Source organism: Taylorella asinigenitalis ATCC 700933 (assembly GCF_000687755.1).
Taxonomy (GTDB): Bacteria; Pseudomonadota; Gammaproteobacteria; order Burkholderiales; family Burkholderiaceae_B; genus Taylorella; species Taylorella asinigenitalis.
Genome location: NZ_JHXN01000005.1, coordinates 1 through 98,120, shown reverse-complemented (window position 1 = coordinate 98,120; position 98,120 = coordinate 1). Strand labels below are relative to the sequence as shown.

90 protein-coding genes and 1 pseudogene are annotated in these 98,120 nt (G+C 38.6%); 62 read left to right on the top strand and 29 right to left on the bottom strand.

Annotation, left to right across the window (positions count from 1 at the left end):
• On the top strand, nucleotides 1–1,261 hold a 1,261-nt coding region (locus T432_RS0104380; RefSeq protein ID WP_028884331.1), incomplete at its 5' end, for a UvrD-helicase domain-containing protein.
• On the opposite strand, the gene T432_RS0104375 is transcribed toward T432_RS0104380, so the two are convergent.
• On the bottom strand, nucleotides 1,254–2,033 hold the full coding sequence (locus T432_RS0104375) for a ferredoxin--NADP reductase (RefSeq protein WP_028884330.1): 780 nt from the start codon (nucleotides 2,031–2,033) through the stop codon (nucleotides 1,254–1,256). The genes T432_RS0104380 and T432_RS0104375 overlap by 8 nt on opposite strands.
• A 75-nt stretch (nucleotides 2,034–2,108) precedes the next feature.
• Between T432_RS0104375 and T432_RS0104370 the strand changes: the two genes are divergently transcribed.
• From T432_RS0104370 to T432_RS0104355, 4 genes are read left to right on the top strand one after another with little or no spacing between them, the layout of a single operon-like run.
• Nucleotides 2,109–3,794, top strand: coding sequence for a DUF945 family protein (locus tag T432_RS0104370; protein ID WP_028884329.1), 1,686 nt, complete (start codon nucleotides 2,109–2,111; stop codon nucleotides 3,792–3,794).
• Nucleotides 3,795–3,796: 2 nt separating this feature from the next.
• Nucleotides 3,797–6,271 carry a DNA topoisomerase III gene (locus T432_RS0104365; protein ID WP_028884328.1) on the top strand — a complete coding sequence of 825 codons (2,475 nt, stop codon included), beginning with the start codon at nucleotides 3,797–3,799 and terminating at the stop codon, nucleotides 6,269–6,271.
• A 3-nt stretch (nucleotides 6,272–6,274) separates the two neighbouring features.
• On the top strand, nucleotides 6,275–7,642 hold the full coding sequence (gene hemN / locus T432_RS0104360) for an oxygen-independent coproporphyrinogen III oxidase (RefSeq protein WP_028884327.1): 1,368 nt from the start codon (nucleotides 6,275–6,277) through the stop codon (nucleotides 7,640–7,642).
• A 17-nt stretch (nucleotides 7,643–7,659) separates the two neighbouring features.
• Nucleotides 7,660–8,508 (top strand): class I SAM-dependent methyltransferase, encoded by an 849-nt coding sequence (locus T432_RS0104355; protein WP_028884326.1) that lies wholly within the window; start codon nucleotides 7,660–7,662, stop codon nucleotides 8,506–8,508.
• Here the strand turns inward: T432_RS0104355 and gluQRS are convergent.
• The 6 genes from gluQRS to argS form a co-directional block, all read right to left on the bottom strand.
• Nucleotides 8,480–9,367 carry a tRNA glutamyl-Q(34) synthetase GluQRS gene (gluQRS, locus tag T432_RS0104350; RefSeq protein WP_028884325.1) on the bottom strand — a complete coding sequence of 296 codons (888 nt, stop codon included), beginning with the start codon at nucleotides 9,365–9,367 and terminating at the stop codon, nucleotides 8,480–8,482. The two genes, T432_RS0104355 and gluQRS, sit on opposite strands and share 29 nt — an antisense overlap.
• Nucleotides 9,348–9,845: a Smg family protein gene (locus tag T432_RS0104345; RefSeq protein WP_248646276.1), complete on the bottom strand. Its 498-nt coding sequence runs from the start codon at nucleotides 9,843–9,845 to the stop codon at nucleotides 9,348–9,350. The genes gluQRS and T432_RS0104345 overlap by 20 nt, the downstream gene beginning before the upstream one ends.
• 10 nt (nucleotides 9,846–9,855) lie before the next feature.
• On the bottom strand, nucleotides 9,856–10,644 hold the full coding sequence (locus T432_RS0104340; protein ID WP_028884323.1) for an RsiV family protein: 789 nt from the start codon (nucleotides 10,642–10,644) through the stop codon (nucleotides 9,856–9,858).
• A 46-nt stretch (nucleotides 10,645–10,690) separates the two neighbouring features.
• The gene (locus tag T432_RS0104335; protein WP_015551772.1) at nucleotides 10,691–11,302 is read right to left on the bottom strand and encodes a thiol:disulfide interchange protein DsbA/DsbL; all 612 of its coding nucleotides are present in this window, start codon (nucleotides 11,300–11,302) and stop codon (nucleotides 10,691–10,693) included.
• 108 nt (nucleotides 11,303–11,410) lie between these two features.
• On the bottom strand, nucleotides 11,411–12,205 hold the full coding sequence (locus tag T432_RS0104330) for an SPOR domain-containing protein (protein WP_028884322.1): 795 nt from the start codon (nucleotides 12,203–12,205) through the stop codon (nucleotides 11,411–11,413).
• Between the two features lies 1 nt (nucleotide 12,206).
• Nucleotides 12,207–13,889: an arginine--tRNA ligase gene (gene argS, locus T432_RS0104325; RefSeq protein ID WP_028884321.1), complete on the bottom strand. Its 1,683-nt coding sequence runs from the start codon at nucleotides 13,887–13,889 to the stop codon at nucleotides 12,207–12,209.
• Between the two features lie 129 nt (nucleotides 13,890–14,018).
• Between argS and T432_RS0104320 the strand changes: the two genes are divergently transcribed.
• The gene (locus T432_RS0104320; protein ID WP_014110713.1) at nucleotides 14,019–14,381 is read left to right on the top strand and encodes a DUF1840 domain-containing protein; all 363 of its coding nucleotides are present in this window, start codon (nucleotides 14,019–14,021) and stop codon (nucleotides 14,379–14,381) included.
• A gap of 46 nt (nucleotides 14,382–14,427) precedes the next feature.
• On the opposite strand, the gene leuA is transcribed toward T432_RS0104320, so the two are convergent.
• Entirely contained in the window at nucleotides 14,428–16,101 is a 1,674-nt protein-coding gene (gene leuA / locus T432_RS0104315) for a 2-isopropylmalate synthase (RefSeq protein ID WP_014110714.1), read from the bottom strand.
• A 3-nt stretch (nucleotides 16,102–16,104) separates the two neighbouring features.
• Nucleotides 16,105–17,403 carry a hypothetical protein gene (locus T432_RS0104310; protein WP_028884320.1) on the bottom strand — a complete coding sequence of 433 codons (1,299 nt, stop codon included), beginning with the start codon at nucleotides 17,401–17,403 and terminating at the stop codon, nucleotides 16,105–16,107.
• A 93-nt stretch (nucleotides 17,404–17,496) separates the two neighbouring features.
• Here T432_RS0104310 and T432_RS0104305 point away from each other — a divergent pair, with 93 nt between their 5' ends.
• The 3 genes from T432_RS0104305 (at nucleotide 17,497) to bfr (ending at nucleotide 19,071) form a co-directional block, all read left to right on the top strand.
• The gene (locus tag T432_RS0104305) at nucleotides 17,497–18,168 is read left to right on the top strand and encodes a tetratricopeptide repeat protein (RefSeq protein WP_028884319.1); all 672 of its coding nucleotides are present in this window, start codon (nucleotides 17,497–17,499) and stop codon (nucleotides 18,166–18,168) included.
• 79 nt (nucleotides 18,169–18,247) lie between these two features.
• Entirely contained in the window at nucleotides 18,248–18,439 is a 192-nt protein-coding gene (locus tag T432_RS0104300) for a (2Fe-2S)-binding protein (protein WP_015551778.1), read from the top strand.
• 155 nt (nucleotides 18,440–18,594) lie between these two features.
• Nucleotides 18,595–19,071 (top strand): bacterioferritin, encoded by a 477-nt coding sequence (gene bfr / locus T432_RS0104295; RefSeq protein ID WP_014110718.1) that lies wholly within the window; start codon nucleotides 18,595–18,597, stop codon nucleotides 19,069–19,071.
• 3 nt (nucleotides 19,072–19,074) lie between these two features.
• Here the strand turns inward: bfr and T432_RS0104290 are convergent, their stop codons facing one another.
• Nucleotides 19,075–19,647 carry a hypothetical protein gene (locus T432_RS0104290; protein WP_028884318.1) on the bottom strand — a complete coding sequence of 191 codons (573 nt, stop codon included), beginning with the start codon at nucleotides 19,645–19,647 and terminating at the stop codon, nucleotides 19,075–19,077.
• Nucleotides 19,648–19,650: 3 nt separating this feature from the next.
• Nucleotides 19,651–21,255, bottom strand: a complete 1,605-nt coding sequence (locus T432_RS0104285; RefSeq protein WP_028884317.1) for a peptide chain release factor 3 — start codon at nucleotides 21,253–21,255, stop codon at nucleotides 19,651–19,653.
• Nucleotides 21,256–21,329: 74 nt separating this feature from the next.
• Here T432_RS0104285 and T432_RS0104280 point away from each other — a divergent pair, with 74 nt between their 5' ends.
• Genes T432_RS0104280 through T432_RS0104270 form a run of 3 tightly spaced genes read left to right on the top strand, consistent with a single transcriptional unit; the run spans nucleotide 21,330 to nucleotide 23,421 of the window.
• Nucleotides 21,330–21,992, top strand: a complete 663-nt coding sequence (locus T432_RS0104280) for a LemA family protein (RefSeq protein ID WP_014110721.1) — start codon at nucleotides 21,330–21,332, stop codon at nucleotides 21,990–21,992.
• A gap of 9 nt (nucleotides 21,993–22,001) precedes the next feature.
• Complete coding sequence (locus tag T432_RS0104275) at nucleotides 22,002–22,934, top strand: TPM domain-containing protein (RefSeq protein ID WP_028884316.1); 933 nt, start codon at nucleotides 22,002–22,004, stop codon at nucleotides 22,932–22,934.
• Complete coding sequence (locus tag T432_RS0104270; protein WP_248646275.1) at nucleotides 22,867–23,421, top strand: TPM domain-containing protein; 555 nt, start codon at nucleotides 22,867–22,869, stop codon at nucleotides 23,419–23,421. The genes T432_RS0104275 and T432_RS0104270 overlap by 68 nt, the downstream gene beginning before the upstream one ends.
• Here the strand turns inward: T432_RS0104270 and T432_RS0104265 are convergent.
• The 5 genes from T432_RS0104265 to T432_RS0104245 all read right to left on the bottom strand — a co-directional run bounded on the left by T432_RS0104265 (nucleotide 23,416) and on the right by T432_RS0104245 (nucleotide 27,866).
• Nucleotides 23,416–24,792 carry a GTPase/DUF3482 domain-containing protein gene (locus T432_RS0104265; protein WP_028884314.1) on the bottom strand — a complete coding sequence of 459 codons (1,377 nt, stop codon included), beginning with the start codon at nucleotides 24,790–24,792 and terminating at the stop codon, nucleotides 23,416–23,418. The genes T432_RS0104270 and T432_RS0104265 overlap by 6 nt on opposite strands.
• Nucleotides 24,789–26,177, bottom strand: coding sequence for a DUF2868 domain-containing protein (locus tag T432_RS0104260; protein ID WP_028884313.1), 1,389 nt, complete (start codon nucleotides 26,175–26,177; stop codon nucleotides 24,789–24,791). The genes T432_RS0104265 and T432_RS0104260 overlap by 4 nt, the downstream gene beginning before the upstream one ends.
• Nucleotides 26,178–26,185: 8 nt before the next feature.
• Entirely contained in the window at nucleotides 26,186–26,545 is a 360-nt protein-coding gene (locus tag T432_RS0104255; protein WP_014110726.1) for a YkvA family protein, read from the bottom strand.
• Nucleotides 26,546–26,605: 60 nt separating this feature from the next.
• Nucleotides 26,606–26,854: a GlsB/YeaQ/YmgE family stress response membrane protein gene (locus T432_RS0104250; RefSeq protein WP_015551786.1), complete on the bottom strand. Its 249-nt coding sequence runs from the start codon at nucleotides 26,852–26,854 to the stop codon at nucleotides 26,606–26,608.
• Nucleotides 26,855–26,951: 97 nt separating this feature from the next.
• Nucleotides 26,952–27,866, bottom strand: coding sequence for a LysO family transporter (locus T432_RS0104245; protein WP_015551787.1), 915 nt, complete (start codon nucleotides 27,864–27,866; stop codon nucleotides 26,952–26,954).
• A 108-nt stretch (nucleotides 27,867–27,974) separates the two neighbouring features.
• Here T432_RS0104245 and T432_RS0104240 point away from each other — a divergent pair, with 108 nt between their 5' ends.
• From T432_RS0104240 to T432_RS0104210, 7 genes are all read left to right on the top strand, one after another.
• Nucleotides 27,975–28,757 (top strand): transporter substrate-binding domain-containing protein, encoded by a 783-nt coding sequence (locus T432_RS0104240; RefSeq protein ID WP_015551788.1) that lies wholly within the window; start codon nucleotides 27,975–27,977, stop codon nucleotides 28,755–28,757.
• Nucleotides 28,758–28,833: 76 nt separating this feature from the next.
• Nucleotides 28,834–29,520, top strand: a complete 687-nt coding sequence (locus tag T432_RS0104235) for an ABC transporter permease (protein ID WP_014110730.1) — start codon at nucleotides 28,834–28,836, stop codon at nucleotides 29,518–29,520.
• Between the two features lie 17 nt (nucleotides 29,521–29,537).
• The gene (gene hisM, locus T432_RS0104230) at nucleotides 29,538–30,251 is read left to right on the top strand and encodes a histidine ABC transporter permease HisM (RefSeq protein WP_028884312.1); all 714 of its coding nucleotides are present in this window, start codon (nucleotides 29,538–29,540) and stop codon (nucleotides 30,249–30,251) included.
• Nucleotides 30,252–30,256: 5 nt separating this feature from the next.
• Nucleotides 30,257–31,024: an ABC transporter ATP-binding protein gene (locus T432_RS0104225; RefSeq protein ID WP_014110732.1), complete on the top strand. Its 768-nt coding sequence runs from the start codon at nucleotides 30,257–30,259 to the stop codon at nucleotides 31,022–31,024.
• Between the two features lie 3 nt (nucleotides 31,025–31,027).
• Nucleotides 31,028–31,855, top strand: coding sequence for a sulfite exporter TauE/SafE family protein (locus T432_RS0104220; RefSeq protein ID WP_028884311.1), 828 nt, complete (start codon nucleotides 31,028–31,030; stop codon nucleotides 31,853–31,855).
• Nucleotides 31,856–31,873: 18 nt separating this feature from the next.
• Nucleotides 31,874–32,257, top strand: coding sequence for an MliC family protein (locus T432_RS0104215; protein WP_028884310.1), 384 nt, complete (start codon nucleotides 31,874–31,876; stop codon nucleotides 32,255–32,257).
• 6 nt (nucleotides 32,258–32,263) lie between these two features.
• Nucleotides 32,264–32,683: a hypothetical protein gene (locus T432_RS0104210; protein ID WP_015551791.1), complete on the top strand. Its 420-nt coding sequence runs from the start codon at nucleotides 32,264–32,266 to the stop codon at nucleotides 32,681–32,683.
• Here T432_RS0104210 and ubiA read toward each other — a convergent pair.
• Nucleotides 32,643–33,590: a 4-hydroxybenzoate octaprenyltransferase gene (ubiA, locus tag T432_RS0104205; protein ID WP_028884309.1), complete on the bottom strand. Its 948-nt coding sequence runs from the start codon at nucleotides 33,588–33,590 to the stop codon at nucleotides 32,643–32,645. The genes T432_RS0104210 and ubiA overlap by 41 nt on opposite strands.
• Nucleotides 33,591–33,651: 61 nt before the next feature.
• Here ubiA and T432_RS0104200 point away from each other — a divergent pair, with 61 nt between their 5' ends.
• Together T432_RS0104200 and aspS are read left to right on the top strand one after the other, a co-directional pair.
• Nucleotides 33,652–34,944 (top strand): putative Na+/H+ antiporter, encoded by a 1,293-nt coding sequence (locus T432_RS0104200; protein ID WP_028884308.1) that lies wholly within the window; start codon nucleotides 33,652–33,654, stop codon nucleotides 34,942–34,944.
• A 14-nt stretch (nucleotides 34,945–34,958) separates the two neighbouring features.
• Entirely contained in the window at nucleotides 34,959–36,755 is a 1,797-nt protein-coding gene (gene aspS, locus T432_RS0104195; protein ID WP_028884307.1) for an aspartate--tRNA ligase, read from the top strand.
• A gap of 43 nt (nucleotides 36,756–36,798) precedes the next feature.
• Here the strand turns inward: aspS and T432_RS0104190 are convergent, their stop codons facing one another.
• Nucleotides 36,799–37,230, bottom strand: a complete 432-nt coding sequence (locus T432_RS0104190; protein WP_028884306.1) for a hypothetical protein — start codon at nucleotides 37,228–37,230, stop codon at nucleotides 36,799–36,801.
• 126 nt (nucleotides 37,231–37,356) lie between these two features.
• Here T432_RS0104190 and T432_RS0104185 point away from each other — a divergent pair, with 126 nt between their 5' ends.
• From T432_RS0104185 to T432_RS0104115, 15 genes are all read left to right on the top strand, one after another.
• Nucleotides 37,357–37,992 (top strand): site-2 protease family protein, encoded by a 636-nt coding sequence (locus T432_RS0104185; RefSeq protein WP_028884305.1) that lies wholly within the window; start codon nucleotides 37,357–37,359, stop codon nucleotides 37,990–37,992.
• A 3-nt stretch (nucleotides 37,993–37,995) separates the two neighbouring features.
• Nucleotides 37,996–38,949 (top strand): lipopolysaccharide heptosyltransferase I, encoded by a 954-nt coding sequence (gene waaC, locus T432_RS0104180; RefSeq protein WP_014110741.1) that lies wholly within the window; start codon nucleotides 37,996–37,998, stop codon nucleotides 38,947–38,949.
• 3 nt (nucleotides 38,950–38,952) lie between these two features.
• The gene (locus tag T432_RS0104175) at nucleotides 38,953–40,251 is read left to right on the top strand and encodes a 3-deoxy-D-manno-octulosonic acid transferase (protein WP_028884304.1); all 1,299 of its coding nucleotides are present in this window, start codon (nucleotides 38,953–38,955) and stop codon (nucleotides 40,249–40,251) included.
• A 7-nt stretch (nucleotides 40,252–40,258) separates the two neighbouring features.
• Nucleotides 40,259–41,134 (top strand): biotin--[acetyl-CoA-carboxylase] ligase, encoded by an 876-nt coding sequence (locus tag T432_RS0104170; RefSeq protein WP_028884303.1) that lies wholly within the window; start codon nucleotides 40,259–40,261, stop codon nucleotides 41,132–41,134.
• Complete coding sequence (locus T432_RS0104165) at nucleotides 41,135–42,013, top strand: type III pantothenate kinase (protein ID WP_028884302.1); 879 nt, start codon at nucleotides 41,135–41,137, stop codon at nucleotides 42,011–42,013.
• Between the two features lie 5 nt (nucleotides 42,014–42,018).
• The gene (locus T432_RS0104160) at nucleotides 42,019–42,210 is read left to right on the top strand and encodes a hypothetical protein (RefSeq protein ID WP_028884301.1); all 192 of its coding nucleotides are present in this window, start codon (nucleotides 42,019–42,021) and stop codon (nucleotides 42,208–42,210) included.
• Nucleotides 42,182–42,826: an alpha/beta hydrolase gene (locus T432_RS0104155; RefSeq protein WP_044971116.1), complete on the top strand. Its 645-nt coding sequence runs from the start codon at nucleotides 42,182–42,184 to the stop codon at nucleotides 42,824–42,826. Before T432_RS0104160 ends, T432_RS0104155 begins: the two co-directional genes overlap by 29 nt.
• 9 nt (nucleotides 42,827–42,835) lie before the next feature.
• The gene (locus T432_RS0104150; RefSeq protein ID WP_028884299.1) at nucleotides 42,836–44,128 is read left to right on the top strand and encodes a D-alanyl-D-alanine carboxypeptidase family protein; all 1,293 of its coding nucleotides are present in this window, start codon (nucleotides 42,836–42,838) and stop codon (nucleotides 44,126–44,128) included.
• Nucleotides 44,129–44,156: 28 nt separating this feature from the next.
• Nucleotides 44,157–45,035 carry an aminotransferase class IV gene (locus T432_RS0104145; RefSeq protein ID WP_028884298.1) on the top strand — a complete coding sequence of 293 codons (879 nt, stop codon included), beginning with the start codon at nucleotides 44,157–44,159 and terminating at the stop codon, nucleotides 45,033–45,035.
• Nucleotides 45,032–45,331, top strand: a complete 300-nt coding sequence (locus tag T432_RS0104140) for a YbeD family protein (protein WP_015551805.1) — start codon at nucleotides 45,032–45,034, stop codon at nucleotides 45,329–45,331. Before T432_RS0104145 ends, T432_RS0104140 begins: the two co-directional genes overlap by 4 nt.
• A complete protein-coding gene (gene lipB / locus T432_RS0104135) occupies nucleotides 45,331–45,984 on the top strand; it encodes a lipoyl(octanoyl) transferase LipB (protein ID WP_014110750.1) in 654 nt (217 codons plus the stop codon). Before T432_RS0104140 ends, lipB begins: the two co-directional genes overlap by 1 nt.
• 67 nt (nucleotides 45,985–46,051) lie before the next feature.
• Nucleotides 46,052–46,435: an outer membrane protein assembly factor BamE gene (locus T432_RS0104130; protein ID WP_014110751.1), complete on the top strand. Its 384-nt coding sequence runs from the start codon at nucleotides 46,052–46,054 to the stop codon at nucleotides 46,433–46,435.
• A gap of 47 nt (nucleotides 46,436–46,482) precedes the next feature.
• The gene (locus tag T432_RS0104125) at nucleotides 46,483–47,004 is read left to right on the top strand and encodes a hypothetical protein (RefSeq protein ID WP_028884297.1); all 522 of its coding nucleotides are present in this window, start codon (nucleotides 46,483–46,485) and stop codon (nucleotides 47,002–47,004) included.
• Nucleotides 47,005–47,216: 212 nt separating this feature from the next.
• Nucleotides 47,217–48,203 carry a lipoyl synthase gene (gene lipA / locus T432_RS0104120; RefSeq protein WP_028884296.1) on the top strand — a complete coding sequence of 329 codons (987 nt, stop codon included), beginning with the start codon at nucleotides 47,217–47,219 and terminating at the stop codon, nucleotides 48,201–48,203.
• Entirely contained in the window at nucleotides 48,204–49,718 is a 1,515-nt protein-coding gene (locus T432_RS0104115; protein WP_028884295.1) for a GDP-mannose 4,6-dehydratase, read from the top strand.
• Here T432_RS0104115 and T432_RS0104110 read toward each other — a convergent pair.
• From T432_RS0104110 to rpoH, 4 genes are read right to left on the bottom strand one after another with little or no spacing between them, the layout of a single operon-like run.
• Nucleotides 49,711–51,072 (bottom strand): MFS transporter, encoded by a 1,362-nt coding sequence (locus tag T432_RS0104110; protein ID WP_014110755.1) that lies wholly within the window; start codon nucleotides 51,070–51,072, stop codon nucleotides 49,711–49,713. The two genes, T432_RS0104115 and T432_RS0104110, sit on opposite strands and share 8 nt — an antisense overlap.
• Nucleotide 51,073: 1 nt before the next feature.
• Nucleotides 51,074–52,456: a bifunctional UDP-N-acetylglucosamine diphosphorylase/glucosamine-1-phosphate N-acetyltransferase GlmU gene (glmU, locus tag T432_RS0104105; RefSeq protein ID WP_028884294.1), complete on the bottom strand. Its 1,383-nt coding sequence runs from the start codon at nucleotides 52,454–52,456 to the stop codon at nucleotides 51,074–51,076.
• Between the two features lie 11 nt (nucleotides 52,457–52,467).
• A complete protein-coding gene (locus T432_RS0104100) occupies nucleotides 52,468–53,298 on the bottom strand; it encodes an NUDIX hydrolase (protein ID WP_028884293.1) in 831 nt (276 codons plus the stop codon).
• Nucleotides 53,299–53,331: 33 nt separating this feature from the next.
• A complete protein-coding gene (rpoH, locus tag T432_RS0104095; protein WP_014110758.1) occupies nucleotides 53,332–54,210 on the bottom strand; it encodes an RNA polymerase sigma factor RpoH in 879 nt (292 codons plus the stop codon).
• A 151-nt stretch (nucleotides 54,211–54,361) separates the two neighbouring features.
• Here rpoH and T432_RS0104090 point away from each other — a divergent pair, with 151 nt between their 5' ends.
• Nucleotides 54,362–55,231, top strand: coding sequence for an LpxL/LpxP family acyltransferase (locus T432_RS0104090; RefSeq protein WP_028884292.1), 870 nt, complete (start codon nucleotides 54,362–54,364; stop codon nucleotides 55,229–55,231).
• On the opposite strand, the gene dbpA is transcribed toward T432_RS0104090, so the two are convergent.
• On the bottom strand, nucleotides 55,194–56,567 hold the full coding sequence (dbpA, locus tag T432_RS0104085; protein ID WP_028884291.1) for an ATP-dependent RNA helicase DbpA: 1,374 nt from the start codon (nucleotides 56,565–56,567) through the stop codon (nucleotides 55,194–55,196). The two genes, T432_RS0104090 and dbpA, sit on opposite strands and share 38 nt — an antisense overlap.
• A 48-nt stretch (nucleotides 56,568–56,615) precedes the next feature.
• Between dbpA and fmt the strand changes: the two genes are divergently transcribed.
• The 7 genes from fmt (at nucleotide 56,616) to T432_RS0104050 (ending at nucleotide 65,520) form a co-directional block, all read left to right on the top strand.
• Nucleotides 56,616–57,578 (top strand): methionyl-tRNA formyltransferase, encoded by a 963-nt coding sequence (gene fmt, locus T432_RS0104080; RefSeq protein ID WP_028884290.1) that lies wholly within the window; start codon nucleotides 56,616–56,618, stop codon nucleotides 57,576–57,578.
• Nucleotides 57,571–58,863 carry a 16S rRNA (cytosine(967)-C(5))-methyltransferase RsmB gene (rsmB, locus tag T432_RS0104075; RefSeq protein ID WP_028884289.1) on the top strand — a complete coding sequence of 431 codons (1,293 nt, stop codon included), beginning with the start codon at nucleotides 57,571–57,573 and terminating at the stop codon, nucleotides 58,861–58,863. Before fmt ends, rsmB begins: the two co-directional genes overlap by 8 nt.
• Complete coding sequence (locus T432_RS0104070; RefSeq protein ID WP_248646274.1) at nucleotides 58,841–59,542, top strand: DUF4390 domain-containing protein; 702 nt, start codon at nucleotides 58,841–58,843, stop codon at nucleotides 59,540–59,542. Before rsmB ends, T432_RS0104070 begins: the two co-directional genes overlap by 23 nt.
• Nucleotides 59,515–61,836 (top strand): ATP-binding protein, encoded by a 2,322-nt coding sequence (locus tag T432_RS0104065; RefSeq protein WP_044971113.1) that lies wholly within the window; start codon nucleotides 59,515–59,517, stop codon nucleotides 61,834–61,836. The genes T432_RS0104070 and T432_RS0104065 overlap by 28 nt, the downstream gene beginning before the upstream one ends.
• 77 nt (nucleotides 61,837–61,913) lie before the next feature.
• Nucleotides 61,914–62,654 carry a response regulator gene (locus tag T432_RS0104060; protein ID WP_014110765.1) on the top strand — a complete coding sequence of 247 codons (741 nt, stop codon included), beginning with the start codon at nucleotides 61,914–61,916 and terminating at the stop codon, nucleotides 62,652–62,654.
• An 8-nt stretch (nucleotides 62,655–62,662) separates the two neighbouring features.
• Entirely contained in the window at nucleotides 62,663–64,039 is a 1,377-nt protein-coding gene (trkA, locus tag T432_RS0104055) for a Trk system potassium transporter TrkA (RefSeq protein ID WP_014110766.1), read from the top strand.
• 8 nt (nucleotides 64,040–64,047) lie between these two features.
• The gene (locus T432_RS0104050) at nucleotides 64,048–65,520 is read left to right on the top strand and encodes a TrkH family potassium uptake protein (protein WP_028884286.1); all 1,473 of its coding nucleotides are present in this window, start codon (nucleotides 64,048–64,050) and stop codon (nucleotides 65,518–65,520) included.
• 3 nt (nucleotides 65,521–65,523) lie between these two features.
• Here the strand turns inward: T432_RS0104050 and T432_RS0104045 are convergent, their stop codons facing one another.
• Together T432_RS0104045 and T432_RS0104040 are read right to left on the bottom strand one after the other, a co-directional pair.
• On the bottom strand, nucleotides 65,524–65,994 hold the full coding sequence (locus T432_RS0104045) for a tRNA (cytidine(34)-2'-O)-methyltransferase (RefSeq protein WP_014110768.1): 471 nt from the start codon (nucleotides 65,992–65,994) through the stop codon (nucleotides 65,524–65,526).
• A 2-nt stretch (nucleotides 65,995–65,996) separates the two neighbouring features.
• The gene (locus tag T432_RS0104040; RefSeq protein WP_028884285.1) at nucleotides 65,997–66,698 is read right to left on the bottom strand and encodes a ComF family protein; all 702 of its coding nucleotides are present in this window, start codon (nucleotides 66,696–66,698) and stop codon (nucleotides 65,997–65,999) included.
• Between the two features lie 47 nt (nucleotides 66,699–66,745).
• On the opposite strand from T432_RS0104040, the gene T432_RS0104035 reads away from it, so the two are divergent.
• Entirely contained in the window at nucleotides 66,746–67,663 is a 918-nt protein-coding gene (locus tag T432_RS0104035) for a methyltransferase domain-containing protein (protein WP_028884284.1), read from the top strand.
• Here T432_RS0104035 and tssG read toward each other — a convergent pair.
• Entirely contained in the window at nucleotides 67,617–68,900 is a 1,284-nt protein-coding gene (tssG, locus tag T432_RS07940) for a type VI secretion system baseplate subunit TssG (protein WP_044971111.1), read from the bottom strand. The two genes, T432_RS0104035 and tssG, sit on opposite strands and share 47 nt — an antisense overlap.
• Before the next feature lie 149 nt (nucleotides 68,901–69,049).
• Here tssG and T432_RS0104025 point away from each other — a divergent pair, with 149 nt between their 5' ends.
• On the top strand, nucleotides 69,050–71,896 hold the full coding sequence (locus T432_RS0104025; protein WP_028884283.1) for a type VI secretion system ATPase TssH: 2,847 nt from the start codon (nucleotides 69,050–69,052) through the stop codon (nucleotides 71,894–71,896).
• 49 nt (nucleotides 71,897–71,945) lie between these two features.
• On the opposite strand, the gene T432_RS0104020 is transcribed toward T432_RS0104025, so the two are convergent.
• Together T432_RS0104020 and T432_RS0104015 are read right to left on the bottom strand one after the other, a co-directional pair.
• A complete protein-coding gene (locus T432_RS0104020) occupies nucleotides 71,946–74,510 on the bottom strand; it encodes a hypothetical protein (RefSeq protein WP_028884282.1) in 2,565 nt (854 codons plus the stop codon).
• A 114-nt stretch (nucleotides 74,511–74,624) separates the two neighbouring features.
• Nucleotides 74,625–75,101, bottom strand: coding sequence for a TssQ family T6SS-associated lipoprotein (locus T432_RS0104015; protein ID WP_028884281.1), 477 nt, complete (start codon nucleotides 75,099–75,101; stop codon nucleotides 74,625–74,627).
• Nucleotides 75,102–75,332: 231 nt separating this feature from the next.
• On the opposite strand from T432_RS0104015, the gene tssJ reads away from it, so the two are divergent.
• The 14 genes from tssJ (at nucleotide 75,333) to T432_RS0103945 (ending at nucleotide 93,737) form a co-directional block, all read left to right on the top strand.
• Nucleotides 75,333–75,842, top strand: coding sequence for a type VI secretion system lipoprotein TssJ (gene tssJ, locus T432_RS0104010; protein ID WP_014110775.1), 510 nt, complete (start codon nucleotides 75,333–75,335; stop codon nucleotides 75,840–75,842).
• Nucleotides 75,843–75,854: 12 nt separating this feature from the next.
• Complete coding sequence (gene tssK / locus T432_RS0104005; protein ID WP_028884280.1) at nucleotides 75,855–77,204, top strand: type VI secretion system baseplate subunit TssK; 1,350 nt, start codon at nucleotides 75,855–75,857, stop codon at nucleotides 77,202–77,204.
• A gap of 10 nt (nucleotides 77,205–77,214) precedes the next feature.
• Entirely contained in the window at nucleotides 77,215–78,552 is a 1,338-nt protein-coding gene (locus T432_RS0104000; protein WP_014110777.1) for a DotU family type VI secretion system protein, read from the top strand.
• An 11-nt stretch (nucleotides 78,553–78,563) separates the two neighbouring features.
• Nucleotides 78,564–82,190 carry a type VI secretion system membrane subunit TssM gene (gene tssM, locus T432_RS0103995; RefSeq protein WP_028884279.1) on the top strand — a complete coding sequence of 1,209 codons (3,627 nt, stop codon included), beginning with the start codon at nucleotides 78,564–78,566 and terminating at the stop codon, nucleotides 82,188–82,190.
• A gap of 1 nt (nucleotide 82,191) precedes the next feature.
• Nucleotides 82,192–82,914, top strand: a complete 723-nt coding sequence (gene tagF, locus T432_RS0103990; protein WP_014110779.1) for a type VI secretion system-associated protein TagF — start codon at nucleotides 82,192–82,194, stop codon at nucleotides 82,912–82,914.
• Between the two features lie 5 nt (nucleotides 82,915–82,919).
• Nucleotides 82,920–85,772 (top strand): hypothetical protein, encoded by a 2,853-nt coding sequence (locus T432_RS0103985; protein ID WP_028884278.1) that lies wholly within the window; start codon nucleotides 82,920–82,922, stop codon nucleotides 85,770–85,772.
• An 89-nt stretch (nucleotides 85,773–85,861) separates the two neighbouring features.
• Complete coding sequence (gene tssA / locus T432_RS0103980; protein WP_028884277.1) at nucleotides 85,862–86,929, top strand: type VI secretion system protein TssA; 1,068 nt, start codon at nucleotides 85,862–85,864, stop codon at nucleotides 86,927–86,929.
• A gap of 37 nt (nucleotides 86,930–86,966) precedes the next feature.
• Entirely contained in the window at nucleotides 86,967–87,500 is a 534-nt protein-coding gene (gene tssB / locus T432_RS0103975; protein ID WP_014110782.1) for a type VI secretion system contractile sheath small subunit, read from the top strand.
• An 8-nt stretch (nucleotides 87,501–87,508) separates the two neighbouring features.
• The gene (gene tssC / locus T432_RS0103970; RefSeq protein WP_014110783.1) at nucleotides 87,509–89,002 is read left to right on the top strand and encodes a type VI secretion system contractile sheath large subunit; all 1,494 of its coding nucleotides are present in this window, start codon (nucleotides 87,509–87,511) and stop codon (nucleotides 89,000–89,002) included.
• A 68-nt stretch (nucleotides 89,003–89,070) separates the two neighbouring features.
• The gene (locus T432_RS0103965; RefSeq protein WP_014110784.1) at nucleotides 89,071–89,556 is read left to right on the top strand and encodes an Hcp family type VI secretion system effector; all 486 of its coding nucleotides are present in this window, start codon (nucleotides 89,071–89,073) and stop codon (nucleotides 89,554–89,556) included.
• Between the two features lie 93 nt (nucleotides 89,557–89,649).
• Nucleotides 89,650–90,483 (top strand): type VI secretion system accessory protein TagJ, encoded by an 834-nt coding sequence (locus tag T432_RS0103960; RefSeq protein ID WP_014110785.1) that lies wholly within the window; start codon nucleotides 89,650–89,652, stop codon nucleotides 90,481–90,483.
• A 9-nt stretch (nucleotides 90,484–90,492) separates the two neighbouring features.
• Nucleotides 90,493–91,056 (top strand): type VI secretion system baseplate subunit TssE, encoded by a 564-nt coding sequence (gene tssE, locus T432_RS0103955; RefSeq protein ID WP_014110786.1) that lies wholly within the window; start codon nucleotides 90,493–90,495, stop codon nucleotides 91,054–91,056.
• Nucleotides 91,056–92,951: a type VI secretion system baseplate subunit TssF gene (gene tssF / locus T432_RS0103950; RefSeq protein ID WP_028884276.1), complete on the top strand. Its 1,896-nt coding sequence runs from the start codon at nucleotides 91,056–91,058 to the stop codon at nucleotides 92,949–92,951. Before tssE ends, tssF begins: the two co-directional genes overlap by 1 nt.
• A gap of 81 nt (nucleotides 92,952–93,032) precedes the next feature.
• Nucleotides 93,033–93,737 (top strand): DUF3540 domain-containing protein, encoded by a 705-nt coding sequence (locus T432_RS0103945; RefSeq protein WP_014110788.1) that lies wholly within the window; start codon nucleotides 93,033–93,035, stop codon nucleotides 93,735–93,737.
• A 59-nt stretch (nucleotides 93,738–93,796) separates the two neighbouring features.
• Here T432_RS0103945 and T432_RS0103940 read toward each other — a convergent pair whose 3' ends face one another.
• A complete protein-coding gene (locus tag T432_RS0103940; protein WP_028884275.1) occupies nucleotides 93,797–96,268 on the bottom strand; it encodes a TonB-dependent receptor in 2,472 nt (823 codons plus the stop codon).
• A 394-nt stretch (nucleotides 96,269–96,662) separates the two neighbouring features.
• On the opposite strand from T432_RS0103940, the gene T432_RS0103935 reads away from it, so the two are divergent.
• On the top strand, nucleotides 96,663–97,250 hold the full coding sequence (locus tag T432_RS0103935) for a hypothetical protein (RefSeq protein ID WP_014110790.1): 588 nt from the start codon (nucleotides 96,663–96,665) through the stop codon (nucleotides 97,248–97,250).
• 596 nt (nucleotides 97,251–97,846) lie between these two features.
• Nucleotides 97,847–98,120: pseudogene (locus T432_RS08575) on the top strand (hypothetical protein); the annotation flags it as partial.

Genomic DNA, 98,120 nt, shown 5'->3' with positions numbered 1-98,120 from the left:
TCCAAAACAATATGAACTAATAAAACTTCTTGCAGATAAAACACATAAGTTAGTTGCTGTTGGAGATCGATTTCAAAATATATTTGAATGGAGAGGCACGAATACAGATTTATTATTCGATAGTTTTTTAATGGACTTCGATTCCGATAGAGCCTATTTAAATCATAGTTATAGATACGGACAGACCCTATCTAATTTAGTTTCCGATGTTATTACACGGCCTATAGTGTCTATGGAAGAGCATCAAACTGAAATTGAAAGATTCGATCCTAAACAACATGCCAAAGAAGATTATGTAGTGATTTCAAAGGACCATGTACAAAATAGCTTAGCCCAATTCTATTTATACACTCATACAAAAAGAAAACTAAACAAGCCGCTATTTTACTCAAGCTCAGTAGCAATGGTTTCGCTTTTATTTATACTGCGATACCCATTTAATATTCCGAATCGGCATTTTTTAGAGAAATTAATAACTAGTTACTTTCTTACTCTAATTAATTTGCCATTTTGTCATTTAAGTGAAGATAAAAAAGAAGAGATATACAAAAGCATTGCCTCCAAAGATATACCTTTTGCCAGTGTATTAAATCTCTTACAGTCTCATGTTAATTGTTATTTTTATGACTCTAATGTTTATGATCAACGGTTTATCGAGGGGTTTGTTAAGCTTTTTGATGAGGATTTATTGGAACTCACCACATATGAGGTTATGTGTAAGTTCGAAAATAACACTCAATTTTATCGACTAGCCTCTAACCCATTGCTAGGAAATCAAATAGGTTGGGCTTCATGGCAGGGCTTAAAAGAGGATGCGTTAGCAAAAGGATATTTATTTCGGGACTGGCTTTTACAATTAGAGCAAATGAAAAAAAGGTACTCACCTAAAGTTGGTTTGCAATTTTTAACTGTATCAGAAGCAAAAGGAAGAGAGTTTGACCAAATTTTGGTTTTTGGCGTAAATGAGCAATGTAATAAATTTAAGGGTGAATCTTCATCGTTGAGTAGGAATCAGTTTTACATTGCTACAACAAGGGTAAAAAAACAGCTTTATTTTATTGACTGTTCTGATGACTACATTTTCGATAAGAATCGTTATTTACAATTACATGAATCAAAGAATTTTTTATTTTCTAATGAGGGTTTAAACGAAGGCGAAAAAAATCCTGAAGCCCTAGAGGAATTTAGGGCTATTAAAGATAAATTAAAAGAAAGTAGTACGGATAAGGATAGAAATCCAATCGCACATTTAATTAAGTAGCAACAAACGCTCTCTCAATAACAAAGTGCCCTGGTTTCGTAGTAGTTCCTTCTATAAAGTTGCGCTCTTCACACATTCTTTTAAGATCAGCAAGCATCGCTTGAGAACCACATATCATTACCCTATCTGTTTCAGGATTTAAGGGAGGTACACCTAAATCTTTAAATAATTTTTCATTCTCTATCAATGTAGTTAAGCGGCCAGTATTTCTAAATTCCTCTCGAGTTACGGTCGGATAATATTTAAGTTTCTCTCTGACCATTTCACCCAAAAATTCATGTTCAAGCAAATCTTTTGTGAATAAATCGTAGTAAGCAAGCTCTTTAACCTCACGCACCCCATGACACAAAATAACTTCATCAAAGCGTTCATATGTTTCAGGATCACGCGTGATGCTTAAAAATGGAGCCAAACCAGTGCCAGTTGAGAGCAGATAGAGTCTTTTAGCGGGAAGTAGATAATCTAATAAAAGTGTCCCAGTTGGTTTACGGCCTAGGATAACTGTGTCTCCAGGCTGAACATGTTGCAATTTTGAAGTAAGGGGACCATCTGGAACTTTAATACTTAGGAATTCTAGAGTTTCCTCCCAATTTGGGCTTGCTATACTGTAGGCTCTAAGAAGCGGTTTACCGTCAATTTTAAGGCCAATCATAATAAATTGACCACTTTTAAACCTAAAAGATGGGTCTCTAGTAGTGGTGAAACTAAACAATCTATCGGTCCAGTGATGAACTGAAAGAACTTTACCTTCCATGAAGGCGGAAGATGACATAATTATCCTCTCATAAATCTAACATATAATTATGCTATTTTATAATGAAGTCGCACTTCATGTTAGGAAACAAATATGAACACTAAGTTTCAGGATCAAGGCCACGCCCCTAGCCCTAAAAGATCAAGTAGCAGTGGATGGATTAAATTTTTAGTTATTCTTTTGATACTAATAGTTATAGGCTTATATCCTGTAGCTAGTTATCTTCAAGGACAAAAATCAGTTAAGACTATTGATGAGCAATTGGAGTATTTTAATAATCAACTTTCATCTCTAGGAGTTAAAGATTTTAAATTTATTAGGACCAATAAAGGAGATGGAATAAAAATCTTCTCCTCTGATTATGTTATTGCAGCTCTAAAGGGTGGTGAGAATTATCCTATATTTGATTTACATGCTGAACATGGTCCATTGCCATTTAGTGAATTAAAACAGGGTCATTTTTCGCCTATTAAAACTAAACAAGTTTTAACGCTTTCTAAAAACTCTAAGTTCTACTCAGATTTATCAACAGCTTTTCCTAAAAAAGATAAAGAGCCACTTAAAATTGAGTATATTCATGATTACAACGACTACATAAATGGCGAATTAAAAATAGAAGAGATTTTCGTTAACGTAAACGAAAAAGGCAAGATTAAGTTTTCTCCGATTACCGTTAAATACGAATCGGATGCTGATATGCACAATGTAAATTCGGTTTATTCTCAAAATAATGTGCTTGTTGATGTAGTCGATAAGAATGAGAGAGTTTATTTTGAGATGCATGAGCTAAAGGGGACAGCTAAGTTTCAACAAACTGAGCCGAATAATTGGGCATTCGAACATGTTACTAATATTGGAAAACAGAAAAATATTATTAACGATGTAGATATTGATATAGGAAAAGGCGATGGGAAATTAGTCGTTACTCGTGACCCTTTAAATACTAGGCTAGTTTCAAATCAATTGATTTCGTCCGTATCTATCTATGGTCGCCCTTTTGGATCCTATAGTACTGAAATTGATATAGATAATCTTCATACTACATCCTTAAAGCAACTTGGGTCTTTATTTGCTACTTTATTTAATGAAATGCTTGAATATGATGCTAAAAATCCTAAAGCATCACCTAAAGCTTTCAATGAACATTTTGAAAGACTTCTAACTAAAAAACATTTCCCTGAGTTTATGGCCATATCTTTAGGTTTAATCAATAACTCTCCTAAGATTAACTATTCAATTAATTTTGAAAATTCTACGGGAAGTATGAAAGTGGGCTATGGTATAGATGCTGTGCCACCTTCAGGTAAATTAGATATGAAGGACCCTGTAAACTTAATACTCCTTCTTAAACAAGCGTATTTGAAAGCTGATTTTCAAGGATATTGGCTAGAAAACACTCTTAAAGAGGCCGCTGAAGTTTGGGCGATGAAAAACAATAAACCTGGAGCATCTGAAGCTCATAAACAAGAGATAAAAGATATTGTGCACAGTTTACAAAGAGATTGGGTTGATAGTGGTATTATGTCAGGGACAGCCGACAAAGCAAGCATTAGTGTCTTTTTAAACCCAAATCAAAAAGATATTACAAAATCGCAAATTAATTTCAATGGGGATGCGATGTCGATACCTGCATTTATAAAAACATTTAAAGAATACGGAAGTAAATTTCAATTCTTGGTTGCTAAATCAAACTACTCTAAGAGATTGGAATCTATTTTTAAATCTTATGGGGAAATGAAAGCACCTAACACAGGGAAGTCTTTTAAATTACTTAAATAAATATGAGTAAAACTCTAATAATTGCTGAGAAGCCATCGGTCGCTACCGATTTATCAAAAGCACTAGGCTCCTTTAAAAAGGAGTCTGGTTATTATGAAAACGACCAATATGTAATATCCTCTAGTGTAGGTCACCTATTGACTCTACATAACCCAGATGATGCCGTACGCGGAAAATGGTCATTTGCTAATCTACCAGCTATTCCTAAAAGGAATTTCGAAATCGAGCCCATTGATAAGAAATCGAAAGAAAGACTTACCTTACTCACTAAATTAATTAAGCGTTCTGATATCGAAAGTATTATTAATGCGTGCGATGCGGGTCGTGAAGGTGAGCTTATTTTCCGCTACATTATTCAATACTCTAAAACTAAAAAACCTATCAAAAGGCTTTGGCTTCAGTCCATGACTAAGCAGGCCATTCAAGAGGCTTTCAGCAATTTGCGCTCTGACCAGAGTATGAAACCACTTGAAGATTCAGCACGTTCTAGGGCAGAAGCAGATTGGCTTATTGGGATTAATGGAACACGTGCTATGACCGCTTTCAACAGCAAGGGAGGCGGTTTTCACAAAACTCCCATAGGTAGAGTTCAGACTCCTACACTAGCTATTGTTTATGATAGGGATCAAAAAATACGAGAGTATGAGCCCAAGGATTATTGGGAAGTTATAGGCACTTTTGTTGCTAGTGCTGGGGTTTATGAAGGAAAATGGTTTGACCCAAACTTTAAGAAAAATCCTAAAGATCCAGACGCACGCGAAAGTAGAATATGGGATGCAAACACAGCTAAGACCATAGTCTTGGCTTGCAAAGGAAAAGAAGGAACTGTTAGTGAGGAGATTAAAGAATTATCTCAGAACTCACCAATTTTATTTGATTTAACGGCTCTTCAACGCGAGGCAAATTCAAAGTTTGGTTTCTCAGCAAAAACAACTCTTGCAGTGGCTCAGGCACTTTATGAGAAACATAAATTAATTACTTATCCTCGTACCGACTCAAGATACTTACCTGAAGATTATCTATCTACAGTGAAGGATAATCTAAAGTCTATTACTTCGATGACTTCTTCACTTCATAAGGATCACCGAGAATTTGCTGAAAAAATATTAAAGAACGGTTGGGTTAAACCTAATAAGAGAATTTTTAACAATAGTAAAGTTTCAGATCACTTTGCTATTATTCCAACCACGAGTAATAGTGGATCTCTCAGTGAAGCAGAGGCTAAAGTATATGGCTTGATATGTAAGCGATTTATGGCTGTGTTTTTTCCACCAGCAATCTATAACGTCACAACTCGTATTACTGATGTTTTTAGCTATAAATTTAAAACAGAAGGAAAAATTCTTGTTTCTCCTGGATGGCTTGAGATATACGGTCGAGAGGAGATCGACGAGACATTGCCACAAATTAAGCCTAATGAAACTGTACTAACTGAAACTATTGAAAGCGTTCAAAATAAGACTAAACCGCCAGCTCATTTTAATGAAGCGACATTGCTTTCAGCTATGGAGGGTGCAGGAAAACTTATTGATTCGGACGAATTGCGTGAAGCCATGTCTGAGAGGGGCCTTGGTACTCCAGCTACACGAGCTAGTATTATTGAGGGGCTTATTACAGAGCAATATTTGCGTCGTGAGGGAAAAGATTTAATTACGACCACTAAAACTAAACAGCTTATGACACTCTTGCATGGGCTTTCAATAAATGAGCTCACATCACCCGAACTCACTGGCGAATGGGAATATAAATTGCGTCAGATAGAAGATGGAAATCTGGATCGTCAAAGTTTCATGCAGGAGATTGCAAAAAACACGCAAGTTATCGTTAAAAGAGCTAAAGAATACGAGCATGATACAGTCCCAGGGGATTATGCAACTCTTATGACACCATGCCCTGTATGTGGAGGTGTGATTAAAGAGAACTACCGTAGGTATGCTTGTACAAACTGCGATTTTTCTATAACTAAAAACCCAGGTTCAAGGCCATTTGAAACTTCGGAAGTTGAAGAATTTTTATCTAACAGAACTATTGGGCCTCTGTCTGGGTTTATCAGTAAGTTGGGACGACCATTTTCAGCCATTCTTAAACTCACAGACGATAATAAGCTTGAATTTGATTTCGGAAATGACGATTCTGAAGAGGGTGAAGAAATAGATTTGCAGGCCCTCACGCCTATAGGCAAGTGTCCTAAATGCTCATCCGATGTGTATGATACGGGCTTGAGCTATGCATGCGAAAATCAAATCAAGGATAAATCCTGCGACTTTAAATCAGGGAAAGTTATTCTTCAGCAGGAGATTCCCGTTGAGCAGATGCAAAAACTGCTTGTTGAGGGGCGTACTGATTTGATGGACAAATTCATTTCCAACAGAACTAAAAGAGCTTTTAAAGCCTACCTTGTATTAGAAAAAAATGGTAAGGTTGGATTTGAGTTTGAAAAGAAAACAAAAGCGACTAATAAGACTAGCAAAAAATAATCCATGCAAAATCTGATACAAAAATATAATATTCCTGGTCCTAGGTATACCAGTTATCCTACTGTACCTTATTGGGACGATAGTACATTTTCACCTGAAGCCTATTTGGAATCTTTAAGTAGAAGTTATAAAGAATCTAATACTAAAGAAGGTATTAGTATCTACATACATCTTCCATTCTGTGAGCAATTATGCACATTCTGTGCCTGTCATAAGCGAATCACTAAAAAACATTCTGTTGAAGAGCCCTATATAGAGGCTGTTTTGAAGGAGTGGAAGCTTTATCTCGATTTATTTAAGGACGTGGTTAATGTAAAAGAGATTCATCTTGGGGGTGGCACTCCTACTTTTTTTAAACCAGAAAATTTGCGTAAATTAATCGAGGGTTTGTTTGCGGATGGGCAGGCTAAAGTCGCACCAAATCACAGTTTTAGCTTTGAAGGTCATCCAAATAACACAACTGAAGATCATCTTAAAACTTTATATGATTTAGGATTTAGAAGAGCTAGTTTTGGTGTGCAAGACTACGATCCTATAGTTCAAAAAGCTATAAATCGTAAGCAGCTTTTCTCTGATGTGGAACATATTACAAATGCGGCTAGGGATATTGGATTTGATAGCATTAGCCATGATTTAGTGTTCGGATTGCCATTCCAGAATTGGGAGCGAATGGAATATACCATTCGCAAAACGATTGAGCTAAAACCAGATAGATTGGCGTTTTATAGTTATGCTCACGTACCTTGGATTAAGGGGGTTGGTCAGCGCGGTTTTGATGAGGGTGATTTGCCTTCAGGAGAGGAAAAACGCAAACTATACGAAAATGGGAAGTTGCTACTACAAGAATTGGGATATGTTGAAGTAGGGATGGACCACTTTTCATTGCCAACAGATGAACTCTATCAATCTATGCTCAATAAAAAAATTCATCGCAATTTTATGGGCTATACATCCTCAAGTACGCAAGTGATGGTTGGTCTAGGAGCGTCATCAATAGGCGATTCTTGGTATGGTTTTGTTCAAAATATCAAAGAAGTTGAAGCGTATTATGAGGGGCTTGCAAAGGGTGGATTCCCTTTCTTGCGTGGGCATATTCTAAGTGATGAGGATCTCATTATTAGAAGACATATTTTGAATATTATGTGTTTGCTTGAAACAAGCTGGGAACAAGAGTCCATGCAATTCCTAGAGCTACCTCAGGTGATAGATAGATTAGAAGAAATGCAGTCTGACGGGCTATTAGAAATATATCCTAATGGTCTTAAAGTTACTGATGCTGGAAGAACTTATGTGAGAAATATCTGTATGGCTTTTGATTTACGCATGTTACGCAATCAGCCTGAGACACGCATATTTTCTATGACAGTTTAGGGACTGAGGCTTTTAGCATGGCTAAGGATATTCGCGAACAACTCACTGAGATAAAACCAGAGCAAAGTATAGAGCTTTTAAAAGAGTTGCATATTCTCACTCGCGACGGAAAAATAAATCAAGATAGTCGCAGAAAGCTTAAGCAAGTCTATCATTTGTATCAATTTATATTGCCACTAATGGAAGATGTGGTGCAGCAGAATGAAGGTAAACTGGTATTGGTGGATCATGGGGCAGGCAAGTCATATTTAGGATTTATTCTTTATGATTTGTTTATTAAGTCTATATCAGATGCTTTGGTTATTGGCATTGAATCACGCCCTGAACTTGTTCAAAAATCTCGCGAGTTGTCGGATAAATTGGGTTTTTCCAATGGCATGAAATTCTTCAATATGCTTGTAGAAGAAGCTCTCACTAGTCCTAAAATTCCTGATAGAGTGGATATTGTGACGGCCCTGCATGCCTGTGATACTGCGACAGATGATGCATTGAAATTTGGTCTTACTAAAAAGGCGAAATACATTGTTTTGATTCCATGTTGTCAGGCGGAAGTCGCATCAGTATTACGACGCGATAAAGGTTCAGTCTTAGGAAAAACATCATTTTCAGAACTTTGGCGTCACCCTATACATACGAGAGAATTTGGTTCACATCTCACAAATGTGTTGCGTTGTTTGCAGCTTGAAGCCATGGGTTATCAAGTTACAGTGACGGAATTAGTGGGCTGGGAGCATTCGATGAAAAATGAACTTATTATCGCTAAAAATATTGGGCAATGTCGCAAAAGTTCTCGTGCACGTCAGATTGAAATTCTCGAGTCCTATCATTTAGGGGCACTTAAAGAGCGTTTTGCTTACGATATTTAGTCGCCCAAAGATCACAAGCCTTAGACCAAAAATCTTCCAAACTCATATCACTAATTTCTGTAGAATTGAATCGCTCAAAGCCTAAGATACCGAGGCAATAATTTAGATTCACAATCGGATTTGAGTGAGCGATTTCAATAGCGCTTGCATGATTTTGTTTGGATAATTTGCGGCCGTGCTCGTCGAGGATAAGAGGCACGTGCATGTACGAAGGCATTGCCACATTAAGATAATCCATAAGGGCCATCTGCCTGCAAGTCGAATCGAGCAAATCCCTCCCGCGCACGATATCCGTGACACCTTGATCCATATCATCGACCACAACGACCATCTGGTAAGCAAACAGGCCATCCGCTCTTTTAACGATAATATCGCCCACTTCGAGAAATGGGTTCTGCTGCACGTGGCCAGCCATGCGGTCCTTGAATGAATAGAGTTTGTCGGACATTATTAGACGCCATGATCTCGGTGGCAATGACGTCCCCTCCCTACACTTTCCATCATATCGCCTATCAGCGGTTTCTCTCCGTGTGCAAGAGCAGCCATACACTAAATCACGGGCACGTAAATTCTCGAAAATCTCCTCGTATCGAGCGATGCGATTTGATTGATACACGACTGACCCATCCCAATGCATTCCATAAAACTCAAGCTGTTGCATAATTTGCGAATCGGCCCCTGACACAACTCTTGGCGTATCTATGTCCTCTATTCGCAAAAGCCACTGTCCATTATGAACGCGTGCGTCTAAATAGCTTGCAAGAGCAGCAAGTAAAGAGCCCAAGTGAAGCGGTCCACTTGGGCTGGGAGCGAAACGGCCAATATATCGGCCTGAATACTTAGTTGTATTGGATAACACTGTCAGCTGCTAGAAGCTCGTGAATTATCTGCTTATCGACTGGAAAATTTTGATTCCACATAACAAGCAAAGTTAAAACTTTCATATTTGAAATGGTGAGGAAATCAGGATTAATGGCCATGCAATAATTAATCACTACTTCTCTTAAATAAGGTGGCAATGTTCCCTGATAATCCATCGATTGTAAGTAGTGAACGCCTGCAACACCGATATGTCTAAACTCTCTATCAGTGAAAATACGTAAGCTTTGTGGATGATCGAAATCGGTGGCTTGCTCGCAGGTTTCTGTCAGAAGCATAAGCCAATCCATAGCATCATCTATCTCTTCCTCGCAAAAGCCTGCGTCTGAGAGTCGCTTATAAAGGATATCTACCGTAGGGCAGTTATCTGGCGTCTGATAATTCTCCATGAAGTGCAATAAAACATTGAACATACCAACCTCCAAAGCTTGCTCAGATAAATCTATTTTACAGTTCAATTTAAAAACTTCAAGATTTATTTGGCAAATATTCAGGCTTCAAATATTCTTTAATTTCATCATATGACAAAAAAACCCTCTGTGGTCCAAAAACATATGGCAATAATTCATATGGGTTGTAAGAAAAAATTATGCCATCATTATTGAATTCAAAATTTTCTGACAAAAAGAACTCGGTATTTCTTGCTATATCAGGGTCTATTTTGTTATTAGAACTATTTTTTAAAAAGTTCTTTCTGGCAATGGATTTCACAGTCTCAACTGCTTCAGGTTTAATAATGTCTTTTATAGATAGAATTTTTTTCTTTTCAGTATCGTAATTAAATAATTTCTGATTAGAATTGCCGTGAGCCGCTCCAAGAATGTAGGAATCATTAACGGTTGAGTACATCATTACGTCTTTATGCTTACCTAAAAATGATGTGTTTATGGAAACGTAACTATTTCCATTGAAATCTTTAAATTTTTCATCCTCTTTTTTCAAAAAATCATAAACTGTCTTAACTAAAGCATCAACATTATCTGAATTATATTTGTATTGAATATCTTCCTTATCATCAAAATTGAAGGAATCAACGAGATCTACTATGTAATCGTTAATCGCCAGATTAACCACTGGATAGTCAGTATCAATGATATATATTTTTAATAATGGGCATTTAGGTGCACAAGCATCCGATTCAGCTAATTCGTAAGGAGAAGTTAAAAGGGTAGAGACAAACTTAAACCCTTCTGCATGAATAAAACTTGATGTTAAAGTGATAGAGCTTGAAAGCAGAAGTTTTGAAAATGTTTTCACGGAAGTCCCTTAGAACGATTTATTTAAATCAATTCTAAGGGATAAATTAATTCATTTTGATTAAATCTTTCACTAACTTGATTGTGTCTTGGTATGAACCTGTCATACTAGGAGAAGTCAAGTATTTACCTGCAACGACAAATGTAGGAGACGCATCAATATTGTAGGTTTTTTGTTTCTCAGTGGCTTGTTTAGTTTTCATAGAAACCCCAAAAGAATCAAAAGCTTTTAGAAATTCGTCCTTATTAACGCCTTTAGATTCAGCCCAAGATGCCATTTCTTCTTTAGTAAAAAGTTTCAAGCGATCTTTATGTAGAGCTGTATAAAACTCAGAATGTAAGTCTAATTTCCCTAGTGCTTCAAAAGTAAAGTAAAGCTTTTGGAAAGGTACCATAGCTTCATTAAAAGCAATAGGAACTAATACAAGCTTCACATTCTCTGGAAGTTCCTTTTTCAAATTTTCGACCATAGGGTTTATAGCTGCACAATGGCTGCAGGTATAAGAAAAGAATTCCAAAACTTCAGTTTTATTTGGAGTTTCTGATGGAATTGGTTTATCGAAAGTTTGATACTGTGCACTACTTTGAGCAAAAACTGTAGCTGAAAACAGTAATGCTAAAAGGGCGAAAAAATTAGATATATATTTTTTAATTTGCATAAAAATCTCGTTAACTTTTAACTATTCAATTTTAGGTGCTAAGAATTGAAAAAAAGCCCACTTGTATGGAATTGTAATTGATATAAGGACTTCAAATAGTTACTAAAATTATGGAAGTTGAGAAATACGTTTTCTCGCAGTGTCGTAATCCAATTTAGATGTGTAAGGGCCTACTCTAACTTTATAAAATTTAATACCTCGTTCTTTGATTGAAATAACCTTAGCTCCTTTCAGTCCCCGCATAAGAAGTTGAGCTCTATATCTATCTGCATCAGGCTTATCTAAAAATCTTCCCGTCACAATAAATTTTTTGAATGCAGGCTCAGCTGGTTCAGCTGGCTCAGTTTTTGCTTTGGGTTTAGAATCTTGTTCATCAGAAACTCGAACTTTACTAGAATCTTTTTCGGTTTGTGAAGTTTCATCCGCCGCAACTACAGTCTCAGCCGTTTTACTCGCTTCTTTGTTTACTGGCGCAGCTGGTTTTGTGGATACAGCTTGTGTTGTCGAGGCATCTTGCGACTTAGACTCAGGAGCAGTGCTTGCCTCTTTTTCTTGTGGCAATGCCCCCTCGCTCTGCCCCTTATTTAATGCCAACATAGCCCCTAGGGCATCACTCGATTCCTCTTTTTTTGTAGGTTCGCTTTGCTTAGGTATTGTATTTTCTTGGCTGGCCTGAGTTGGCTTGGTGACAGTTGGCTTGGTAGTGGAGGCTTGAGTAGATTTAGTGGTTTCGCTTTGGACAGTGGCAGTCTTCTGGCCGTCCGTTTTTATAGACTTAGAATTAAAAAAATATGTGGCAATGGCTGCGAATACCAGCCCCAAAGCCAATCCAAAAATCATCCACGCAAATCCAGAAGAGGAGTTGCGGGAATTTTTAACTCTTTTAGTCTTTGTCCTAGCCATTTTACATATCAGTGGGAGCGGATACTCCCAATAAATCTAGACCATTTGATAATACTTGCTTTGTAGCATCAGCAAGAGCTAGTCTAGCTAATTTTAGTGATATATCATCCACGAAAACTTTTTCGGCACTATACCAAGAGTGAAAATCTCTTGCTAAATCGGTAAGCCAAAATGCAACTAAGTGTGGAGAAAGCTCTTTTATTGCGAGTTGAATTAAATCAGGAAGTTCAGATAGTCTTTTGAGAAGATTAAGTTCAGTCGAAGCAGTTAATAAACTTATATCCGCTTGATCAACTTGTTGAGCTAATTCACCACTATCCCTCAAAAGCTTACAAATTCTAGCATGAGCATATTGAATATAGAAAACAGGATTTTCTTCTTTTTTGCTTAGAGCTAAATCAATATCGAATGTAAATTCAGTATCTGCCTTTCTTTGAATGAGGAAAAATCGAGTGGCATCTTGTCCAACCCAATCTATCAAATCACGCATAGTCACATAAGATCCAGCACGTTTTGAAATTTTAACTTCCTCACCATTTCGCATAACGCGAACCATTTTGTGTAGGATATAGTTTGGATAATCTTTTGGAATCCCTAAGTTTAGACCTTGCAAACCTGCTCGAACACGTGCCACAGTGCCATGATGATCGCTTCCTTGAATATCGATTGCTTTTTGAAATCCCCTATCCCATTTTGTTTTATGGTAAGCAACATCTGGTAAAAAATAAGTATAGGACCCATCTGATTTACGCATTACGCGATCTTTATCGTCCCCAGTATCCAATTCCGTAGTGCGTAACCATAAAGCACCATCTTTCTCGAAAGTATGGCCGTTCTTAGCTAGTATGTTTACTACTTCATCTACTTTACCGTCTGTATATAGTGAACTTTCAAGATAGTACTTATCGAATTTAAGATTAAAAGCAAGCAAATCTAAATCCTGTTCACGCCTTAAATAAGCTACAGCAAATTTTCTAATATCCTCAATATTTTCAATATCTCCCGAAGCCGTAACTTCAATATCATCTGCCTTTACGGTTTTTTTATTTAAATAATCTGTTGCAATGTCCTTGATATACTCACCCCTATATCCATCAGCTGGAAACTCAGGATCATCTGGTGATATACCTTCTAGCCTAGCTTGTACACTGAAAGCTAAATTATTAATTTGGTTACCTGCATCGTTGTAATAGAACTCTCTGTGAACGTTATAACCAGCAGCTTCAAGCAGTCTACAAATACAATCCCCAAGAGCCGCCTGTCTAGCGTGACCTACGTGCAAAGGTCCCGTTGGATTTGCAGATACGAATTCAACCATAACCTTTTTATTGTTCTTTGGAAAATCTCCAAAAGTCTCTCTTTGAGTTTGTATATGGTGAATTATGTCCTGATGAACAGAGATATTAAATTTAAAATTTATAAATCCAGGACCTGCAATCTCAACACTATCCAATAGATTAGTAGTTGATGGATTTGAGCGAATCGTATCAACAATATCTTGTGCAACCTCTCTAGGATTTCTTTTTAAAGGTTTTGCTAATTGCATGGCAATGTTTGTAGATAGGTCGCCATGTTCTGGATTTTTTGGTCTCTCTAAATGAACTTTAGTGTCTGTTAGATCAAATAAATGTTTTATTGCTTGAGAAATAATCTCATTAAGATCATTTTGATGAGAAGGGAGCATGAATGAAATATTCGAAGTCTGTAAATCATTGAAATTTTATCATATAGCCGACTCCATAATAAATCTGCAATTTTCATAATTTAGTGCGAAATTCTAGAATAGAATAAAGCAATTCTATAGGAGATAATTATGTTGGTTACCTTTTCTTCAAAATCTAGCGGCGATGTTGTTATGCTTGAAAAACATGCTTTGCAAGTATTAAATGCAATTGGGCGTAATTACCCAGCATTGCCACCAGAGGGTGTAATAACTCACGAGCAATTAGATGAGAGTATTAAAAATCTTGAAGCGGCTGTAGCATCAATTTCAGATAATCCAGAGGAAGAACTCGTTAAAAATGAGGAAGAGGATGCGGAACAGGCTGAAAAGAAACCTATAGATGAATTTGTAGGACTTGGTCAGAGGGCATTCCCGCTTCTTGATATGATGCGTAAGGCTTCAAAAGGAAACGCAGATGACCAAGTAGTTTGGAGATCAGCTAATTCTTGGTAGTTAATACAAAAAGGCTCCCATTAATAGGGAGCTTTTTATTTCTTTGTTAGAGCTTAGAATTAAGGTGACGGTTTATTGCACTTAAAACAGCTTTAAAAGATGCGGTCACTATATCTTTATTAATACCTACTCCAAATCCAGTCTGAGAATCACCAAGACGCAATTCTACATAGCAGACTGCATTAGTTGATTCACCAGAGCCCATCGCATGCTCGTGATAGTCCATAAATTGCAATGGTAAATTTAGGGCATCGATAAAGGCTGATAGTGCACCATTTCCCTCGCCATTGATTTTGCTTACTTGACCATCTTTAATTAATTCAGCCTCGATTTTAAAGCGTTGATTTCCAGAGTTATCAGAGAATGTTGAAATCTGATGGTGACCAAGAGTGTATGGATGTGTTTGATCAAGATACTCTTTATTAAAAATATCGAAAACAGCGTTGCCGTTTACTTCTTTGCCTGTTTCATCAGTAACTTTCTGAATCGCACGACTAAATTCAATTTGAAGTCTTCTCGGTAGATTAAACCCATGTTCGTTTTCAAGAAGATATGAAACGCCGCCTTTTCCTGACTGACTATTAACGCGAATAACCGCATCATAGCTGCGACCTAAATCCGCAGGATCAATTGGAAGATAAGGAACCTCCCACGGTTCATCTGGTTTTTGTTTGGCAAACCCTTTTTTGATTGCATCCTGATGCGACCCTGAGAATGCGGTGAACACTAAATCTCCAACATAAGGATGACGTGGATGCACTGGCAATTGATTGCAATACTCAACTGTATTTCTGACAGAATCGATATCAGAAAAATCTAGTCCAGGATGTATCCCTTGGGTATAGAGATTAAGTGCAAGTGTAACTAAATCAACGTTACCTGTACGTTCGCCACTTCCGAAAATACAACCTTCAACCCTATCAGCTCCAGCCATCACTGCAAGCTCAGCAGCAGCAACTGCAGTCCCACGGTCATTATGAGGATGAACTGAAACAATACAATTTTCACGATTTTTAACGTGAGTGCAGAAATATTCTATTTGGTCTGCATATATATTTGGAGTTGTCGATTCAATAGTTGCTGGGAGATTGAAAATTATCTTCTTCTCTGGCGATGCTCCCCACTCTTGTGCTACTAAATCACAAACTTCAACTGCAAATTCTGGCTCAGTAGTGCTAAAAACTTCAGGTGAATATTCAAGATACCACTTAGTCTCAGGATATTTAGCTATCGCCTCTTTAACCCAATTCACACCCTTGCAAGCCAATTCCTTAACTTGAGGTTTGTCCATATTAAAGACAATTTTTCGAAACGACGGGGCGGTCGCATTATAAAAATGAAGAATCGCCTGTTTGGCTCCAGCACAAGCTTCAACAGTTCTATCGATAAGATCCTGTCTGGCTTGCGTAAGCACGATAATACGTACATCATCTGGAATAAGATTTTCCGTAATCAGTTGACGCACAAAATCAAAGTCCGTTTGCGAAGCCGATGGAAAACCAACCTCAATCTCTTTTAATCCAATTTGAACTAAATGTTTAAAAAATCTCAGCTTCCTTTCAGCATTCATTGGCTCAATAAGAGATTGATTGCCGTCTCGCAGGTCCGTACTCATCCAAATAGGAGGCTTAGTAATAGACTTGCTCGGCCATGTGCGAGCGGAAAAATCATGATCAAATGGTTTGAAAGGTATATATTTTTTTGCTGGATTTTCTATCATAAGTTAATTATTTTTTTGTGGATTATTTATAAAGTTTACTTTAGGAATATTAGTTTGCGGAGTGGCAATAGGCACGTCCTCATTATTTTGTATTTGGCTATGACCTAAAGTCGGCTCTACACGTGATTGTACAGCTTGATTAAATTGAGCAGCAGTTTGAGGGTGAGCAGCCACAAAACCTTCTGAAACAGAAGGTATTTGAGTAGATGCTTGTTGTGGCTTAGCTTGAGCCTGAGCTGCAGTTCTAGAAATTTGAGCTTCCTGGCTCATTTGTCCCTGCGGTGTTGTTTGCTGTTGATATTGTGGTACGGCTTGGGCTTGTTGATTTTGATGCATCATTTGTGCTTGATGAGCCTGTTGCATCATTTGACCAGGAGTACTAATTTGTTGTCCTTGAGCTTGTGCAGGAGCCTTAGGCTGAGTTTGTGTAGGTGCTAGAGGTTTCACAGTTGGTTGTACCTGAGGTTGAGCTGATGCCTGAGCCTGAGTTGTTGTGGAAACAGGAGTTTCTACAGGTGCCTGCACTGGTGAATAAGTCTGAGCACTAGCTGGAGTTGGAGTTTGGGCTTGAGTTTGAGTCTGAGCCTGAGCCTGAGCAGCAACTGGAGTATGAGCTGGAGCAGTTTTGATCGCATCATTTGGCTTAGTTTGAGGCACTTGATTTGGTGCAACATCTTCTTGCTTGTTTAAATTCAAGTCAACATTACTAAGCACACGCTCAACTTTTTGTTTCTCTGCCATTAGACGATTTGTCTGAAGTAGATGTTTTTTATCATTATTCAAATGTTCAGGGATTATTCCAAGAAGATTTGCCTCTTTTTCAACTACATTAAGTAATTCAACTCTATCAGCCTTTAATTGTTGCTTGGTTTCTCTAAGGTCTTTAATGGTGATTGGCTCTCTTTGGCTTTCCCAAACCCATGCTAATACTTTACGACCTTCTGGACTTAATTCGTGAATTAAATTATCAACGGCTTCGTAGTGAGGAATAATATCTCCAGCCCTACGAATGCTCCCGTTAATCCATGAAATAAGAGAGAGCAAAATAATTAAAGATATCAAGGCAATTAGGCCAATCCAGATATATTGACCATTTTGTTCAAGAAAAGTCACAACCTGATCGCTATATTGTGCTAGAGGTTTATAGTCAATAGTTTGAGAATACTTATAAAGTTCATAGGCACCCCAAGCCCAAAGACCTAGGATTAGAATAAATACAAAGAATCTAAGAAAATTTCTTCCTCTAGAAAGTTTACTTATTGTTCTGTTAATAACTGAAATATCATGTTTGTTTTTAGACATTTTGAGCCTCGGATGTATGCAGTGTTACCGTATTTTACTAAATATTTCATATATTAAAATTACAATAATAGAACCACATCTTGATGTAAAACTATGAAATTTAATAAATATTTATTGGCTGTAAGCGTATGCATTGCCACCCCAGCTATGGCTCAGAGTTCAATGGAAACTATCGAAAGTAACTGTTTAACGGGCGATGCAAAAAGTTGCTTGGTAGCTGGGTATGCAAATCTTAATGGTGTTAAAGCTGAAAAAAATGTAACAAAATCCGAAACATTATTTGAGCGTGGATGTACCTTGGGAGAATTAGAGGCTTGCCATGTAATTGCGACAAGATTTAATAAATCTGACTCTTATAAAAGACTTAGTGAATTGTGCAGTAAAGGACACGATGCTAGTTGTGCCTCTAAAGCATACTCAGAGCTAGAAGGACTTTCGACAAAGAAAAATGTGAAGAAAGGTATTCAAACTGCTCAAGCTTCCTGTGATAATTCAGGAAGTCAATCATGTACCATCCTGGCTTCTATATATTTTTTAGGCCTATATAACCAGAAGATTGATAATGATAAGGGCGTCTCTTATCTAGAAAAATCATGTAAATTAAAAATGTACTCTTCCTGCAAGCAAGTAGCTAAGATCTATTCTGAAGGGCGATTGATTAAGCCAAATGCGGAGAAGGTTTTAGAGTCGCTTTCCACTATGTGTTCTCTTGGAGATAAAAAAAGCTGTTCCACTATTGAAACATATAGAGGCAAAACCCAATGAGAATGCGAATAATTATTATTGCTTTTTGTATTTAATTCTTTATAATAGACACAGATTAAATTTTTTAACTTTAAAAAAAATGTTTGTCTGTATCTGTAATGGTATTCGTGACGTTGACGTTAAGGAAGCTGTCTCACAAGGAGCCTCAACTCTAGAGGACTTACAAGCAACACTTGGTGTTGCTACTTGTTGCGGATGTTGTGCGTCTTGTGCAGAATCTTATATTCAAAAAGACGAAGAGACTCTTATCGTTGAGCCAGCCTTAGTTTAATTTATTGTTTTTTTCAAAAGCCCCTCGAAGGTCGCCCCTCTATGGGGCGATTGTTAATGATAATAATTGAGATTTATCAAATAACCCAAAAAATTGTTATTTTTTTAAAACACCCCTAGAATTAATCTCATACTAATAAAATTCAAAGGTGTTATATGAAAGCTCCAACCGATTCTAATAAATATTTAAACTCAGTCTTAAAGCTTCAATTAACCTCAATTAACCAATATTTTCTCCATGCCCGTATGCTTAAGAATTGGGGATATGAGCATTTAGGGCATAAAGATTATCACCAATCCATCGATCATATGAAGATGGCCGATTCTGTTATTGAAAGAATCTTTTTGCTTGAAGGTTTACCTAATCTTCAAGATTTAGGAAAACTTCGCATCGGTGAATCTATACCTGAAATCATTCAGTGCAATCTTGATATTGAGTATGATTTAAGGAATTCTTTGGTAGCTGCGATTGCCCATTTAGAGTCCGTTGAGGATTTTGTATCTAGATCCCTTCTTGTAGATATACTAGAAGAAAATGAAGAGCAAATCGACTGGCTTGAAACTCAAAGAGATTTGATTACTGATATAGGCTTAGAAAATTATCTTCAATCTTCAATGGAAGAGACGGAATAGATTTTATCTTTCGCAGTCTCGTACTTTGCCCCATGCGTTATTCGCTGAACAGTAATTGTTTCTTACGCGCCTAACGCATTCACCCCTTTCGCCAAATCCTTTTTTTCTACATTCTGCTAGTTCCGCATGGAAACTAGCCTCCCAATTATTGCTATTACTAGGAGCAACAGGTACTGATACAGGATTATGAATAGGTGCGGGAAAATTTCCCTTAGCGTTACTTGGTGATTGATTAGCATAGATACTGTTTGGTGAATTTGGATCAATTAATGGTGCTAGAGGATCATTTTTTAGCTGGCTAAGCATTTGAGCCTCAGTTGATTTTTTAATTTTCCAATTAATCGAATAATTCTTTTCTGGGATCCCAATTAATCCATTCATAAGGGGTTGTGGCGGCTCTTTCATCACAGGTATACCATCAGGACCTAATACTGGTGATGGATCTTCTTCAGAAAGATTTTTTAAATTTGCTTGTGTTGGGGCATGGGCTATTAACCACTCTCCAGCTTGCAAACCAGCCAAAGTGGCTGCACCCGCCAATAGTAGCAAAGTAAAAAATAGTAAACGCCAAGACATTAATTAATTTCCTTTGTGATAAACATTTGCCCCTTGCTCTCTCATTGTATGAAATTTTATGGCTGGATGTAATTCTTCCTGAACCCTAAGCTGTGCCAGTGAACTGAATAAAAATGCGGGTCCTTCTACAACGTCATATGCAATATGTTGTGCATTGCTGCGCATAAATTTCTGTAATGCATTTTCGTCATCAGAGGTAAACCATCGTGCCATTGTATAACGAGAAGGCATAAGTTGTGCATCAACTCCATATTCGGTTTTGAGTCTATGCAAAACAACTTCAAATTGCAACTGACCTACTGCCCCTAAGAGTAGGGCACCAGCCTCTGGACGAAATACTTGGATAGCACCTTCTTCACCTAGTTGAGTTAATCCTACACGAAGCTGTTTTGATTTAAGTGGATCTTTTACCTCTACAGCTTGAAACAGTTCAGGGGCAAAAAATGGGAGACCTGTAAATTGTAGAGATTCACCCTCTGTTAAAACATCCCCTAAATGTAATATTCCGTGGTTCGGTATGCCTATCACATCCCCAGCATAAGCTTCATCTAGTAATTCTCTTCTTTGAGATAGAAATGAAACTACATTATTTGGTCTGATTTCTTTATTAGAACGAACATTTTTAAGACGCATGCCTCTTTCAAATCGACCAGAACAAACGCGAACAAATGCCACTCTATCTCTATGAGCAGGATCCATATTTGCCTGTACTTTAAATACTACGCCTGTAAATTTAGGTTCTTCGGGTTCTACAGTTCTCTGTAATGTTTCCCTAGAGCCAGGCTTTGGAGCCCATTTAACTAAAGTATCTAAAACTTCTTGAACACCAAAATTATTTACAGCAGAGCCAAAAAATATCGGAGTTTGTTTTGCTTCCAAGAATTGCTTGTGGTCAAAAGCAGGAGAGGCTTCCTTAATTAATTCAATTTCTTCTAAAGCTTTCTCGTAGTAACTACCAAATCTTTCTTTTAGAATAGGATTATATAAGTCTTCAATAGTTTCCTCAGACTTATCTACTCTTTCAGTACCCGCTTTAAAAACTCTCATCCTATTGTTTTGAAGATCAAAAACGCCTGAAAAATGTTTTCCCATACCGATAGGCCATGAAAATGGAACCGCATCCATCCCAAGGTGCGACTCAATTTCTGCAAGCAAATCTAGAGGCTCCTTCACTTCTCGGTCAAGTTTGTTGATAAAAGTAATAATGGGAGTGTTTCTAGCTCGACAAACTTGGAGTAGTCTAATTGTTTGCGGCTCTATACCGTTTGCCGCATCAATAACCATTATTGCGGCATCAACAGCAGTTAGTACTCTGTATGTATCTTCAGAGAAATCTTGGTGACCTGGTGTGTCTAATAAATTTATTACACAGCCCTTATATTCCATTTGCATAACTGAAGATGCAACAGAAATACCACGTTGCTTTTCAATTTCCATCCAATCGGATGCAGCATGACGACTAGCTTTGCGAGCCTTAACACTGCCTGCAATTTGAATTGCTCCTGAAAATAAAAGGAGTTTTTCAGTAAGAGTGGTTTTTCCTGCATCAGGGTGGGAAATAATTGCAAAGGTTCTTCTACGTGAAACTTCTTGTGAAATATTTGACATTTTCTTATTAATTCTTCTAAGTATCGGTATTGTATAATGATTTACTTTAATTATGGGTGCTTAGGGGATATGTTATGAACCTATTTAGACGATTTTATAAATACCTAGCAATGGTTTTATTGCCACTAGCATTAACTGGCTGTGGTTATAACGAACTTGTATCCTTAGAGGAGGAAGTAGATAAAACTCTTTCTGATTTAAATGCACAGTTCGAACGTCGCCTAGGCTTAATAGATAACTTAGTTCAATCTAACTTACTACAAACTGAGGAGACTAGAAAACTCTTCACTGATGTTATAGAGGCTAGGGCATCTGCTACTAAACCTAATATCCATTTAGATAAAGATATGACTCAAGAACAAATGGATATGGTTGCTAGAAATCAAAGTGCTTTAGGTGCAACTATTTCTAGACTTTTAGTTAATATAGAACGTTACCCAAATATTAATTTTGATTCAGCGTTTAAGGATTTACGTGTTGCTATCGAAGGTACTGAAAACAGAATACAGGTAGCTAAAGAGAGATATAACGCTATTGCTAAACAATACAATACAAAAATCCGTCAATTCCCTACAATTATCACTGCTAAGATTATTGGTTTTAAACAAAAACCTTACTACAACGTTCCTGATGCTGATCAAATTAGAAGGCCAGGAAAAGTTAGTGATGCAGTCAGGGATATGAGATCTACTGGCGGTTCTAATACTGCACCAGCACCAGCTCCAGCTCAACCGTAGAAGAAATCAATGTTGCGTAGATTATTTTTGATTCTCTTTGTATTCCTAGGTTTTTTCAATCTAGGAGTGCAAGCTCAGCCACAAAATTCAGAGCACCCACCTTTAAAAGTTGATGAGTTTAAAAGGCTTGAAATACCTAAGCTCACAAATTATTTAGTTGATTATGCAGATGTGGTTCCTCAATCCTTAGAGGATTCTATCAATTTGGACCTTAAGAAGTTTCAAGATCAATCGGGATCACAAATCTTCATTCTGACTGTTCCTTCTACAAATCCTGAAGACATAGTTGAATATGGCGTAAGAGTTTTCGAGAATTGGAAGGCAGGCAGAGCTGAGTACGACGATGGGGTTCTATATCTTGTAGCTGTAAATGATAGAAAACACCGTCTTGAGATAGGAAAAGGTTTAGAAGGTAGGATTCCTGATGTAGTAGCTATTAGTATTCTCGATGATGTAGTTAAGCCTTATTTTGTTAAGAGCGACTATGCGGGCGGCATTAATGCAGCAGTAGGGTCTATAAAAAAACTTATATTGCAAGAAGAGCTTCCTAAGCCATCAAATAGTTCGACTACAGAGTCAGTAGATAGACCTCTAGGCTTTTTTGGAATATTTATTCCTTTAATTGTTGGCCTTCTTATAGGGGTAGTTTTCCACCCAACTATTGGCGGCATAGTTTCATATGCTTTGTCACCCGTAGGATTTATTGGTTCCATATTCATTGCGCTATTTGTATTTATGGTTGCTTCTGGATTCAGATCTATGGCAGACCCTTTAACCGCTTTGGGTAGTAAAAATGGCTCTAGGACTTCTCGTGGAAGACGAGGAAGTCATTGGGGTGGCTTTGGCGGAGGTGGCTTCGGTGGAGGTGGCTTCGGTGGAGGCGGCTTTGGTGGAGGCGGCGGCGGTAGTAGCGGCGGCGGAGGTGCAACTAGTGGCTGGTAATAAACTGATTAATTCTCTTGGAATAACGCAATTATCAGGCGTTCTAATTAAGCGCAAATATTTTAATGATCGTGCTGTGGCGGAGCTTGAATCATATATACGAGAGAGCGAAACGAAGCATAAAGCTGAACTGGTTGTGGCTATAGAAACATTGCCACCTTCAGGGCAGACTCTTAGCCAAGAAAGGGCATTAGAAGTGTTTGGAAGATTACGAGTTTGGGATACGCCTCTTAATTCTGGCGTATTGCTCTATATCAATCTCTCCGTTCGAACTATTGAGATTATTGCGGATAGAGGTATTGAAGTATCTAATGCTTCATGGCAGTCAGTATGCTCAGGGATATCTACTCATTTCGCACAAAAGCAATATATGATAGGCTTAAAAAAAGGTATAGAAGAAATTACTGAGCTATTAGCTGAAAAGCATATGGAAGATATAGAAAATACTGAGGAAAATCGCTTATCAAATAAACCGCATTTTTTATAGAATCTCAATAGTTTGTAATTCTTTACTTAATGCTTTTATGACTTCGCGTTTAGCCTCATTGGTTTTCGATCGGCCGCCTATAGAGGACCATTCAGGATGACCCCGAGCCGTAGAGATTTCTTCGGGCATAGCATTAATCCACATTTTTTTATATTCAGTAGGTAGGGCTATCGGTGTCATCGATGCATGCCCTCGCCTATCCAATGCCGCAATCAACAATAATCCCCTAACAGCCATAAGCCGTACTACATTATCATCCACACTGAGTTCCTGATATCCAAGATATTTAGCCTTTAGCCGATTGCCTACCTTAGCCGCTCCTCCAGCAACACTTCCTAAAATGCCGCCAAATAAAGCTGCCGTCCCTAGAGATAGACCAGCAGTAAGCACATCAAGAGCCATTCCAGTCATGGCTCCAGCTGCAAATCCCGACCCAACATGAATCCCAACATCTCTCAAAGCACTCGGTTCAAATAAATCACTGCCCCATCTTTCGCCTTCAATAGGAATCATCTTCCTTGGGTAATCCTCCTCTGTAAAACGATAGTGCTTAAGTACATCTACATTAAATTTGTGTTCCCGCTCACGCACACTATTTTGCACAGTTTCCCAATTTTCTCGAACACTCTCTTCATCCGTTTTGCTTGGGACTTTATATGAAGCAACATCGATAAGCATTTCCGCAAGCAGTGTCAATGCCCCTTTTTTTCGACTTTTTCGCTGCTTATTTATCCTCTCGGCCAACTGCTTTAGCGGTTCATCATAATCAGATAACACGATCGCAAGCTTTTTGTAGAGCATTTCAACACCATCGATTGCGGGTGCAACAGTATCAAATTCAATGCTTAGATGAATATTATTTTCTGATAGTGCCTCTTTCCATTGCTCTAAATAATTGTTTTCACTGTGCATAAAATTTAAGATGGCAATGAGCGGGCGTCCGCACAAACTCATGATATATAGCTCATCTCGGTGCTTGCTCATTATGTGATCTCGTATATCGATTACGTACAATCCTGCAGTGCTTTCAGTTAATTGCTTTAAAACGCGTGCTTCTTGGGCGTATCGTCTCGTGCTTTCGGGGGACTTTAAAAATTTTCGGATTAATTCCAAGTTTGAAATCCGAGTATCTTCATATGATTGCAGTTGCTCTAAGTAATCGCGTAAGCCCTCAGAATCCTCAAATCCAGGCGTATCAATAAGTGTTATTTCATGACCATTAAGTGGAATTACAGCAGCTTCAAGACCCTTTGATGTCCCAGGCATATCATCTACTTCTCCAAATGACTTATCCTCTAATAAAGTGCGCATAAGAGAGGTTTTGCCTGTATTAGTGTGCCCGACTACGGCAAGTTTTAGCTTAATACTCATAGAGTTTTCCACTTATTCAATTCGCTTTCATGCAAATAAATATTCTTCTCGCTGATTCCAAGTTCGATCAAAATATTTTTCCACACAAGAGCCCTATCGCTAATTTCAGTGCCATCAAAAGAATTTAGTAAAAATACAGAAATCTCTTCCGAATATTGAGAGAAATTCTTAATTTGATATTGAATACCTCTATCTGGGGTTTGCTTTCCATCTAGCACAATAAGCAGTTTCTCAAGCGGGTGTTCGCTAATAGAATCAAGAAATTTTTGCTTCTTAGTGCGCCCATCCAATATACCTGCATCACTTATGCCATCTCTTGGTGCAAATGGCGGCCACACCTCCCTAGGGGCTAAATCAATGCCAACAATAGCATATCTTCCTAGATTATGTTTAATTTTGTTTGTCGATACCCTTATGTTTTCTAATTCATAATTTCGATTGTGTTCATCTTTTGGTTTATATGTGTGAACAGCATTGAATTCAAGCCTTTTTGCTAAGGTGGCAATGCCCCCGCTTTCCATATCAATATGTGCTTTTCTCAATCTTCGTCTTAGCATACAAAAACTAAGTACGAATGCTATAAGCCTAATCAATATGCCCCATATTGTTAACTGGCCAATCAACCACCACGACCATGTCTCATGATCCGCAAATAGATTTGATATCGTATTCGAACTATTCAATATCATATCTCTAGAAGGCATGGCAAAGCCGAGCAATGATGGAATGTATCCCACAAATTCAACAAAATTTGCAAAGCTATCGGAACTCAAAATAGTGGTTTCCCAATTAAATGTATAGCTTCGAGTGGCCAATAGAATGATAATAAATATCGTTGTTATAGTTAGATTAATCAACCAAAACCCATGACTAACAGATGCAAATAGCCATCTTGTAGCTTTGGCTTTATTGATAGTGGTTAAAAATGAGTGAATACTTCTTACATAATTTGGACTTCTAGACACTTTCTCAGAGAGCCAAATCCAAATTCGTCCTAGTAGTGTGACATTAAGCTTTCCGAAAAATAGTGAAAACAGCCAGAATATAAATGAAATAAGATGTAAGCCTAATAAAGTTATAAATAGGCTTAAAACATTTATAGATGACCGAGAGGCACCGAGTGATCCATATGCCAGGCCAACCCCAGAAAATATGGCGATAAGGGCTAGAAGAATTAGCGCAATTTTAGCGAACATGGCCCATTTGTCCATGGATTGCGTAATTTTATCCCTATGAGCTAACTTTGTAGCTCGTTTAATAATTTTTTGATCTATAGAAATTTGCTCATTTCTAAGCGAATTAACTATTTGTTGATCCTCAAACGGACCTAGCTCGTCTTCAGTATTGGATATGGTCTCTACAAGCCATAAATCACGAAATCGCACAGTTAAAGTTAGTCCTTATAGTTAGGAAACCATTTGAACATACTTTCACGAGCTTTCTGTTTAACTTCTGGTGTGATATAGGAGGCAATGGTCACGAGTGCTCCTGCAATTACACTTAAATCATCTGTAAAACCTATGCCAGGCAAAAGATCAGGAATTGCATCAATAGGCAAGAATAAGTACGCAAGGGCACCATAAATAACCCTTTTTGCCCATTTAGGTGTTTTGGGACTGCGAAGTGCGTAAAAGAGAGTTAAACCTTTTTCTAATAAAGGTTTGCCTAAGCGAGAGCCGACTTTTTTAAATGAACTAGTAAGTTCAGCATCACTAGTTTCATAATTATTTTTAGACTTATTTCTTGAGAACATAATTCCTCCAAATAAAAAGGCGTGTCTAGACACGCCTTAAAGAGAGACGTAAGTCTAGAATTAAGATTTTTTAGTAACTAGGCCAACAATGAATAAAATTACAAGAGCACCAATTACAGATCCAATGAAACCAACTGGTTCACCTACAGTGTAGAATCCTAATGCTTGACCAAGATAACCACCAACTACAGAACCAGCAATACCTAGTAAAGTAGTGAAAATGAAACCTAAGCCTTGGTTTCCTGGCATAATTGCTTTAGCAATAAGACCTACAACGAAACCAATAACGATTGTCCATAAAATACCCATAATGAAAACTCCTATATTTTGTTAGATAAGGGGTAATTTGAAGAGTTCAAGTTCTTCAATCAGGTAATTTTAACATTTAGCAATCAAAAGTAAATTTTTAATACAAACTTAGTATTGCAGTAAGTAAGAACGGGGTAATTAGAGTAAATGCTATTCCGATATATAGGCCTTGCAAAGTATAGTTAAGACCACAGGTCTTTCTTATAATTGGCAATGTAGTGTCCATGGCTGTCCCGCCTGCTGTTGCTATAGCTGAATCAGGATATCGATGACCTATAAAGAAAATGAAAAAAATACTTAGTATTTCACGAAACAAATCCGTAAGAAGCATGGTTGCACCGTAAATTTGTCCAATCTGTCCTGCAACCATAGTACCTGACAACGAAAACCATCCAAACCCTGAGGCATATAACAATCCATCTTTCCACGATAGCCCTAATAATAGTGCTGTTAGGAGTCCTCCCATTAGTCCTATGGCTGTTATGGTAATAGGCATCCAAAGAATGCGAGGTTTAAGTTGTCTGATTTTTAGAGGAGAAAAAGTTATATCGATTCCTATTAGGAAAAGCATAATATAAAGAAATACCATGGGCTGAGGCATCCATTGAGCTGGAATATCATTAGCAACTAAAGCTATAGATATAACAAGACCTGCAGCTACAGAAGCTAGAGCAAGTAGCACTTCTAAAATAATATGCGAAAGCTTAATATCTTCCCGATTATCCTTGCTTTGCGATGGCTTTTGTTTATAAATGATAGCCATTACGATGGCAATGCACACCGTTATAGAAAGTGCTAGTAAAAAAGCTGTGATCAGTATGTCTCTAGGGTTTGATAATCTTTCATAAACTAAACCGAATTCCCACCCTATCGTAAAAAGCAAAATCCACACTAATATACCTAGTTTTAAGACAGCTGATTTTGTGTATTTGCTAGGTACAGTGCGCCCTACAAATATTCCTAATGCTATAGCTAAAAATAGAGGGGAAATAGTTTGAATTAGGTTAATCATAAATTGCTTGATTTTAGGTATTTTACCTAATAAAAATAACTAGTAATTGTACTTTTTTTATTAAATAATATTCGAACTAAAGTAAAAGTTTTTTGTAGGAGACTCACTATGCGTTCACTTTTATTAACTGCAGGATTGGTGTTAGGGCTTGCCTCAGTAGCTCAAGCCAAAGACTTTACAGAACTCCGAATTGGTACCGAATCTGGATACGTTCCTTTTGAGTATAAAAACGAAAAGGGTGAGTTAATTGGTTTTGACATCGAAGTCGGAAATGCAATTTGCGAAAAACTGAAAGCAAAATGTACTTGGGTAGAACAACCTTTTGATGCATTAATTCCTGGTTTGCAAGCTCGTAAATTTGATATTATCCACGCTTCAATCACACATAATGAAGCACGCGAAAAAGTTATCGATTTTACAGATGATGTATATGCGATTCCAACTCAGCTTATCGCTAAAAAAGGTTCTGGTATCGTAACTGAGGATGATTTGAAAGGTAAGCGTTTAGGTGCACTTCAAGGATCCGCACAAGAAGCTTATGCTCGCCGTGTTATATCTAAAAAAGACGTTAAGGTCGTATCTTACAAAGAGCAACCTCAAACTTTCATCGACTTAAAAGCTGGACGTATTGATGCAGCTATCGTAGAAAAACCAAACGCTAATAGCGCATTCATTGCCACACCAGAAGGTGCTGATTTCGAATTTGTAGGTCAGCCTCTTGAGCATGAACTTCTAAATAACCGCATTAGTATCGGCTTACGTAAAGGCGATAAAGATCTTAAAGAAGCACTAGATAAAGCTATTGCTGAATTGCGTGCTGAAGGTAAGATCGCTGAAATTGCTAAAAAATATTTCAAAGAAGGCGAGCTTGATCTTCTAGATAAAAAATAAGCTCTTCATTAAAATGAAGTGCCCACTTGTTTTTATAATAAGTGGGTGCTTTTTTTAATTATTCGTAAGTATCGTTATGTTAGAAGGTTATGAAGGGCAAATACTGCAGGGAACAATATCTACTATAGTTTTAGCTCTCTCGTCTTTGGTCGTTGCTTTTATTCTTGGCATGGCTACGGCTGTAGCAAAAGTATTTGGAAACCGTTTTTTTAAATTCTTAGCCACAATTTATACGACCTTAATACGAAGTGTCCCAGACCTAGTATTGATGTTGCTGATTTTCTTTGGCATTCAAATTCTTTTGAATTCTATTACTGACGCTCTAGGGGTAAATCAGATAAATCTTGATCCATTTGTGACTGGTGTGCTTACTATTGGTTTTGTATATGGGGCTTTCTTTGGGGAAACCTTCAGGGGAGCTTTTTTGGCTGTTCCGAAGGGTCAGTATGAGGCCGCTAAAGCTTATGGTTTATCTCAGCATCGAACCATGTGGCATATTATGTTTCCGCAGATGATGCGGTATGCATTGCCAGGGGTAGGAAATAATTGGCTGATTGTTCTTAAGGCCACGGCACTTGTTTCTATTTTGGGTCTTCAAGATCTAGTTTTAGTTACACAGGAAGCTGGACGTGCTACTCAAAAAATGTTCCTATTTATTTTTATAGCTGGTGCTATCTATCTACTTTTGACCACAATATCAAATGTATTTTTGTATTGGCTCGAACGCAGATACTCTGCAGGCATTAAAGAGGTGGATATCTAATGAGCTTTTTTGAAGATATTCTTACGGTAGCAAATGAATATTGGGAACCACTAATTTGGTGGGATGGCACCCAATATTCTGGGCTTGCTATTACACTTTGGACACTGTCTTTATCCATATTCCTGGCATTTATATTGGCATTGCCACTTTCGCTTATGAGGGTTTCCAAAAACCCTTGGATACGTGGGCCTATCTGGGTATTCACATATGTTTTTAGGGGCACTCCACTTTATATTCAACTTCTTCTTATATATAGTGGCTTTATAAGTTTAGAATTTGTTAAAGAAACTCCTGTCTTGCATGACTTTTTCTTTAGTGGTTTTAATTGTGTAATTCTTGCCTTTACACTTAATACTCTTGCATACACGATTGAAATTTTTGCTGGATATATAAAATCCACTCCAAGTGGTGAAATCGAGGCGGGTCGTGCTTATGGAATGACTAAACCACAAATATATAAGCGAATCATATTGCCATCTGCGTTAAGGAGAGCATTGCCAGCTTATAGTAATGAGGTCATACTCATGCTTCACTCTACTACCATTGCCTTTACTGCTACTGTGCCAGATATTTTGAAGGTAGCACGTGATGCGATGAACGATACTTATTTAACAATGGCTTCTTATACAGTCGCAGCATTAATCTATATGGTTATATCGTTTGTGATTGTGTGGATTTTTAGATTAATTGAACGTCGTGCATTAGCCTTTTTGGCATACGACAAAGAGTAGGGATTATGTATAAATTAGACGTACAAGATATTCATAAATCATACGGCAATAATGAAGTATTAAAAGGCGTATCGCTCCAAGCTAAGGCAGGAGATGTTATAGCTATTATTGGATCTTCAGGTTCTGGTAAAAGTACATTTTTAAGGTGCATAAATTTTTTAGAATACCCTGACTCTGGAACAATTACTCTAATGGGTGAATCTCTTGGTATGCAAAAAGATTCTAAGGGTAAGACTCGTGTTACGGATGCTGGTCAGCTTCAAAGATTTAGAACTAAACTTGCGATGGTGTTCCAACACTTTAATCTTTGGGCACATATGAATGTTTTGGATAATGTGACTGAAGCCCCTGTCCATGTGCTTGGATTAAGCAAGACGGAAGCTGTAGAAAGAGCTCGTAAATATTTACAAAAGGTGGGCTTGCCAGAAGACGTAGAGAAAAAATATCCATCTCAATTATCAGGCGGTCAGCAGCAGCGCGTAGCTATTGCACGAGCACTTGCGATGGAGCCTGAAGTTATGTTGTTTGATGAACCAACATCGGCCCTAGATCCTGAATTGGTTGGTGAGGTGCTTAAGGTTATGCAACAGCTAGCCGAAGAGGGCCGTACTATGATTGTGGTTACCCATGAGATGGGCTTTGCCAGAAACATTGCCACACAAGTGCTATTTTTGCATAAGGGTTTGGTAGAGGAAGCTGGTACACCAGATGAGGTATTTAATAATACTAAGAGCCCACGTCTTCAACAATTCTTATCGGGTAATCTTAAATAATTGATGTCCGTTTTATCAATTTTTATATTACTTCTTCTAGGGAGTTTTGGTGGCCTAATGGCGGGACTCCTAGGAGTGGGTGGGGGCATGGTTCTTGTCCCCTTTTTAACTTCTCTGTTCACCACTTTTGAATTTCTTCCTCAGCAGTATGTAGTGCACATATCCATTGCAACAGCTATGGCTACGATTATGTTTACGTCTTTATCAAGCATGCGTGCTCATCATAGGCGTGGGGGCGTGAGATGGGATATTTTCATTAAATTCGTGCCAGGGATTTTAATAGGTGGATTACTCTCAGGCGGTGTGATTTTTAAGATGATTGATATTGGATGGCTTGCTTTAGTTTTTGCTATTTTTGTGAGCTATTCTGCAATCAATATGTTTAGAAAGAAGTCTGAGGACTCTGTTACGCGAGAATTGCCAAACACTATATTTATTGCCTTAGTGGGTGTGGGTATTGGTTTGGTTTCAGGCATTGTTGGAGCGGGTGGCGGCTTTTTGACAGTACCGTTTCTCGTTTGGTGTAGTGTGCCCATGCGTAATGCTGTGGGTACTTCTGCAGCCTGTGGTTTCCCTATTGCTGTCTCAAATGTAATAGGGTATATATATGGAGGCATGGGTGAAATCGGTGTGCAGGATGGTCTGATTGGTTTTGTGTATTGGCCTGCCTTGCTAGCATTGATTTCAATGAGTGTTATTTTTGCTCCTATTGGGGCACGATTAGCACATTCATTGCCAGTTAATACTTTACGTAAAGTATTTGCTGTTTTATTATTTTTTCTTGCCTTTTTAATGCTTAAGCGCTCGTTGCTTGAGTTTGGGTTTATATGATTTTTATAAGGAAGTTATATGAAAAATTTAAAATTTGCTTTAGTTACAATTGCTTTGACTGCGGGATGTGCATCTCAAGCTACAACAGAGAAAACTATGAAAGAAGTTCAAATGACACCAACAGAAGAGCTTCAAAAATATATCTATCTATGTGAAAATAGTAAAACAATGCAAGTGATTTACGTAAACACAGATAAGCAATCATATGCTCTTATTACAGAGATGAACGAAATTATTCCTCTTGTAAATGTTCCAAGTGGATCAGGTGCTATTTATGAGGCTATGGGCACAAATTACGATTATCAATTGCTTACTAAGGGCGAGGAAGCTTCTCTTCAGTCAGGTAACAAAGCAATCCTTAAAGATTGTAAAATCTCAAATAAAGTTAAACTTTACAAGTAGGAAATCATGAGAGTTAACCGTCACGGTCCTGTCCAACACGTTTTAAATTTTATTTTTTTATATTTATTACTGTGTGTGATGGTTACCTTGGTCTTTGCGTTAACTCTCCTTTTTAAAAATAATTTTGATATCTCTTTTAATAACTTTATAAGAATTACAGCTTATACCCTGGGCTATATCGCTCCTGTAATGTCCGTTCCGGCTTTCTTAGTTTCTGTAGGATCCTTCTTTTTGCTTGAAAAAGGTGTGAGCAAAAAAGAGCTTATGGTTTGGAGTGCGATTGGGGGCGTACTAATAGCCGCATATGTACATTTGGGTGCATTCCTGCCAGGTCTTTGGTGGCTAGCAGGAATTGTAATGGGAGTGTTCTTTTATTTAGCTTTGATTAGATTGTCGCAAAATCGACCATCACCCCAAGACATATAGCTAAAAGCAACAATACATTAACAAAAATATTATCCTTGAATAGTTGAAAATTGCCCGAAGCGTCGTCTATTTTGAATCTTTGAATTTGGCCATAAAGCATAGCTGCAACTACAAATATAATTACGAAATATGCCCAATTCATATACAACAAGTATCCAGCTAAGGTCCAACAAAAGATAGAAAAAATAAAGAATCCGCTAATCCAAATTTTACCCTTATCGCCAAATAATCTAGCTGTTGATTTAAGACCTAACTTAGCATCAAACTCAATATCGCAATATGCATAAAATGTGTCATATGCTAAATGCCACGAAACAACACCTAAATACATTAAGAACGCCCCTAGTGGCAATGAATTTGTGACCTCTGACCATGCCATAAGCATGCCCCAGTTAAATGATATCCCTAAAATAATCTGAGGCCAAAAAGTGAATCTTTTCCCTAGAGGATATATGATTACAAGAGGTACAAGTGCAAAGGCTAAAAGGATAGAGAATTTATTTAAAAATATTAGTAATAAGCAAGCAATAAGCATTTGTGCAATAAAAAACAATACAGCTTGCTTTAGGGAAATCTGTCCTGAGGTCAAAGGGCGAAATCTAGTTCGCTCTACATGTTTATCAAAATTTCTATCCCAAATATCGTTTATTGTGCATCCTGCACTTCTAAGCAAAAAGGTGCCTACTATAAATATAAGTGTGTTTTTTAAACTTGGTAAGCCATGTGTAGCTTGAACAAGTGCCATATAAGTAGTGATCACAGCGAACCAAGTGCCTGCTGGTCTATCGATTCGTGCTAATCTTGCATATGGGACCCATGATTTAGGCAAATATTTTGAGACCCAATCATCAATGAATATATCGCTTAAATCAGTATTCTTGAAGTTGTTATTTGAAGTTCCGTCCATTTAATTTTGGTAAAATCAGAAATTACTTTATTTTAAGCATATTCTTTGACAGGAGTGTATTTTGGCTAGCACTATAGAAGTAATTGCCACCATATTATTTGCTATAGCTATTATTCATACTTTTTCGGTTCCTTTCTTCGCGAAGCTTGCCCATAAAGGTGGACCACACGCTGGAATTTGGCACTTGTTTGCAGAAGTAGAAGCTGTATTTGGTATTTGGGCGACAGTATTAATTGTATTGATGATTGTTACAGATGGATTCCATGAGTCCATAGCCTATCTTGAATCTCGTAACTTTACTGAACCACTTTTTGTATTTGTTATTATGGTAGTGGCCGCTAGTAGGCCTATCGTTGTTCTTGTTAGAAATATTGTTAAATTTCTTGCTGAGTATCTTCCTGTCAGAACTGAAGTTGCAAGCTTTTTTATTACTCTTAGTCTAGTTCCTCTTTCAGGTTCCCTTATTACTGAGCCAGCTGCTATGACATTAGCGGCTTTTATGCTTAAAGAAGGTTTTTTTGCTCGTACAGGGAACACACGTTTTAAATATTTAGTAATTGGTACCTTATTCGTAAATATCTCTATAGGTGGTGTTCTTACGGCATATGCTGCTCCACCTGTGCTTATGGTAGCTGGATCTTTCGGTTGGGATACTAGCTTTATGCTTACTCATTTCGGATGGAAAGCTGTAATTGCTATCTTAATTAATACTAGTATCATTACATTCATCGCAAAAAAAGATATCATTCTTAACTCATCCTCAAGCATCAAAAATCATTATAGACACAGAATTTTAGATAAGGAAAAACCACTTCCAGAAATCCCTATTCCTGTGACTATTATTCATGTATTTTTCTTAGTTGCTGTAGTTTTAGCCTCTCACCATATAGTTGTTTTTATTGGTTTGCTGCTTTTGTTTATAGGTTTTTGTGATGCTTATAGTCGTTATCAAAGACCTTTGCTAATTCGTGAAGGTCTAATGGTTGGATTCTTCTTGGCAGGGCTAATTATTTTGGGTGGTTTACAAAAATGGTGGTTACAAGATGTGTTATCTGCATTGAGTCCATCTGAATTGTTCTGGGGTACAACATTCCTGACTGCTTTAACAGATAATGCAGCCTTAACTTACTTAGGTTCTCTAGTGGATGGCACTTCTGACCTTTGGAGATATATGTTGGTTGCGGGTGCTGTGACTGGTGGTGGTTTGACTGTTATCGCTAATGCACCAAACCCAGCAGGCTTCTCTATATTAAGGCATCATTTCCCTAATAATGCCATCTCTCCTCAATATTTACTTCTAGCGGCTCTAGTACCTACACTTATAGCCGCTGGGATGTTCTTACTCCCATTTTAAATGGAGCGTTTTTTATGACTCGTACTTGCTATGTCGGCAAAGTAAATACTGATTATTTAAATAAGACTGTAACTTTATACGGTTGGTGTCATCGTCGTCGTGATCATGGCGGCGTTATTTTCTTAGACTTGCGTGATCGTGAGGGTTTGGCTCAAATCGTTTTTGACCCCGATAATCAAGAGGCTTTTAAAATTGCGGAAACTATCCGTAATGAATACTGTATTAGGGTGACTGGTCTAGTTAGAAATCGCCCTGAAGGCACTGTGAATAAAGATCTTTATTCTGGTGAAATTGAAGTGTTGTGTAATGAAGTAGAAATTCTTAATGCTTCTGTCACTCCTCCTTTTCAATTAGATGATGAAAATCTATCTGAAACTATTCGTCTAACTCATAGAATTATAGATTTGCGTCGTCCTGTTATGCAAAATAATATGATGCTTCGTTATAGAGTGGCTATCGAATCTAGAAAATATTTAGATGAACTTGGATTTATAGATATTGAGACACCGATGCTCACACGCTCTACACCTGAGGGTGCACGTGATTATTTAGTGCCTTCTAGAGTGCATGATGGGCAGTTTTATGCATTGCCACAATCACCTCAATTATTTAAGCAAATGCTTATGGTTGCAGGATATGACAGATATTATCAAATCACTAAGTGTTTCCGTGATGAAGACTTACGCGCGGACCGTCAACCTGAATTTACTCAAATAGACTGCGAAACTTCTTTCCTTAATGAACAGGAAATTAGAGATATATTTGAAGGTATGATGCGTCATGTTTTTAAAGCGGTAAAAGGCATTGAGCTTGCAGACCCATTTCCAGTTATGAGTTGGTCAGAAGCCATGGGAAGATATGGATCTGATAAACCAGATCTTCGTATTTCCCTAGAATTTACCGAACTAACAGAACTGATGAAGAATGTTGAGTTTAAGGTGTTTCAATCAGCAGCCAATATGGAGGGCGGCAGAGTTGTTGCTATGAGAGTACCAGGAGGTGCTACTCTAAGCCGCAAAGAGATTGATGATTACACTCAATTTGTTGGAATTTATGGAGCTAAAGGTTTAGCTTACATTAAGGTAAACTCTGTGTCTTCTGGTCGTGAAGGGCTTCAATCCCCGATAGTAAAAAATATTGATGACTCTACTTTAAATGAGATTCTTACTAGAACTGGAGCCCAAGACGGCGACTTAATTTTCTTTGGTGCGGATAAAGCCAAAATCGTAAATGATTCTATGGGGGCATTAAGGGTTAAGTTGGGTCTTAGCGATTTTGCTAAACAACATGGGCTTTTCAAAGCTGGTTGGCAGCCTTTATGGGTAGTTGATTTTCCTATGTTTGAATACGACGAAGAAGAAGGCCGTTACACAGCTGCTCATCATCCATTTACTAGTCCAAAAGATGGTCATGAGGATTTGCTTGAATCTGACCCATCTAAAGCTTATGCAAAAGCTTACGATATGGTTCTAAATGGCTGGGAAGTTGGAGGTGGATCTGTACGTATCCATAAAGAAGAAGTGCAAAGTAAAGTTTTTAGAGCACTAAAAATAGGGCCTGAAGAAGCTAGAGAAAAATTTGGATTCTTGTTGGATGCTCTTCAATATGGAGCTCCTCCTCACGGTGGTTTGGCTTTTGGACTTGATAGATTGGTAACCTTGATGGCTGGAGCAGAATCAATCAGAGATGTTATTGCATTCCCTAAAACTCAAAGAGCACAAGACCTACTTGTTCAAGCTCCTTCTCCTGTAGATGAAAAGCAATTAAGGGAACTGCATATAAAATTAAGAAATCCTGTAGTGACTCAGTAATCTTTGTTATGAATAAAAGGGGCCTCTTAAGGTCCCTTTTTTATTAATATTGGATAATGTCGTATCCTCTTTTCTCCATGCATTGGTCCATGATGGTTTTTCTATGACTTTGAATATTCTGATCATGTTGAAGAGCCGTATATATTCCTGCAAATAAACCAGCTACAGCTCCAAATATAGACCATAAGTCACTATTGTAGTTTGATCTTATGAAAAAACTTTTCATATCTCTATCAACTACAGCCCCAGTAACAGCACCAGCGAATACAGCTGGAACCACTAGTAATGCACCAGGAGCTCTCGGGCTAGCGCCACTATTCATAGCCTGCTGAACTAGTGCCTCGCACTCTCCCATATGCTGCTCAAGTAATGCAGCATCTAAACCTTTAGGATCTATTAGAGGTCTGTATTGTTGACATGCAAAAGCAAATACAACAAAAAATAAAGCTAAAGTATGTTTTAATTGAGTAGTCATGATTTGAAACCGTTAGAAATATGAGCACTATTTATGATAAACAATTTTCACGGATTTTCAAGCCAAAATTGATATGTCTTTAAAATTAATAGGTTTTTTTGCCATTGTAATAATGATTTAATAATTATGGACCAGATTTTATACATAATTAGCGTATTTGCTGTACCAATTCTATTTGCTATTACCCTACATGAAGCTGCTCACGGTTATGTGGCTAATTACTTTGGGGATAAGACTGCTTATATGTTAGGCAGAGTAAGTTTAAATCCAGTTAAACATATAGATCCAATAGGTACCGTAATATTGCCAGGGTTATTAGCTGCTTTAGGTGCTCCTATATTTGGTTGGGCCAAGCCTGTTCCAGTTAGATTTGGGGCTTTAAGAGATCCAAAAAAACATATGGTTTATGTGGCAGCAGCTGGTCCGATTGCAAACTTAATTATGGCTTTTTTGTGGGTCCTATGGTTTAAAATTCAAATTTCATTTGGCTTAAATTCTGGCGTTTTAAGAGATATGGCTATTGCTGGAGTTCAAATTAACTTGGTGCTTATGATTTTTAACTTAATTCCTATACCTCCTTTAGATGGTGGGAGAGTTTTAGTAGGTCTACTGCCTGATAGATTATCTTATAACATAGCAAAAATCGAACCTTATGGAATGTATATAGTATTATTATTGGTTATGGTTGGTGCATTTGGGTTTATATTGCCACCTATAATAAATCCACTTTTACGATTTTTGTTTTCCATTGTTGGTCTTTAGTTTATGACTAAAAAAATATTGATAGTTCGCTCTTCTTCACTAGGTGATATAGTTCACTTATTGCCAGCGATATCAGATATTCAAAAACACGTTAAAGATTTCACCATGGATTGGGTGGTTGAAGAGGCTTTTAGTGAAATACCTCTTTGGCATCCAGCCGTTAATGACATTATTGAAATAGCTCATAGAAGATGGCGTAAAGATTGGTTTGGATCGCGTTCTCGATCGGAGAGAAAAAAATTTATCAATAAACTTCAATCGACTAAGTATGACTTCATACTTGATATGCAGTCTCTCTTAAAATCTGCTTGGGTAGTATGGCTTGCTAAAGGTACTAAACACGGGTTGAATTGGAAGTCTGCGAAAGAGTCACCAGCATCATTGTTCTATAACATTAAACATAACATTGAGTATTGGCAAACTGCTGTCACTCGTCAAAGAATTCTTGCATCTAAAGTCTTTGGATATGAATTTGAGGGTGAGCCTGACTTTGGCCTTCAAGCTTTCACAAATAATGTTCAAGTTCAAAATTTTGCTGCTATTATGCCCTCAGCTTCAACAGATGAGAAACTTTGGGATGAATCTGCCTGGCATGCGGTTTTTAATCGATTAAATGAATATGGAATACCGATAAGGGTATTTTCAGGTAGTGTAAGAGAGACTGAAAGAGCTAGAGAATTAGTTAAAGATTTGCCAGATGCTGAGGTATTGCCACGTATGAATTTAACGGATGTAGCAAATACACTGGCCTCAAGTAAGGTAATGGTGGGTCTTGATAGCGGACTTACACATCTATCAGCGGCACTTGGTCGACCTACCATTGGAATTTATACATGTACCTCTCCAATACGAACTCCCGTAGTTGGATCTGGATACACAGCTAGTTTGGGTGATGTTGGTGTTCCACCTAGTCAAGCTATGGTTTTAAGCAAACTGGATGAAGCTCTAGGGAAGTAAGCTATGAGCAGGATGATATACAACGGTTTGTTAAGAATGTTTAAACCACTTATTTTTTCTTATATAAAAAACAAAAAGAAAAAGCGTGGTAGCGATTTTGACATGCATCATCCTGAGAGGTTTGGTCTATACTCTACCTCCAAACCTAGAATCTATGCACCAGTATGGGTTCATGCAGTTAGTTTAGGGGAAACTAGAGCCTGTCAGCCTTTAGTAAGATTACTACTCGATAATGGCTTCCCTGTCTTACTTACGCATATGACTGATACTGGTAGAGCACAAGGTGCAAAATTATTTTCTGAGGACATAGCAAAGGGAAGTTTGGTTCAAGCCTGGATACCATATGATTTTCCAGAGGCTGTAGGGGGATTTTTTGGACACTGGAAGCCAAGATGTGGAATCTTGATAGAAAGGGAGGTCTGGCCTAATTTAGTTCACTATGCCAGTCAATTGAATATACCGATGGTATTAGTTAGTGCTAGATTTTCTGAAAAATCATCTAAATTAGTTAACTCTCTTGGCGGCGTTTTAAAAAATAGTTATAAGTCCTTAAAGCTTATACTTTCTCAGAGCTTTTTAGATAATCAGCATTTTGAAAGCATTGGTATAAATTCTCAAGTAACGGGAAATTTAAAATTTGATTTAAAAATTCCTCACGATCAAATAGATCTTGGTAAGCAAAAAAAAGTTTTATTAAAACGTCCTGTAGTTGTTATTGCGAGCACACGTGACGGTGAAGAACAAATGTTTATCAAAGACATAGTTCAGCTAAAAAAAGATAAACAAAATGAACAATTGCCGCTATATATTATTATTCCGAGACATCCTGAGAGATTTGCTGAGGTTGAACACCTCTTGAAAAAATCCCCTCTATCATTTAGTAGAAAGTCAGACAATCCATCTGAGCAAACTCTAAATGAAATTGACGTTCTGTTTGGCGACACGATGGGGGAATTATTCTATTACTATGGAATGGCTGATTGTTCAATAATTGCTGGAAGTTTTGGAGATTTTGGCGGTCAGAATCATATTGAAGCTTGTGCTGCTGGTGTACCAGTTATAGTTGGTCCTCATACACATAATTTTGAAAAATCTGTAAATGATGCAATTATTGAAGGAGTTGCACGCAGAGCTGAAAATACGCAACAAGCTTTGGTTTTAGCAAATTCTCTTATTTCACAACCTGAACAGTTAGAAATCATGGGGAAAACAGCAAAGCAGTGGCTTGCACTACATCAAGGCGTGAGTAAAAAAATCTTTAACTTAATTCTTCCTTATATTTCCGATCGTAAGAAGAACTGAGGTCTCGATGAGCACGAGCTTATTGCCAAATCCAGAAATAATAATTTCTGATTTAAAACTTGCTCTCAAAGAATTTAAAAGTATCGAATGGAAAGAGCAAGTAGATTCCACTAATAATATTCTGCTTAGAGAGGCTAAGTCTTCAAATTCTCAGCTTCTTCGACCAGCTTTGATAGGAGCTCATTATCAATCATCTGGCAAAGGCAGGCAAGGAAAAAAATGGTCTAATTTAAAGGGCAATACACTGATGTTTTCTTGTGCGTATGACGTGATATTGCCACCAGATAAGATAGCAACGCTTGCACCTTTAGCGGGGATTGTGGCTTGTGAAGCTTTAAGAAAATCTATAGGTGGGCCAGGGTCAAACCTTCTTACTATGAAATGGCCTAACGATATTTACTACAAGGAAGCAAAACTATCGGGTTTGTTGGTAGAAGTTACTCGTCCTAGCACTGGTAAAATAGATTTTAATCACAACGTCATAGTAGTGGGCATGGGCATGAACCTAAACCATGCTAAAGAGTTAAGTAAGCAACTTGATCGGCCGATTGCTGACTGGATTTCTGTTATCAGAGATCTTCATCTTGATGCAACACAAATCAGTCATTCTATATCAGACTTGGTGTCCTTAATAGCACGCTCATGGATGAATGCTTTAGATATTTATAAGTCTGAAGGATTTGCTCGATTTAAAAAGATTCATGAAGATATGGACGCTTTGAGAGGGCAATTCATAGATGTGTATCAAGAAGGAAAATATGTGCTTACTGGAGAGAGCCTTGGTTTAAATGAAGAGGCTCAGTTATTAGTTAGGCTTTCAAATGATCAGATCATACCTCTACTAAATGTTGACGTTTCTATTAAGAAATTAGGAACTAGTTAGATGGATAAAATTTGCATATTAATCGATAGCGGAAATTCTCGTATTAAGGCGAGAGCTTTTTGGCTAAATCATCCTGAGGCTGAAAAGAATTTAGATAAAGCCATAATTAATGAGATCACTATTTACAATCAAGAATATGCTAAGTTAGTTGGCTTTGTCGAAAGAATTACAAGAGATGGAAATATAGCGAAAGTATATGGCGTTACCGTTGCCACAGAAAATATTCGCACAGATTTAGAGAATGTGTTTGGGTCTTTTGACTTAGAGAAATCTAAAGATTTTAATCAAAAAGAGCCAATTGTATGGCTTGAGTCGGAAGAGAAAGCATTTTCAATTAAAAACCTTTACGAAAATACTAAGCAACTAGGAGTAGATCGTTGGTTTGGTATTATTGGTGCACATTATCATTTAACACACCATTTGAAGGTCGATTCTAATGTAGCCCTTATTCATGTGAGTTTTGGGACGGCTACTACTGTTGATTGTATGCATAATGAGCAGCTGATTGGAGGGACAATATTGCCAGGGCTTCAGATGATGTTCGATAGTCTTTTTAGGGGAACGGCTCATCTGCCTAAAGTGGCTGTTAGTGCAAGTGATATTGTTAATTTTCCTTTAACCACTCATGCGGCTATACAAACAGGTGTTGTCTGTGCACAGGCTGGAGCTGTGTTTAGACAAATCCAAAAATTGTGGTTTCTTACCACTCAAGTTCCATATGTGTTTATTAGTGGTGGGGCTAAAGAAACTATCGTCGACGAAATTAAATCTATTTGTTCGCATTGGTCCACCGCTGCTGGCCTTGCACAAGTTGAATGCATCGAACTTGAAACTACAGTATTGGACGGGCTTCAATATTATGTTTCTAATAAGGGGTAAATATTATGGGTAAGATTTTATTGCTTATTGTTTTGAATGTATTAATGTTTATTTTTGGTATGGGATATTTTGGTTTCTCACCTAAAGATATCAGTTTCCAATCTAATCATACGCATGTTGAATTTAAACCTCTTCAAATTGAAATACTAAAAACTCAGCCTGTAGCAAATGAAAACACAAACACTACAAATTCCTAGTCCAACGGGCATTATTGATTGTGATATCGATTGGCCCTCAGAAATAAATCAAACCGATCTAACTGGATGGGCCTTATGTCTTCATCCGCATCCACTTCATGAAGGTTCTAAAACCAATAAAGTCACAACTACTCTTGCACGTGCTTGTTGTTCAAAGGGCATGGTTAGTTTTAGACCTAATTTTAGGGGTGTAGGAGATTCTGAAGGAAAGTTTGCGGATTCTGTTGGAGAAACGGAAGATATGAAGTTTTTAGTTGAATATATATTAAATCAATATCCTCAATTAAAAGATAAGCCTTGGGTGCTTGGTGGTTTTTCATTTGGTTCTGCAGTAGCAGCTCAACTATATCAAGAGATTAAGGACTCTGAAATTGAATTACCAAAATCATTAATACTGCTTGGGGTAGCTGTTTGGAAGTATGCAAAAAGGGAAATTGATTTGCCTAAAAAAACTTTGCTTGTACATGGCTATGATGATGAAATCATACCTTTTGATGAGGCTGTGGATTGGTTAAAAAATTATGAGTTACCCCTCGTTACCATTCCAGATTGTGGACATTTTTTTCACGGTAAACTTATAATTGTTAAAAATTTGATTGATGATTTTTTAGGTTAACGAGGATTTATGGCTAGAAGAAAATCTCCAGTAAAACTTTTATTAATATTATTGATTCTTGTACTCGGGGTTTTTGCCATAACTACTTTTTTCGAAGGTAAATCTTCAAGTTCCGATGATTCAGATAGCAAGATTATTGCCACCCCAACTACTCCACTTAAATCTTCCATTAGAGATCACTCTGAAAGATCAAGCATAACTCCAACTAGTCCGTCAACTCCAGCATTGGCTGATATTGCTGGAATTCAGTCTCCTGAATTAAATGTGAAATCATGGCTTGTACTGGATATGGAAAGTGGTCAGATTATTGCTCAATTTAATCCTGATCTTAAAGTTGCACCAGCTTCTCTTACTAAGCTTATGACTTCTAGTTTAGTATTTGAAGCTCTTGAGGACAAACGATTAAATCTTGACCAAGAGGTCATCGTATCTGAAAAGGCATGGAAGACAGGTGGTTCTCGTATGTTCATTAACGTGAACGACAAAGTCACAATTTCTGAACTACTTCAAGGTATGGTAGTTCAATCGGGGAATGATGCATCTATTCAATTGGCTGAAGCCGTATCTGGAACCGTGGATACTTTTGTCACTGAGATGAATGAGAGTTTGCAGGCATTCCATATGCTTAATTCACATTTTGCAGATCCGACGGGATTGCCATCTCCAGATACATACACAACAGCTAGAGATCTATCTGTATTAGCTCAACACATAATAGTTGACTTCCCTCAGTACTATCATTACTTTAGTCAACCTGAATTTACTTACGGTAAGATTCGACAAACTAACACCAATGGTTTATTGGGAAAAATCGAAGGTCTTGATGGCTTAAAAACTGGTCATACTGACGAAGCTGGATACTGTCTTGTTACTTCAGTTAAAAGGGGTAATCGACGTATCCTTACAATATTAATGGGTGCGGAATCAATAAAGAAACGTGAGCAACTTAGTAAGCAACTTATAGACTGGGCATTTCAAAATTTCGTCAATGTTGAATATGCTAAAGCGAACGCACCATTTGTAGAGCATAAAATTCGTGACGCTAAAGGTGAAAAAGCTGTATTTCAATCTACTAAGCCAGTTGTGATTACGGTTCCTAGGGGTGAGGAAGCAAATATTCAAGTTTTATCTCAAATCAGCAGTGACCTAAAAGCACCATTAACCGCAGGACAAGCGTATTCTGAAGTTCAATTTGTTTTAAACGGTAAGTTTCTAAAAAATGAACAACTAGTTCTAGCTCATGATGTTGAAAGGGTCGGCTTCTTTAAGCGTTTACTAAATAGAGTAACTAGTATTTTTTAGTATTAATTTAAAAATAAGGGAAAGTAATATGAATATGCCTATGATACAAGGGGTTGATCGTGACTATCCAATCTATTTAAATGGAGAGATGGTTAATATCAGTGAAGCTAAGATTTCTGTTTTAGACAGGGGCTTTATTTTCGGTGATGGTATTTATGAAGTTGTTCCTGCATATAATCGCAAGCCTTTCCGCATGGAACATCACGTAGCAAGACTTATGAGAAGCTTGAAGAAAATCGGTTTAGATTCAGGAAAAGATGAGCAATTCTTTAAGGACTTATTTACAAAATTAATCCAAGAGTCACCATGGGACTATAACTTTATTTATCTGCAAGTGACTCGTGGAGTAGCTGCCCGCACACATGCATTTCCAAATCCACCAGTTCCAGCTACTATTTTTGCAATGAGTATGCCATTTAATCCTCCATCTCAAAAAGTACGTGAAGAAGGAATTGCTGTGGTTAGCTTTGATGATAAGCGTTGGCTTCATTGCGACATTAAATCTATTTCATTGTTGGGAAATGTTCTAGCAAACCAACATGCAGTTGATAGCGGAGTTTATGAAGTAATTCAATTCCGTGATGGTTTATTAACTGAAGGTTCTTGCTCTAACTTTTGGATTGTAAAAGACGGTAAATTTATGGGGCCTTTGAAAGATAATCTTAAACTTGAAGGAATTCGATTTGGCTTATTTGAAGAGCTTGCACAGAAAGCTGGTGTACCATTTGAACTTAAGAAAATTACTAAACAAGAGGTCTACGAAGCTGATGAAATCATGATTTCCTCTGCTTCTAAAGAGGTTACAGCTGTTACTACATTAGATGGCAAACCAGTAGGAGACGGCAAACCTGGTCCAATCTATAAGAAAATGCGTCAAGCACACGATGAAGTTTTAGCAGCTCTATGAGTTTAGAAAGTGATTTAGGTCTTCGGGAAATTCCTCCCGAAGAATCTTTGATTGAGTATCCTAGCGATTTTCCCATTAAAGTTATGGCTGAAGCGGGTGAAACTGTACTCGATGAATTATTAGAATTGGTTTTCGGTCACGATAAAACTTTTCAAAGAGAAACCGTTGAGATTAGACCAAGCTCTAAAGGGACGTATGTCGGATATACGTTTACGGTTAGGGCCGTATCAAGGGAGCAACTTGATAATATTTATAGAGATTTTCACGCCCATAAAAAAGTCAAAATGGTACTTTGATGCCTAATCTTGTTGAAACAAAGCTTGTTGTTAGAGAATTTGACTCGCCTCAGGATTACCTCAAAATCTTTAATGATATGAAATCATTTACGGAATCTCGTTCTGTGGATTCTGAAGATGAAATATGGTTTGTCGAGCATAACCCAGTCTATACCCTAGGTGTTGCAGGTGAATTAAAACATGTACTAAACCCACATCAAATTCCAGTAATAAGAACTAATAGAGGCGGACAAGTAACATATCATGGACCTGGTCAATTAGTTGTATACCCCCTTATTAATCTGCACAGAAAAAATCTTTTCGTTAAAGAATATGTCTCTCTTTTAGAAGAGAGTGTAATTCAAACGCTTTCTGAAATAGGTATTACAAATGCACAGAGAAATCCTGGAGCACCTGGCGTTTATATACCATCGGAAAATTCAAGCCTCTCTAAGATTGCGTCTTTAGGTATTAAAGTCTCTAGAGGCCATACATATCATGGATTAGCCTTAAATGTTGATATGGATCTATCACCTTTTTTAGGAATAAATCCCTGTGGATTTGAAAAATTAAAGGTAGTTGATGTGAAATCAATCCTAAATGTTGGCAATATTGATAAAATTAAGCAGATTTTATTGACTAAAATGAAGTTATTGCTTAAATTTGATTGCTAAAGCCAATTGTTACAAAATAAGTGTAATAATCGAATTTTATAATTTCCCAAATTTACTAGGACTATATATGAATAAATTAGCTTTACCTGTAATGCTTTCTCTTGGTCTAACTGCTTGCGGTACTATGACTGAAGTTTCTCAAGATGGCATGGCTAAATCTGAAATTAAATGGCCGGATGTAACTGAGTTTATTGCTGGTTCTACACCACCAAAACATGCTGTACGTGAAATCAAAACAGGTTTAAATAAACAAGATATTTATCAACTTGTAGGTGCTCCACACTTCTCTGAAGGTTTTAATGTTGCTGAATGGGATTACTTGTTCCATACAGAAGATAAAGGCGTTAAAAAGTCATGCCAATTTAAGATTCTATTTGATAGTAATAAGGTTGCTAGAAGCTTCTATTGGAGACAACCTGAGTGTGCTGGATATTTCGCACAAACTAAATAGTTTTTATTTTATACCCCGAAGGAATCGGGGTATTTTTTTGGGAGATTATGATGATTTTGGGTCTGTCTGGATTATTGGCTTTATTTTTTATTTTAGATATCTTTACTGCTTTAGTTTTAATATATGTACTTTTCAAAATTACTATACCTTTTTTAACTGGTAGTATTGGATTTCATACAACTGAAACAGTACTAATTGGGTTAGTTACTCTAATTGCTATAGTAATTGTGGGATGGATTCTTTTCAAAAGAATAACAGCTTTTGTAGCTAAAACTAGAAGCCCTAACACACCAACTATGGTAGTAAAAACTTTATGTACTGAATGGCTTGTAATCGCTATTACTTCTATTTTCTTTTACTTTTTAATATCCTCGTTTACTCGTGGATTTGGTGTGGGGCCAAGCGGATTTCTAGTTACCCTTCTTGAATTAGCATTTACTGCAATATTAGTTGTTCTTTGGATTTATTACTTTCAAACCTCACAAAATGTTTTAAAAGTATTTGGAGCAAATGCAGATCCAAGTCCTAAGAATTTGCTTAAAGTTTCTAAAGAACACATAGCTTTATAATTGCAAATCCTATATAGCCCGTATATTTTGAAAACCACTTTAAGTAATTAAACAACTCAAAGTGGTTTTATCAAAATTAAAATTTCAATCCTCTATTTCGCAGGTTATGAGAGTCGACTAATAAAATAGATAAAGGCTCTCGCCAATTTACAACTTAGTTATAATTTAGAATCTATAAAATAACGCAAAGTCCTTAAGATTGGCTATAACTAATGTCTATTCAAAATTCAGCTCCTGCAGATAAAGATCATTCGTACGACGCTACAAAAAAACAAAAGTCTTTCGATAAAACATCGAGAATTCCAATTAAAATAGTGCCTGCTGAAAAAATAAAAAAACCTGAGTGGATTCGTGTAAAAGTTGCCCCTACTAACTCAAAATTTTCAGAGATTAAGGGCATTCTTCGCGAAAATAAAATGGTTACCGTCTGCGAAGAAGCCTCTTGTCCTAATATAGGTGAATGTTTTGGACGTGGTACTGCTACATTTATGATTATGGGCGATAAGTGTACACGACGTTGCCCGTTTTGTGATGTCGGACATGGTCGTCCAGATCCCTTGGACATTAATGAACCAAAAAACCTTGCTAAATCAGTGGCTCGCATGGGTTTAAGATATGTGGTGATTACTTCTGTAGACCGTGATGATTTACGCGATGGCGGTGCTCAACATTATGTAGATTGCATAAGTGAAATCAGAGAGCAATCTCCTAAAACTCAGATAGAAGTGTTGGTTCCAGATTTCAGAGGTCGTTTAGAGAGAGCTTTAGATATATTTGCAAAAGCATTGCCAGATGTGATGAATCATAATTTAGAAACGGTGCCGCGTCTTTATAAACAATCTCGCCCAGGGGCCGATTATATGCACTCTTTAAAGCTTCTTAAAGATTTTAAAGCCATGTATCCAGGCGTCCCTACGAAATCTGGATTGATGGTAGGTTTAGGTGAAACAGATGAAGAAATTCTCCAAGTTATGAGAGATATGCGTGACCACGATATTGAGATGCTTACTATTGGGCAGTATTTGCAACCCTCGGATCACCATCTTCCTGTCCTAAGATATGTGACACCTAAAACTTTTGCTATGTTTGAAGAGGAGGCTAAGGCTATGGGATTCTCACATGCGGCCGTCGGTGCTTTGGTTCGCTCTTCATATCATGCTGATCAACAGGCTCATCAGGCGGGTTTGGAGTCCGTTTAAATGCGTGTTTTAGTTACGGGTGGTTGTGGCTTTATCGGCCATCACTTCGTGAAATTCGCACTCAACCATCCATCTAAGCAATATGAGTTTATTGAAAATATAGATAATCTCTCATATTCTGCGATTAATGATCCATTAGGTGATGAGTTTTTCCAAATGGATATATGCGAGCAAAAAACCATACTCAATCATTTGAGAACAAGAAGGATTGACACGGTGGTTCATTTTGCAGCCCATACGCACGTGGATAGATCCATTCAAGATGCGCGCCCTTTTTTGCAAAATAATGTGTACGGAACGCATGATTTATTGGACGTATGTAAGCAGCATATAGATGAAACTGGGCATAAACTTAGGTTCGTTTATATATCGACTGATGAAGTGTATGGTTCGCTAAACCCCATGGAAAAGCCGTCTCTTGAAACCGATGCAATCAAGCCTACAAATCCGTATTCCGCTTCTAAAGCTGCTGCTGAGCATTTTGTGCAAGCGTGGACGAAAACGTATTCATTGCCAGCTATTATTACGCGCTCCTGCAATAATTATGGCTCTGGACAGCATTGCGAAAAGCTAATTCCTAAAATAATAAATAATGCTTTGAATTGGAAGCCTATCCCTATATATGGCAATGGTCTCGCATCCCGCGAATGGCTTCATGTTCAAGATCATTGCGAAGCTATCCACGCTGTGCTCACTTCAGATATTGGATTTAGCGGCCAAATCTACAATATAACGAGTTCTGAATCCTTTACAAATATTGAAGTTGCTGACTTAATTTGCGAGCACATGGACCAGCTAGTTCCTCATAAAAATGGCTCTTATAAACAGCTTATCGAATTTGTGGACGATAGGCCTGGGCACGATATGCGGTATGCCATTAATTCGGATAAATTAAAGGCACAAACTGGTTGGACGGCGAAAAAATCGTTTCAAGACTCGATAGATGAATTAATTCAAAATGAAAGAGAAAGGGCAGAAGCATTGCCACATAAAGATCTTCCACAAGCCCGTCGCATAGAACACAAGTCGTTTCCAGATCAGCGAGGTAGCGTGAGTCCAAGATTTTTTTCATCTTACGATAAACAAGCGGGTGCTCACTTGGTCCAAGAGAATTTAACGCATTCATTCCAGGGAGTTATCAGAGGCTTACATTTTCAACGCAATAAACCTCAGGCGAAATTGATTGAGGTGCTAGATGGAGAAATTCTAGATGTTGTATTAGACATAAGACCGCATTCTCAATCATTTGGAAAATGCGAGTATTTTAATCTAAAGCAAGGTCAATCGATAATTGTGCCAGCTGGATATGCTCATGGATACTTAACTTTAAGCAGTGAGTCATATGTTATGTATAAGCTTTCTGAATTTTGGGATCCTCTTGATCAAAACACAATCTTATATAACGATAAGGATCTTGGTATAAACTGGACAAAATATATGATGCCCAATGAATTTATACTCTCCCAAAATGATATAGAGGGTTTGACTTGGTCGGAATTTCTAAAGACTATATAACTTGCGAATCTTGTTTTGTTATAAATCGGTAGAGATTGATTATTGCAGCAATTATCGCTGCCACGACACTAAGAATAATCCCATAATAAGCACCCTCTTCAGAATTTATGGAGAAGGAGGTTGCAACTAAAGCTCCGCCAACACACTGTCCGAAGATCCTTGATGTAGCTTGCATGCCGCCCGCCGCACTTGCTCGATTTTGAGGTGCCGCTAAAAGCAAAGTCTTACCATTTGGGGTTTGTAAAAAGCCAAATCCAAGCCCTGAAATAAATAGTGCTAAAGCATACATATATTTCGCACTATCAGTTGGCAATAATGCGAACATAATCAAGCCACCAGTTAAAATCAAACTTCCTATACCAGCAAGCAATGCCGCAGGAAATCTTGCGCTTAATTTAGCCGATATTGGTCCCATAATAAATCCTGCCACTGGCCATGAACTAAATATTAGCCCCACAGTCTTAGTGTTGTATCCTAAAACATGTTCAAAATAAAACGGTGTTGCAACCATGCTTGCAGTTGAAGATATAAATGCAAAAGCCGAAACTAATGCAGCATCTCTAAAGGAAACTATCTTAAGCAAATCTACAGGCACCATTGGATGCTCCTGTGCCAATGAATGCTTATAAAGCGTAATCACACTTGCGAGTGAAACTACCAACAAAATTACACCTAATAAAGTATTGCTATATATGATATCAAGACCAGCTACTAGGCTTCCAAAAGTTATGGCATTGAGTAGGGCACTTTTATAATCGATAGCTTTTTTAACCCGAGGGAGACGAGGAAGAAAACGAGACAACAACAATCCTAGAATAATGATTGGAATGGAAAATCCATAAATCCAATGCCAGTCGGATATGCCGATAATAAAAGCACCTAAAGACGGAGCAATTAGTGCGCACGCACCGATAACCATGCCATTAAAGGCGATGCCCATAGCAACTCTTTCTTTAGGATATATGTTTCGCAAAAGCCCACCAGTCAAGGACATAAGTATGGCCGCCCCAAATCCTTGAATAATGCGTGTACAAATAAGCATGGTTAGAGATTGTGAAAGCAAACTTCCGAAAGCTCCAATCCCGAAAACAACAAGCCCTACACGCAAAAGTCTCTTAAACCCAAATCTATCGGCAAGCGAACTGAAAGTAAATAAAGCGGAAATTAGGACGATATTGTATGCATTAATTACCCAGATGGATTCTTGCTGAGTTACACCGAAATCGCGTTGAATTGTAGGGAGGGCAATGTTTGTGATAATGCCGTCAATTACGCAGACTGCAATTACAGAGAATAGGCAAAATACGGCCCAATAGAGTTGTGGCTTTGGAAGACCATCATGTTTAGAGTCCATTTTATACCTCTTTTTTCTTCGTCGGTCGAGACCAACCAGATATGTGTTCTTGAGATTTTTTATTTAATACCAGTTGCTCAGCAGGCACATCCTTCATGACAGTTGTACCAGCCGCTACAGTTGCCCCTCTACCAATAGTGACAGGTGCAATAAGCTGCGTATCAGATCCAATAAATGCCTCGTCTTCAATGAAAGTTTGGAATTTATTTGCGCCATCATAATTGCAAGTAATCGTGCCCGCACCTACATTTACACGTTGGCCAATTGTTGCATCACCTAAATAACTTAGATGATTGGCCTTGCTATATGCCCCTAAAGTCGTCTTTTTAAGCTCAACAAAATTGCCTACATGACTGTGCTCTTCCAGAACTGCACCAGGTCTTAATCTAGCGTATGGTCCAATTATCGCATCATTTGCGACAATAGCTCCTTCGATATGTGAGTATGGCTCAATGCGCGTATTCGCTCCAATCTTCGCATTTTTTAGGTGGCAATACGCACCTATACGCACCCCTTTCCCTAATTCCACCTCACCTTCGAATATACATCCAACATCAATAAAAACATCGCTCTCAGCCTTCACCCGCCCACGCACAATAAATCGCTCAGGGTCGGCAATGCTCACGCCTTCCTCAAGCAGTGCTATTGCTTGATTCTTCTGATACTGAGTCTCTAGCTCAGCCAATTGTACGCGGCTATTTACCCCGGCCGTTTCATATTTATGCTCAGCCTGCGTCGCTGTGATGGCAATGCTATCGCGATTCGCAAATTTGATAATATCCGTCAGATAGTACTCGCCCTGTGCATTCTCATTTTTAATCTCAGAGAGCCAATTTTTTAATAGAGCAGTGGGTGCACAAATTATTCCCGTATTCACTTCCTTGATTTTTAATTCATCAGGGGCCGCATCCTTTTGCTCAACAATCGAATCAACCAATCCCGATGAATTCCTAATAATCCGCCCATAGCCTGTCGGGTCATCCAAATACTCAGTTAAAAGGCCAACACCATTTCCCGAAATATCAATTAGCCGTGCCAGTGTATCAGCAGAAATCAAAGGCACATCACCGTACAAAATTAGCGTTTTATTATCCTCATCGCTTGACGCATTCAAAAAAGGCACAGCTTGCAAAACCGCATGACCTGTGCCTTGTGGAGGATCTTGAAGAGCAAAATTTAGCCCTTCCATTTCAGAACACGATTGTTTTACTTTTTCCGCTTCATGACCTATAACTACGGTTGTTGTATCCGCTTGCAAAGCCGATGCAGTATCTAGAACATGCATAAGCATAGGTTTGCCTGCAATGTTATGTAAAACCTTGGGTAAATCAGATTTCATTCGCTTACCCTTACCTGCGGCCAAAATTACAACATTTAGTGTCATACTTCTCTCATCTATATCTGTTTGGCAATGCGCTCGATACTATCCAGCAAAACTATGCTCGCCTCAAGTGTCACTTCTTCATTGCTAATTTTTTCTATTATTTCATCAATTGAAAAAGCTTCGATTTTCGTAACTTCTCCATCTTGATTCTCTAAATTTGTTCCCTCTGGAATTAAATAGTCGGCATTAAATACTTCCTCTATCTGATATCCCTCATCCAAAGGTCTATACATTGTTTGTATATAACGCAGAGGGATAATTAAAGGTGGTTTCTTTAAATCCAATCCAGCCTCTTCAATAGACTCTCTCTCTAAAGCCGTCTCTAGCGATTCATTTGCTGAAACTAAGCCCCCAACAAGAGTGTCCCATTTATTTGGGTCAGTCGCTTTGTTAGGTGCTCGCAAAGAAAGATAGATTTTTTTCTCCTGAGTCCATGCATTAACATGAACGGCCTTAGTCGTAATGCCAAGCTCTCGAACTACAGCTCTCTCAACATGTGCGAATTCAGTTTCCGAGTCCCAAATAGTTATTTGCTCGTTTCTCCAATGCTTTGCATGCCCTTTATTTCTTAAATATTGGGCAAGCTGATTGAAATATTGACATTTATAGGCAAAAAACAATTCTGGGTCAGCAAGACCTAATAACTCTTTTTGCATATCGATATTAAAAGTGCCTGAAGCAAACTTTACATAGGCAAAGCCAATTAGGTCGTCTCTTACATTTGGATGCACAACGCCAATTTTTCGACCGTTAAAAAATAAATCGTGCGAGCCATCAACTGGTGGACGACTAGCACGATTATTAAGAGATTCTTTTAATTCTGATAAATCGGGAAGGTGCACAGTGTGAGGAAATAAGGTTACAAAACCTTAAAATTATACATAATCCTCAAGGTGGGCACGCATCTTTTTAATAGCAGCATTTTCGATTTGACGAATTCTCTCAGCTGAAACATTGTATTGAGCGGCAAGGTCATGCAAAGTGGGTTTATCTTCGCTTAACCAACGGCTCTCAATGATATGACGAGACCTATCATCAAGCTTCTCTAATGCAGCTTTAAGCCCATGATCTTCAAGCTTATCTTGTTCTTGAGCAAGAATTACATTTTCAGGTTCGTAAGCCTCATCGTCCGCTAAATATTGAATAGGGCTATAGTCGTCATCATCCTCCATAAGAGTGTCCAAAGCAATGTCATGACCTGACATGCGCTTTTCCATTTCTACAACATCTTCTGGACGGACATTAAGTTTTTTGGCAATGCCCTCGATATCATCGTTATCCAATGATCGACCCTCAGGACGCAGACTATTCAAGTTAAAGAAAAGTTTCCTTTGAGCTTTAGTAGTTGCAATTTTTACTAGTCGCCAATTGCGGATTACGAACTCGTGGATTTCAGCTTTAATCCAATGCAAAGCAAAGGTAACTAAGCGAACTCCTCTAGAAATATCAAATCTTTTTACGGCTTTCATAAGCCCGATATTTCCCTCTTGAATCAAATCTGCATGAGATAAACCATATCCTAGATATTGACGTGCAACAGACACAACTAAACGCAAGTGTGAAAGCACCAAAGCTTGAGCCGCTTTGATATCACCCTTATCTTGTAGACGCTCAGCAAACTCTTTTTCTTGCTCAGCTGTTAACATAGGAATACGGTTAACTTCTTGGATATACTGTTCAATCGTCCCCAATGCACTCGGATGGATAAGGTCCATCGATTTGTGCGGTTGTAAGGCAAATGATTGATTTGTCATATATTTTCCTAAATATTTTTACTTTCGATGGGTTAATTTTAGCACTCTTGAGGTGAGAGTGCTAATTTTTAATATCCTTTTTGTGCCCATATTTTCGGAAATTGTTTCATGAGGTTTTAAAATAAGCCCACACTAGGATATTCATAGACTTATGCTCTTAAAAATAATTCAATTTTGGGGATCATTGCCACTTACCTTTTTGCAAAAAATGGGTCGATTTCTAGGCTTTCTCATCTATAAGATCTCATATAAGAAATACGGGGCAAGAATAGACGACCATGCATCTACCGCAGGTTATGTAAGTAGAGAGTTTCATAATGAGGCGGCTAGGGAAATTGGTGCCATGTTTGGAGAGATGCCCTATATCTGGTTTAATTTCGAGAAAGCATTCAAAAGACTCACTTTAAAAAGTCCAGATGTTCTAGAAAAACTAAAACAAAATCCTAATCAAAGTTATTTATTCATTTGCCTTCATATGGGGTGTTTTGAGGTTGTTTCTAGATTTCTTTCCTTACATTTTCCTATGGTCGTAATGTATAGGCCAGCGAAGAAGAAATTTTTCGAACCAGTTTTATCTAAAGTTAGAGAAACAGAGAACATAAAAGCTGTCCCAGCAAATTTTTCAGGTGTGAGGGAATTTATCAAGGCACTGCGTAGCGGAAAATCAGTAGGATTATTGCCAGATCAAGTGCCAGCGACATCTGACGGTGTGTGGGTAAAATTTTTTGGGAGAGATGCATATACGATAACATTGCCAGGGAAACTAGTTTCTCAAACAAAGGCAATACCTATTTTGATTTATGCAATACGTAAAGACGTAGGTCAGGGGTGGGATTTATATATGAAGGAAGGGCCTAAGTTAGATGGTCTCCCCGCAGAACAACAGGCTCAATTAATAAATAATGAGTTAGAAGAGGCTATCAGAAAAGCCCCTACACAGTATTTATGGAGCTATAACAGATTCCGTGAGCCGCCCTTTGCCCCTAATCCATCAAACGCATCATCCAAGAGCGATTCTTGATCGGAATTTCACGCAGCCTTTGAAGAATATCTTCGGCCTGATCACGTCTAACGGCCACAAAACTCACAAAATCAGCGACATGAATTTTGCCTATCTCCTCAAAAGGAATCTGCAAATGTTGAGTCATGGCCCCAATAATATCTGCTTTGCGAAGCTTGTCCTTTTTCCCGCCCTTAATAGAAATAGTTCGCATAGTGGCAATAAGCTCGCGTTTTCTCGTGTTTTTAGGAACATCACGCCATTCGGACTTAAGCGGTATTTGAGTATTTATGCGTTCAAATCGATAAAGCTCCTCTTCTGTGACAAGATTTAATGCAAGCCCTCTCATATCGCTTCGTCCCGTGCGGCCTATCCTATGTATATGTGTCGCAACATTAGGTGTAAGTTCCACATTTAAGACAGCACTCAAACCATCGATATCAAGTCCGCGAGCAGCTACGTCTGTGGCTACTAAAACAGAAATCGATTGATTGCTAAATTGAAGCAAAACGTCCTCTCGTTCACGTTTTTCCATCTCGCCATGTAAAAATTTTGCAGAAATATTTTGCTGATTTAAATATGCACAAAATCTCTCACACTCAGCCCTAGTATTGCAAAATGCCAAAGTAGATGTAGGCTGAAAATGCTTTAGTATCTGCACACAATGTGCATACCTTTCAGATGAAGTCGTCTTAAAAAAAAGATGATTTAAATTTGTGGAGACCTTCTCTTCATCTGATAATTCGATATGAACTGGATTTCGCTGAAACCCTTCGCTCATTTTCATAATATGCTCTGGCAATGTTGCCGAGAACAACAAAATCTGTTTTCTTAAGGGTGTCGCTTTTGATATCTCTCCGATGTCTTCTAAAAAACCCATATCCAGCATGCGATCACATTCATCAAGTACGAATACTTTGACTTTAGATAAGTCAAGATCCCCGCGCTGAATTAAATCGAGAATTCGCCCAGGAGTCCCCACAATAATATGGGCTCCATGTTTTAGAGACTCTATTTGCGGTCTTAGGGCAGAACCACCGCATAGAGTTAATACTTTGATATTGTTTAATGCCCTAGCAAGTTTTCGGATTTCATCTGCAACTTGATCTGCAAGTTCTCTTGTTGGTGTTAGAACTAAACCCTGGCAAGCAAAAAATGCGGGATTAATTTTTTGCATAATTCCAAGACCAAAGGCAAGCGTTTTTCCGCTTCCAGTTTTAGCTTGAACTCGCACATCTTTACCCTCCAAAATATCAGGTAGGCTTTGAGCCTGAACTGGTCGCATTTTAGAGAAACCGAGAGAATTGAGATTAGAGATTTGGCTCTCAGATAAGGGGAGTTCGGAGAAGTTTTGCATGGCATAATTATACAATAGTGACTTGTATTTTTATCTCTAAAAATCTCTATGAAAATTGTATTTGCGGGAACTCCTGATTTTGCAAGAATAGCCTATGAAGCCATTATTGATGCTGGCTATGAAATTCCTCTTGTTATGACTCAACCCGATCGCCCAGCTGGTCGAGGTATGAAATTGCAGGCTAGTCCCGTAAAAGTTTCCGCCCTGGAACATGGTGCAAAAGTTATCCAACCAGTATCTTTAAGATTAACGCAAGGTAAGCTTGGTCCAGATGCTGTTATCGAAGCAGAAAATGCTAAAGCAGAATTAGAGGCACTTAGTCCCGATATCATAGTTGTCGCAGCTTATGGGCTGATATTGCCACAGTGGGTTTTAGATTTACCAAAGTTTGGGTGCATTAATATACATGCTAGTTTATTGCCACGGTGGCGTGGAGCGGCTCCTATTCAGCGTTCTATTGAAGCGGGGGATGAGCAAACTGGTATATCGATTATGAAGATGGATGCTGGTTTAGACACTGGAGATGTATTGTTGATGAAATCAATCCCTATCGATGGAATGAATGCTTCTGAATTGCATGATAAGTTGGCGGAACTCGGAGGCATTGCCATAGTAGAGGCTTTGGCTGATATTAAAGAACTTTTAGATGGTGCTCAAAAGCAAGAAGAAGACGGCGTTACATATGCAGAGAAGATTCAAAAATCTGAGGCTCAGTTAGACTGGAATATGGGCACTGTGCAATTAGAGAGAAAAATTAGGGCATTCAATCCATTCCCTGGGGTTACCTTGACATTGCCAAATATAGATGGGGTTGTGAAGGTGTGGAAAGCTGATTTTACAAATTCAAAAAGACCTAGCGATGCGGTACCTGGACAAATTCTTAGGGTTGGTTCTGATGGGATTGATGTGGCTACGGCTGATGGTGTTATTCGCTTACTGGAACTTCAGAAACCTGGAGGAAAAAAGCAGGACGTGGCATCTTTTATAAATGGATGGCATTGGAATGAGTGATAGCAATGCTAGAAAGCAGATTGCATTATCGAGGCTGCTTATAGAAAGTGCTCGCTTGATTCGTGATGTGATGGAAGGCCATTCTACAAGCGAATTACTTCCAAAGGTCAATCCTAAAGTTCGTTCGGGTGTTCATGCAATCAGTTTTTATGCTTTGCGTCACTATGGGAGAGCCAGAGGCATTGCCACCCAACTATTAGCGAAAAAGGCACCAAATGCACTTTTTGAGAGTTTGCTATGTATAAGTGTGAGTCTGCTATTTGCTGAGAATTTGGAGGAGGCAGACGAAGCTCCAATTTATAAGGAATTTGTAATTCTTAATGAGGCTGTGCGGGCTTGCTCTAAAATGCCTAAGACTAGTGCTTACAAGGGTTTGCTAAATGCATGTCTAAGAAATTTTTTAAGAAATAAAGATGCTTTGCAGGCAAAATTAAGCGAGTTTGAGATTCATTCATATCCAAAGTGGTGGTATGAAAAAATCCACGATTCACATCCTGAGAAATATGAGTCAATTTTAAGGAGCGATAAGATTTCGCCACCGCTCACACTTAGGGTTAATGAAAGAAAAACAGCTCAAACAGAGTATCAGGCGATGCTTGAAGACATTGGGGTGGAGAGCGAAGTTATAGGTGATGCAGGGCTGAGAGTGGCTGGAGTCGGGGACATTGCCACCCTTCCAGGATATAGTGAAGGTCTCTTTTCTGTGCAGGATTTAGGGGCTCAATATGCGGCATTTCAATTACCTCTGCAAAATGGGAATTATGTTCTAGACGCATGTGCTGCACCAGGCGGGAAGACGGCACATTTGCTTGAGAGATTTGATTTGGAATTGCTTGCACTTGATATTGATAGTGATAGATTAGCAAAAGTGCAGGAGAATCTTTCGAGGCTTGATTTAATGAGACCCAATGTGCGTTTGCAAAAGGCTGATGCGAGTGTGTCTGATTGGTGGGATGGACGGATGTTTGATGCGATATTGGCAGATGTGCCATGTACGGGTTCGGGAGTTGTTCGTAGGCATCCTGATATAAAGTGGTTAAGAAAATCAGAAGATATAAGCAAAACTGTGCAATTACAACGTAAAATCATAATTAACTTGTGGAAAATGTTGAAATCGGGCGGTCATTTGCTTTATGTGACTTGCTCTGTATTTCAAGAAGAGGGTGAGTTGCAAGCGGCGTATTTCACTTCTATACTTGATGGAGCTGAGAGATTGCCTGCGTTAGGGCATTTATTGCCACCCGAACAGGATGGATTTTTTTATGCACTATTTAAGAAAAATTAATTTTTCTAGGTCTATTAGTTGCTTCGCTTTATTTGTATTGATTGCGATTAGCGGCTTTGGACTCAATCGTGCATTCGCTCAAACAACTCTCAATCAATCATCTGGCACTTCTGAAGTCAAGGGATCGATTATTAACGAAACGCCTGCTACAACCGATTCCGCAGGAAATAATACTTCCGAAGATACTGAATCAAGTGCGGAATTTACCGAAATTAAGCCTGTAAAAATCGACGGCTATAGTCTATCGCTTAGTACGAAAATTGATTTAAAACTCGATAATGAACTTAAGCAGGCATTAAGCAAAGGGCTGCCACTTTACTTTACGCTTGATGCACGCATATATCAAAAAAGAAGATATTGGCTCGATAAGATAGTCTCCGAACAATCCCTTACTTGGATGATTCACTATAACGTGCTTTTGCGAGAGTGGAGAATTGAGCGCGGCCAGTATTATGCAAAAGGCTTCTCCTTGGAGGATGCGTTAAGTCTTATTACTACAAACGATGAATGGCTTATCTTGCTTAATGAACCCATGAATCCTGCAAAAACATATTATGGTGAAGTACGTCTTAGACTCGATACTTCATTGCTTTCAAGACCATTCCAAATTAGTGCATTTAGCGATACTAGTGCATGGTCATTTTCGTCATCATGGAAAAAATTCGAAATTCATCACTAAATAAGACTAAGAAATTCTTGCGCTATTTGCTGCGAGCTAGTTTATTGCTTGCAGTAGTTCTCAGTGCAGTGATGCTTTTCTTATTAATTCAGTCCACTGGCAATGAATCCCGTTTCGAGAACCGATTCGATATTCTTATGCTGTTTAATGCAACTCTCGCAATTGCTTTATTCGTGTGGTTGGTATCCTTATTAATAGGCATTATTAAACAGGTTAAGAAGAAAAGATTTGGGGCAAGACTAACTTCTAAACTTATATTTTTCTTTGCCCTAATTGCCATCGTTCCAGGTGTCATTGTTTATTTCTTATCAACTCAGTATGTCTCAAGATATATTGAGTCCTGGTTTAACAATAAGGTTGATTCAGCATTATCATCTGGTGTTTATTTAGGTCAGTCATCTTTAGATGCGATGATTATTGATCAGTTAAGTAATGCCCGTGCTCTTTCTAACCGTCTTTACAATGTGCCTGAAGAGCAGCTATCGAGTTCTTTAAACTCATTGCGTGAAAATTATTCGAGTTTCGATTTACTTGTTTTCTCTGCAGGCGGTAATCGAGTAATAGCTTTTTCTAGCTCTACTTTTGGTTCACTTTTACCAAAAATGCCTCCGAGCAATGTTTTAAATCAACTTAGAATAACTAGGCAGTATGCCTCTCCTGAGGAAACAGTTGTAGAAGATGAGTCAGGTGTGAAATCCACTCAATATATTTTGCGCATAATTGTCCCAATTTTCTATGCAGAAAATCGTTTTGATGGAAATATATCTAATCTGCGTGAACCAAATTGGTTGCAGTTAACACGTGTAGTTCCAGCTAATATGTCTGAAAATTTGAAGGCTGTACAAACTGGATATCAAAACTATCAAGAGCTTAACCTTTCTCGTCAGGGAATTTTGAAACTGTTTTCAATCACGATGATCATGGCTCTTTTGCTTACAACTTTTGCTTCACTAGCGATTGTGTTGTGGTTGGCTAGAAGATTGGTAGACCCACTTTTAACTCTAGCTGAAGGTACTCAAGCTGTTGCTGCAGGTGACTATCGTTCGATCCCAGAGACAAATCAAAGTGATGAACTTGGGCAATTGAGTAGGTCATTTAATCTTATGGTTGCTCAGTTGACAGAGGCTAGGTCTCAGGTTGATAGACATCGTAAAAGCATCGAGCAGTCAAACGACTTTTTGGAGGGTGTGCTAGCAGGATTAACAAATGGTGTAATCGTGTTGGACTCTGATTTTAGGATTACTCGTGTGAATAAAGGTGCTCAAAATATTTTGCATGAAGATTTAGATTTAATGATTGGTCAACCTATGCAAGATAATCTGAGTGAATTTGGTCGATTAGTTAAGTCCGCATTCGTATCTCATGCGGCAGTAGGTTCTTTGAGATCTTATTGGCAAGAACAAATTGAGTTGGATATTAACGACGATAAAGAAGATAAAAAAATCACTCTTTTACTTCGCGGTACTAAGTTGATGACCCCCAATGGTATGAATTATCTACTTGTATTTGACGATATTAGTGAAGTTATTTCTCTAAACCGTTCTGTGGCTTGGGGTGAAGTTGCTAGAAGACTTGCACACGAAATAAAAAATCCGCTTACTCCCATTTCTCTTTCAGCTGAGAGAATTAAATTCAAACTGATTGATAAACTTGATGAGGATGATGCGAAATTTTTGGATAGATTAACTACTACTATTGTCAATCAAGTTGTGTCATTAAAAACTATGGTTGACGATTTTCGTGAATATGCACGTACACCTCCAGCACAATTTGAAAAGGTAAATGTTGAGGATTTATTAGTGGATATTGCTCATTTATATGGGTGGTCAGCTGAAGGGTATTTATCGGATATTGATAATCCTGAGATAGGTGCAGTCGATATTTCAAGACAAATTAAACTTGAAATCGAACCTAACTTGCCATTGGTTCTAGCAGATGCAACGCAGCTTAGACAAGTGTTCAATAATCTATTATCCAATTCTCGGGATGCGATGGAGAATATGGAATTAAGTGGTACAGAACCAGGAGTCAGTATTAAAGCTTGCAGTGTTCAACTTGAAGACGGTGAGATTGGAGTAAAAGTTGAATTCCTTGATAGAGGTCCTGGATTCCCTGCACAAATTCTTCAAAAAGCTTTTGAACCATATGTAACTACTAAAGCACATGGCACTGGATTAGGTCTGGCGATTGTTCGTAAAATAGTAGATGAGCATCAAGGTAAGATTGATATCGTGAACCGTCCTGAAGGCGGGGCTAAGATTTCAATACTACTAACCAGAATTGTCAAAAATTAATTTCACCTTGTTATAATCTTTTCGAATATTAAGAGTCTATTTATACTTAAAAATATTTATCTAATGAGCAAGTAATTATGGCCAAAATCCTAGTTGTCGACGACGAGATCGGTATTCGCGAGCTACTACAAGAAATCCTTTATGAACAAGGTCACAGTGTAGATTTAGCCTCTAATGTTGCGGAAGCCCGAGAAGCTCGTTTAAAAGAACGTCCTGATTTAGTGCTACTTGATATTTGGATGCCTGATGCAGACGGAGTGAGTTTGCTCAAAGAGTGGAGTTCTCAGGGACTTCTTGATATGCCAGTTATTATGATGAGTGGTCATGCAACTTTAGATACAGCTATTGAAGCTACTCGTATTGGTGCGGCTGATTTTTTAGAAAAACCTATCACACTAAATAAACTGATGACTACAGTTCGTCAAGTTCTTCAAAGACCAATTATTAGACCTGGTTCAGTTCCAGTTCGCAGAATGCAGTATGAGACTATTCCTCCTCAGGCTCAAGTCCATCAGCAAGCAACGCCTTATCATCCAGATGTTATTCAATCTGTGACTACAGCTCAGATGAATCACTCACAAATGCTTTCAACGCAAGCAGAAGATCCTACTAAGACAGGATATTTAGGACCATTGTCATTGAATAAACCTTTGCGAACAGTTAGAGATGAATTCGAGAGAATTTACTTTGAGTATCATCTAGAGCAAGAAAATCATAGTATGACTAGGGTTTCGGAACGCACTGGTTTGGAGCGTACGCACCTGTACAGAAAACTACGTCAGCTTGGCGTTGATTCTCGTAAGAATCGTAATAGCTAGATTTTTTCATGAAAATTTTAATAGTCGGTGCAGGCCGCGTCGGATCGAGCGTAGCACAGAATCTCGTATCCGAAAATAACGACATAACTGTTATAGACACAGATGCTAAACAATTAAGTTATCTTCAAGAAAGATACGATTTAAGAAGCGTTTTAGGTGATGCATCAATTCCTGAAGTCCTAGAAAAAGCTAATATCACTGATACAGATTTAGTCGTGGCTTGTGCGGCTTCGGACCCAGTGAACCTTGTTGTATGTAAGCTTGCACGCGATATGTTTAATGTACCTCGGTGCATATCAAGAATTAGGGCTCCATACTACGATACTCATCGTGATGTGTTACGAGACCATTTTGGTATTGACACCATCATTAGCCCAGAAGCCAGTGTGACTCAGTTTCTCAAGGGATTGGTAGTATTTCCTGATGCGCTGCAAGTAGTAAATTTTGCACAAGATGACGTAAGCATTGCCATCATAAAATTAGGAAAAAGAAGCTCACTACTTGATTATCAAATCGATAAAAATCATTTGAATTTACCAAATGGTCAGGGACGAATTCTCGAACTTATTCGCGATGGAGAGTCGCTTCCATTGGACCGATTATTTACTCTTAAAGCGGGTGATGAGCTTGCAGTTGCAGTGGATACTTCAGAATCAAGTACCATTATCAATACATTATCAAGAGATAGAAAATTTTCTCAATCTGTGATGATTGCAGGAGGTGGGAAAATTGGCTCTCGATTGGCTGAATCATTAGCTCTTCTTGGATTCAATGTTCGTGTTATCGAAAAAAATAGACAACGATGTGAGGAGTTGGCGGCGTCATTGCCAGAAGAGATTTTAGTTCTTAACGGAAATGCGACGGACGAGGCCTTGCTCGTATCTGAAAACATAAGCGAGATGGGTACATGGATTGCGATTACTGACGATGACGAGGAAAATATTATGTCATCTCTTCTCGCAAAACGTTTGGGTGCTCAAAAAGTTATCGCAATTATTACGCGTCAGATGTACGGAGAATTGATGGAGGGCAGTATGATTGATGTCGCTGTATCTCCTTCAGAGGCTATTATCGGGGCTCTTATGCACGAGGTGCGATTGGGTGCCATTGTTCGCGGCCATAGATTGCGTCGCGGTGAGGCAGAGGCAATCGAATTTAAGGTCATGGGCTCGAAAGAAACCTCATCGATTATCGGAAAACGTATGGATCAAATTCATATACCGAACTCAGTTAAGGTCGCTGCAATTATTCGAGAAGGTGAAGTCATAATCCCCAAAAATGACACAACGATCGAGTCAGGGGATCATGCGATTATTTATTCGAATAATCGGAAAGCAATGAAGCGAATCGAGAAAATATTCCAAGCTCCGCTTCTTTATGTTTAGGTCTTTAAGTGAAACGATTTTTATATATATCTCACGCACTTGGACTTACGATAATTTGTTGGTCTTTGACATTTATCATTCCTTATTTAGCATCTCTATATTTTGAAGATGGGTGGGATCGAAATTTCCTTTACGCCCTTCTAATATCCCTTGCTCTAGGGGGTGTGCTATTTGGTATAGGGTACCCATTTAAGCGTGAATTGCAGCTGCGAGACGGTTTGCTATTGGTGGTGCTGGTGTGGTTTGCATTTCCAGCTATAGGTACATTGCCATTTTTGATGCCGTTTCATGCGGAATCTGAATTTTCCCTAGATTTTACTAGGGCTTATTTTGAAATTGTCTCAGCTATCACCACAACTGGAGGCACTGTTATAAGTGATGTAGGATCACTTCCTAAATCCATTAATCTGTGGCGGCATACCATTATGTGGTTTGGTGGTATGGGAATTCTCCTTTTAGCCGTAGCTATTCTCCCGCTTTTAGGTGTAAGTGGCCATCAGGTTATGCGTACTGAGGCCTCAGGGCCTATGAAGGAAGAAAAGCTAACTCCTCGCATCGCAGGTACAGCAAAAGTTTTATACGCAATCTATATAACGGCCTCAATGATTTGCTTTTTGCTTTATCGATTAAGTGGGTTGTCATGGTTTGATGCCTGGTGCCATGCAGGCTCAACCATGAGCTTAGGTGGATTTTCAACTCATACTGGTGGATTTGCTGAGATGGATAATCCTTATGCAGAGGCCGTTGCGTGTGTATTTATGTTATTTGCTGGCATTAACTTTGCTACGCATTATTCTGCAATTAGAACTCGAAATTTCAAAGCTTATGTGAATTGTCCTGAAGCGATTCCATTTCTTGTAGTGACTCTTTTTAGTGCCGTGGTTATTAGTATATTTTTATATTTAGCTGCGTTTTATTTAGATATTGGTACTACTATAAGAAAAGGTTTTTTTAATACGATTTCTTTAGCTACAACTACTGGCTATGCAAACGCCGATTATTCATTGTGGCCCTTGGGTCTATCCCTATGGATGCTCGTCTTAGGCACCTTTGCCTCATCTGCAGGTTCAACTGGCGGCGGTATGAAGATGATCCGTATGGTCATTTTTATAAAGCAATTTAAAAATGAAATCAGAAAAATTTTGCATCCTCACGGCGTGTTTCCAATCAGTATTCGAGGAAATAAAATTTCTAATCAAATCGTAATTTCGATTCTGCTCTTTTTTATTATTTATGGAATTTTGCTAGTCCTTTGCTCATCTTTGTTAGTAATAAGTGGATTAGACTTTAATACAGCATTTTCCTCATCCATAGCTACCTTAAGTAATATCGGTCCTGCACTAGGTCAATCTGGCCCAATGGGTGATTACAGTGGATTTTCAAGTTTCGGTATATGGGTGAGTTCAATAGCTATGCTTGTGGGCAGGCTTGATATTTTTACTGTGATTCTCTTGACATCGCCTCATTTCTGGAAAAAATAGTTACTACACACTATTTTTAAATCCTAATTGTCTCCATGCTTCGTAAACGGTTACAGATACCGCATTTGCTATATTTAAACTTCTTGAATTAGCTTGCATTGGAATTCGCACTGCTTGTTCTAAACCAATTAGGTCCCATTCACGCTCCTTAAGACCTGCACTTTCTCGGCCAAAAATAAAAATATCACATTCGCGGAATTCTATATCGGTTAAATATTTTTTTCCTTTGGTGGAAATGGCAAAGCGTCTATCCTCTTTAACTCCAATCGCCTCAAATGCATCTTCAAGGGTGTCATGAATCTTTATATTTGCGTATTCGTGATAATCCAAACCTGCACGTTTGAGATGCTTATCGTCTAAATGAAATAGAAAAGGTCGGATAATGTGTAGGTTGCAACCAGTATTTGCACATAATCGGATAATATTGCCAACATTTGCTGGCATTTCAGGAGAAACTAAAACAATATTAAACATAATTAAAATAAACCTGGAATAGCGGCCCTTGCGATAACAACAGCCTGAACATTTTCAACACCCGCAGCTAGCAATGCTCGGGAAGCTGCATGAATGGTACTGCCAGTAGTGAGCACATCATCTACAATAATTGCTTTTTTAAACTTAGCTCTATAGGCACAAAAATATTGTTGACTGCTAGATGCAAAGCGTTGTGCTTGGTCCAAGGCCTTTAAAACTTTGTTATCGTGATATCGGCAACGCATAATCGAAGCATCAATTTTACATAAATACTTTTTGCGAAGTGCTTGTGCAAATAGAGTCGCAGGATTATATCCGCGTTTACGAAGAGAGGGATTGCGGCTTGGGATAGGAATAAACACTGTATCTAAATCAGGTTTGAAATTAGGATTCATCTCAAAAAATAAACGAGCAAAATAATCCGCTAAATAATTTTCGCCATTATTTTTGAATCTTAAAATTAAGCTTTCATTTGGTGGAAAATAGTCAAAAATCGTCCATATAGCCTCAATATCTACATAATAATCTGAGCAGTTTGGACAATCCCCTTCCTGTGGCAATGCCAACAAACAATGCTCGCATCTATATGGATGGTTCCGCATACTGTAGACAATATCATCCTTACACCCTCTGCAAAAACTCTTGTATTTTGAGGGTTCTCCGCACATAGGACAAACCGATGGTATCAATGAAAATAAGTTCATAACGAACTGTATAATTAATTTTTTCTTACTTCAATGCGAGGATAAAATTGTCCACCCCATCAAATGACCCATCGATCATAAATATTGATAGAGTGATTAAGCAGTTTGATAGGAGGTCCAATTCAAAGGATGCATTGTTCTTATACGACGAAGTATTCTCACGTATGTTTGAGAAATTCGACTACATTAAATCAGATCCTAAAACAATAATAGATTTAGGCTGTGCAGACGGTAGGCACTATATAAACTTTCGCCAAAGATTTAAGAATGCACAGTATATTGGAGTAGATGCATCCCCTAAACGCATCGCTCGTTGCCACGAATTTTTAAGCTCCCACCCATCACAGAAAAAGCGTTTGTTTGGGCCGAAACCTGTAAGTGTAGAGTGCATGCTTGCCGATATGGCATTCACTGGATTAATGCCAGAGAGTGCTGATCTTATATTTTCGAATCTCGCTTTGCATTGCCATCCAAATCCGATGGCTGTTTTTTATGAGTGCAGGCGGCTTTTGCGAGTGGATGGCTTGCTTTTGTTTTCTGTTTTTGGGCCGTCCACATTCAAGCAACTTAGAGATGCTATTAAGCTAGCAGGTCTAAAAAATGTACGCACGCATCCATTTATTGATATGCATGATTACGGCGATATGCTTATGGAATGCGGATTTGCAGACCCCGTGATGGATCAAGAGATACTGACTTTGACCTACAAAAGTAGCAAAAAATTATTAGATGATATCTATGCTTTTGGTGGCAATGCATGTGCATTGCCACAATCTGAAATTGCAACAAAATCGGGATATCTCAAATTGTGTGAGGCACTAGAACAGGCAAGGAATGCTGCGGGTCAAATTGAGCTCACAATCGAAATCGCATATGGCCATGCGTGGAAATTAGCTAGCTACAAAAAGGGGCAAGAGACTAGGGTTTCGCTTGAGAGTCTTCGTTCTTCTCTGATTCGGAAGTAGAGTCGCCATTGCCTTTGGAGTCGGGGTCAGAGGCGGATTTGGATTTGGATTCGCCTTTGTCTTTGTTTTCGGATTTGTCTTCGGAGCCGGATTCGTTCTTAGGCTTAGACTCAGACTTAGGATTTGAAGCACCTAGCCCTACACCTATCCCTTCGCCCTCGCCCTCATCCTCGGAATCAGACTGAAAAAGCGTGCTAATAATTGCATCCTGATGTCGCTTGTTTCTGTCACGGGCTTCATAATCGATAAACAGCTCATCAAAGTCATCAGTTTTTCGCTCATTTTTACCCGAAAAGCTTGAAAGTCCAAGCAGTGCATTTTTACCTAAGCGGGTCTGACCACGGTATTTATCAAGCAATATCAGTTGCACATCCCAAGCTAATTCATATCCAATGTAAAGCCTAACCCATTCTATAAGTTGCTTAGCGTTTTTAGTGCCTGGAAAAAAAGATTCAAATTTTTTGCGATCAATTGGCCCAATTTGAATGCGAAACTTATGCTGCACATCTTTTACTTGAGCACCGATAATACAATTTTCCCCCAACGCAACTGAACCATTCAAAGTTGAACGTTCACTTTTATCAATAAAGATCCATTGAGGGATATATTCCTTAATTCGAACAGGCACATCAAAATAGCGACGTAGAATTTGTATAAGCCCCTCTGGATTGCGAGTCTGTCTAAGTAAATGGCCCGCAAAATATAGCTTCGCACTATCAGGAATCGAGTCATTAAGGATGGCTTTACGGTTTCCTAAACCAATAAAACTACCGACATATTTTTTGAAAGGCGAATTCGGTAGGTCCATGCCTACAGTGTTTTGAGCATCAGCCCAAGCTCTATAAAAAAGAGTGATTAAGCGATGATGGAAAATATCCGAGAATGCAGATAATGTCTTATCGCGATGATGGTAAATCCGCTCTTTTGCGTATTCTGTAAGATGAAGCGGGAGAGGACCGTTTGGACCCCATAAACCAAAGCCTAAAATCGAAATGGTAGGAGGTCGGCCGTTGTCGTGAATATCCACTCGAGTCAAATTCGAAGGTGCAAATATCATCGACGGTTCCTGCCTCATGCGGAACGGCTCATGTGTAGGAGAAATATTTCTGCCGATTGGTTTGCGCAGCTGCAATTTCGCATCTAAATAGCGCATGACTTGGTAAAAGCTGTGATCATAAGGATACTCAGCTAAATTTAACCAATAGTCAGGTGGAAGTTTTGATACTCTCTTATTCATACTCTTGCTCGATAATTGGGCAATGATATCAGACTTTTGCTACAGTTTTTCGTCACACTCATATGCCAATTGTTACATTGTAATAAAACAATAAAGTTCGCATGTTAAATTTTCTTGAAATTTTTTCTCTAGTTCTATTTTAATTTCCTATGTCAGATATCAATCGTACCGACCTCTTCGGCAAGCTAAACACCTTGTTATATCGCTCGCTCGAAGGAGCTACTTCTTTTTGTAAACTCCGTGGCAATGCTTTTGTTGAGCTCGTCCACTGGCTTCATCAAATACTCCATGAGCATGACAGCGATTTACAGAAAATCATTCGTCATTTCGATTTAAGAGTCGAAACCGTAGAACGCGATGTCGTTGCCTCCCTAGATGAATTGCCTCGCGGAGCTAGCTCTGTTTCAGATCTCTCAGAGCATATCGATAGTGCAACTGAGCGTGCTTGGGTTTACGGTTCTCTTAAATATGGTGATGCACGTATTCGAAGCGGTTATTTGATTTTAGGTATTCTTAAAACAAATTCTTTGCGCTCTGTTCTTTATGGCATTAGTGCGGAATTCAAAAAAATAACTCCTGATGTTCTTGCAGAAAAACTTATCGATATCGTTAAAAATTCTGCTGAAGAGAAAGACTCAGTAGGTCTTGGTCAAGCTTCTTCAGGAGCACCAGCTTCGGCTTCACCTCAAAATAGCGGAAAATCCGCACTTGCTCAGTATGCAGTTGATTTAACAGCTAAAGCACGCAATAAAGAGATCGATCCAGTGTCTGGTCGTGATGAAGAGATTCGTCAAATTGTCGATATTCTTATGAGACGTCGCCAAAATAACCCGCTCTTAACTGGTGAAGCAGGTGTAGGTAAAACAGCTGTTGTTGAGGGGTTTGCTCTTCGCTTGGCTAAAGGTGATGTTCCTGAAACTTTACGTGATGTAACTTTATATTTGCTTGATATTGGCTTATTGCAAGCTGGTGCAAGTATGAAAGGTGAATTTGAATCACGATTAAGATCAGTTATTGATGAGGTTCAATCAAGCGAAAAACCGATTGTTCTATTTATAGATGAAATTCACACATTAGTGGGAGCAGGCGGTGCTCAAGGAACTGGAGATGCAGCAAACTTGCTAAAACCTGCTCTTGCACGTGGTCAATTAAGAACTATCGGTGCAACTACTTGGGCTGAATATAAAAAATATATCGAAAAAGACCCTGCATTAACTCGTCGTTTCCAAACAGTTCAGGTTCATGAGCCATCTGAAGAGAAAGCACTTATCATGCTTCGTGGTATTTCTGAGCCATTAGAAAATCACCATAAAGTACTACTTTTGGATGAAGCTATTGAGGCGGCTGTAAGACTATCACATAGATATATTCCAGCAAGACAATTGCCAGATAAAGCAATTGCCCTACTTGATACTGCATGTGCACGCGTAGCAGTTAGTCAATATGCTGAACCAGCGGCTCTAGAAGATACAAGACGTACGATTGAGTATTTATCAACTGAACGTGAAATTGCACTACGTGAACAAAAATTAGGTCACGATAAGGCCGAACGTTTAGAAGAAATCGATAAAGAGCTAGATGTTCTTGAAGAGCGTCAAAAAGAACTTGATGCAATATGGACTGAAGAAAAAGAATTGATTAAGAAAATTTTTGATCTTCGTAAAATTATTCAAGAAAACACTGACTTATCTCGCAAAAAAGCTAAAAGCATTCCAACAGAACCTGCTACTAAGCCTGAATCATCTGAAGATACAGCTAAGACTCAAGGTGCTGAAAATGCTGAGCCTTCGGACGAGGCTAAAGATAAATCTGATGAAGCTAATCAGCAAACAGAGCAAACTGAAACACAAGCTTCAGAAGCACCAAGAGGTAAAAAACTATCAGAAAAAGAACTTGATGAAGTACGTAAAGAACTTCGTGACGTACAACATCAACTTTTAGAAAAACAAGGCGAATATCCACTTATATTCCCATCAGTAGATGCAAATGCTGTTGCTTCTGTTGTTGCTGATTGGACAGGTATTCCTGTAGGCCGTATGGTTAAAAACGAAGCTAATTCTATCCTTACATTAGCCGATACACTTGAAAAACGCGTAATTGGCCAACGTCATGGTCTTGAGGCTATCGTTAAACGCATTCAAACATCTCGTGCCAAACTTACTGACCCTAATAAACCTGTTGGTGTATTCCTACTAACAGGTCCTTCTGGTGTAGGTAAAACTGAAACAGCTCTTGCACTTGCTGAATCTTTATATGGTGGCGAGCAAAACCTAATCATTATCAATATGTCAGAGTTCCAAGAAGCACATACAGTTTCAACTCTTAAAGGTGCTCCTCCAGGATATGTTGGTTATGGTGAGGGTGGTGTACTTACTGAAGCTGTACGTCGACGCCCTTACAGTGTTGTGCTTTTAGATGAAGTAGAGAAAGCCCATCCAGATGTTCATGAAATTTTCTTCCAAGTATTCGATAAAGGATTCATGGAAGACGGAGAAGGTCGTTATATCGACTTCAAAAATACAGTTATTATCCTAACCTCAAATGTTGGTACAGATAAAATTATGGATCTTTGCAAAGACCCTGATTTAATGCCTGATGTAGAGGGTTTAAATAACGCTTTGCGTGAGCCTTTGCTTAAAACATTCCCTGCAGCATTGTTAGGACGTTTAGTGGTCGTTCCATATTTCCCACTTTCAGATGAAATGTTAGGAAATATCGTTAAATTACAACTGCGTCGTATCGAGAAACGCCTTAAAGAAAATCACAATATTGATTTCAAGGTTACCGAGGATGCTATTAAGCAAATCGTTGCCCGTTGCACTCAAGTGGAATCGGGTGGTCGTATGGTGGATGCAATCTTAACTAATACAGTATTGCCAAACGTATCACACAAAATTCTTGAAGGAACAACTCAAGGCAAAACAATCACAACTCTTTCACTAGATGCGAAAGATGGTGAGTTTGTATATGACTACACAGAAGTTCCAAACAAATAATTCAGGGAATTTTGTTTAAAAAAAACCGGTGTTTAAAGCACCGGTTTTTTTATTCCTTATTTAAACTATCTAAAAGAGCGAACAACTCTTCATCCTCGGAAATTGTAGGTTTCGCAGGGTTCTGCGATTCGTTAAGTGTGGACGGAGTGTCGTTTGAGAAAATATGATGCGTATATTGCTCCGTGCCATCAGAACGAACTTCACGCAATGGATCAAGCTCCATTTCAATAACTGATGAAGCCGAAATCCCTTCCATAGGGTCATGGGATTTATTATCCCCTTGCGTATGATAGGCAAAAGGGTGTTGCGTGTCATCATATTGATACTGTTGAGAATCCTCTTCATCTCTAAACAAATCGTTTAGATATCTACTATCAACTTGTTGCTGGCCCATATGCCCAAGATTTGGAGCACCACCGCCCATCCTAGGGTCATAATTTTGATCAGGCATAATCCCAGTCCTACCAGAACCACCTTGCTGTTGATAATATCCACCTTGTTGCGAATAATTTTGGTTCTGCCCATAAGCCCCCATACCCTGATTCGCCCTATTTTGATTTTGAGCTGGCTGCTTGAACATACTAAACGGATCGTCGCTTGTATCGCCGTCATCAAATAAATCATCAAGGCTCAAATCATCAAGCGATAGACTGTCCAAATTTCTAGATGCCGAATCAAAATCCTTCATTAATTCCTTAGGATCGATTTTCGCAGGTTCAGGAATTGGCTGTCCCGTATTTAGAATCATATTTTGCGGTTGTTGCCCTTGAGCCATTGCAAAATTTGGGTCCATATATGTTTGATCTACTACAGGTGGTGGCATTTCAGCTTGCACTGGTGCTTGTGGCACTTGATTTTGTGGCAATGCCGCCGTCTCCACCCCACTCGGTATCAAATCATCCAATCCCAATGGATCATCCGCATTCATCTCAGCCGCAACGACAGGTTCATTGATTTCTAATGGCTGAGCTTGCGGAGTTATAGGGGATTCTACAGTCGGTGCAACTTGAGTAGCTGCAACAGCACTTATATCAGTTTCAGGCGGCATACCCGTAGAAACAACAGAATCCGTAGATTGCACTTGAGTTTCTGGCAACGCTTGTGCCTCCTGCACAGCATCAACTATCTCGACTTGATTTACAGGTTCTGCAGTTTCCTCACCTTTATCTGAAGCCGCCTCTATTGGTGCGTTTGGCTCAGGTGCTTGAACACTAACCTCTGGATTAGGAACTTCAACTCCTTCAGCAGGAATCAAACTCGTTTCTTCAACAGGGCTTGTAATAGGGGCACCTTGTTCCACTTGTGCAAGCACAGGAGGAGATTGTTCTACGTTTATATTTATGGGTTCTGGAGACTGGACCACAGGCTGAACTGGAACTTGTACAAATTCTTGAGGAGCTTGCACAGGTGTCTCATAAGCTTGAGCTTGAGCAACAAATTCCTGTTGTTGATAAGGATAAATAGGCACTTGTGGAGCACCGAATGATTGATTTTGGTACTGAGGTGCTTGAGGAGTTTGAGTGTTTAATTTAACTTGAGGAGGAACACCTGGTTTAGCCCCCATTGGCAATACTGTAGGTCCCGACTCTCTTCCTGAAGATATCCTTTCTCTTCTTCTGTTGCTTCCTCTAGATGATGCATCCATGCCTACTTGTCCTGCACGGGCTCCCATAGGTAATACAGTAGGGCCACTCATTCCAGAAGGTGCTCTTTCGCGCCTTCTACCACCAGATGATCTACCAGTTTCTTGAGTACCAGGCAACCCTCCTTGAAACTGTGGATTATTTGTATCTCCCAACCCTCCATAAGGAGACATCTGTGGTCTTAGCTGATTAGGAATATTCTGGTTAAATTGGTTAGGATTTATATTTTGTCCAGGCCCAGGGTAATTTTGCTGTTGAGGAAAACTCGGTTGCGGATATCTACCCTGTGTATTTTGACCTCTACCCATGGATGGCATCCCAGATGGCATATTTGGATAGGGCATACCTTGATTATTGGGATTAAATTGATGTTGAGGGTAGGGATTATTTACTTGAGATTGGCCAAACATAGGATTATTTTGACCATAGCCCATATTATTTGGTGATTGCTGTGGAAATGTTCCAGGATAGTAAGCACCACCCATGCCGCCCATCTGATTTTGATTCATAGGAGGGGTTTGTCTCGGATGAGGAATTCCTGTCCCACCCATAGGCATAACGGTTGAACCTCCAGGACCTTGAGTAACTCTTTCTCTTCTGCGGTAATGACTATCCTGTTTTAAGTGAGGATTAGATGCAGGATAGGCAGTTTGAGGCTCATTAAAATTTCTAATGTTTGACTCAGAACAAACACAGTTGTATTCAGCGATTTGAATTTGATCACCGCCATGAAGCGAAACTTCCTGCCCTTTTACAACAGGAAGAAAATTTACTTCAATTTCTAAATCACCAATATTTTTTAGAGTAATTCCTTTTGGCATTACTCTAATGGCTACTTGTACAAGAGCAATAGAGCCAGTATCATCTTGCAAAACCACTGCATTATGTGGAGCCGTGCCTAAAGTGACACCTGGTGGAACTATATCAACTTCGGCGTAATTGTTACCCTGAAAGTTAATAGATAGTTTCATAGCCAAAATATAACCTCACTAATAAATTGAAAATCCTCATATGTGACTAAGTATTTCCTAGTAACAGATGAGGATAATTGATTAATGTTAAAGAATTATTTTTTGTTTCTAGAATTATTTTAATTTAATTTCTTTGCCGGTTTTTGGATCAACAACACGCAAGCTGCCTTTAGGTTTTCCATCTGGTGTTGTGGCAATGTTTGCGTTTGCTTTCTCTTTAGCGAAAACAGGACCCCATGAAGGATGTCCAGCTTCTGCTGGCTCAAGTTCAAACTTAGGATCAATCTCTAAAATTCTGTCAAATGTCTTAGTACAATCTCTAACTTTTTTAGATACACACTGAGAGAATGCTAAAAGTTTCATAGATTGAGTACGGAATGGTACACCACCAGTTTGATACTCAGGTTTTTTAGTAACATCTTCAATGATGGCGTCATAAGAGCCTGCCGTGAATTTTTTTCTTAGATCATCAAGAAGAACTTGTTCAGAATCACTGTAAGGTGAAGGTGGTTCTTTAGGTTCGTTTGAAGCACATGCTGCCAATACTGTAGTTAAAAGAAGGCAATTCAAAAAGTATATATTTTTTTTCATATTTGACCCTAAAAGTTATTACCGTAACGATAATATAACAATCCTTGTTAATAATAATCAGTCATACATGGATTAATTAATCTTGCAAAACTGAGTAAATCTAGCATTAAATCAATGACTTACCCATCGATAAATGCATAAAATGATATTTTATATCGTTTTGTTTACCGTTATTTTACGTCAAGTTTTGTTACATGTTATTTTCAAAAATACAACATTTAGGAGTTTACGATGAAAAATTTGTTACGGATATTCTTAGTTTCTTTATTTGCCACTTTTGTTGTGGCATGTGCATCTACAGAGAAAAAACTAGCTGTGCCTTATGTTGTTGAATTATCTGCTGCAACTGATTCTAATCCTAGCAACGGAAGACCATCTCCTATCAAAATCGCTGTATACGAACTATCTAGTTCAGATGCATTTAATCAAGCCGACTTTTTTACTCTTCAACAAGATTATAGAAAAGTTTTAGGAGATCAAGTTTTAGGTGTTAAATCTGAAATTCTTTCTCCAGGTCAAACTAAAGAACTTAAATTTTCTGGAAATTTAAATAGTAAACATATTGGTGTGATTGGCTATTACAAAGATTTCAACTCAGCAAAATGGAAATTATTAGTTGATCTACCAGAAGCTAAAACTACAAATATTTATAAAGTATGGCAGCGTTCTCCAAAAAGTGCTCGCATTAGAATCGAAGCGGGTGCAAAAGAATTACGTGTATTGCCACCTGTAAAAAAATAATAGGCTTAACACATGAGCATAAGTAATAAAGTTATTTGGTCTGAGGGCATGTTTCTGCGCCCTCAGCATTTTCAACAACAAGATAGATACCTAGACTCTAAGCAAAGAGTTCTTCTTGAAGCTTCCCCAACCTACTATTGGGGCTTTTATCAATTAGAGATTGATCAAAATGCACTTAAAGAAAACAAGTTAGCTATTACTAAAGCTGCAGGTATTTTTAAAGACGGAACTCCATTCTCTTTAAACGGAAATGATGTTCCGATGCTTCCATTAGATTCTTTTGCACGTGAAGAGATGATTTATTTGGTTCTTCCATCTAAAGAGGCTTCTCGTCAAGAAGTTTCATATGAAGAAGGAAGTGATTTGCTCGCTAGATTTAGTGTTGTTGAAACTACTTTAAGTGACGTATCTGATATTACTTTAGGTGAGGCACCAGTTCAAATTGGTAAGCCTCAGTTTAAATTTATGCCTGATTCAGAAATTGACGGAAATTGGGTAAAACTTCCTGTAGTGCATTTTAAAGGTAAAAATAAACTTAATATTGTTGAAGTTGATACTGGGTTTATCCAACCTACTATAAATTGTGCTTTCGTAAATAATCCAATTACCGATCATTTATCAAGAGTTGTGGATTTATTAAACTTAAGATCTACAGAACTTTCAAAACGGTTTAACCCTAATAATAGAACTTCAGCTAGTACAACTTATGAGACTATTATTTTAGGTATTGTAAATAGAAACTTAATACTATTTAAACATTTTTATACTCTTGAATATCTGCATCCTGAAGTATTTTTTAGATATTTATCTATGCTTGTGGCTGAGCTTGCTATGTTCCACCCAGATAGCATCTCTATCAATAAAATTCCTTCATATGACCATGATGCTTTAAAAGTGCCACTAGAAAATTTGATGAGCCAAATCGGCGATGCACTTAATATCGTATTCGAAGATGCTTACGTTACTATCCCACTCGAAGACAAAGGTCATGGACTTAGTGTCGGGAAAGTTCCAGATAAAAATCTATTCGCAAAATCACAATTTGTACTTGCGGTCAAAGCAGATTTGCCAGGGGAGTCTGTACGCAAAACATTCCCTCAACAGGCGAAATTGGGGCCTACAAACCGTATGCGAGATCTTGTACATTTACAACTACCTGGCATTACGCTTGAGCATATGGATCAAGTTCCGGCAGCATTGCCATATCATGCAGGATATATCTACTTTAATTTAGTTAAAGAAGGCGATATGTGGAATCAATTTGAAAAATCATCAACACTAGCCCTTCATCTAGCAGGAGATTATCCAGGCCTTGATATGCAATTCTGGGCCGTAAAAAACACTGATAAACGTAATTCTTAGTGAGTAATTAATGTCTTCTAGAGATTATGTTGATTCAAAGATGGGGCCGTGGGGTCAAATCCACCAGCAACGTTATGATGAATCAAACAAAATAAGACCCGATAATTTTGTAATTAGCGGTTCTAATCCACTTGTAGCAGCGGCTAATCCGCTGCTCACCCTATTGCCACAAATCCGCTTCTCTCAACATCACGATAACGTTGATATGTTGCGTGAGTTGCTCGTTGAGGAGGTTCGTCAATTTGAGGTTCGAGCTCAAGAAAAGGGTATTAGTAAAGAAACAATTCTTGGAGCTAGATATTGTCTATGTACAGCCATAGACGAGGCTTGTGCAATGGCTCCTTGGGGGCAGCAAGGCTTATGGTCTGGTAAAAGTTTGCTTGTCACCTACCATAATGAAACATGGGGTGGAGAAAAATTCTTCCAGCTTTTAAGAAAACTCTCTCAGAACCCAGAAAATCATATTGATCTTCTTGAACTTATGTATTTTTGTTTGATGTTAGGTTTTGAGGGGCGTTTCAGAGTTATTGAAAATGGCCGCTCTCAACTAGAGACCTTAAAACAAAGGCTTCTTCTTATTATTAAAAAAGTAAGGGGTTCATATCCAATTACTCTCTCTCCTAATTGGAAGGGTGACGAGATTATCAATAAGATTAAACGTTTACCAATTCCATTGTGGGTGGTTGCTATTTTTGGGTTTGCACTTGCAGTATTATCGTACATTTTATTCTCTTGGTTGCTTGGCGGAAAATCAGATGAAGTTGCCTACGATATCGTTAAAATTAAACCACCAGCTATGCAAATTGCGGTTCCAGTTAGGGTTGTTCGTCAAGAAGCACCGAAGCGTTTAGCTCAGTTCCTAGAAGCTGAAATCCGCGAGAATTTAATGACTGTACGAGATGAATCAGACAGAAGTGTAGTTGAATTACGCGGTGACGAATTATTTGAATCTGGTTCAGCAGAAATTAAGAAAAAATTTGAAACTGTCGTTAACCGACTTGGTGATGCTTTAGACGAGACGGAAGGAAATATTCTGATTACAGGTCACACGGATAATAGACCTATCAAGACAATTAGATTCCCATCAAACTGGGACTTATCACAAGCTAGGGCAGACGCAGTTGCTAAAATTATTGAGTCTCGTTTGACACAGAAAAATCGTATAAGAGCTGAAGGTAAGGCTGACACTATGCCAGTTAAACCGAATGATACAGCCGAAAATAGGGCTAGAAATCGTCGTGTTGAAATTACATTGTTAATTCCAGCGCAGACTAAGAAAGCTCGTCCAACAACCCCTTATATAGTCCCAACACCTGATGGTACTAAGACTATTAATCCTGATCAGTAAAAAGGGATAGTATGTTCAGCCTTATTAATTTATTTATAACTAGAGTTTTCAGCTTTCTATTCAGTAGAGCATTATGGTCATTCCTAGGGCTGGTTATTCTTTCTGCGTTAATCTGGTTTTTGGGACCAGCTTTACGCGTAGGAGAGTTTGCACCGTTAGAGTCCCGAGATGTGAGGATGTACTTAATCATTGCCATCTTTGCGTTGTATTTTCTTAGATTATTATGGAGAAAATATCGTGAGGGGCGTTTGAATGCAAAACTTTTGGGACAGCTCAAAAGCAATAAGCCTAAAGATACCGAAAAACTTACCGAAAAAGAACGCGAAGAAGTACGTGTTTTATCTGAACGGTTTAACGAAGCAATTGCATTACTAAAACAATCACGATTTGAAAAAGGGAAGGACAAATCGTTTTCAGCTAGATTTTCTAAGCAATATTTATATCAATTGCCTTGGTATGTTTTTATTGGAGCACCAGGTTCAGGGAAAACTACTGCATTAGTAAATTCAGGTTTAAATTTCCCATTGGCTGAAAAATTCGGTCGTATGGCGCTCAAAGGTGTGGGTGGTACGAGAAACTGTGATTGGTGGTTTACTGATGAAGCGGTTCTACTTGATACTGCTGGAAGATACACAACTCAGGATAGTAATGCTGCTACTGATGAAGACGAGTGGAAGGGATTCTTAAAACTTCTTACTAAGTACAGAGCTAGGCAGCCTATCAATGGCGTTATGCTTACTGTCAGTGTGTATGATTTGCTTGCATCAACTCAAGAAGAGCGTGCAAAACATGCTGTAGCCCTTAAAAAACGGTTGCAGGAACTAAGAGATGAATTGGGGACAGAGTTCCCTGTTTATATTTTGGTTACTAAGATGGACCAATTACACGGGTTTGAAGATTATTTCGATAATTTAAGTGTAGAAGAACATCAACAAGTTTGGGGATTTACATTTCCATACGAAGAGTCTCAAAAGGATGGTTTCGATTTTTATGAAGAATACGAGAAAGAATTCCAGGTTCTTCAAGAGCGTTTATTTGATGGGCTTCCAGACCTATTAATGAAAAATCGAAATCTTGAAAGTAGTTCCTTGGCGTATTTATTGCCACAGCAATTTGCAAACTTAAGAATTGTTTTAGGTACTTTCTTAACGGATGTATTTTCTTTTAGTCGCCTTGAATCGAAAATTGTCCCTCGTGGCGTTTATTTCACAAGTGGAACGCAAGGGGGCGTAAGTTTCGATAAGGTTAGTGAAGAACTTAAAGACTACCTTCAAATCGATGGTATTTCTCAACATAATAAAGCACCGATGTTAGAAGGCGGAAAGAGCTACTTCTTAACTGATCTACTTCAAAATTTAATTTTCAAGGAATCAGGTCTTGCGGGCGTAAACCTTAAATGGGAAAAACGCTATCGCCAGATGCAGTGGATTGGTTATGGCTTAGTTGGGTTACTACTTTTAGGTGCGTTAACTCTTTGGTTTAATAGCTATCGAAATAACTCACGATATCTTGATTTTGTAGAAGAGAAGCTGCCTGTTGTTCAAAATCATAGTAACAATATTAAGATCTCTGAAAGCGGCGATGTGTTTAGCATATTGCCATATTTGAGTCTTGTGAAAAAACTTCCTAACGGAGAGAATTTCTTAGTTGATGATGCTCCGTTCTCATATGGTTTTGGTCTATATCAAGGCGGAAAAGTTAAGTCTGCTTCTCGCTCTATATACGACGATGCTATTCATCAAGTATTTGCTCCACAAATTGCAAAACGCATAGAGAAACGATTAGCAACCATGAGCGATGCAAATATCGTTATTTATTATGAGGCGTTGCGTGCATATTTAATGATGTATGAACCTGAACATTACGATAAAGATTACTTTACTCAATGGGTTCTTCATGATGTTGTAGCTGATAAATCGGCTCAATTTAATAATGAGCAATTCCAGCTTTTAAGAGAACATATGGATTACCTCTTTGGTCAGGGTGCATTTGTATCACCATTTCCACTTAATGAAGAGTTAGTTCAAGAAGCACGAAATCGTATCGATTCACATGATTTGGCTCAACGTGCGTATCTTCGTGCTCGTGAAATCCTAAAACAAGATCCTAAAAACGATGTAACTTTGATGACTCTTGCGGGTAATCAAGCATCCACAGTATTTAGACGCAAAAGCGGTGATGCTTTAAATCGTGGCGTTAATAGAATTTTCTCATACGAAGGGTATTGGAATATTTTTAATAAAAATATTGAAAAAATATCCATCCAATTAAGAGAAGATGACGAGTGGGTATTGGGTATAGATAACACCACATTTGCCGATGGTAGTGCAAACAAACTTCTTAATGAGGTTAAAAAACTCTATTTTGTTGATTACATTCGTGAGTGGGATGCGTTTTTGGCTGATATCGAAGTTATTCCTCCTAAAAATTTAAGTCATGCAATTGAATTGTCCCGTAGTATGTCTTCTACCAACTCGCCTCTGACTAAATTCGTTAAAGGAGTAGCGGGTGATACAACCCTTTTACGTGAGGACGTTAATTTTCAGAGAACTCTTGTAGATAGAGCTACTGAAAGTGCTTCAAGTATGGCTTCTTCATTGACATCTTTGATGGGTCCACTTGATACTGGTGATCTCATTAAAGGGAAAGAGGAACCTACCAAATTAGAGTCTATGGTGGATAATCACTTTATTGGTTATCACGAATTGGCTGTCAGTGCGGGAAATAACACACCTGCACCGATTGAGGGGACGATTGACCTAATCGAAGAGTTATATAACTTCTTGACGGCGTCAGAAACAGCTTTGCGGACTAAGGTAACATTGCCATCGCAAGAAGTAATTTCAAAACTTCAAGCAGAGTCTGGACGTCTACCACCAGTTGTGGGCAGTATGCTTACATCAATCACAACAGAAGCTTCTAAAGCTATTAACTCTGGAGCTCAAGCGAATATCGGTGCGGATATTAATGCACAGATTGGTATGTCTTGCAGAAACTCTATCACTAACAGATATCCATTTAGGTCAACCACTCGCGATGTTGCACCTAATGATTTTGCAAGATTTTTTGCACCAAATGGCTTAATGGATCAATTCTTTAATAAGAATTTAATCAATATGGTGGATATGTCTAAGCGTCCATGGCGATTTAAACCAGGGGTGGATGGCTCGAAAGGGAACATTGCCAAATACTTATCTTCTTTTGAGAAAGCTGCTGTAATTCGTGATGTTTATTTCGCAGGCGGCAAACCTGAACCTTCGTTTAAAGTTTCAATACGTCCTGTAGAGATGGATGCAAACATTACGCAAATGGTACTTAATATTGATGGTCAGACATTGACTTATGAGCATGGTCCTCAAGTAGGCAAATCTTTTGATTGGCCTGGTCAGGGAAGCAATCAAGTTTCAATTACTTTAAGCCCTCATGATGGAACTTCATCTCTTACAACTAACGGGCCGTGGGCTCTTAATCGACTGATAGATAATGCGAAGATTTCGCGTGGTCGTTCCCCTGAGGTTATTTTTGCTACATTCAACATAGGTGGTAGATCTGTGAAATTAGAAATCACTGCTAACTCCGCAAAAAGCCCATTTAGATTGGGCGAGATGCGAAGCTTTGTTTGCCCAGGAGTGAACTAGAATGGTGACCTCTGAAAATTTATCTCAAGTTTTGGGATGGTATGGAAAGATGCCAGCAAGTGGGGATTTCCTTTATCGAAAATTACCTACAGATATTATGGACTGGTGGCATAAATGGCTTGAGCAGGGTTTAATCTATAGTAAAACTAGGTTTGGAGCAGAAGAGTCGTATTTCCATGCTCCAATTTGGAATTTTGCTATTCCTGCATCTAATGGTTCAAAATACTTTCAATTAGGGGCCATTGCTCCTTCGAGAGATAGAGTGGGCCGTATTTTCCCTCTTTTAATATCTCTGTATCTTCCAGCAGATTTTTACAATGCTCAGTTACTTGATGGGGCTTCATCTTTTTATTGCAAAATAGGCGAAGCTTTAAGACAAGCTGTTTCATACGGTTGCCCAGCTAGTGATTTTGAACATATATTATCTTCCGCAGTGGGTACATTTTCTAGTATGCTTAGTAATTCAAAACAAGTAGCTGCTCCTAAGGTAAATTCTGAAGATATACTTTCTATATTGAATGATGGACATTCAGAGGATACCTTTGTGGATGATTATTCTGATGACAGTTATAATGTTTGGGATGGGCTAAGTGAATTTTTTAACCCAGAAGGTCTGAATAGCTATTGGTGGACTAGTAATATTACTGGTGCTCCATATAAAACCTATATTCATGGCGGTGTTCCAAATAACACTTTATTCAATGTATTATTTCTTCAGGCATAATAACCATGTACTTAAATATACAATTAACAAACGCTCTAAGATCTATTGGTGCAGATTGGGTTCCACTTAGTCAAACTGATTTATGGCATGGTCATATCCAAGCTGAGGATGCTCAGGATTTAGTTGAAGATTTGGCACATGAACTAAAGCCGCTGCATGAACAAAACCGATTTTATGGTGTCTGGACTTTAGATACAATTTTTGAGGATAGTAACGGGCATTTCCACATACTTCCAAACTTTAGTCTAGATATAGTTAAGTCACCAAGCTTACAACAATTGATTTCTCCGTTTTCGGCTTACGAATTAGTAACCGATAACTTCTTGTGGCCTCTTGGACCTCATACAGATGTTTACGGACTTGGTCAGGTAATCAGAACCTTGCTTATGAAGGTACTTCCATCACCTGCTATTAATCGTACTATGCAGGATCAGGAGCCTTTAAGTAACTATCAAGTTCAATATTTTACTCAATCACAATTGCAGGCTATCGACAAAGCTGGAGCTCTTGAAATTCCTGCTAGGTTTGCAAATTTAGATGAGTTTAGCTTAGCTATTGGTACTTCTGGTCAGAATTATTCAAATCAAGTAGAAGGAGTTGATCTTGGTTTGACTGACGAAACTAAGACAGATTCGGAATCAAATAAAGAGGATGAGGCGGCGTTTACATTGCCAGCAGAATTTGATTTTGAAGATGATTCATCTAAAGAGGCTGATTTAGATGAGTTTAAGGCAGTCGAAGCTAAGGAAGACTTAGATCTTGATAGCGATAAATCATTGATAGATTCCGATAAGTCATCTAGCTCGTCTAAAAACGATTCTGTAAAAGGCTTTATTGGCGGATTGTTTAAGGGTAAGTCAGATAAACACAAAGAATTAAGAGCTGAAGATGAACAAAATCGTTTAAAAGAAGAGCAAGAACGCAAAGAGCGCGAGGAACGTGAAGCCCGTGAAGCACGTGAGGCGGAAGAAAAAAGTAAACGCGAAGCCGAAGAGCAAGAACGCAAAGAACGAGAAGAGCGTGAAGCCCGTGAAGCACGTGAGGCGGAAGAAAAACGTAAACGCGAAGAAGAGGAAGAGCGCAAAGCACGTGAGGCTCGATTGGCTAAGGAAGCTGAAGAACGCCGTTTGCGTGAAGATGAGGAGCGTAAGGCACGCGAACTACGCGAAGCTGAAGAAAGACGCAAACGTGAGGAAGAAGAGCGCAAAGCACGTGAGGCACGATTGGCTCAGGAAGCTGAAGAACGCCGTTTGCGTGAAGATGAGGAGCGTAAGGCACGCGAATTACGTGAAGCTGAAGAAAAACGCAAACGTGAGGATGAAGAGCGAAAAGCTCGCGAGGCACGATTGGCTAAGGAGGCTGAAGAGCGTCGCTTGCGTGAAGCCGAGGAGCGTAAAGCACGCGAATTACGTGAAGCTGAAGAAAAACGCAAGCGTGATGAGGAACGTAAAGTTGCCTCATCAGCTGCAGGGGCTGCTCTTGGAGCAGCTGCGGGGTCTTCACTTGCTGCTGGATCTAAGGATGATAATCTTGATTCATTCCTTTCTGGGTTTGATAATCAAAATGCTAGACCACTAGAACCTATCAAATCCGTACCAACTCCGAAAGAAACAACAGCACCAACTAAACCTGAAAAAGAGGATACGCCTGCTTCTTCAAAAGTAGGTGCGACAACTATAGGAGCAACAGAATCTAAAGAAAAAGCTAAGGATAAAAAAGAAAGCAAATCCAAAGCTGCTGCTGTTGCTGCGGCTAGTGCAAAAGATTCAAAAGCAAATCCTCCTGCTCCAGAAGAGCCTTTTGATAGCCTTGCATTTCAATCTGCAAATTCCAAAAAGAAAAAAGGGTCAATATTGCCACTTATTATTATTGCTGCCTTAATTCTTTTAGGTGTTGGGGGCTATATTTTATTCGGCATGGGAGATAAGGAAACTAAATCCCCTGAAGAGAAACCAACAATATCTCAGGTTCAAAAAGAAGAACCTAAGCCTGTAGTTACAGAAAGCAAGCAGGATGATCAACCTACAAGTGGTTCTGAATCTACATCTACTACAGAAGCCACAGAAGCCTCTGGTAATCAAGGCAATACATCAACTGAAGAAACTCCAGAGGATGCATTATCGGCATTGTTTGCAGACACTGAACCTAGTAAAACAACTAGTAATGAAACAGGTGCAACACCTACTAGCGATACAACAGATGCTACTCAAAGCGGTTCTGAGAGCACAGAGGGAGCTACGGATACTACAAATACCACATCAACTCCTACAGCCCCAGAGACTACAGCTCCTGCTAGTGACACAACTGAACCTACGACAAATGCTGATTCTGGTACTCAAGCAAGCACCGCAGATACCAATGTAGCGAATCAAACAACTGAGCCTGCAACGCAGCCTTCAGAGACTACGACGCCTACTGGTTCTCAACAAGATGTGACAGGCGATATGTCTAATCTTGTGGCTAATCCAGATCGTCAATCTGATAGCGAAATTGCTGCACAGCAACTTGCTGAGGAAGAAAAACGTTTGGCCGAGGAGCAAGCTAGATTGAAAGCTCAGGAAGAGGAAGAAAAACGTAAGCAGGCTGAGGAAGCACAAAGACTTCGTGAGCAAGAGAAACGTGTTCAAGAAGCTACACGTCAAAAAATGGCTAAACGCGGTACGCTTTTATTCTCTATTACCCCTTGGGGCAATGTTTCCGTGAACGGCAAAAAATATGGTGCAAGCCCTCCATTTAAATCACTTAACGTATCGCCTGGAAAATATAAAATCACTATTACAAACGGTGATCTACCTCCTGCGGTGTTTAATGTTGATGTTCAGGAAGGTAAGACTACAACAATCCAACATGGATTCTAATACAACAAGCCCTCTATTTTGTTACAAAATTAGAGGGCTTACATTTATTTGTAATTAATCTTTAATCTTTCATTGGTATTATTTCCCACATGATGAATTTTGATGAGTTATTTCCCTCATTCGATAACGATGATTGTGGGTTAAATCTTGAGTATGATTCAGATTTTTTGAATCTAGTTCAAGCCTCACAAGCTAAGCCTGAACAACAGTTCGGAGATGCCGTAATCGAAGCTCAACCCCCTGATTGGGCCAAAGTTGAAAAAATGGCATTGGAATTATGCAAGCGTTCATGTGATGTTCGTGTGTTGCAGGTTCTTACATATGCTTGGACTTTTCAACTTGGTCTAGTTGGTTATGCTCAGGGAGTTAACTTAGTTCATCAAGCTTTGGAGAAGTGTTGGGATGCCGTTAATCCTCCTCTTGTTGAAGAAGATGGTTATGAAGATCCAATGCCTCGCGTTAATGCAATCTCTGCATTAGGTGATGTATCTACTGTTGGTAGGGATATTCGTAATTCTAAGCTTCTTACCGAGAATTACGGGAATCTAACAGTTCGTGAAGCTGAAGCTATATTGGAAGGGAATACTGAAGGATTCCCAGGCGGTAAAAACAGATTATCTGAGATGTTGTCTCAAGCTAATCAAGCTGAAAATCCTATTGTACAGGCCATTCCAGTAGCTTTTAATGCCATGAAAGGCATTGAGGATTTAGTAGTTGAAAAGTTGGGCCATGAGTGGCGTCCAGATTTTCAAACTATTAAGTCTTTATTTGGTTCGTTTGTTCAACTAATTAATTCTGACATTAGTTCAAACGATTCTGATTTAGATTCAGGCGATAGTTCATCTGAATCTTCTCGTGAATCGGATTCTTTAGTTGACTCGGGTTCTGATTCTACAGCTAAGTTTGCCTCTTGGCGTGAAGTTCAGATTAAAACTAGGGCGGATGCGATATTGGCGCTCGAAAAGGCTTGTGCTTATTTTGAAGTTCATGAGCCTAGTCATCCAGCGCCATTTATTATTCGTAGATTACAACAAGCGATACCTCTTAATTTCTTTGATATGCTTAAAAACCTTGCACCGTCAGGTTCTGAGCAGTTTGAACAAACTTGGATACCTCGCACTGAAGAGGAAACAAGTGGTTCATCGGATGAATATTAATCATCATTAAATTATTTAGCTTATTTTCGGAGATACTATGGGCTCAAGAAGCAAAAGTGGTCAAAAATTTATTGCACGCAACCGTGCACCACGCGTACAAATCGAGTATGACGTAGAGATTTACGGTGCTGAGCGTAAAATCCAACTTCCATTTGTTATGGCAGTTATGTCTGATTTGACTGGTAAATCAACTGTTGAGCAAGCCGATATTAATGAGCGTAAATTTAGTGAAATCGATGTAGATAATTTTGATGATCGCATGAAAGCTATCGCTCCTCGCGTTGATATTTCTGTTCCTAATACTCTTACAGGTGAAGGCAGAATGTATGTTGACTTAACTTTCAACAGTATGGACGACTTTAACCCAGCAAATATTGCAAGAAACGTTGAGCCATTAGCAAAATTATTAGAAGCTAGAACTGAGCTTTCTAATCTATTAACTTATATGGACGGTAAGTCTGGTGCAGAACAATTAATTAATAAAGTTCTTGAAAATCCAGCTTTACTTAAATCATTAGCAGCTGCGCCAAACAAATCTTCATCTGATGAAGCGCAACAAGATCAAGAGTAGGGGAACTTATGGCTACTGAAGCTTTAAAACAAGGTCAAGAGAAAGGTACTCTAGAGGTTGAAGGTTTATCTTCACTTCTTAAAAAAGAATTTAAACCTAAGACTGAAGAAGCACAAAGTGCAGTTGAAAGTGCCGTTAAAACTCTTGCAGAGCAAGCACTTTCTTCAGCTGTTACCATCTCTTCAGATTCATATATCACTATTCAAAATATTATTGCTGAGATTGATCGTAAATTATCTCAACAGATTAACGTTATTCTTCATAATGAAGAGTTCCAAAAATTAGAAGGTGCGTGGCGTGGTCTTCACTACTTAGTGTCTAACACAGAAACAGATGAATTATTAAAAATCCGTTTCATGCCAATCACTAAAAAAGAGCTTGGCCGTACACTTAAACGTCATAAAGGTACAGCTTGGGATCAAAGCCCTATTTTCAAACGTATTTATGAAGAAGAGTACGGTCAATTCGGTGGTGAACCAATAGGTTGTATCGTAGGTGACTATCATTTTGATCATAGTCCTCCTGATGTTGAATTGCTTGGTGAGATGGCTAAGATTGCTGCCGCTGCTCACTGCCCATTTATCTCTGGTGCAGACCCATCATTAATGCAGATGGATTCTTGGCAGGAACTTTCTAACCCACGTGATCTAAGCAAAATCTTTACAAATACTGAGTATGCTGCTTGGAGAAGTTTGCGTGAAACTGATGACGCACGTTACTTAGGTTTAACTTTACCTCGTTTCCTAGCTCGTCTGCCATACGGTGCTCGTACAAATCCAGTAGATGAGTTCGATTTTGAAGAAGATACTGAGGGAGCTAACCACAACAATTACACTTGGGCTAACTCTGCATATGCAATGGCTACTAATATTAACCGTTCATTCAAAGAGTATGGTTGGTGTACATCTATCCGTGGTGTAGAGTCAGGAGGTGCTGTAGAAGGCTTGCCTACTCATACTTTCCCAACAGATGATGGTGGCGTTGATATGAAATGCCCTACTGAAATTGCTATCAGTGACCGTCGTGAAGCCGAACTAGCTAAAAATGGATTTATGCCACTAGTTCACCGTAAGAATTCAGACTTTGCTGCATTTATTGGAGCTCAGTCATTACAAAAACCTGCTGAATATGATGACCCAGATGCTACAGCAAATGCTCGTCTAGCAGCTCGTTTACCTTATTTATTTGCATGCTGCCGTTTCGCTCACTACTTAAAATGTATTGTCCGCGATAAAGTGGGTTCATTTACATCACGTAATGAGATGGAAGATTGGTTAAATACTTGGATTATGAATTATGTTGATGGAGATCCAGCTAACTCATCTCAAGAAACTAAAGCACGTAAACCACTTGCAGCTGCTGAAGTGCAAGTTGCGGAAATCGAAGATAATCCTGGCTATTATGCAGCTAAATTCTTCTTGCGTCCGCATTACCAGTTAGAGGGTTTAACCGTTTCATTAAGGTTAGTCTCTAAATTGCCATCTCTTAAAAAGGGTGGCTAATCCGTAGCTATAAGCAATTCTGTTTATAGTATTTTTTAACAATTGACCATTTATATAGGAGAGAAAAAATGGCTGTTGATATGTTTTTGAAAATTTCTAGCGTAGAAGGTGAATCTAAAGATTCTAAACATGCAAAATGGACTGACATCGAATCATTCGCTTGGGGTGCTACTCAACCTGGTTCTATGGCTACTGGCGGTGGCGGCGGTACTGGTAAAGCTAGCTTCAACGACCTTCATGTTATTTGCCGCATCGACCGTGCTGCACCTACAGTAATGAAACATTGTGCTACTGGTAAACACTTAGACAAAGTTGAAGTTTCTGTAAACAAAGCAGGTGGCGAACAAGTTGAATACTCTAAAATCACTTTAGAAGACGTTCTTGTTACTTCAGTTCAATACACTGGCGAAAAAGATGGCGACGCTATGATGGTTAGCTACTCTTTCCAAGGTGCTAAAGTTAAACAACAATACTGGGAGCAATCAGAAAAAGGTACTAAAGGTGCTGAATCTGTTGTTGGTTACGACATCAAACAAAATAAAGCTACTGCTTAATTTTTGTAAATCTATTTTAGATTTATCGCATGTCATGTGGGCTAATTCAGCGCAGGTTGGGTTAGCCCCTTTTAATACTCAAGGATTTTAATTATGAATACTGCTGGAATTTTTAAAACTAATTCAATTCAAGACATTATTGAACAAACTAAAGACAAAGTTCGTAAGAATCCTGGGAGTGCTGATTTGCGTGCAAATTTATTTCAGCTCTTATCCTTAAAGGGAGACTGGACTAAGGCTGTAGATAGCCTAAAACTAAGTGCTGAGATGAATTCGCAAGCTCAACCAGTAGCTATGTTATATGTAGCTGCGGTAAATGCTGAGGTTGATCGTCAGAATGTTTTTAAAGGAAATGGTAGACCATCAATTTTCGGTGACGCTGATGAGTGGATGGGTTATTTAATAACTTCTATTGAAGAGCAGGACCCTGCAAAATCTGAGGAATTGCTTGATCAGGCTATGGAATTAGCTCCTGAAGTATCAGGAACTATCACCACAAGAAATGGTGAAGAAATCAAGTTTGAGTGGCTTGCTGACGGTGATAGTAGATTAGGTCCAATGCTTGAATTTTTAAATAACGGTCAGTACGGATGGGTACCGTTTAACGAAATTCAATCCTTAAGAATAATTGAACCTTCTGGTATTTCGGATCTTATCTGGTCTCAAGCAGAACTTGTTTTAAGCAATGGTCGTTCTATTGTTGGAATGGTACCTAATCGCTATCCAGGCGATTATGCAAATCTTGAAGATTCTTTTAATTTAGGGCATAGAACCGAGTGGCAGCCTCTGTATGAAAATTCTGAATCAGAATTTTATAAAGGTGTCGGTCAAAAAACATATATGTCAGATGTTGGTGATCACCCAATTCTAGAAATTGAATCTATTAAATTTAATCCAGTTCAAGTTCAGGATTCAGAAGAAGCCTAATAACAAAATATGGTTACAGCTCATCAAAAAAGAAAAATAGAGGGCTTATCTAAAAGAAGTCATCAAGACTATAAAGATAAACTTCAGCCCGTTTTGCTTGATAAGCTTACAGACGAGCATCCAGAACGTAGAAAAGAACTTCGTGAAACTGCTACGGTTATTAATTACGAGCAGTTAAAAAAATCGGTTCTTAGAGATTTGAGTTGGCTGCTTAATACAGTTAATCTTGAGTCTATTGAGTCTCTTGATGGTTATGATCATGTTAAAAGCTCGACCATTAACTTTGGTGTGTTTCCTGTAGCTGGTCAAAAGATGTCTGAAATTAACCAGTTTGAGATTCAACAGCAAGTTAAGGCAGCCATTATTTATTTTGAGCCTAGAATACTTCCTAATGACCTTGATGTTATCTGCGAACTGGAAGAGTCTGACCTTGAACACTACAATGTATTGTCACTTATAATCAAAGGTAGACTTTGGTGTAACCCTCATCCTATGGAATTTTTCTTACGTACATCCGTAGATTTAGAGTCTGGACATATGGAAATAAAGGATGAAGGTAGGGGATCTGTATAATGGAAAACGATTTTATCGAGTACTATAATCGCGAACTAGCTTACATACGTGAGATGGGGCGTGAGTTCGCAGAACAGTACCCTAAAGTTGCTAGCCGTTTGGGTATGGAAGGTATACAAGTTGCCGATCCATATGTTGAACGCCTTATGGAAGGCTTTAGCTTTCTTACTGCTCGTATTCATAAAAAAATGGATGCTGAGTTTCCTCAGTTTACGCAAAATCTACTAGAAGTTTTATATCCACACTATATTTCGCCAACACCTGCTATAGGTATTATCGACTTTGATATAAATTCTAAGAAAGGTGATTTGGTTAAGGGATATACACTACCTAAAGGTACAGTTTTTAGAGCTCGTACTGGCGGCAAAGAATGTCGGTTCTCCACTGGACACGAGATAACCTTTCACCCTGTTGAAATTGAAGAGGCAGAGATTTCATCATCTATGAGCGATTTGCCTCCAAAATTGCTTAAGAATTTTAGAGGAAGTAAGCAGATTCGCTCTGCCCTTAGAATTCAGATTAAAGTAGTTGGTGGAAGTACGATTTCGGACCTTAAGAATTTTGATAAACTCACATTCTTTTTAAATGGTGAGGAAATCTATACCCACAAACTCCTTGAGATGCTCATGGCACATACTATTGGTATAGTTGCACATGACCATGAAAGACCTATTAGATGGACTAAATTTATCGATGTAAAAAATTTAAAACATGAAGGATTTGAAGCAAATCAGTCATTATTGCCATCAGACAGTAGGGTATTCCAAGGTTATAGACAGTTACATGAATATTTTGCGTTTCCACAAAGGTATTTATTTGCAAGTTTAACTGGAGTGGAGAAAGCGATAGCATTGCCAGAGGACCTTAAGAAACAAAAAATTAAGGCATTTGAACTTACGTTTTTATTCGATAAAGCCGCTCATGAACTCGAGGGTGTGATTACAGCCGAGAATTTGCGTTTGCATAGTGTGCCTGTAATCAATCTATTTCCTATGCAAGCAAATAGAATTAATGTGACTCCAAATGCTCATGAGTTTCACGTTGTAGTAGACCGTGCGAAGCCTCTGGACTACGAAATTTATTCGATAGACAAGGTTACCGTAAATGCTCCAGGTCAAAAAGAAGTTCAAGAATTTAGGCCCTTTTTTGATATCTACGGGGCTAATGGAGATTCTATAAATCAATTTTATTCTTTGCGTCGCGAAGTTAGGAAGCCTTCTTTAAATCAAAGTCAGGTAGCTAAGAGAACTGGCTATCGAGGAAGCGAAGTATTTATCTCAATCGTAGATGTAGGTAATCCTCCGTATAATGAGCAAGAGGTGTTTGGATTAAATATAGAGACTACATGTACAAATAGAGATTTGCCACATATATTCAGTAGTGGTGGGGATGTTGATTTTAGGTTCAATGTGTCGGTCCCTGTAGATAAAGTTCACTTTATTAAGAACCCATCTCGACCACGTGCACCGCTTGGACGTGAGGCCTATTCGTGGCGTCTGATTAATCATTTAAACCTTAACTACTTAAATCTACTGGACTCGGATGAGGAATCAGGTGCAGAAGCTGTTCGTGAGCTTTTGCATATTTATTCTGATCTTGGGGATCCTTTATTGGCTAGGCAGATACAGGGTATTCGTAGCATTAAACTTGAGCCTATTTATAGACGTATGCCAGTGAAAGGTGCTATTGTTTTCGGTAGAGGCGTTAGTATTAAAGTGCTTCTAGACGAAAATGAATTTGCAGGGATTAGTCCATATTTGTTTGGAGCAGTGCTAGAGCAGTTTTTCGCAAGGCACGTATCAATTAATATGCTTACAGAGTTAGAGCTATCAACCTTGCAATCCGGAATCATTGCCACATGGAAACCTAGACTAGGTGGACGGCCCACAGTCTAACTTATTGATTTAATATTAAATTTGTCCAATTGTCATATTTCTTGTACAATTAGCGAATAATCAAATATTTTATCGATTCAAGTGCCACAATCTTTAGATCAGAAAAAAGAAGTTTTCATCGATACATTGCTTCAAAAAAGCGATGAGCTTAATGCATTGCTTTCACGCGAGTCTCGTGGGCTCGATGGAGCATCTGGTGGGTTTGGTCGCGGAACTATCTCTAAGTTCTTAGGCGGCGGTGTCTGTGAGGTGCAGCTTACCAGCGGTGACGTAGTTCAGGCTCAAAAAGCGGCGTTCTGTCATCATACATTAGCTATCGGGGATAAGGTTTTATTGGACCTTAATCTTGAAGATGGGCATTTTATTTTAGGTGTTTTGAAAGCTGTTCACGATCGCAAACTTACACTTGATTTTACGAATGTAGATACCATTAAATCGCATGAGTTGCAGTTTACTGGTCAGAGATTGCGTATTGAAGCTCATGATATGTGGCTAGCAGCTAACAATCATATTAATTTAAATACAAATAATGTTGAGATTGTTTCTGTGACATATGATTTGAAAGCTTCTGATGTGCGCAGTACTTCTAAGAATTTCGATATTAAGGCTCAGTCTACTAAACAAAGTTTTCAACAGTCGCGAAAAGTGGTGCAGGGTACTGATCGTGTTGACGCTCGCAGCATTCAATACACAGCAGATATTTCCGCTAATCTCAACAGTAAGAAGAATGTGACATTGGGCACAGGCACGATTACGCTTGACGGTAAATTGACTGTTGTAAGTTAATATTGAGTGTCGCATATGTCGCTGGCCGCATATGTTGCACGGCCCAAACGACCCAATCCCTAAAACGATACCTTCAAACCAGCCCTTACAGATCTCCCTGGCAATGGTGCTATAAATCTCAATATTGAGTTATGTGGCCTAGCTTCAGTATTTGTCAAATTTCGCACATCAACAAACCACTCCGCCTCAAAATCCTTAGCAATATTATGAGAATAGCTCGCATATGCATCCACCATCGTATAGCCGCCTAATGACACTTCATTGCCAATAGTATTTCGGCCAAGCCGCTTCTGCTCTTTGTATCGCGTAATGCTTGTCGAAAGTTGCCAACCATCCTTTTTCCAATTAAAACTCGCACCATATCGAGAAGTTGGAAGGTTGGGCATGACATTGCCATCCCTAGTGCTGCGTAAATATTCTTGTCTCTGCTTTGGAGTCAGTTTGCTGATATCCTTCACAGACCCCACCGCATACTGAGCCACAGGATGATTCTTCACAATGTCCGCAAACAGCCTCGTCTCAAGCTCCCCCGCATCCCCAAGGTCCCATAAATTCGTCCACTCGAGCTCTAGCCCCGATATCTTCGTATCGCCCTGATGCCACTCACGCTTAGCCATATCACCGTCCTGATTTCCACCAGTGAACCCCGCGTAAATATAATCCCTAAAGTAGGTTTTATAAGCCGTCGCTTTCACGGAGCCGCCCAGCACATTAAGCTCAGCCCCCGCTTCCCAAGTCTCCGCCGTCTCTTTATTCAACCTCGTATCGCCGCTCTCATTCACAAGATTCGCAAAATTTCGATTGTGTGCAAAAAGCTCGTTGACCTCAGGAGCCCTTTGCGAGCGGCTATATTGCACACGCAGACGCAATCTATTAATCGGCTTCAGTGTCAATGCTGCCGTCGTGCTATGCAAATTAAACGTATGCGATCCATTTCTGCGAATATCATATGCGGTCGCGCTGTCCGTTTTCCCAATGGTCGCTGGATTGGCCGTATGATGCACACGCCCGTGACGATACCCTAGCTCCGCCTCCACCTTCTCGAATTGCAGTTTTTCGACAAGAAATATCCCGAAGTTGCTCGTCTCTGTATCGGGCAAAAATTTGTCGTCACCCCTCGCAGAGATATTGCGTTTTCGCATGTCCACGCCAAGAGAGCCCTGCGACCACTCGCTTAAAGAATGATTGAGTTCTACGCGCATTTGGCGAGAATAGCTGTTGAGGCTGCTTGCGAAGACATTGCCAAGGTAAGAATTGTTGTCCGCATCAGTGAACGCCGCTTGCAATTTTATATTGTTCAAATGCTTGGAGTGCGGCCTGTATAGCCCCTCGAACTGCCATCGATCCTGCTTCGATACAATATTAACTGGCAATGCCTCCGCCCCCTCCACCCGAGACACTAGAGTCGCAAATCCTGGCACGCCATACGCATTTTGATATCGGCTGTACGCAAGCCCAACATAGCCATCACGCCCGATATAGCTTGCTCCCACGGATATATTTTGGTTTTCAAGATGGCTATTTGAAAGCACGCCTTTTTGCGTACGAACCTTATCGACAACATCGACCAATTTCTTACCCTTTGCCCCTGGTGGCAATGTTGCGTCGTAATCTGGATTTTTAGTGAAATAATATTTGTTGTAGTTATTGAGCTCAGTTTTGTACAAATCCCCAAGACCAACCTCATATCTATCAATATACTCTTTAGCCGCTTCAGGCCCTTGTTTCAACGCATTCAAATAATACCGATTTATATACTCAAACGACTTCGGCTCAAAATATTCCTCAACCACCAAACGCGTCTGACAGCGCCTTAAAATCTCATCCTCACGCCCGCCTTTTTTATCGAGCAAGAAATCGCCGTCATAACAAATCGCTGCCTTAGAATTACCTGGAATCTTGTATTCATCGATGTGATTATTCATTCCGTCAATATGCCACGCAATATTGCCAGCACGCCCATTTAGAGCAAAAGCCTGTAATCGCGTAGCATTGGGTCCGCCGCTAAATTCCGCCTTCCCTTGAATAGCCTTTTGTGGCAATGCATTCGGAATCAACGATGTATTTACATCTACGGCGCCACCGATAGCATTGCCACCGAAGAGGACGGAAGCGGAAGATTTGCGCACGGTAATCGCCTCCGCAAGAAACGGATTCACTGCCAATGGCATGGTCCCCGCAAACCCCGCCACATCAGAAACGCCCAGCCCATTTTCCGTAACGAACACGCGAGAACCAGTCAAGCTGCGAATCTGCGGCTGCCCATTGTTCGGTCCCATGCTGTTGTTTTGCACGCCGCTCACCTTTTCGATAGTCTGCCCAATCGAGACAGCACGCGAGCGTTTGATCTGGTCGGCCCCCACATCGTCGCCGTTAAGGAGAAATTCGCTATTACCAATTAGCTTTTCTGAGCTTGAGTCTGGCAACGACTCTTCGACTAAAACTGACTGTAACTGTGCTTCCTGAGCGGTTGTGCCAAGTGGCAATGCAAACGCAATACAGGACGCAAGGAGGGAGAACTTATGATTCATATTATTTCAGATAGTAAAAATGCTGTAAGAAAAATTTTCGAAAATTATAGTTTCTCTCCGTTACACAGTAAATAATAAACATGTAACAATTGGGGTGATTGTAGGGGCGAGGCTTGTTACATATTACTGAGTAGTTACAGGTGGGTGGGGTAATGTATTTGGAAGGGGTTGCAGATTTTGCTACTTAACATGATTAAAATGCGGCACGGCTCGACCTTTCATATATTAAATTTAAGCCTAAGTAAAAATAGTAGATAAAGATCTTTCCAGTAACATTTACCTTTCTGTGATTAGGGATTGTAAAGTGAAATGGAACTGACTCTGGATCAAAAAAATTGATGCATGCTAAAGTAACTCCAGATCAAACAAAATTTATAGTTAGATAGGGGTATGAGTGGATTTCTTATTAGAAACGGTTTATGCGGGATTTTATTTTTTTGTAGTCTATGATTGGATCTACTTCTTAACAGGTTACTTGTTTTTTCTTGTTATATTTTGGCGACCTATTATTTATTCCTTCAATAATAAAAAGAAACTTGAAGAGGAATTAGAATTTTCACGTGTTAGCGAGAATATTGAGTTCCCTAGTAAACCAACGAACAAAACTGATGAAGATATCACTGTACGTTCGATTTTTAAATTCTTTTTTCAACCTGAACCTGGTTCTAACCTATTAAATTTAAGTAATATTTTGTTGGTAACTGGAATAATTTTTGTAATACGTTTTCCGCTACAAATTCTATTGTCGGAAGTTAATCCCTATGTATTAAGTAAATTAGGGGTAGAGACTAATGCTCGATTGTTGGCAATAGAAGATAGTGGAACAATAGTAAATGAAAAAAGGTTAAAAGAATACACAATTCAGTTTGTGACAAAAGAAAATAAGATTGTGACCGTCAAACGTCTTGAGGCTTACTTGAATTCAGGAAGTACTATTTACTATCTTGAACATTATCCTAGAGTGGTAGCTGAGAAAAAATAATATTTGCATCGTATTTAGTTTAAGACAATTTCCCGTATTAGCAACGACAATTATATAGTGCTCCTTCTATTAAATTAGAATAGTTTTTTCAGCTTATCGTTCATGCTTGATTAGGATAAGAAAATTCAACAATTTTCACAAATCGTGTTTTTGAGATTGCTCATAACATTTATCAGAACATAATAATGCTACATGACCAAAAAGAAAGCAAAAAGTATTCTTAGAAATAGATAAAAAACATAAAGGCATTATTTGTTATTCGCTCAAATTTTTTATGAGGTCCCAACGACGACGACAGGAGTTGTGAGAGAACCTAATTACGAGAACAGAAAATTTGAAATATAATTTTGAGTATAAAAAAATTTTTCAACTTTATACTACCCCATCTAATTTAGTGATTTTCTTCAACAGTTATTTGAATTCAAAAGACTGATAATACAGGCTTTAATTAAATCCTCATATTCTACAGTGATTCTATGTTAAGGGTATAAACCACAAAATAGTAAGTACTATAACCTTATTATTGTTTAAGTAACTATAAGTTCATAATATTTATTTATATTTATAAAGTTATAAGAATTTTTCTACTATTAATTATGGTATATAAAGGTCTAGATTGTTTTAAGCACTCTGATGATGGATTCTGGAGGGTTAAACTGAATAGTAATCTGGAAGTTTCTGTTCCTTCTTATACAAGGGTTATTCTTGGTGAGATTAAGAATGAGAGGCGATTTTTTTCATTTTACGAAGGGTTATATAAGAATCAGGAAGCTTCAATAAGTTTAAAAAATGGTGACCCATTCATGGGAAGGATGCTTAATTATAGAGAGAATGTTAATTTGGTTTTAAATCTTAACGTTAGTGCTAGTA

What these genes read in the sequence shown, in the direction of transcription:
- T432_RS0104365 (WP_028884328.1), top strand. Translation starts at nt 3,797, where the DNA reads ATGAGTAAAACTCTAATAATTGCTGAGAAGCCATCGGTCGCTACCGAT.
- T432_RS0104020 (WP_028884282.1), bottom strand. Translation starts at nt 74,510, where the DNA reads ATGAAACTATCTATTAACTTTCAGGGTAACAATTACGCCGAAGTTGAT.
- tagF (WP_014110779.1), top strand. Translation starts at nt 82,192, where the DNA reads ATGGTGACCTCTGAAAATTTATCTCAAGTTTTGGGATGGTATGGAAAG.
- rpoH (WP_014110758.1), bottom strand. Translation starts at nt 54,210, where the DNA reads ATGACAAATCAATCATTTGCCTTACAACCGCACAAATCGATGGACCTT.
- T432_RS0104330 (WP_028884322.1), bottom strand. Translation starts at nt 12,205, where the DNA reads ATGGCTAGGACAAAGACTAAAAGAGTTAAAAATTCCCGCAACTCCTCT.
- lipA (WP_028884296.1), top strand. Translation starts at nt 47,217, where the DNA reads ATGTCTATTCAAAATTCAGCTCCTGCAGATAAAGATCATTCGTACGAC.
- T432_RS0104150 (WP_028884299.1), top strand. Translation starts at nt 42,836, where the DNA reads ATGGCTAGAAGAAAATCTCCAGTAAAACTTTTATTAATATTATTGATT.
- T432_RS0104220 (WP_028884311.1), top strand. Translation starts at nt 31,028, where the DNA reads ATGTCCGTTTTATCAATTTTTATATTACTTCTTCTAGGGAGTTTTGGT.
- T432_RS0104310 (WP_028884320.1), bottom strand. Translation starts at nt 17,403, where the DNA reads ATGTCTAAAAACAAACATGATATTTCAGTTATTAACAGAACAATAAGT.
- T432_RS0104175 (WP_028884304.1), top strand. Translation starts at nt 38,953, where the DNA reads ATGAGCAGGATGATATACAACGGTTTGTTAAGAATGTTTAAACCACTT.
- T432_RS0104110 (WP_014110755.1), bottom strand. Translation starts at nt 51,072, where the DNA reads ATGGACTCTAAACATGATGGTCTTCCAAAGCCACAACTCTATTGGGCC.
- T432_RS0104060 (WP_014110765.1), top strand. Translation starts at nt 61,914, where the DNA reads ATGGCCAAAATCCTAGTTGTCGACGACGAGATCGGTATTCGCGAGCTA.
- T432_RS0104245 (WP_015551787.1), bottom strand. Translation starts at nt 27,866, where the DNA reads ATGATTAACCTAATTCAAACTATTTCCCCTCTATTTTTAGCTATAGCA.
- bfr (WP_014110718.1), top strand. Translation starts at nt 18,595, where the DNA reads ATGAAAGCTCCAACCGATTCTAATAAATATTTAAACTCAGTCTTAAAG.
- T432_RS0104305 (WP_028884319.1), top strand. Translation starts at nt 17,497, where the DNA reads ATGAAATTTAATAAATATTTATTGGCTGTAAGCGTATGCATTGCCACC.
- hemN (WP_028884327.1), top strand. Translation starts at nt 6,275, where the DNA reads ATGCAAAATCTGATACAAAAATATAATATTCCTGGTCCTAGGTATACC.
- T432_RS0104045 (WP_014110768.1), bottom strand. Translation starts at nt 65,994, where the DNA reads ATGTTTAATATTGTTTTAGTTTCTCCTGAAATGCCAGCAAATGTTGGC.
- T432_RS0104115 (WP_028884295.1), top strand. Translation starts at nt 48,204, where the DNA reads ATGCGTGTTTTAGTTACGGGTGGTTGTGGCTTTATCGGCCATCACTTC.
- T432_RS0104145 (WP_028884298.1), top strand. Translation starts at nt 44,157, where the DNA reads ATGAATATGCCTATGATACAAGGGGTTGATCGTGACTATCCAATCTAT.
- tssA (WP_028884277.1), top strand. Translation starts at nt 85,862, where the DNA reads ATGATGAATTTTGATGAGTTATTTCCCTCATTCGATAACGATGATTGT.
- T432_RS0104185 (WP_028884305.1), top strand. Translation starts at nt 37,357, where the DNA reads ATGGACCAGATTTTATACATAATTAGCGTATTTGCTGTACCAATTCTA.
- leuA (WP_014110714.1), bottom strand. Translation starts at nt 16,101, where the DNA reads ATGATAGAAAATCCAGCAAAAAAATATATACCTTTCAAACCATTTGAT.
- T432_RS0104155 (WP_044971116.1), top strand. Translation starts at nt 42,182, where the DNA reads ATGAAAACACAAACACTACAAATTCCTAGTCCAACGGGCATTATTGAT.
- fmt (WP_028884290.1), top strand. Translation starts at nt 56,616, where the DNA reads ATGAAAATTGTATTTGCGGGAACTCCTGATTTTGCAAGAATAGCCTAT.
- argS (WP_028884321.1), bottom strand. Translation starts at nt 13,889, where the DNA reads ATGCTCCCTTCTCATCAAAATGATCTTAATGAGATTATTTCTCAAGCA.
- T432_RS0104170 (WP_028884303.1), top strand. Translation starts at nt 40,259, where the DNA reads ATGAGCACGAGCTTATTGCCAAATCCAGAAATAATAATTTCTGATTTA.
- T432_RS0104040 (WP_028884285.1), bottom strand. Translation starts at nt 66,698, where the DNA reads ATGAACTTATTTTCATTGATACCATCGGTTTGTCCTATGTGCGGAGAA.
- tssF (WP_028884276.1), top strand. Translation starts at nt 91,056, where the DNA reads ATGGAAAACGATTTTATCGAGTACTATAATCGCGAACTAGCTTACATA.
- tssB (WP_014110782.1), top strand. Translation starts at nt 86,967, where the DNA reads ATGGGCTCAAGAAGCAAAAGTGGTCAAAAATTTATTGCACGCAACCGT.
- T432_RS0104210 (WP_015551791.1), top strand. Translation starts at nt 32,264, where the DNA reads ATGAGAGTTAACCGTCACGGTCCTGTCCAACACGTTTTAAATTTTATT.
- T432_RS0104280 (WP_014110721.1), top strand. Translation starts at nt 21,330, where the DNA reads ATGAACCTATTTAGACGATTTTATAAATACCTAGCAATGGTTTTATTG.
- glmU (WP_028884294.1), bottom strand. Translation starts at nt 52,456, where the DNA reads ATGACACTAAATGTTGTAATTTTGGCCGCAGGTAAGGGTAAGCGAATG.
- T432_RS0104255 (WP_014110726.1), bottom strand. Translation starts at nt 26,545, where the DNA reads ATGTTCTCAAGAAATAAGTCTAAAAATAATTATGAAACTAGTGATGCT.
- T432_RS0104215 (WP_028884310.1), top strand. Translation starts at nt 31,874, where the DNA reads ATGAAAAATTTAAAATTTGCTTTAGTTACAATTGCTTTGACTGCGGGA.
- T432_RS0104335 (WP_015551772.1), bottom strand. Translation starts at nt 11,302, where the DNA reads ATGCAAATTAAAAAATATATATCTAATTTTTTCGCCCTTTTAGCATTA.
- T432_RS0104285 (WP_028884317.1), bottom strand. Translation starts at nt 21,255, where the DNA reads ATGTCAAATATTTCACAAGAAGTTTCACGTAGAAGAACCTTTGCAATT.
- dbpA (WP_028884291.1), bottom strand. Translation starts at nt 56,567, where the DNA reads ATGCAAAACTTCTCCGAACTCCCCTTATCTGAGAGCCAAATCTCTAAT.
- T432_RS0103940 (WP_028884275.1), bottom strand. Translation starts at nt 96,268, where the DNA reads ATGAATCATAAGTTCTCCCTCCTTGCGTCCTGTATTGCGTTTGCATTG.
- rsmB (WP_028884289.1), top strand. Translation starts at nt 57,571, where the DNA reads ATGAGTGATAGCAATGCTAGAAAGCAGATTGCATTATCGAGGCTGCTT.
- T432_RS0104065 (WP_044971113.1), top strand. Translation starts at nt 59,515, where the DNA reads ATGGAAAAAATTCGAAATTCATCACTAAATAAGACTAAGAAATTCTTG.
- tssE (WP_014110786.1), top strand. Translation starts at nt 90,493, where the DNA reads ATGGTTACAGCTCATCAAAAAAGAAAAATAGAGGGCTTATCTAAAAGA.
- T432_RS0104235 (WP_014110730.1), top strand. Translation starts at nt 28,834, where the DNA reads ATGTTAGAAGGTTATGAAGGGCAAATACTGCAGGGAACAATATCTACT.
- tssJ (WP_014110775.1), top strand. Translation starts at nt 75,333, where the DNA reads ATGAAAAATTTGTTACGGATATTCTTAGTTTCTTTATTTGCCACTTTT.
- T432_RS0104165 (WP_028884302.1), top strand. Translation starts at nt 41,135, where the DNA reads ATGGATAAAATTTGCATATTAATCGATAGCGGAAATTCTCGTATTAAG.
- T432_RS0104070 (WP_248646274.1), top strand. Translation starts at nt 58,841, where the DNA reads ATGCACTATTTAAGAAAAATTAATTTTTCTAGGTCTATTAGTTGCTTC.
- T432_RS0104130 (WP_014110751.1), top strand. Translation starts at nt 46,052, where the DNA reads ATGAATAAATTAGCTTTACCTGTAATGCTTTCTCTTGGTCTAACTGCT.
- waaC (WP_014110741.1), top strand. Translation starts at nt 37,996, where the DNA reads ATGACTAAAAAAATATTGATAGTTCGCTCTTCTTCACTAGGTGATATA.
- tssC (WP_014110783.1), top strand. Translation starts at nt 87,509, where the DNA reads ATGGCTACTGAAGCTTTAAAACAAGGTCAAGAGAAAGGTACTCTAGAG.
- T432_RS0104275 (WP_028884316.1), top strand. Translation starts at nt 22,002, where the DNA reads ATGTTGCGTAGATTATTTTTGATTCTCTTTGTATTCCTAGGTTTTTTC.
- T432_RS0104375 (WP_028884330.1), bottom strand. Translation starts at nt 2,033, where the DNA reads ATGTCATCTTCCGCCTTCATGGAAGGTAAAGTTCTTTCAGTTCATCAC.
- T432_RS0104160 (WP_028884301.1), top strand. Translation starts at nt 42,019, where the DNA reads ATGGGTAAGATTTTATTGCTTATTGTTTTGAATGTATTAATGTTTATT.
- T432_RS0104190 (WP_028884306.1), bottom strand. Translation starts at nt 37,230, where the DNA reads ATGACTACTCAATTAAAACATACTTTAGCTTTATTTTTTGTTGTATTT.
- T432_RS0103965 (WP_014110784.1), top strand. Translation starts at nt 89,071, where the DNA reads ATGGCTGTTGATATGTTTTTGAAAATTTCTAGCGTAGAAGGTGAATCT.
- T432_RS0103960 (WP_014110785.1), top strand. Translation starts at nt 89,650, where the DNA reads ATGAATACTGCTGGAATTTTTAAAACTAATTCAATTCAAGACATTATT.
- T432_RS0104025 (WP_028884283.1), top strand. Translation starts at nt 69,050, where the DNA reads ATGTCAGATATCAATCGTACCGACCTCTTCGGCAAGCTAAACACCTTG.
- T432_RS0104370 (WP_028884329.1), top strand. Translation starts at nt 2,109, where the DNA reads ATGAACACTAAGTTTCAGGATCAAGGCCACGCCCCTAGCCCTAAAAGA.
- T432_RS0104090 (WP_028884292.1), top strand. Translation starts at nt 54,362, where the DNA reads ATGCTCTTAAAAATAATTCAATTTTGGGGATCATTGCCACTTACCTTT.
- lipB (WP_014110750.1), top strand. Translation starts at nt 45,331, where the DNA reads ATGCCTAATCTTGTTGAAACAAAGCTTGTTGTTAGAGAATTTGACTCG.
- aspS (WP_028884307.1), top strand. Translation starts at nt 34,959, where the DNA reads ATGACTCGTACTTGCTATGTCGGCAAAGTAAATACTGATTATTTAAAT.
- T432_RS0104225 (WP_014110732.1), top strand. Translation starts at nt 30,257, where the DNA reads ATGTATAAATTAGACGTACAAGATATTCATAAATCATACGGCAATAAT.
- trkA (WP_014110766.1), top strand. Translation starts at nt 62,663, where the DNA reads ATGAAAATTTTAATAGTCGGTGCAGGCCGCGTCGGATCGAGCGTAGCA.
- T432_RS0104125 (WP_028884297.1), top strand. Translation starts at nt 46,483, where the DNA reads ATGATGATTTTGGGTCTGTCTGGATTATTGGCTTTATTTTTTATTTTA.
- T432_RS0104265 (WP_028884314.1), bottom strand. Translation starts at nt 24,792, where the DNA reads ATGAGTATTAAGCTAAAACTTGCCGTAGTCGGGCACACTAATACAGGC.
- T432_RS0104240 (WP_015551788.1), top strand. Translation starts at nt 27,975, where the DNA reads ATGCGTTCACTTTTATTAACTGCAGGATTGGTGTTAGGGCTTGCCTCA.
- T432_RS0104355 (WP_028884326.1), top strand. Translation starts at nt 7,660, where the DNA reads ATGGCTAAGGATATTCGCGAACAACTCACTGAGATAAAACCAGAGCAA.
- tssG (WP_044971111.1), bottom strand. Translation starts at nt 68,900, where the DNA reads ATGAATAAGAGAGTATCAAAACTTCCACCTGACTATTGGTTAAATTTA.
- tssM (WP_028884279.1), top strand. Translation starts at nt 78,564, where the DNA reads ATGTTCAGCCTTATTAATTTATTTATAACTAGAGTTTTCAGCTTTCTA.
- ubiA (WP_028884309.1), bottom strand. Translation starts at nt 33,590, where the DNA reads ATGGACGGAACTTCAAATAACAACTTCAAGAATACTGATTTAAGCGAT.
- T432_RS0104140 (WP_015551805.1), top strand. Translation starts at nt 45,032, where the DNA reads ATGAGTTTAGAAAGTGATTTAGGTCTTCGGGAAATTCCTCCCGAAGAA.
- T432_RS0104000 (WP_014110777.1), top strand. Translation starts at nt 77,215, where the DNA reads ATGTCTTCTAGAGATTATGTTGATTCAAAGATGGGGCCGTGGGGTCAA.
- T432_RS0104015 (WP_028884281.1), bottom strand. Translation starts at nt 75,101, where the DNA reads ATGAAAAAAAATATATACTTTTTGAATTGCCTTCTTTTAACTACAGTA.
- T432_RS0104300 (WP_015551778.1), top strand. Translation starts at nt 18,248, where the DNA reads ATGTTTGTCTGTATCTGTAATGGTATTCGTGACGTTGACGTTAAGGAA.
- T432_RS0104250 (WP_015551786.1), bottom strand. Translation starts at nt 26,854, where the DNA reads ATGGGTATTTTATGGACAATCGTTATTGGTTTCGTTGTAGGTCTTATT.
- T432_RS0103985 (WP_028884278.1), top strand. Translation starts at nt 82,920, where the DNA reads ATGTACTTAAATATACAATTAACAAACGCTCTAAGATCTATTGGTGCA.
- tssK (WP_028884280.1), top strand. Translation starts at nt 75,855, where the DNA reads ATGAGCATAAGTAATAAAGTTATTTGGTCTGAGGGCATGTTTCTGCGC.
- T432_RS0104320 (WP_014110713.1), top strand. Translation starts at nt 14,019, where the DNA reads ATGTTGGTTACCTTTTCTTCAAAATCTAGCGGCGATGTTGTTATGCTT.
- T432_RS0104290 (WP_028884318.1), bottom strand. Translation starts at nt 19,647, where the DNA reads ATGTCTTGGCGTTTACTATTTTTTACTTTGCTACTATTGGCGGGTGCA.